At 68.5% G+C, this 115,343-nt stretch carries 104 protein-coding genes and 1 tRNA gene (2 of these 105 only partly in view); 83 read left to right on the top strand and 22 right to left on the bottom strand.

Annotated features, from left to right (window positions below; genetic code table 11):
• Positions 1–780, top strand: partial view of a DUF6777 domain-containing protein gene (locus tag FVP33_RS04190; protein ID WP_147782371.1) — the 3' portion only. The gene continues 1,236 nt to the left of window position 1, outside the view; the window shows 780 of its 2,016 coding nt (coding positions 1,237–2,016); its start codon lies off the left edge, out of view; it ends in the stop codon at positions 778–780.
• Between the two features lie 328 nt (positions 781–1,108).
• Here FVP33_RS04190 and FVP33_RS04185 read toward each other — a convergent pair whose 3' ends face one another.
• Positions 1,109–2,077 (bottom strand): hypothetical protein, encoded by a 969-nt coding sequence (locus tag FVP33_RS04185; RefSeq protein WP_147782370.1) that lies wholly within the window; start codon positions 2,075–2,077, stop codon positions 1,109–1,111.
• Between the two features lie 182 nt (positions 2,078–2,259).
• Between FVP33_RS04185 and FVP33_RS04180 the strand changes: the two genes are divergently transcribed.
• A complete protein-coding gene (locus FVP33_RS04180) occupies positions 2,260–2,556 on the top strand; it encodes a putative quinol monooxygenase (protein ID WP_147782369.1) in 297 nt (98 codons plus the stop codon).
• Between the two features lie 46 nt (positions 2,557–2,602).
• The gene (locus FVP33_RS04175) at positions 2,603–2,932 is read left to right on the top strand and encodes a hypothetical protein (RefSeq protein WP_147782368.1); all 330 of its coding nucleotides are present in this window, start codon (positions 2,603–2,605) and stop codon (positions 2,930–2,932) included.
• Here the strand turns inward: FVP33_RS04175 and FVP33_RS04170 are convergent.
• The 7 genes from FVP33_RS04170 to FVP33_RS04140 all read right to left on the bottom strand — a co-directional run bounded on the left by FVP33_RS04170 (position 2,929) and on the right by FVP33_RS04140 (position 11,972).
• Complete coding sequence (locus tag FVP33_RS04170; RefSeq protein ID WP_147782367.1) at positions 2,929–3,879, bottom strand: NADP-dependent oxidoreductase; 951 nt, start codon at positions 3,877–3,879, stop codon at positions 2,929–2,931. The genes FVP33_RS04175 and FVP33_RS04170 overlap by 4 nt on opposite strands.
• Before the next feature lie 10 nt (positions 3,880–3,889).
• Entirely contained in the window at positions 3,890–5,107 is a 1,218-nt protein-coding gene (locus tag FVP33_RS04165) for an ABC transporter permease (RefSeq protein WP_147782366.1), read from the bottom strand.
• Positions 5,108–5,109: 2 nt separating this feature from the next.
• On the bottom strand, positions 5,110–6,036 hold the full coding sequence (locus tag FVP33_RS04160) for an ABC transporter ATP-binding protein (RefSeq protein WP_246142162.1): 927 nt from the start codon (positions 6,034–6,036) through the stop codon (positions 5,110–5,112).
• 46 nt (positions 6,037–6,082) lie between these two features.
• Complete coding sequence (locus FVP33_RS04155) at positions 6,083–7,609, bottom strand: glycosyltransferase family 39 protein (protein WP_187270567.1); 1,527 nt, start codon at positions 7,607–7,609, stop codon at positions 6,083–6,085.
• Between the two features lie 77 nt (positions 7,610–7,686).
• A complete protein-coding gene (locus FVP33_RS04150) occupies positions 7,687–8,715 on the bottom strand; it encodes a sensor histidine kinase (protein ID WP_147782364.1) in 1,029 nt (342 codons plus the stop codon).
• Positions 8,712–9,425, bottom strand: coding sequence for a response regulator transcription factor (locus FVP33_RS04145; protein ID WP_342779841.1), 714 nt, complete (start codon positions 9,423–9,425; stop codon positions 8,712–8,714). Before FVP33_RS04145 ends, FVP33_RS04150 begins: the two co-directional genes overlap by 4 nt.
• Before the next feature lie 15 nt (positions 9,426–9,440).
• Complete coding sequence (locus FVP33_RS04140) at positions 9,441–11,972, bottom strand: glycosyltransferase (RefSeq protein WP_147782363.1); 2,532 nt, start codon at positions 11,970–11,972, stop codon at positions 9,441–9,443.
• 184 nt (positions 11,973–12,156) lie between these two features.
• Between FVP33_RS04140 and FVP33_RS20065 the strand changes: the two genes are divergently transcribed.
• The 7 genes from FVP33_RS20065 (at position 12,157) to pdxT (ending at position 19,306) form a co-directional block, all read left to right on the top strand.
• Positions 12,157–12,282, top strand: coding sequence for a hypothetical protein (locus FVP33_RS20065; RefSeq protein WP_281289360.1), 126 nt, complete (start codon positions 12,157–12,159; stop codon positions 12,280–12,282).
• 34 nt (positions 12,283–12,316) lie between these two features.
• The gene (locus tag FVP33_RS04135) at positions 12,317–13,090 is read left to right on the top strand and encodes a COG4705 family protein (protein WP_246142161.1); all 774 of its coding nucleotides are present in this window, start codon (positions 12,317–12,319) and stop codon (positions 13,088–13,090) included.
• Positions 13,091–13,181: 91 nt separating this feature from the next.
• Positions 13,182–15,041: a glycosyltransferase gene (locus FVP33_RS04130; protein ID WP_246142160.1), complete on the top strand. Its 1,860-nt coding sequence runs from the start codon at positions 13,182–13,184 to the stop codon at positions 15,039–15,041.
• A gap of 95 nt (positions 15,042–15,136) precedes the next feature.
• Positions 15,137–17,134 carry a threonine--tRNA ligase gene (thrS, locus tag FVP33_RS04125; protein ID WP_187270571.1) on the top strand — a complete coding sequence of 666 codons (1,998 nt, stop codon included), beginning with the start codon at positions 15,137–15,139 and terminating at the stop codon, positions 17,132–17,134.
• 77 nt (positions 17,135–17,211) lie between these two features.
• Complete coding sequence (locus FVP33_RS04120) at positions 17,212–17,769, top strand: HIT family protein (RefSeq protein ID WP_246142170.1); 558 nt, start codon at positions 17,212–17,214, stop codon at positions 17,767–17,769.
• Between the two features lie 45 nt (positions 17,770–17,814).
• On the top strand, positions 17,815–18,717 hold the full coding sequence (gene pdxS, locus FVP33_RS04115) for a pyridoxal 5'-phosphate synthase lyase subunit PdxS (RefSeq protein WP_147782362.1): 903 nt from the start codon (positions 17,815–17,817) through the stop codon (positions 18,715–18,717).
• Entirely contained in the window at positions 18,707–19,306 is a 600-nt protein-coding gene (gene pdxT / locus FVP33_RS04110; RefSeq protein ID WP_147782361.1) for a pyridoxal 5'-phosphate synthase glutaminase subunit PdxT, read from the top strand. The genes pdxS and pdxT overlap by 11 nt, the downstream gene beginning before the upstream one ends.
• Positions 19,307–19,616: 310 nt before the next feature.
• Here the strand turns inward: pdxT and FVP33_RS04105 are convergent, their stop codons facing one another.
• Positions 19,617–19,889 carry a DUF2277 domain-containing protein gene (locus tag FVP33_RS04105; RefSeq protein ID WP_147782360.1) on the bottom strand — a complete coding sequence of 91 codons (273 nt, stop codon included), beginning with the start codon at positions 19,887–19,889 and terminating at the stop codon, positions 19,617–19,619.
• Between the two features lie 92 nt (positions 19,890–19,981).
• Between FVP33_RS04105 and FVP33_RS04100 the strand changes: the two genes are divergently transcribed.
• The 9 genes from FVP33_RS04100 to FVP33_RS04060 all read left to right on the top strand — a co-directional run bounded on the left by FVP33_RS04100 (position 19,982) and on the right by FVP33_RS04060 (position 29,113).
• On the top strand, positions 19,982–20,743 hold the full coding sequence (locus FVP33_RS04100) for a YebC/PmpR family DNA-binding transcriptional regulator (protein WP_147782359.1): 762 nt from the start codon (positions 19,982–19,984) through the stop codon (positions 20,741–20,743).
• A 16-nt stretch (positions 20,744–20,759) separates the two neighbouring features.
• Complete coding sequence (gene ruvC / locus FVP33_RS04095; RefSeq protein ID WP_187270570.1) at positions 20,760–21,338, top strand: crossover junction endodeoxyribonuclease RuvC; 579 nt, start codon at positions 20,760–20,762, stop codon at positions 21,336–21,338.
• Positions 21,335–21,976, top strand: a complete 642-nt coding sequence (ruvA, locus tag FVP33_RS04090; protein ID WP_147782357.1) for a Holliday junction branch migration protein RuvA — start codon at positions 21,335–21,337, stop codon at positions 21,974–21,976. The genes ruvC and ruvA overlap by 4 nt, the downstream gene beginning before the upstream one ends.
• A complete protein-coding gene (gene ruvB, locus FVP33_RS04085; RefSeq protein WP_187270566.1) occupies positions 21,973–23,022 on the top strand; it encodes a Holliday junction branch migration DNA helicase RuvB in 1,050 nt (349 codons plus the stop codon). The genes ruvA and ruvB overlap by 4 nt, the downstream gene beginning before the upstream one ends.
• 74 nt (positions 23,023–23,096) lie before the next feature.
• Complete coding sequence (gene yajC / locus FVP33_RS04080) at positions 23,097–23,528, top strand: preprotein translocase subunit YajC (RefSeq protein WP_147782356.1); 432 nt, start codon at positions 23,097–23,099, stop codon at positions 23,526–23,528.
• A gap of 99 nt (positions 23,529–23,627) precedes the next feature.
• Positions 23,628–25,361, top strand: a complete 1,734-nt coding sequence (secD, locus tag FVP33_RS04075) for a protein translocase subunit SecD (protein WP_147782355.1) — start codon at positions 23,628–23,630, stop codon at positions 25,359–25,361.
• Positions 25,361–26,350: a protein translocase subunit SecF gene (gene secF, locus FVP33_RS04070; protein ID WP_147782354.1), complete on the top strand. Its 990-nt coding sequence runs from the start codon at positions 25,361–25,363 to the stop codon at positions 26,348–26,350. The genes secD and secF overlap by 1 nt, the downstream gene beginning before the upstream one ends.
• 33 nt (positions 26,351–26,383) lie before the next feature.
• Positions 26,384–26,722, top strand: coding sequence for a rhodanese-like domain-containing protein (locus FVP33_RS04065; RefSeq protein ID WP_147782353.1), 339 nt, complete (start codon positions 26,384–26,386; stop codon positions 26,720–26,722).
• Positions 26,723–26,815: 93 nt separating this feature from the next.
• Positions 26,816–29,113 carry a RelA/SpoT family protein gene (locus tag FVP33_RS04060; RefSeq protein WP_147782352.1) on the top strand — a complete coding sequence of 766 codons (2,298 nt, stop codon included), beginning with the start codon at positions 26,816–26,818 and terminating at the stop codon, positions 29,111–29,113.
• On the opposite strand, the gene FVP33_RS04055 is transcribed toward FVP33_RS04060, so the two are convergent.
• From FVP33_RS04055 to FVP33_RS04045, 3 genes are all read right to left on the bottom strand, one after another.
• Complete coding sequence (locus tag FVP33_RS04055) at positions 29,110–29,670, bottom strand: type IV toxin-antitoxin system AbiEi family antitoxin (protein WP_147782351.1); 561 nt, start codon at positions 29,668–29,670, stop codon at positions 29,110–29,112. The two genes, FVP33_RS04060 and FVP33_RS04055, sit on opposite strands and share 4 nt — an antisense overlap.
• Before the next feature lie 85 nt (positions 29,671–29,755).
• Positions 29,756–30,988 (bottom strand): DUF349 domain-containing protein, encoded by a 1,233-nt coding sequence (locus tag FVP33_RS04050; protein WP_147782350.1) that lies wholly within the window; start codon positions 30,986–30,988, stop codon positions 29,756–29,758.
• A 99-nt stretch (positions 30,989–31,087) separates the two neighbouring features.
• Complete coding sequence (locus FVP33_RS04045; protein WP_147782349.1) at positions 31,088–31,897, bottom strand: peptidylprolyl isomerase; 810 nt, start codon at positions 31,895–31,897, stop codon at positions 31,088–31,090.
• A 123-nt stretch (positions 31,898–32,020) separates the two neighbouring features.
• On the opposite strand from FVP33_RS04045, the gene FVP33_RS04040 reads away from it, so the two are divergent.
• From FVP33_RS04040 to FVP33_RS03890, 30 genes are all read left to right on the top strand, one after another.
• Complete coding sequence (locus FVP33_RS04040) at positions 32,021–33,352, top strand: replication-associated recombination protein A (RefSeq protein ID WP_147782348.1); 1,332 nt, start codon at positions 32,021–32,023, stop codon at positions 33,350–33,352.
• Between the two features lie 136 nt (positions 33,353–33,488).
• Positions 33,489–34,118: a 30S ribosomal protein S4 gene (rpsD, locus tag FVP33_RS04035; RefSeq protein ID WP_147782347.1), complete on the top strand. Its 630-nt coding sequence runs from the start codon at positions 33,489–33,491 to the stop codon at positions 34,116–34,118.
• A gap of 75 nt (positions 34,119–34,193) precedes the next feature.
• Positions 34,194–34,559, top strand: coding sequence for a DUF948 domain-containing protein (locus FVP33_RS04030; protein ID WP_147782346.1), 366 nt, complete (start codon positions 34,194–34,196; stop codon positions 34,557–34,559).
• Between the two features lie 60 nt (positions 34,560–34,619).
• Complete coding sequence (locus tag FVP33_RS04025) at positions 34,620–34,850, top strand: hypothetical protein (RefSeq protein ID WP_147782345.1); 231 nt, start codon at positions 34,620–34,622, stop codon at positions 34,848–34,850.
• A 48-nt stretch (positions 34,851–34,898) separates the two neighbouring features.
• The gene (alaS, locus tag FVP33_RS04020; RefSeq protein ID WP_147782344.1) at positions 34,899–37,553 is read left to right on the top strand and encodes an alanine--tRNA ligase; all 2,655 of its coding nucleotides are present in this window, start codon (positions 34,899–34,901) and stop codon (positions 37,551–37,553) included.
• A 3-nt stretch (positions 37,554–37,556) separates the two neighbouring features.
• Complete coding sequence (gene ruvX, locus FVP33_RS04015) at positions 37,557–38,018, top strand: Holliday junction resolvase RuvX (protein ID WP_147782343.1); 462 nt, start codon at positions 37,557–37,559, stop codon at positions 38,016–38,018.
• A gap of 3 nt (positions 38,019–38,021) precedes the next feature.
• Positions 38,022–39,350 (top strand): endolytic transglycosylase MltG, encoded by a 1,329-nt coding sequence (gene mltG / locus FVP33_RS04005; RefSeq protein ID WP_246142159.1) that lies wholly within the window; start codon positions 38,022–38,024, stop codon positions 39,348–39,350.
• On the top strand, positions 39,347–40,210 hold the full coding sequence (locus FVP33_RS04000; protein ID WP_147782342.1) for a shikimate dehydrogenase: 864 nt from the start codon (positions 39,347–39,349) through the stop codon (positions 40,208–40,210). The genes mltG and FVP33_RS04000 overlap by 4 nt, the downstream gene beginning before the upstream one ends.
• Positions 40,211–40,256: 46 nt before the next feature.
• Positions 40,257–41,471 carry a chorismate synthase gene (aroC, locus tag FVP33_RS03995; RefSeq protein WP_147782341.1) on the top strand — a complete coding sequence of 405 codons (1,215 nt, stop codon included), beginning with the start codon at positions 40,257–40,259 and terminating at the stop codon, positions 41,469–41,471.
• Positions 41,468–41,992 (top strand): shikimate kinase, encoded by a 525-nt coding sequence (locus FVP33_RS03990; RefSeq protein WP_147782340.1) that lies wholly within the window; start codon positions 41,468–41,470, stop codon positions 41,990–41,992. The genes aroC and FVP33_RS03990 overlap by 4 nt, the downstream gene beginning before the upstream one ends.
• Positions 41,989–43,071, top strand: a complete 1,083-nt coding sequence (gene aroB / locus FVP33_RS03985) for a 3-dehydroquinate synthase (protein ID WP_147782339.1) — start codon at positions 41,989–41,991, stop codon at positions 43,069–43,071. The genes FVP33_RS03990 and aroB overlap by 4 nt, the downstream gene beginning before the upstream one ends.
• A 240-nt stretch (positions 43,072–43,311) precedes the next feature.
• The gene (locus FVP33_RS03980) at positions 43,312–43,752 is read left to right on the top strand and encodes a type II 3-dehydroquinate dehydratase (RefSeq protein WP_147782338.1); all 441 of its coding nucleotides are present in this window, start codon (positions 43,312–43,314) and stop codon (positions 43,750–43,752) included.
• A 95-nt stretch (positions 43,753–43,847) separates the two neighbouring features.
• Positions 43,848–44,408, top strand: coding sequence for an elongation factor P (gene efp, locus FVP33_RS03975; protein ID WP_147782337.1), 561 nt, complete (start codon positions 43,848–43,850; stop codon positions 44,406–44,408).
• Entirely contained in the window at positions 44,408–44,821 is a 414-nt protein-coding gene (nusB, locus tag FVP33_RS03970) for a transcription antitermination factor NusB (protein WP_147782336.1), read from the top strand. The genes efp and nusB overlap by 1 nt, the downstream gene beginning before the upstream one ends.
• A gap of 344 nt (positions 44,822–45,165) precedes the next feature.
• Entirely contained in the window at positions 45,166–45,705 is a 540-nt protein-coding gene (gene pyrR / locus FVP33_RS03965; protein WP_147782335.1) for a bifunctional pyr operon transcriptional regulator/uracil phosphoribosyltransferase PyrR, read from the top strand.
• The gene (locus tag FVP33_RS03960) at positions 45,702–46,652 is read left to right on the top strand and encodes an aspartate carbamoyltransferase catalytic subunit (RefSeq protein WP_147782334.1); all 951 of its coding nucleotides are present in this window, start codon (positions 45,702–45,704) and stop codon (positions 46,650–46,652) included. The genes pyrR and FVP33_RS03960 overlap by 4 nt, the downstream gene beginning before the upstream one ends.
• On the top strand, positions 46,649–48,004 hold the full coding sequence (locus tag FVP33_RS03955) for a dihydroorotase (RefSeq protein WP_147782333.1): 1,356 nt from the start codon (positions 46,649–46,651) through the stop codon (positions 48,002–48,004). The genes FVP33_RS03960 and FVP33_RS03955 overlap by 4 nt, the downstream gene beginning before the upstream one ends.
• Positions 47,997–48,512 (top strand): PH-like domain-containing protein, encoded by a 516-nt coding sequence (locus FVP33_RS03950; protein WP_147782332.1) that lies wholly within the window; start codon positions 47,997–47,999, stop codon positions 48,510–48,512. The genes FVP33_RS03955 and FVP33_RS03950 overlap by 8 nt, the downstream gene beginning before the upstream one ends.
• On the top strand, positions 48,509–49,660 hold the full coding sequence (carA, locus tag FVP33_RS03945) for a glutamine-hydrolyzing carbamoyl-phosphate synthase small subunit (RefSeq protein WP_425460932.1): 1,152 nt from the start codon (positions 48,509–48,511) through the stop codon (positions 49,658–49,660). Before FVP33_RS03950 ends, carA begins: the two co-directional genes overlap by 4 nt.
• Positions 49,660–52,968 carry a carbamoyl-phosphate synthase large subunit gene (gene carB / locus FVP33_RS03940; RefSeq protein ID WP_147782330.1) on the top strand — a complete coding sequence of 1,103 codons (3,309 nt, stop codon included), beginning with the start codon at positions 49,660–49,662 and terminating at the stop codon, positions 52,966–52,968. Before carA ends, carB begins: the two co-directional genes overlap by 1 nt.
• Positions 52,961–53,848 (top strand): orotidine-5'-phosphate decarboxylase, encoded by an 888-nt coding sequence (gene pyrF, locus FVP33_RS03935; RefSeq protein WP_187270565.1) that lies wholly within the window; start codon positions 52,961–52,963, stop codon positions 53,846–53,848. The genes carB and pyrF overlap by 8 nt, the downstream gene beginning before the upstream one ends.
• Complete coding sequence (gmk, locus tag FVP33_RS03930; RefSeq protein WP_147782329.1) at positions 53,836–54,741, top strand: guanylate kinase; 906 nt, start codon at positions 53,836–53,838, stop codon at positions 54,739–54,741. The genes pyrF and gmk overlap by 13 nt, the downstream gene beginning before the upstream one ends.
• A gap of 14 nt (positions 54,742–54,755) precedes the next feature.
• Positions 54,756–55,022, top strand: a complete 267-nt coding sequence (rpoZ, locus tag FVP33_RS03925; RefSeq protein WP_147782328.1) for a DNA-directed RNA polymerase subunit omega — start codon at positions 54,756–54,758, stop codon at positions 55,020–55,022.
• Between the two features lie 20 nt (positions 55,023–55,042).
• Positions 55,043–56,245 (top strand): bifunctional phosphopantothenoylcysteine decarboxylase/phosphopantothenate--cysteine ligase CoaBC, encoded by a 1,203-nt coding sequence (gene coaBC, locus FVP33_RS03920; RefSeq protein WP_147782327.1) that lies wholly within the window; start codon positions 55,043–55,045, stop codon positions 56,243–56,245.
• Positions 56,246–56,302: 57 nt separating this feature from the next.
• The gene (metK, locus tag FVP33_RS03915) at positions 56,303–57,511 is read left to right on the top strand and encodes a methionine adenosyltransferase (protein ID WP_147782326.1); all 1,209 of its coding nucleotides are present in this window, start codon (positions 56,303–56,305) and stop codon (positions 57,509–57,511) included.
• 2 nt (positions 57,512–57,513) lie between these two features.
• Positions 57,514–59,505 (top strand): primosomal protein N' family DNA-binding protein, encoded by a 1,992-nt coding sequence (locus tag FVP33_RS03910; RefSeq protein ID WP_147782325.1) that lies wholly within the window; start codon positions 57,514–57,516, stop codon positions 59,503–59,505.
• 29 nt (positions 59,506–59,534) lie between these two features.
• Entirely contained in the window at positions 59,535–60,455 is a 921-nt protein-coding gene (gene fmt, locus FVP33_RS03905; protein WP_147782456.1) for a methionyl-tRNA formyltransferase, read from the top strand.
• Positions 60,452–61,867 (top strand): RsmB/NOP family class I SAM-dependent RNA methyltransferase, encoded by a 1,416-nt coding sequence (locus tag FVP33_RS03900; RefSeq protein WP_147782324.1) that lies wholly within the window; start codon positions 60,452–60,454, stop codon positions 61,865–61,867. Before fmt ends, FVP33_RS03900 begins: the two co-directional genes overlap by 4 nt.
• A 9-nt stretch (positions 61,868–61,876) precedes the next feature.
• Positions 61,877–62,539, top strand: coding sequence for a ribulose-phosphate 3-epimerase (gene rpe, locus FVP33_RS03895; RefSeq protein WP_147782323.1), 663 nt, complete (start codon positions 61,877–61,879; stop codon positions 62,537–62,539).
• 35 nt (positions 62,540–62,574) lie between these two features.
• Positions 62,575–62,949 (top strand): FKBP-type peptidyl-prolyl cis-trans isomerase, encoded by a 375-nt coding sequence (locus FVP33_RS03890; protein ID WP_147782322.1) that lies wholly within the window; start codon positions 62,575–62,577, stop codon positions 62,947–62,949.
• A 25-nt stretch (positions 62,950–62,974) separates the two neighbouring features.
• On the opposite strand, the gene FVP33_RS03885 is transcribed toward FVP33_RS03890, so the two are convergent.
• The gene (locus FVP33_RS03885; RefSeq protein ID WP_147782321.1) at positions 62,975–64,144 is read right to left on the bottom strand and encodes a molybdopterin molybdotransferase MoeA; all 1,170 of its coding nucleotides are present in this window, start codon (positions 64,142–64,144) and stop codon (positions 62,975–62,977) included.
• Positions 64,141–65,025 carry an NTP transferase domain-containing protein gene (locus tag FVP33_RS03880; protein WP_147782320.1) on the bottom strand — a complete coding sequence of 295 codons (885 nt, stop codon included), beginning with the start codon at positions 65,023–65,025 and terminating at the stop codon, positions 64,141–64,143. The genes FVP33_RS03885 and FVP33_RS03880 overlap by 4 nt, the downstream gene beginning before the upstream one ends.
• A 96-nt stretch (positions 65,026–65,121) precedes the next feature.
• On the opposite strand from FVP33_RS03880, the gene fdhD reads away from it, so the two are divergent.
• From fdhD to pyk, 16 genes are all read left to right on the top strand, one after another.
• A complete protein-coding gene (gene fdhD / locus FVP33_RS03875; protein ID WP_147782319.1) occupies positions 65,122–66,000 on the top strand; it encodes a formate dehydrogenase accessory sulfurtransferase FdhD in 879 nt (292 codons plus the stop codon).
• Positions 65,997–68,309 (top strand): FdhF/YdeP family oxidoreductase, encoded by a 2,313-nt coding sequence (locus FVP33_RS03870; protein ID WP_246142158.1) that lies wholly within the window; start codon positions 65,997–65,999, stop codon positions 68,307–68,309. The genes fdhD and FVP33_RS03870 overlap by 4 nt, the downstream gene beginning before the upstream one ends.
• A 94-nt stretch (positions 68,310–68,403) precedes the next feature.
• Positions 68,404–68,667, top strand: a complete 264-nt coding sequence (locus tag FVP33_RS03865) for a phosphoribosyl-ATP diphosphatase (protein WP_147782318.1) — start codon at positions 68,404–68,406, stop codon at positions 68,665–68,667.
• A 47-nt stretch (positions 68,668–68,714) separates the two neighbouring features.
• Positions 68,715–69,554 carry an ATP phosphoribosyltransferase gene (gene hisG / locus FVP33_RS03860; RefSeq protein ID WP_147782317.1) on the top strand — a complete coding sequence of 280 codons (840 nt, stop codon included), beginning with the start codon at positions 68,715–68,717 and terminating at the stop codon, positions 69,552–69,554.
• Between the two features lie 2 nt (positions 69,555–69,556).
• Positions 69,557–70,339 carry an imidazole glycerol phosphate synthase subunit HisF gene (gene hisF, locus FVP33_RS03855; RefSeq protein ID WP_147782316.1) on the top strand — a complete coding sequence of 261 codons (783 nt, stop codon included), beginning with the start codon at positions 69,557–69,559 and terminating at the stop codon, positions 70,337–70,339.
• Positions 70,323–70,724: a phosphoribosyl-AMP cyclohydrolase gene (hisI, locus tag FVP33_RS03850; RefSeq protein WP_147782315.1), complete on the top strand. Its 402-nt coding sequence runs from the start codon at positions 70,323–70,325 to the stop codon at positions 70,722–70,724. Before hisF ends, hisI begins: the two co-directional genes overlap by 17 nt.
• Entirely contained in the window at positions 70,717–72,255 is a 1,539-nt protein-coding gene (locus FVP33_RS03845) for an anthranilate synthase component I (RefSeq protein ID WP_147782314.1), read from the top strand. The genes hisI and FVP33_RS03845 overlap by 8 nt, the downstream gene beginning before the upstream one ends.
• Positions 72,252–72,845 (top strand): Trp biosynthesis-associated membrane protein, encoded by a 594-nt coding sequence (locus FVP33_RS03840; protein WP_147782313.1) that lies wholly within the window; start codon positions 72,252–72,254, stop codon positions 72,843–72,845. Before FVP33_RS03845 ends, FVP33_RS03840 begins: the two co-directional genes overlap by 4 nt.
• A 31-nt stretch (positions 72,846–72,876) precedes the next feature.
• Positions 72,877–73,107 carry a DUF6704 family protein gene (locus FVP33_RS03835; RefSeq protein WP_147782312.1) on the top strand — a complete coding sequence of 77 codons (231 nt, stop codon included), beginning with the start codon at positions 72,877–72,879 and terminating at the stop codon, positions 73,105–73,107.
• A 4-nt stretch (positions 73,108–73,111) separates the two neighbouring features.
• Positions 73,112–73,882 (top strand): indole-3-glycerol phosphate synthase TrpC, encoded by a 771-nt coding sequence (trpC, locus tag FVP33_RS03830; RefSeq protein WP_147782311.1) that lies wholly within the window; start codon positions 73,112–73,114, stop codon positions 73,880–73,882.
• On the top strand, positions 73,882–75,129 hold the full coding sequence (gene trpB, locus FVP33_RS03825; protein WP_147782310.1) for a tryptophan synthase subunit beta: 1,248 nt from the start codon (positions 73,882–73,884) through the stop codon (positions 75,127–75,129). Before trpC ends, trpB begins: the two co-directional genes overlap by 1 nt.
• Positions 75,126–75,911 carry a tryptophan synthase subunit alpha gene (trpA, locus tag FVP33_RS03820; RefSeq protein WP_147782309.1) on the top strand — a complete coding sequence of 262 codons (786 nt, stop codon included), beginning with the start codon at positions 75,126–75,128 and terminating at the stop codon, positions 75,909–75,911. The genes trpB and trpA overlap by 4 nt, the downstream gene beginning before the upstream one ends.
• A gap of 36 nt (positions 75,912–75,947) precedes the next feature.
• Positions 75,948–77,033 (top strand): prolipoprotein diacylglyceryl transferase, encoded by a 1,086-nt coding sequence (gene lgt, locus FVP33_RS03815; RefSeq protein WP_147782308.1) that lies wholly within the window; start codon positions 75,948–75,950, stop codon positions 77,031–77,033.
• Between the two features lie 109 nt (positions 77,034–77,142).
• A complete protein-coding gene (gene gltB, locus FVP33_RS03810) occupies positions 77,143–81,729 on the top strand; it encodes a glutamate synthase large subunit (RefSeq protein ID WP_147782307.1) in 4,587 nt (1,528 codons plus the stop codon).
• Positions 81,722–83,176, top strand: a complete 1,455-nt coding sequence (locus FVP33_RS03805; protein WP_147782306.1) for a glutamate synthase subunit beta — start codon at positions 81,722–81,724, stop codon at positions 83,174–83,176. The genes gltB and FVP33_RS03805 overlap by 8 nt, the downstream gene beginning before the upstream one ends.
• Positions 83,177–83,233: 57 nt before the next feature.
• Positions 83,234–84,679, top strand: coding sequence for a pyruvate kinase (gene pyk, locus FVP33_RS03800; RefSeq protein WP_147782305.1), 1,446 nt, complete (start codon positions 83,234–83,236; stop codon positions 84,677–84,679).
• Positions 84,680–84,894: 215 nt separating this feature from the next.
• On the opposite strand, the gene FVP33_RS03795 is transcribed toward pyk, so the two are convergent.
• On the bottom strand, positions 84,895–85,749 hold the full coding sequence (locus tag FVP33_RS03795; protein WP_147782304.1) for a universal stress protein: 855 nt from the start codon (positions 85,747–85,749) through the stop codon (positions 84,895–84,897).
• A 168-nt stretch (positions 85,750–85,917) separates the two neighbouring features.
• On the opposite strand from FVP33_RS03795, the gene FVP33_RS03790 reads away from it, so the two are divergent.
• Entirely contained in the window at positions 85,918–87,219 is a 1,302-nt protein-coding gene (locus tag FVP33_RS03790) for an Nramp family divalent metal transporter (RefSeq protein WP_147782303.1), read from the top strand.
• An 89-nt stretch (positions 87,220–87,308) separates the two neighbouring features.
• Here FVP33_RS03790 and FVP33_RS03785 read toward each other — a convergent pair whose 3' ends face one another.
• The gene (locus tag FVP33_RS03785) at positions 87,309–88,058 is read right to left on the bottom strand and encodes a hypothetical protein (protein ID WP_147782302.1); all 750 of its coding nucleotides are present in this window, start codon (positions 88,056–88,058) and stop codon (positions 87,309–87,311) included.
• A gap of 202 nt (positions 88,059–88,260) precedes the next feature.
• Entirely contained in the window at positions 88,261–89,379 is a 1,119-nt protein-coding gene (locus tag FVP33_RS03780; RefSeq protein WP_147782301.1) for a zinc-ribbon domain-containing protein, read from the bottom strand.
• Positions 89,380–89,537: 158 nt separating this feature from the next.
• Here FVP33_RS03780 and FVP33_RS03775 point away from each other — a divergent pair, with 158 nt between their 5' ends.
• Positions 89,538–90,131, top strand: a complete 594-nt coding sequence (locus tag FVP33_RS03775; protein WP_147782300.1) for a hypothetical protein — start codon at positions 89,538–89,540, stop codon at positions 90,129–90,131.
• A 496-nt stretch (positions 90,132–90,627) separates the two neighbouring features.
• Here FVP33_RS03775 and FVP33_RS03770 read toward each other — a convergent pair whose 3' ends face one another.
• Positions 90,628–91,476: a polysaccharide deacetylase family protein gene (locus FVP33_RS03770; RefSeq protein ID WP_147782299.1), complete on the bottom strand. Its 849-nt coding sequence runs from the start codon at positions 91,474–91,476 to the stop codon at positions 90,628–90,630.
• Between the two features lie 154 nt (positions 91,477–91,630).
• Here FVP33_RS03770 and FVP33_RS03765 point away from each other — a divergent pair, with 154 nt between their 5' ends.
• Positions 91,631–92,266, top strand: coding sequence for a GyrI-like domain-containing protein (locus tag FVP33_RS03765; protein ID WP_187270564.1), 636 nt, complete (start codon positions 91,631–91,633; stop codon positions 92,264–92,266).
• Here FVP33_RS03765 and FVP33_RS03760 read toward each other — a convergent pair.
• Complete coding sequence (locus FVP33_RS03760) at positions 92,263–94,683, bottom strand: transglycosylase domain-containing protein (RefSeq protein WP_147782297.1); 2,421 nt, start codon at positions 94,681–94,683, stop codon at positions 92,263–92,265. The two genes, FVP33_RS03765 and FVP33_RS03760, sit on opposite strands and share 4 nt — an antisense overlap.
• Before the next feature lie 45 nt (positions 94,684–94,728).
• A complete protein-coding gene (locus FVP33_RS03755) occupies positions 94,729–95,601 on the bottom strand; it encodes an SDR family oxidoreductase (RefSeq protein WP_147782296.1) in 873 nt (290 codons plus the stop codon).
• Between the two features lie 181 nt (positions 95,602–95,782).
• On the opposite strand from FVP33_RS03755, the gene FVP33_RS03750 reads away from it, so the two are divergent.
• Complete coding sequence (locus tag FVP33_RS03750) at positions 95,783–96,457, top strand: hypothetical protein (RefSeq protein ID WP_147782295.1); 675 nt, start codon at positions 95,783–95,785, stop codon at positions 96,455–96,457.
• Positions 96,458–96,499: 42 nt separating this feature from the next.
• Here the strand turns inward: FVP33_RS03750 and FVP33_RS03745 are convergent.
• Positions 96,500–96,582: transfer RNA gene (locus FVP33_RS03745), tRNA-Leu, on the bottom strand.
• A 39-nt stretch (positions 96,583–96,621) separates the two neighbouring features.
• On the opposite strand from FVP33_RS03745, the gene FVP33_RS03740 reads away from it, so the two are divergent.
• Positions 96,622–97,227: an ANTAR domain-containing response regulator gene (locus FVP33_RS03740; RefSeq protein ID WP_147782294.1), complete on the top strand. Its 606-nt coding sequence runs from the start codon at positions 96,622–96,624 to the stop codon at positions 97,225–97,227.
• Between the two features lie 148 nt (positions 97,228–97,375).
• On the opposite strand, the gene FVP33_RS03735 is transcribed toward FVP33_RS03740, so the two are convergent.
• Positions 97,376–97,801, bottom strand: coding sequence for a hotdog fold thioesterase (locus FVP33_RS03735; RefSeq protein ID WP_147782293.1), 426 nt, complete (start codon positions 97,799–97,801; stop codon positions 97,376–97,378).
• A 55-nt stretch (positions 97,802–97,856) separates the two neighbouring features.
• Between FVP33_RS03735 and polA the strand changes: the two genes are divergently transcribed.
• From polA to rapZ, 13 genes are all read left to right on the top strand, one after another.
• Positions 97,857–100,535 (top strand): DNA polymerase I, encoded by a 2,679-nt coding sequence (gene polA, locus FVP33_RS03730; protein WP_147782292.1) that lies wholly within the window; start codon positions 97,857–97,859, stop codon positions 100,533–100,535.
• Between the two features lie 43 nt (positions 100,536–100,578).
• The gene (locus FVP33_RS03725; protein WP_147782291.1) at positions 100,579–101,040 is read left to right on the top strand and encodes a PTS mannitol transporter subunit IIA; all 462 of its coding nucleotides are present in this window, start codon (positions 100,579–100,581) and stop codon (positions 101,038–101,040) included.
• Positions 101,041–101,074: 34 nt separating this feature from the next.
• Complete coding sequence (locus FVP33_RS03720; RefSeq protein WP_147782290.1) at positions 101,075–101,344, top strand: HPr family phosphocarrier protein; 270 nt, start codon at positions 101,075–101,077, stop codon at positions 101,342–101,344.
• A 61-nt stretch (positions 101,345–101,405) separates the two neighbouring features.
• The gene (locus tag FVP33_RS03715; protein WP_147782289.1) at positions 101,406–103,091 is read left to right on the top strand and encodes a DUF885 domain-containing protein; all 1,686 of its coding nucleotides are present in this window, start codon (positions 101,406–101,408) and stop codon (positions 103,089–103,091) included.
• 2 nt (positions 103,092–103,093) lie between these two features.
• Entirely contained in the window at positions 103,094–103,738 is a 645-nt protein-coding gene (locus tag FVP33_RS03710) for a DUF4166 domain-containing protein (protein ID WP_147782288.1), read from the top strand.
• Positions 103,735–104,688, top strand: a complete 954-nt coding sequence (locus FVP33_RS03705) for an epimerase (protein WP_147782287.1) — start codon at positions 103,735–103,737, stop codon at positions 104,686–104,688. The genes FVP33_RS03710 and FVP33_RS03705 overlap by 4 nt, the downstream gene beginning before the upstream one ends.
• 188 nt (positions 104,689–104,876) lie before the next feature.
• A complete protein-coding gene (gene rpsA, locus FVP33_RS03700) occupies positions 104,877–106,325 on the top strand; it encodes a 30S ribosomal protein S1 (RefSeq protein ID WP_147782286.1) in 1,449 nt (482 codons plus the stop codon).
• A 130-nt stretch (positions 106,326–106,455) separates the two neighbouring features.
• Complete coding sequence (gene coaE, locus FVP33_RS03695; RefSeq protein WP_147782285.1) at positions 106,456–107,070, top strand: dephospho-CoA kinase; 615 nt, start codon at positions 106,456–106,458, stop codon at positions 107,068–107,070.
• Positions 107,071–107,093: 23 nt separating this feature from the next.
• Positions 107,094–107,522 carry an ATP-binding cassette domain-containing protein gene (locus FVP33_RS19930; RefSeq protein WP_342779840.1) on the top strand — a complete coding sequence of 143 codons (429 nt, stop codon included), beginning with the start codon at positions 107,094–107,096 and terminating at the stop codon, positions 107,520–107,522.
• 9 nt (positions 107,523–107,531) lie between these two features.
• Positions 107,532–109,598: an excinuclease ABC subunit UvrB gene (uvrB, locus tag FVP33_RS03685; protein WP_147782283.1), complete on the top strand. Its 2,067-nt coding sequence runs from the start codon at positions 107,532–107,534 to the stop codon at positions 109,596–109,598.
• Between the two features lie 455 nt (positions 109,599–110,053).
• Entirely contained in the window at positions 110,054–112,966 is a 2,913-nt protein-coding gene (gene uvrA / locus FVP33_RS03680) for an excinuclease ABC subunit UvrA (RefSeq protein ID WP_147782282.1), read from the top strand.
• A gap of 5 nt (positions 112,967–112,971) precedes the next feature.
• The gene (uvrC, locus tag FVP33_RS03675) at positions 112,972–114,867 is read left to right on the top strand and encodes an excinuclease ABC subunit UvrC (RefSeq protein ID WP_147782281.1); all 1,896 of its coding nucleotides are present in this window, start codon (positions 112,972–112,974) and stop codon (positions 114,865–114,867) included.
• Between the two features lie 70 nt (positions 114,868–114,937).
• Positions 114,938–115,343, top strand: partial view of an RNase adapter RapZ gene (gene rapZ / locus FVP33_RS03670; protein WP_147782280.1) — the 5' end (the start) only. It continues 470 nt past the right edge of the window; only the first 406 of its 876 coding nucleotides appear in the window; its start codon is at positions 114,938–114,940; its stop codon lies beyond the right edge, outside the window.

Genomic DNA, 115,343 nt, shown 5'->3' with positions numbered 1-115,343 from the left:
AATTGGGCAAACGGGGGGACCATCAGCGGGGGGACCATCAGCGGGTGGACGTTAGGACAGATCGCGTACGGGGCGGGGCAATGGACACTCGCTGATGACACATGGGCTGACAGCCAGGCGAACTCGGTCGGTGACCGCGTCGTCGTGGCTGTGAGCAAGGACGGTCGGTCCTGGGCTGTCGGCGACCCGATCGTGCCGGCCGACACTGCTGTTGGCGGCGTGGCCTACGGCAACGGCAAATGGCTCGCGGCAGCCGTTGACATGACAACCGGCGGCAGCACGAACGGTGAGTCGACCTTTTTTAGCAGCGGGGACGCCAAGACGTGGTCGCCAACAGTCCATGTCACGCAGACGGTGGTAGCGCTGGCCTTCGGGAGCGTTTCCTCAGCTGCTGGCACACCGGCACCCACGCCGTCTTCGACGGCCGGGGCGAACATCGGCGCGGCTTTCGCTGGGACTTGGGAGACACACATGGGGTCACTCGTGATCGACGCATCCGGCACGGGTCATATGAATTATGTGGACCTGTCGCTCTGTTCGAGTTGTTCCATCGTGGACGCGCCCAGGAGCACCCTCGACTTCGTGTTGACATCGGTCGCCCAGGGCGTCGCGACAGGCCATGTCACCGCCTCCTCAGATCCCAATGGTTACGCCGTCAGCGCGCCGGTGCAAGTCAGTCTGAGTGCCGGGACGCCCGGTCAGATCCTCAATATATCCATCGCCGGACAGCTGTTTTTCCCCCTCTGCAACAACACCTCCGTCGGTCAATGCGGTGCCTAACGAAGCGAAGCCCGTGGCTATCAGCGCGACTCTCCAAGCTCGCTGGCGATCGCAAATAGCGGTTCGAATCGGCGGCGCTCCGACATCGCCAATGCGTTGTCGCAGATGTAGGTCGACGCTCCCGTTAGTCGACGCTCCCGCTGACGGCGGCATCCGTCAAGTAGTTGAGTGTATCTCGACGAATACAGGCGCATACTGGAGGCAGCAGGGAACCGATACCAGCTGTGGCACCGCCGACTCGCCGTCTGAAAGCCTTCGGGTAAGGGCTAGACGAGCATGCCTGTTGGCGGCGCCGCAGTCCTCGGCGCTGAGGAGAGCCCTGGCGTGCCTACGCCTCGGCGTGCACGGCGCGCTGACTGCGCCAGGCCCGGCGGAACCCGTCGACGACGTCGAGCACGGCGACGAGCACCACCACGAATTCGAAGACCGCCGAGACGATCCGCACAACGTCAGTGGGCATCGCCATCATGTCCAGGAATGCGCGGTTGAAGACCTGGTCGGTCGCGAGAAGCCAGACGGCCGGCACGGCGAACACCAGATTGAGCGCGACGTTGGCCCAGGCCAGCGACCAGGTCCAGTGCCCGACCGCATAGGAGACCGCGACGAAGACGATCTCGAGTACGGCGACACTGATGAACCAGGGCAGCCAGAAGGTCCACAGCGCCGGGTCGAGCACGGCGGTCCTCTCGCCGCCTGCCGTGCGCACCACCCAGATGTTGCCCTGCCAGACGATCAGGCCGATGAACAGCAGGTAGCCGAGAACGCCGGCGATCGTCGAGCCGATCCCGATCTTCTCCGCGGTCGGCACCTTCGGCAGCAGGGCGGGCTTCCAGAGCGTGGCCCGGTCGCGCCGCTCCGGTGCGGTGCGTTCGATCACCGCGAAGGCGAGCGTGGTCCAGAATGCCGCCTGCACCGCAACGGAGAACGCCGCGCTCAGGGCGGTGCCCAGGGCATCGAGAGGGTTGCTCCGGACGATCAGCTGGGCAAGCATCAGGGCGACGAACATGGCGGGTGCGGCGACCGAGACGACGACGATCAGCACCCTCCGATAGTCGAAGAAGTAGGCGGGGCCGATGAGATAAGACGGCCTCCCGACGTACTCGGCGGCGCGCCTGTCCGGGTCGCCCAACTCCGTGATCGCGTCGAGTTCGGCCGCCTCAACAGCGCTGCCCCCCGCGAGCTTGGCCGTGATCGCGTCGTGGACGGATGCCCGGACCCGGGCCTCGACGTCGGCGCGCCTGGCGCTCGGAACGGTGCGGACGACGGCCCAAACATAGCGGTCGGTGAGGGTGGCCATCGGTTGATCTCCCTGCCTGCGGTCGCGAGAGTCGTCGCGTGGCACACACAGTATTCGTGCCGCGGGGACCAGACAGGGCCTTTGTGCCCGACGCGTGCCGGCGGCGCGTTCCTAGACTCGACTCACGACCGGTGTCCGGCAGATTCTGGGGCCACCGCGCCGCTATCACTGAGGAGACCGAAATGGCATTGAAATTCGGAGTGCTGGCGCTCGTCGAGGCGAAGCCCGGCAAGGAGCAGGACGTGTGGGAGTTCGTGAGTGGCGCCCGCGAGATCGTGATGAATGAGCCGGAAACGAAGACGTGGTACGGCTTCCGCGTGAACGAGAACACCTTCGGGATCTTCGACACGTTCGAGACGGAGGAGGGGCGGCAGGCCCACCTGGGCGGGGCGATTCCCGCCGCGCTCGGCGAGCACGGAGCGGAGCTGCTCGCGAAGGATCCCGACATCAGGCTCGTCGAGGTCATCGCCGTCAAGTAACCTGAAATTCTGCAGGGCCCGGCTGCTCCGAACGACAAGGAGCAAGGTGGCCGAGTGGCACCCGGTGCGCATGGCCGTGCCGGTCGAGTGGATCGTGCGGTATCCGGCGCAGGTTGCGCCCATCGGTGTGGTGCGCCGTCTCGAATTCGGGCTGCGGCCCGACGTCTGGTTTCGCGCCGTGACCTGGGACAGGGCCTCCGAGCGGCGGCATCTGATCGGCTATTTCCTGCGGCAGGAGGATGCCGTGGCGGCCGTCTGGGCGACCTTCCTCGCGGCCTCCACGGAGCAGCACCACGTGGCGTCCAGACGGGGTCACGAAGGGGAGAGGTCCGCCCCGCCGACGCACTCGGTGCCGCAGCACGTTGAACGCGACTAGACCCCGGGCAGGAGCACGATCTTGCCACGCACGTGACCGGTCTCGCTCTCGCGCTGCGCCTCTGCCGCCGCGCTGAGCGGCAGCCGACGGGAGATCTCGATCTGGAATTCGCCTCGGCGAACGAGTTCGGCCACGGCGTCGATGGCCTCGCGGCGCAGCGCCTGTTCCTGAGCGGTCAGCGGCACCGGGCTTCCGCCGGACCAGGCCCGGATACCGAGTTCGGCGGCCTTCGCCCCGAGCACGATCGTGCCGATCCGGTTGTGGTCGGCGACGAGCGCGAGGGAAGTCTCGATCGCCTCGGGGGTGCCCGCTGCGTCCAGGGCGACGTCGATGCCCTGCGGCGCGACGGCCCGCACCCGATCGGTGAGCCCCGGCCCGTACGCGACCGGGATCGCGCCGAGCTCGGCGAGCCTGGCGTGGTTGGCTTCGCTGGCGGTGGCGACGACGGTGGCGCCCCAGGCGTGCGCGAACTGCACGGCGGCCTGCCCGACGGCGCCGGAGCCGCCGTGGACGAGGAGGGTGTCGCCGCGGGTGACGCCGAGCGAGGTGAGGACCTGGAACGCGGTACCGGCCGGAACGCCGATCGCGGCCGCCTGCTCCCAGGACAGGGACTTCGGCTTGGCGACGAGCTGGCGCGGGTACGCGACCAGGTGGCTGGCGTATGCGCCATCCGCACCGCGAACGATCACCTCGTCTCCCACCGACCAGCCGTCGACCAGCGCGCCGGTCTCGACGATGACCCCCGCGGCATCCGACCCGACCCGCCTCGGCCCGGTCAGGGGAGCGCTCGACCGAAGTCCGGAGCGCAGCTTCGAGTCGATCGGGTTCACCCCGGCCGCCCGGACCTCCACGACGACGCCGTCGACGGGCGCCGTCGGGGTCGGAACCTCGACCACCTCGAGCACCTCGGGCCCGCCGAATCGGGAATACTGCACGATGATTGCCATGGTGTCGAGCCTACGACCGGGCGAACGCGGTCTTGAGCGAGACCTTCTTGGAGTACTCGATTGATCCGTAGCGGAAGAGGCGCACGGCGAGGCGAAGCACGATGATGCCGAGGGCGAACTGCTCAACGATCACGATGGTCGCCTCGAGAGGGCTCAGCGAGCCGAATCCGTTCCGCAGCATCGCGGTCACGGGCGCACTGTAGGGAAAGTACGTGAACAACTGCACGATGAAGGCGTGCGGGTCGGAGACCACCAGCGAAACCGCGTAAAACGGCACGAAGATGAGGGCCATCATGATGCCGAAGACCTGCCCTGCCTCCTTCGCCGTGGGCATGATGGCGCCGACCGCGACAAGGGTGCCCGTGAAGAGGGTGAAGCCGCCGGCGAGCAGCAACGCGCCGACGACCATCTGCCACGGGTTGATGTCGAGGGAGGAGAGGTCGAACTCCGGCAGGTTCAGGGCGGTGCGAAAGAAGACGTAACCGATGATGATCGGCAGGGTGAACACGATCATCTGCACGATACCGACGATGAAGAGGGAGACCACCTTGCCCACCACGAGGGTGGTCGGGTTGAGGGTGGTGAGGATCATCTCGCTCACCCTGTCTTCCTTCTCCTCGAGGGTCGACGTGAGCATCTGGTTGCCCAGCAGCAGGATGACGATGTAGAAGATCGCCAGGAAGAGCAGGGGAGGGATGACGCCGCCGATGCCGCCCGCCTCCACGCCGTCCTTGTAGGTGGTCGACACGACGGGCGCGGCGCCCTGGGCGAGGGTCGACAGCTTCGCGTCGCCGATCTTCGCCTCGGCGCTCGCCACGAGGAGCGCGGTGGCCACGGAGGAGTACTTGCCGTTCTGGAAGATCCCCTCGTCGACGCCGTAGACCCTGGTCGTCTGCGTGGTGGGGTCCGCCGGATAGGCGAAATAGGCGTCGAGCGCGCCGGACTTGACGGCGGCGATGGCTGCCTTCGGATCCGCTGCGAGAGTTCCGCCGAACGAGGCGACGAGCGCCGGGTCGATGTAGCCGGAGGCGTCACTGTAGCTGAAGGTGAGCTTGGCGTTCTTCTGCGAGTTCACGCTCTTGTCGGTCGCCGTGTTCGACAGCACGACGAGGGCGATCACGATTCCGAAGATCACGGGGACGATGAGCGTCGAGATCCAGAATCGGCGCTTGGTGAGGTTGCGTGTCACCTCGAAAGAGACGACAGTGCCGAGATTGTGCCGTGCCATGACTAGGCCCCCACCAGTTCGTTCTCGTCGCCGTACACCTTGACGAAGATGTCGTCGAGGCTCAGCCGGGTGGTCGTGAAGCTGCGCACGAGCACACCGGCGTCGACCAACTCGCGCAGGATGATGGCCTCATCCACCTTGCCGATCACGGTGAGCTCGGCGTAGTTGCGGTCCCGCAGGCTCGCCTCGTAGTGCGGTGAATCCGGGATCTCGCCGGAGTAGGTGAGCCGGATCATGGTTCCCCCATACTGATCCTGCACATCGGGAATGGTGCCATACGCCTCGGCCCGCCCGTCCTTGAGCAGGATCACCCGGTCGCACAGTCGCTCCACCTCTTCCATCTGGTGGGTGACCATGAGCACGGTGGCGCCCGCCTTCTTCTGGTCGTCGATGATGTCCATGAGCAGCCGGCGGTTGACCGGATCGAAGCCCTTGGTCGGTTCGTCGAGGATGAGGAGCTCCGGGTCGTTCATGATCGTCACCCCGAGCTGCACCTTCTGCTGCTCTCCGCCGGAGAGTTTGTCGAGCCTGAGCTTCGCCTTGTCCGGCAGGGCGACCCGTTCGAGGTAGCGGTGCGACCAGGCCGCGGCGTCGTGCTTGCTCAGGCCCTTGAGACGGCCGAAGTAGGTCATCACGTCGATCACGGACTCCTTCTTGTAGAGTCCCCGTTCCTCGGGCAGGTAGCCGAGCCGATCGCCGTTCTCGGGGGAGAACGGCTGGCCATTGATGTGCAGGATGCCCCCTGTGGGCTGGTAGATGCCGAGCAGCGCGCGGATGGTCGTGGTCTTGCCGGATCCGTTCGAGCCGAGGAAACCGAACGTCTCTCCGCGATTGATATCGAACGACAGGTCCTTCACGACCGTCGTGCTGCCGAAGTCCATGCGGAAATCCCGAATGTGGACGAGGGGCTCGGCGGCGGCTTGTTCCATGTCTACGACACTAGCCTCGGCAGGGGGCGGGCCGAGGTGACAAAAGTCACCTGCCGGAGGTCGGCTGCCGGGTGAAGAGAATGATGACACTCCGGTGGGTGCGGTACTCGGCGGTGCGGGCGAATCCCAGTCCGGCCAGGGTGTCGATGCCGTACGAATCGATGTGGGTCGGCGTCGCGTACTCGACCAGCCACAGCCTGTCGACGGCGGCAAGGCGACCGAGACTCGCGGTCGTCGCGAGGCTGTGGACGCGATCCGGCCAGGACGTGTTGCGGTAATACGGGGTCTCGAGCATCACGTCCTCGAGACCGGCGAATCCGGCGGGGTAGGTGCGCAGTGCGAGCCGGGGCCGTCTGGAGGGCCGAACACTCTCATCGAAGGCCACCGCGTCTCCCGCCTGCGCCCGAGCGCCGAGGGTGGCGCTGATCGCCGACCAGTCGCTGTCGTTCTTGGAATACGGTCCGCGTTGAGCAAGGTAGGCGGGAACCGCGAGGCCCACCACGGCCGCGACGGCGGCGGTGATCGCCCAGCCACGGCGCGAAGCCAGCCGATCCACTCCGCACGCGATCAGCAGGGCGGCGGCCGGCGCACAGTACGAGAGGTAGCGGGCCGTGAAGTCGGCGACAAAGAATTGGCTGGTCACGAGGATTATCGACGGCACGAGCAGCCAGGTCGCAGCGACGAGCTCCACACTCGGCAGGTGCGGAGGAGGTCGACTCGCGCGATCGCGCCGGCGAATGTGCGCCACGAGCGGCACGGCGAGGGCCACGATGATGAGGAGCCAGGCAATCACGGCGAACTCAACGCTGCCGAACCAGAGGCTCACGCTGAGCGTGCCGAAGCTCACCTCGGTGCGCGAGGCGAGGTAGGCGATCTGTCGTCGCTCATCGATCGCCCAGAAGACGAGGGGGGAGGCGGCGAGCAACGCCGCGGCGCAGGCCACCGTCCAGCGGATAAGAGTCGCCCGTCCGACGCGAGACGCCGCCAGCACGATGCCGTGGGCCACGACCAGGAGGCCGAGAAAGAGGAACAGGTACACGCCGGCGGCGAGGAAGGCGCCGTAGGCGACCCAGAGCCACGCTGGCGGGTAACGCCGTCGCACGATCTCGACCAGAAGGTACGTGAGCCAGGCCGCGACCGCGGCGCTCACGGCGTACGACCTGGCCTCCTCGCCCATGTAGGTCACTCGCGGGACGATGCAGCAGATTATCCCCGCGGCGACCGCGAGGCGGGGGGAGCGAAGGCGCGCCGCGATCAGGGTGACCGCCGCGACCGCGAGACCGACGGCGATCGCGCTGGGTAGCCGCAGGGCGAAGGGTGTCGTGCCGGCGAGGCGGATCCACCCGTGGAGAAGTAGATAATATGCGCCGTGGACGGCGTCGACATGGCCGAGCATGACGAAGAGGCTCGGGAGCGGTCGTTGGGCGGAGAGCAGACTCGCCGCCTCATCGCCCCACAGCGACGGGACCCACGAGCCGGTGGCGGACAGCACGGCGGCGGCGGCCCCGAGCGCGGCCGTCAGCCAGCCGAAGCCTCGCGGCAAGCGTGCTGCGGCCGTCGAACGGTGGTTCATCCGTGCCTTCCGTTTCGAGGGAACCTCGCCAGACATTCTGAGGAAGGTCCGGCCAAGAATCGGCGAAGAATCCAGCGTCAGCCCCGTTCGCTCGCCCGCGGGACGGTGAGAACGACGACGGTGCCGTTCGCCGAGGTCTCCTTGACCGACACTGTGCCACCGTGGCTCACCGCGATGTCGCGCACGAGTGCCAGGCCAATGCCGAACCCGGTTCGAGTGGTGCCGCCGCCGCCCGTGGCGTCGCCCGACTTGGCGAACCGGTCGAAGACGCGGTCGGGTGAGATGCCCCGGATGCCGGGCCCCTGGTCCTTCACCTCGAGGCTGACCCTGTTCTTGGTGCCGCGCAATGTCACCGTCACCATCGACCCGTCCGGTGAGTAGCGCAGCGCGTTGTCGAGCAGGGCGACGAGGCAGCGGTGGGCGCTCACCGCGGGCAAGGGGGTGAACAGGGGCCCGGGGGCATCGAGTTCGATACCCACGTTGCGGTCCTGGCCGACCACCCGCATCGACTCCACGGCGAGCTCGGCGATTTCCGTGAGATCCTCGGGGCCGGTGTCGTCTCCGCGGCTGCTCGCCGCCTCGGCCGCCTCGAGCAGATCGTTGACCACATCCATGAGCGATCGCGCGTCCCGCCGCAACTCAGCGACGACGGGTGTCGAGGGGTCGTCGGCGGCGAGGGAACGCTGAAGCACCTGGAGGCGCGCGTCGAGTACCGTCAGCGGAGTGCGCAACTCGTGGCTGGCGTCGGCGATGAACGCCCGCTGAATGCGCAGGGCGTCCCCGAGCGGGCGCACGGCACGTCGGGCGATGATCCAACTGAGTACGCCGGCCAGCACGACGCCGACGGTGCCCAGTACGAGGGCGAGGAGGAGGAGGTCGTTGGCGCTGATGTCGATGTTGTTCCGGTCCGGCACGAGTTCGAACAGTTCTCCGGGCCTGATCCTCGAGAGCACGAAGAAGAAGACCGCGCCGATCGCCGCGAACACCACGACCGCCGTGGCCAGGGTGATCTGCCAGCCGACCCGTCGGGAGGCTCGCCGCACGGCGTCGGCGTCGCTGTCGGCGAGCGCGTCGGTGCGCCTGTCGTCTCCGTCGTCTCGGCTCACAGTTGGCCCAGTCGGTAGCCCTGGCCGCGCACCGTCGTGACAATGGCCACGTCGGTCTTGCGCCGAAGGTAGTGCACGTAGGTGTCCACCGTGCCCGGGTTGTCGTCGCTGCCGAAGACCGCGCGCAGGATCTGATGGCGGCTGAAGGTGCGCTGCGGATGCTCGGCAAGAAGTTGCAGGAGCGCTGTCTCGCGGGAGGTCAGCAGGACCCGGCCGTTGTACGGTGAGTAGATGGCCCGACTCTCCGGGTAGAACTCCCACTGGCCGATCGAGATCACGGCCCCCTCGCCCGTGAATACCCGACGAAGTGCCCGCAGTCGCGCGAAGAGCTCGTCGAATTCGAATGGCTTCACGAGGTAGTCGTTCGCCCCGGCGTCGAGGCCCCTCACCTTGTCGCCGACGGTGCCGAGAGCGGTGAGGATCAGCATCGGGGTGGTCACCCGCTTGCCGCGAAGAGTTTCGATCACGCGGAGGCCGTCGAGCGACGGAAGCCTCCGGTCGACGATCATCACGTCGAAGTCGGCGGCCAGGGCCGCCTCCGTGCCGAGCAGCCCGTCCGCGACCAGGGTCACGTCGTAGGCGTCCGCGAGCACCTGGGCGATCAACGGCCCAAGTTGCGGGTCGTCTTCGATCAGCAGCAAGCGGGGTTTCGCTTCTTGCGCGATCTTCGCCATCACGGTCTCCGCATCAGCCAATCCAGATCGAGGCACGAGCCTCTGCTCAGGCTAGCGCTGCGTGGCTCTTCTCGTGACGGGCGACCCGGTCGCGCGGTAGAACTCCTCGACCGCCGCCCGGTTGTAGCCGCCGATGTCGATAGTCGCGCCCGGGACCTCGCCGCGCAGAAAGTCGAACATGCCCACGGCGAGGGCCTGGTCATCCATGGCCACGACGTGCACCGAACCGTTGGGGAGGGCGTCGCGCACGGAGGCGAAGTCCACCGAGACGACCGGAAGGCCGAGGATCGCCGCCTCGAGGATCACCATCGGCTGCCCCTCGTAGTTGCTCGAGAGCACGAAACAGTCTGCCGCAGCCATGATCGGAAAGGGGTTGCTGTACGGACCGGTCACCCAGGCGGCACCGCGCAGGCCGAGATGGTCGATCTGCCGTTCGAGGTGATGGCGCAGCGGGCCGTAGCCCACCAGAAGCAGCCGGGCCAGCGGCTGGGCCGCATGCACTATCGCGAAGGCGCGAAGCAGCCGGTCCTGGTTCTTCTCGGTGGAGTAGCGCCCGACCGTGATGAACCACGTGGTGCCGTCGTCGGCCAGCAGGCCGTCCGCCCACTCCGGCACCAGGATTTCCTCGGTCTCCGGATCGCGTGGGAAGTCCGCGAGGGTCCGGAGTTCCTGCTCCGCCCCGCTGAGCACGTGTTCCGCGTCGAGGAGATTGCGCGCGGAGGTGAACTTCTTCTCGTCGATTCCGTACGATGCGAGGTGCTGCCGGTTGACGTCGCTCAGGCTCGCCGAGACGGACACCAGCGAGTCGAATTCGCGGTACAGGTCGAACACGGCCGGGAGCGTGTGCTGCATTCGCTTGCGCCCCCTGATCACCCGGTGAGTCTCCGCCGCCATGTCGTTGTGCAGCCAGATCGACCGCCGTGCCTTCGGTGCGTGCAGAAGCAGAGTCGCCCAGAAGCTGGTGTAGCCGCTGAAGTCGGCCACGACGTCGAACCTGCTGTCCCCGAAGCAGCGCATCCACTCGTCGTCCCACAACCTGGCCTGAGCCCTGGTCGACCGGTGCACTGCCGTTCGGAGACGTTCGGCCATTCGTCGCCTGAGGTGCAGGATCTTGCTGCCGTTCATGCCACCCAGCCGCGGGAACTGCCGAACGCGTGGGTCGATGCGCGCCTGGTTCTCGCGCTGCTGCTCTCCTCGTGGCCTGGCGAAGACCGCGGAGACGTCGAACCTCTCGTGATCGATCGCGCCGAGAAGGTTGAGGGCGGACGTCGTGATCCCGTTGGACCGCATTCCCCCGAGGTGGAGCAGCATCGAGGTGCGCGGATTCTGCTCGATGCTGGTGAGGTTGTAGCCGTCTCGGAGACCTCGGAAGACGACGTCCACGACGCGGCTCGAGGCGTTGCCATCGTCGTGCCCGGTGAAACGCTCCCGCCAGGTTCCATAGGGCTCCGGGGGGCCGGGGTGGACGGCGTCGTCGCTGGCGAGCCCGCCGATCGCCACTGCGACCTCCTCGGGCGTCGAACAGAGCGGGCCCGGCCACTCGGCGGGCGGGTAGTAGGTGCCTCGGGTGCTCGAGTAGTCGGGCATGTCGGGCGTGTAAAAGACGATCGGACGACCGGTGGCCAGGAAGTCGAAGAAGATGGACGAGTAGTCGGTGATGAGGCAGCCGCTGAGCCCGAGCACGACGTTGGTGGGGATCTCGTTCGACACGAGAATCCTGCGCAGCCGGGGGTCGTTACGCGCGAACTGGTGCACGACCTGATGGGTCTTGAGCAGGACAATGTAGCGCTCTTCGCCGAGCCGGCCCTGAAGGTCGGACACGAAGTCGACGAGTTGCTGCACGTCGTCCGCGGGGGAGGAGAACGAGTCGCCCTTCCAGGTCGGGGCGAACAGGACGATGCTTCGATTCCCGAGGTCGATGCCATCGGAGGCGAGGCGCGCCCGCGCGGCGAGGAACTGGTCCTGGTTGAGCACCTGCCGGTCGAGGCGGGGATAGCCCTCCTCGATGATGGTTCCCCGGTACAGCCCCTTGAGTCGGTAGGCCCCCGCGTACATCCGTTCGGCCATGAAGGAATTCTGGGCGAGCAGGAAGTCGGCCTGCACGAAGTTTCGAAGGGTGTTGGCTGAATCGAACGCCCCGTTGGGCATGTCGTAGCCCATCTTCTTGAGCGGTGTCCCGTGCCAGGTATTCAGGTAGACCTGACCCGCCCGCTTGCTGAACTCGGGCGGGAAGGTCGCATTGTTGATGAGGTATTGAGTCGTCGAGAGCGCCCGGAAGTAGGCGGCCGACCGGTACTCGACGAAACTCACCCGGTCGTTGCCGGCGAACTCGCGTCGAATTCGGCGGTGCCGGTGAGGGCCATCGAGCACCCAGATGTGTCTCAGGTGGCCCTGGTCGGCGGCCCGGAGGAGCTCGCGGAAGATCGCCTCCGGATTGCAGAGCGCCCCGTTGCCGGCGAACGACTCGTAGAGAACGGTTCCCGGGAGAATCGGGCGTGACCGCCAGAACGCGACGGTTTCGAAGCGCAGGGCCCGAACCGCCCGCCGCACCCATCGCGACGCCCGTCGCACGGAAAGTCTCATCGAGCGCTCCTCAAGTCGTGGACAACAGGGTTGTCGCCCCTAAATTTTTTCGTTCAGGCGCTAAGAAATCTCTAAGAAGTCTCCCACGAATGAATGATTCTTAGTCATTTCTTTGTTGACCCGGCCGAGCATCGAAGGTTGGGCCGTATCGACTGGTCGGAACAGTACTCACGGAGGTGTGTTCATGGCATTGATCACCGAGACCGCGGTCTCCCTGCTCGTGGTCGGCCTCGTGGCCATGGCCGTCTGGGGTGCCGTCGTGCTGCTTTCAGAGGCGGGCGATCGGCTCGACCTCGGCGTGAACGAGTGAGTCGCTTCTTCGCACCCGAGTGGAGCCTGAGTAGGTGAACGACGGTGCCTCGCGGCGGGTGATGCGCAAGGTGCCGGAGGTGACTGCGATCTTCTGGGCCATCAAGATCGCCTCAACCGGCATGGGGGAGACGACCTCTGACTACTTCGTGAGACTCATCGACCCGGTGGTCGCGGTCGCCTGCGGCGCGCTGGCACTGGTCATCGCTCTCGCGATCCAATTCTCGGTTCGGCGGTATCTCCCGTGGGCGTACTGGCTGGCCGTGGTGATGGTGAGTGTGTTCGGCACCATGGCCGCCGACGTGCTTCACATCGGGCTGGGAGTGCCGTACCTGATCTCGACCGGGATGTTCGCCGTTGCTCTCGCCGGCATCCTGCTGGCTTGGTTTCTCACGGAAGGGACCCTGTCCATCCACAGCATCGCCAGCCGACGGCGGGAGGCGTTCTACTGGGCGACGGTGCTCGCGACCTTCGCGCTCGGTACGGCGGTGGGAGATCTCACGGCCACGACGCTGAACCTCGGCTACCTCGCCTCTGGAGCACTCTTCCTCCTGGTGATCGCCGTGCCCGCCGTCGCCCACTGGTCGGGCCGGGCGAACCCGGTAGTGACGTTCTGGTTCGCCTACATCGTCACCAGACCCCTCGGTGCCTCCCTCGCCGACTGGGCGGGACTGCCGCACGAGCGGGGTGGCCTGGGCTGGGGGACGGGCCCCGTGAGCGCCGCCCTCGGCGTGCTGATCGTCGTGCTCGTGGGCTTGCTCAGCGTCGCACGGCGGGCGACGGACGCTCTCGAGCCTTCAACCGAATAGCGGAATCCACCGGCGGCGCGCGGGCTCCCCAAAGAGGTGACACCCTACTGGGGACTTGCCGCCGTTGATCCGAGGCGGCGACCATGGAGTCATGGCGTTGGTGGGTGGGGAACCTTCGGTCACGGGCGCCGGCTTTGCCGCGCTCCTGCTCGATTCCGGGCTGGTCACGAATGATCAGTTGGCGATTGCGCGCGCCGCGAAGTCCAAGACCGGGGATCGCCTCGACGAGGTTCTTGTGAACCTCGGCATGGTGGATTCCGCCGTGCTGCTCAAGGTGATGGCGAGGGCGTGGAAGGTTGCGCCCGTCGACCTGACCACCATCGGGATCGATCGTGATCTCGTGCGACAGTGGCCGGCCGAGCGCTACCTCCGCGAGAACTGGGTTCCCGTGCGCGACCAGTCCAACGGGAGCGTGCTGGTGGCGACCGCGCGGGAGCCGGATGCCGCGAGGACCGCGACGATAGCGAGCGTGCTCGAGAGTCCGGTGGAGTTCGTCGCCGCCACCTCGTGGGACATCCGCAGCGCCGTCAAGCGCAGCTTCAAGGCCGAGATTGCGGCGGACGGCACGACCGAGCGGTGGCGCACGAACCCGTCCCTGTCGGCTCGAGTCGTGGTGTCGAACGGCCAGGCCGTGGGCGGCATCCTCTTCGGGTTGGTGCTATTCACCCTGGCCGTGCTCTCCCCGTCGGCCATGGGCGCCGTCGTCGTCGCGACGGCGAGTGCGGGGTTCCTCGCGGCAGCGACGTTCGTGCTCGTGATGGCGGTTCGCGGCGAACGGGCTGACACGCCGAATGCGCCGGACTCGCGGATTCTCGACGACCTGCTTCCCCTCTACACCGTGTTGGTGCCCGTGTTCCGCCAGGCGTCCGCCGTGCCTCGGATGATCGCGACCCTGTCGCGCCTCGACTACCCGGCCGATCGACTCGAGGTCCTCATCCTCGTGGAGGAGGAGGACCGGGCCACGAGGGACGCCATCCTCGCCGCCACGCCCCCGCCGGGCTTTCGCATCGTCACCGTGCCCGCTGGAGCTCCCGAGACGAGGCCGCGGGCGTGCAACGTCGGGCTCTTCGTCGCCCGGGGAGAGTTGCTCGTCGTCTACGGCGCCGACCACGTGCCGGCTCCCGACCAGTTGAGGAGGGCCGTCGCCGCCTTCGCTCACGCCGGGGGCGACCTCGCCTGCGTTCAGGCGTCGATCAGCTACTCGAACGCGCACGATAACGTGCTCACCAGGCTGGTCGCCCTCGAACGGTCGTCCTGGGCGGATCGGGTGCTTCCGGCCCTCGGCCGGTCGCGATTCGCCGTGCCAGCCGGGGGAACCTCGGAGCATTTTCGCACCGCTGCGCTTATCGAACTCGGCGGCTGGGATCCGTACAACGTGTCGGAGGATGTGGATCTGGGCGTGCGGATGAGCGCGATGGGTTACCACCTGGCACCCGTGGCGTCGACCACCGAGGAGCCGGCCGCGGCGACGGTGCCTGCCTTCATCCGTCAGCGCAGCCGCTGGACCAAGGGGTATCTGCAGACCGCGCTGGTGCACTCCCGGAGGCCGCTCGCCCTCATCAGGCAGCTTGGGTTCGCCCGGTTCGCCGGCACGGCCCTGTTCGTCGCCCTCACCCCGATGGCTGTGCTCATGGTGATTCCCTTCTACCTGCTCGTGCTCACAGCCCTCGTGCTGCCCGCCGGTGTCATCGATACTGTGCTGCCCGCGTGGGCGCTCACCGGCGGAATCGCGGCGTTCGCGGTGGGGATGGCGGAGATGATCGTGGTCTCCGCGTTCGGGCCGGTTCGGCGAGGCGACGTTGCGGCCGTGGCGCTCGCCCTGCTGGCGCCGATTCACTGGATCCTGCACTCCGTCGCGGCGTACAAGGGCCTCGGCCAACTGTTCACGCGCCCGCACTATTGGGAGAAGACGGATTCCGGACCTCGCCGCTCCAGGTCGGCCGGGGCGTAGCGTCGGCTGCCCTCTGCGCCGGTCGCCCGCCTGTCCGACGCTACAGTTGTAGACACCAACCCTGCGTCGTTAGGAGCACCCCCGTCGTGTCAGAATTGCCCGCCGGCCACGAGTCCAACCTCGAGTCGATCACCGCGGCGGAGACGACGACCGGGTTCGAGCTGTTCCCGGACCGCGCCGTCGTCGCCGTCCGGATCAACGGAGACCTTCGAGACATGGCGGCGGAGATTCGCGCGGGGGAGACGGCGGCACCCGTGCTGATCTCGTCGACCGACGGCCTGAACATCCTCAGGCACTCGGCGGCGCACGTCGCCGCCCAGGCCATGCAGTCGATCAATCCGGCGGCCAGGCTCGGCATCGGCCCGCCGATCACCGACGGCTTCTACTACGACTTCGACGTCGAGAGCCCGCTCACCCCGGAGGATCTCAAGGCCGTCGACAAGGCGATGGAACGCATCATCAAGGCCGGCCAGCGCTTCGTGCGCCGCGTCGTGACCGAGGACGAGGCGCGCGCGGAACTGGCGGACGAACCGTACAAGCTCGAACTCATCGGCCTCAAGGGCGGCGCTGACGAGACGGCCGACAACGAGTCGGTGGAGGTTGGCGGCACCGAGCTCACGATCTACGACAACGTCGACCCGCGCACCGGGGAGACCGTCTGGAAGGACCTCTGCCGGGGTCCGCACCTGCCGAACACCCGCCTGATCGGCAACGGCTACGCCATCACCCGCAGCGCCGCCGCCTACTGGCGCGGGTCGGAGAAGAACAAGCAGCTCCAACGCGTCTACGGCACGGCCTGGCCGACCAAGGACGAGCTGCGGGCCTACCAGGCCCGCCAGGAGGAGGCCGCCAAGCGCGACCACCGCAAGCTCGGCGCGGAGCTCGACCTGTTCTCCTTCCCGGAGGAGATCGGCTCCGGTCTGCCGGTCTTCCATCCGAAGGGCGGCATCATCCGCCGGGAGATGGAGAACTACTCGCGGATCCGTCACGAGGAGGAGGGCTACTCCTTCGTCAACACCCCCCACATCACCAAGGGCGCGCTGTTCGAGGAGAGCGGCCACCTCGGCTGGTACAAGGACGCGATGTTCCCGCCGATGCACCTCGACGAGGCGCGCAACGAGGAGGGTGAGATCACCCGCCAGGGTGCCGACTACTACCTCAAGCCGATGAACTGCCCGATGCACATCCTGATCTACCGCTCGAGCGGGCGCTCCTACCGCGACCTGCCGCTGCGGTTCTTCGAGTTCGGCACCGTCTACCGGAACGAGAAGTCCGGGGTCATCCACGGGCTGACCCGCGTGCGCGGGCTCACCATGGACGACGCCCACATCTTCACCTCGAAGGAGAAGATGAAGGACGAGCTCACCACGACGCTCAATTTCGTGCTCTCCCTGCTCAAGGACTACGGCCTGACCGACTTCTATCTCGAGCTCTCCACCAAGGATCCCGACAAGTACGTCGGCGATGACGACGTCTGGGAGGAGGCGACGGCCACCCTCGCCGAGGTCGCCCGCGAGTCCGGTCTCGAGCTCGTGCCAGACCCGGGCGGGGCCGCGTTCTACGGGCCGAAGATCTCCGTGCAGGCCCGCGACGCCATCGGCCGCACCTGGCAGATGTCCACGGTGCAACTCGACTTCAACCTGCCGGAGCGATTCGAGCTCGAGTACACGGCGGCCGACGGCACCCGCCAGCGACCCGTCATGATCCACCGCGCCCTATTCGGCTCGATCGAACGCTTCTTCGGCGTGCTCACCGAGCACTACGCCGGGGCCTTCCCGGTCTGGCTGTCTCCCGTGCAGGCGGTCGGCATCCCCGTCGCCGAGGAATACGGACCGTACCTCGACGATGTGATCGCCCAGTTGAAGGCCGCCGGCGTGCGCGCCGAGGTCGACCACGGCAACGACCGGATGCCGAAGAAGATCCGCAACTGGACCAAGGCCAAGGTGCCGTACCAGCTCATCGCCGGGGAAGAGGACCGCGCGGCCGGAGCGGTGAGCTTCCGCTACCGCGACGGTAGCCAGGACAACGGAGTGCCGGTGGCCGAGGCGATCGCGAGGATCACGGCGGCCATCGCCGCGAAGGTGCAGGTCTGAGCGTGGCGGGGGAGTCCACGATCGAGCCCGGCCGGGCGGATGCCGCCTACGGCGCCGCCGACTTCGCCGGGGTCGAGATCGAATCCTCGAACGACTTCGCCGCCGTCCCGGACGCCTTCCAGCGGCTGTGGACGCCGCACCGACTCGTCTACATCGAGAACGGGCAGCAGCCTCAGAAGCACGAGTGCCCGTTCTGCATCGCGCCGTCGATGACCGACGAGAAGGCGCTCATCGTGGCCAGGGGCGAGCACTGCTACGTGTTGCTCAACCTCTTCCCCTACAACTCCGGGCACCTGCTCGTGTGCCCGTACCGGCACGTGGCCACCTACGACGAGGCCACGGCCGAGGAGGTCGCCGAGATGGCGAGCCTCACCCAGACGGCGATGCGCGTGCTCACCGCGGTGTCGAACTGCGATGGCTTCAACATCGGGATGAACCAGGGCCGCATCGCCGGTGCCGGCATTGCCGAGCATCTTCACCAGCACATAGTTCCGCGCTGGGCGCTCGACTCCAACTTCTTCCCGATCATCGCCGGCACCAAGGCGATCCCGAAGCTTCTCGGCGAGGTTCGGGCGGATGTCGCGGCCGGCTGGCCCGCGTCGACGCAGCGTGAGGCCCCCTCCGCTTCGTCCTAGAATGGTTAGGCCTCGCGACGCACCGAGGCATCAGAGAGGCGACAAGTGAACGACAGCGAAACCACCGAGACCCTGGGTTCGAGCCGCGTGAAGCGTGGGCTTGCGGAGATGCTCAAGGGCGGTGTCATCATGGACGTCGTGACCGCCGCGCAGGCGAGGATCGCGGAGGATGCTGGGGCCGTCGCGGTCATGGCGCTCGAGCGTGTTCCGGCCGACATCCGTTCCCAGGGTGGCGTGGCGCGGATGAGCGACCCGGACCTGATCGAGTCGATCATCGCCGAGGTGTCCATTCCGGTGATGGCGAAGGCGCGCATCGGCCACTTCGTCGAGGCGCAGGTGTTGCAGGCGCTCAAGGTGGACTACATCGACGAGTCCGAGGTGCTGTCACCGGCCGACTACGTGAACCACATCGACAAGTGGCCGTTCACCGTGCCGTTCGTCTGCGGAGCCACGAATCTGGGTGAGGCACTGCGCCGCATCAACGAGGGCGCGGCGATGATCCGTTCTAAGGGCGAGGCGGGCACCGGGGATGTCTCGGAGGCGACCAAGCACATCCGCACCATCCGCTCGGAGATCGCGGCGTTGACGGCGAAGAGCCACGACGAGCTGTATGTCGCGGCGAAGGAGCTGCAGGCCCCGTACGAGCTGGTGCTGGAGATCGCACGCACCGGCAAGCTTCCCGTGGTGCTGTTCACGGCCGGCGGGGTTGCGACCCCGGCCGACGCGGCGCTGATGATGCAGCTGGGCGCCGATGGGGTGTTCGTCGGCTCGGGGGTCTTCAAGTCGGGCAACCCGGAGGCCCGCGCGGCGGCGATCGTGAAGGCGACGACATTCTTCGACGACCCCACGGTGATCGCGGACGCGTCCCGTGGACTCGGCGAGGCGATGGTCGGCATCAACGTGTCCGACCTGCCGGCACCGCACCGCCTCTCCGAACGTGGCTGGTAAGCCCGCACCGATCGTCGGCGTGCTCGCCCTCCAGGGCGATTTTCGCGAACACATCGCCGTGCTCCGCTCCCTGGGGGCGGATGCCCGGCCGATTCGTCGACCGGAAGAGCTTGCCGAGGTCGCCGGTCTCGTGATTCCCGGCGGCGAGTCCAGCGTCATGGACAAGCTGTCGCGCACGTTCGGGCTCGCGCAGCCGCTCAAGGACGCCATCCGGTCCGGGCTGCCGGTGTACGGCACCTGTGCGGGGCTGATCATGCTGGCAGACCGACTGCTCGACGGCATCAACGGCCAGCAGACCCTCGGCGGGCTCGACATCGCCGTGCGACGAAACGCGTTCGGTTCCCAGCTCGACTCCTTCGAGACCGACCTCGAGATTCCGGTGCTGGGGGATCCGCCGCTGCACGCGGTCTTCATCCGCGCACCCGTCGTCGAAGAGGCGGGAGCGAGCGTCGTGCCGCTCGCGACTCTGGCCGATGGCCGCGTGGTGGCGGTCGAGCAGGGCAACCTGCTCGGCACCTCGTTTCACCCCGAAATGACCGGCGACACCCGGTTCCACGAGCACTTCCTGCGGATGATCGCGGCCGCCTGATCCGCAGCGCTCAGAGCCCCTCCCCGTCCCGCGTTCTGAAAACGCAGGAGATCCGAAGCGAGAGCGCGGTTCTTGGACCAATGCACCGCCGTGCCGCTCGAATCTCCTGCGTTTTCGGATGGCGGAGGCGGAGCGCGTCGCGCGTCGGGTCGCGCCGGGCATACGTTCGCGGCGGGGGATGCGGTGTGGTGGAGCGGGCTACGACTCCGTCCGCGAGCACATTTCCCCGCCGCCGGGCCGGATTTCTCCCGCCGCGCGGCTCGACCGGCGACACCCGGTTCCACGAGCACTTCGCGGTTTTGGGGGCGGCTCAGGAGGTCGCGAACCGCTTGGCGCTGCGCTCTCTGGCCTTCGCCGCCTCGATCTCGCGATCCTTCGGCGGCGTCGTGGCGACCAGGTCCGCCAGAAGATGCTGCGTGACGTGAGCGATCTCGTGAACGGCGCGATCGAAGGCTTCCTGATTGACCCGGGCCGGCTTCGTCGATCCGCTGATCTTGCGCACGTATTGGAGCGCAGCGGCCCGCACCTCGTCCTCGTTGGCGGCGGGTTCGAAATTATGCAGAGTGTGGATGTTTCGGCACATGCAGCGAGGCTAGAGCGGGTCGGGCATCCGATCAAGCCTGTCGGACCATCGGTGTCGGGGTCTGTATTGCGGCACTGGGTAGAATGTTGAGCATGTCAGGCCACTCCAAATGGGCAACCACCAAGCACCAGAAGGCGATTAAAGACTCTCGCCGTGCGAAGTCGTTCGCCAAGCTCATCAAGAACATCGAAGTCGCAGCCAAGCTCGGGGGTGCCGACCTCTCGGGCAACCCGACCCTGGTCGACGCGATCCAGAAGGCGAAGAAGACTTCTGTCCCCAACTCGAACATCGATTCGGCGGTCAAGCGCGGCTCCGGCCAGCTCGGCGAAGCCGTCGACTACCAGACGATCATCTACGAGGGCTACGCCGCGGGCGGCGTCGCGCTGCTCATCGAGTGCCTCACCGACAACCGCAACCGCGCCGCGGCGAACGTGCGCACCATCATGACCCGCAACGGTGGCACGATGGGTGATCCGGGCAGCGTGGCCTACAACTTCAGCCGCAAGGGTGTGATCTCGGTCACCAAGACCGACTCCGTGACCGAGGACGACATTCTCGCGGCCGTTCTGGACGCCGGAGCCGAAGAGGTCAACGACCGCGGCGCCGGCTTCGAGATCGTGACCGAGGCGCACGATCTCGTCGCGGCGCGCACCGCGCTGCAGGAGGCCGGCATCGACTACGACTCGGCCGACGTGGAGTTCGTGCCCGGTCTCACCATCGCCGTGGACGCCGAGACCGCGCGCAAGGTGTTCCGCCTCATCGATGCCCTCGATGACGACGATGACGTGCAGAACGTCTACGGCAACTTCGAGGTTCCGCCCGAGGTGCAGGCCACGCTCGACGAAGACGAGTAGCGAAGCGGTGGCCAGCATCAGGGTGCTCGGTATCGACCCTGGGCTGACCCGGTGCGGCGTCGGCATCGTGGACGTCACCGCCTCGCGGAAGGCGACCCTCGTGGAGGTCGCGGTCATCCGCACGCCGCACGAGATGCCGCTCGAGCAGAGACTGCTGCACCTCGGCAACGAGATCGAACGCCTGCTCGACACCCACAAGCCGGACGCCGTCGCGCTCGAGCGGGTGTTCGCCCAACACAATCTGCGCACGGTGATGGGCACCGCCCAGATCAGCGGCGTCGCACTTCACCTCGCAGCGAAGCGCGGGCTCGTCGTCGGGCTGCACACGCCGTCCGAGGTGAAGGCCGCGATCAGCGGCTACGGCTCGGCGGACAAGAAGCAGGTCGCGACCATGGTCGCGAGAGTGCTGGGCCTCGCCGAGTTGCCGACTCCCGCGGACGCCTCGGATGCGCTGGCCATCGCGATCTGCCACGCCTGGAAGCGCGGCGCGGCCGTCGCGGGACCAGCGGGCTCGCTCACCCCGGCGCAGCAGGCATGGCTCGCCGCGGAGAGAAACGCGTCGAAGTCGGCCCCCAAACGTAGGCTGGGAGCATGATCTCTTCTGTTCGCGGCGTCGTGCTCGCGGTGGCCGGAACGACGGCGGTGATCGAGGTCGGGGGAGTCGGGCTCTCGGTGAGCGTGACTCCGCAGCATGCCCTCTCACTGCGCGTCGGTTCGGAGGCGCTGGTTCGCACCGCCCTCATCGTGCGCGAAGACGACCTCTCGCTCTTCGGCTTCGTCGACACCGATGAACTCGCCGTATTCGACTTGTTGCGCGGGGTGACGGGGGTCGGCCCCAAGTCGGCGATGGGCGTGCTCGCGGCCATGACGCCGACCCAGGTCGCCTCGGCCGTGGCCACCGAGGACGACGCGGCCTTCCGCAAGGTCTCCGGCATCGGCCCGAAGACCGCGAAGCTCATCGTCGTCTCGCTCGCCGGAAAGATGCAGGCCATCACGACGTCGGCGGTGCGGGCGCCGATGGTTCGCGCGACCGTGAGCGACAACGTGCTCGTGGCCCTGGTCGGTCTCGGCTGGTCGGAGCGTGTCGCGGCCCAGGCCGTGGATGAGGCGCTCGCCAGCGCAGACGGAGATGAGACGGCGACGGTGCCGGCCCTGCTGCGCCTCGCCCTCACCCGGCTCGGACCCCAGCAGCCGCTGAGCGCGGCCTCCGCACGCGGATCGAGCGGCCGGTGAGCGACTCGGAAGACCTGTCCGTCGCCATCGTGCGCCCGACTCCGGAGTCGGATGCCGAACTCGCGTTCGAGGGCGCACTGCGCCCCAAGACCCTCGCGGAGTTCGTCGGGCAGGCGAAGGTGCGCGCTCAGCTCCAGCTGCTGCTGCAGGCGGCGACGCTGCAGAACCGCACTCCGGACCACATTCTCCTCGCGGGCCCTCCTGGCCTCGGCAAGACGACCCTGGCCATGATCGTGGCCCAGGAGAGCGGGCGTCCGTTGCGCATGTCGAGCGGCCCGGCAATCCAACACGCCGGTGACCTCGCCGCTGTGCTCTCCTCGCTGGTTCCGGGCGAGATCCTGTTCATCGACGAGATCCACCGCATGGCGCGCTCCGCAGAGGAGATGCTCTACCTGGCGATGGAGGACTTCCGCATCGACATCATGGTGGGCAAAGGGGCAGGGGCGACCTCCATCCCGCTCGATCTGGCTCCGTTCACCCTCGTCGGCGCGACCACCCGGTCCGGCCTGCTCCCGAACCCGCTACGCGACCGCTTCGGCTTCACCGCTCACCTCGAGTTCTACTCGGAGGCGGAGCTCGAACAGGTACTCGTTCGCGCCGCGGCCCTGCTCGACCTGCCCATCGACCGCGCGGCCCTCGCCGAGATCGCCGGGCGCTGCCGGGGCACACCGAGAATCGCGAACCGGCTGCTGCGCCGGGTGCGCGACTACTCCCTCGTGCACGAGAGACACGGGCTCGAGGCGGTGCACGCCGCGCTGTCGCTATACGATGTCGACGAGCTCGGCCTCGACAGGCTCGACCGCGCGGTGATGGACATCATCCTCACCAGGTTCGACGGCGGACCCGTCGGTCTCAACACTCTTGCCGTCTCTGTCGGCGAGGAGGCCGAGACCATCGAATCAGTCGTCGAACCGTTCCTCGTGCGGATCGGACTGCTCACTCGCACCCCTCGGGGCAGGGTTGCGACACGGGCGGCGTGGAAGCATTTCGGCCTGTCGAGCGCCAGCTCGAGTGCCAGCGTCGGGCTCTTCGGGGATGACCTATAATTCAAGTTGGTCCTCAGCACGCAGGGTTAGACTCCCCGTGTTTCCCCCCTCAGCGCTTGGAAGGTTCTACCCCCATGAAGTTCGACCCCACTCTCATCCTGATCGCCGTGGCGCTGGCGGTATTCGTCTTCTTCCAGTTCCGTTCGTCGCGCAAGCGTGCCAAGGAGACCGCCGCCCGCCAGGCCGCGATCGGCGTGGGCGTGGAGATCATGACGAACTATGGCCTGTACGGAACGATCCTCTCGATCGATGAGGACACCAACGTCGCCCTCATCGAGACGACCCCCGGAACGGTGCTCAAGATCCACCGCCAGACGATCCTCAAGGTTGCCGACTACGCGCAGCCGGAGGAGACGGACACCGAGGCCGTCGTCGAGGAGGAGCCTGCGGAGATCCAGCTCAACGAGGACAACGCGATCGTGGCCGGTGAGCCGGAATTCGGTGAGCGCGTCGAGCCCGAGGCGAAGAAGCCGGTGCGCAAGCCGAAAACCGAGCCAGGCGAGTAACCACTAACCTGATGACTGCTCGCGTGCGACCTGCGCGCCGGGCCTGAAGTGTGTCGGTGGCCGAGTTCCGCAGCGCACGCGTAGAAAGCTGAGTTACCTGTGGCAAGATCGACCCCGGTCAAGAAGGCTCTGCGGTCTCTGACCTGGCTTCTGGTGATCGTTGCGGGCCTGACCGCGATCAACGGTGGGGCGGTGCTCTGGAATCACGCGTCGTGGGCGCCGAAGCTCGCCCTCGACCTCGAGGGCGGCACGCAGATCATCCTCTCCCCGGTGGTGGCCAACGGTGCGTCGGCCCCGTCGAGCCAGCAGCTCGAGCAGGCGGTGGCGATCATCCGCCAGCGCATCGACGCGAGCGGCGTGTCCGAGGCGGAGATCAACACCCAGGGCAGCCAGAACGTGGTCGTCTCCATCCCGGGAATCCCGGACCAGGCCACCATCGACCGCATCGAGTCCTCGGCCAAGCTCGAGTTCCGTCCGGTGCTCGTCTCGGAGCAGGCGCCCACGAGCGCGGTTGGCACGCCGAGCGCGACGCCGACCCCCGGCGCGTCTGACACCCCGCTGCCGTCGACGCCGAGTACGAGTCCGACGAACGCGAGCGACCTGGCGTGGGTGACCCCGGCGCTGCAGAAGCAGTTCAACGACTTCAGCTGCGACAAGGTCGACGCGGCCGGCACCAACGTGGCCGACCCGAAGAAGCCGCTCATCACCTGTGACGACACCTCGACCTACAAGTACATCCTCGGCCCGGTCGAGGTGGCGGGCGAGACGATCAGCGACGCGACCAACGGCCAGGTCACCAACTCACAGGGTGCGAGCACGGGCAAGTGGGCGGTCAACATCGTCTTCAATGCCAAGGGCACCAAGCAGTTCGCGGAGGTCACGACCCGGCTCGACGCACTCACCGGCGTGCGCAACCAGTTCGCCATCGTGCTCGACGGCCGCATCATCTCGGCCCCCACCACCAACGCCGTGATCACCGACGGCAAGCCGCAGATCACCGGATCCTTCACGCAGGCGAGCTCCAAGACGCTCGCCGACCAGCTCAAGTTCGGTGCGCTGCCGATCGGCTTCAAGGTGGAGAGCAAGGACATCATCTCGGCCACCCTCGGGTCGAGCCAGCTGCAGAGCGGACTGCTCGCGGGCCTCATCGGCCTCATCCTCGTGGTGCTGTACTCGTTGCTGCAGTACCGCACCCTCGGCCTGCTCACCGTGGCGTCGCTCGTCGTCGCCGCCGTGATCACCTACCTGGTGGTGGTGCTGCTGTCCTGGCGGGAGGGCTACCGGCTCTCGCTCGCCGGTGTGGCGGGCCTCATCGTGGCCATCGGTATCACGGCCGACTCGTTCATCGTCTACTTCGAGAGAATCCGGGACGAGTTGCGGGATGGGCGGCCGCTCGAGTCCGCGGTCGAGGCGGGCTGGAAGCGCGCCATCCGCACCATCGTCGCCTCCGACACCGTCAACTTCCTGGCCGCGGCGATCCTCTTCATCGTGGCCGTCGGAAACGTCAAGGGCTTCGCCCTGACCCTCGGGCTCACGACGATCGTCGACCTGGTCGTCGTGGCCCTGTTCACCCACCCGATGCTGCAGATCATCGCGAGGCGTCCGTTCTTCGCCGAAGGGCACCGGTTCAGCGGCCTCGACCCGAAGGCGCTCGGAGCCATCTACCGCGGACGCGCGACCTTCCGTGACCCGGTGAACGTGTCGGCGAGCAAGAAGGCCTCGGTGAGCCGCGAGGTGCAGAAGCGCCAGACCATCGCCGAGCGCAAGGCGGCAGAACTCGAATCGCAGGGCGCCTCCACGTCCAGTAAGAGCCCCAAGGGGAAGGATTCCTGATGGCCAGCTTCGCCCAGTTCGGAAATGACCTCTACACCGGTAAGCGCTCGTACAACATCGTCGGCCGTCGAAAGATCTGGTACGGCATCGCCGCGGTGATGATCCTCGCCGCGATCGTGATTCCGATCCTCCGTGGCGGGTTCATCTTCGGGATCGAGTTCCGTGGCGGATCGCAGTTCCAGGTCTCCCACACCACCGACCTCAGCCAGCCGTTCGCCAGCGATACGGTGACCAAGGTCGCGCCCGCCTCCAACCCGCGCGTCTCGATCGTCGGTGGCGACTCCGTACGCATCCAGACCGATCAGCTGTCGGACACGGAGAGCGTGAAGATCCAGCAGGCCCTCGCCTCCGCGTACAACGTGCCGGTGAAGAACGTGACTGCCTCGTTCATCGGGGCCACCTGGGGCCAGGACATCACCCGTCAGGCACTCACCGGCCTCGTGATCTTCGTCGCCCTCGCGGCGATCGTGATGGCACTGTATTTCCGAACCTGGAAGATGTCGCTCGTCGCCATCGTGGCCCTGCTGCACGACCTGATCATCACGGCCGGCTTCTACGGAATCTTCGGCATCGAGGTGACGCCGGCGGCGGTGATCGGTTTCCTCACCATCCTCGGCTACTCGCTCTATGACACCGTCGTGGTGTTCGACAAGATTCGCGAGACCACGAGCGAAGACGGTGCGGAGTCCCGCCGCACCTTCGGCGAATCGGTGAACCTCGCCGTGAACCAGACCCTCGTGCGCTCGATCAACACGTCGATCGTGGCCATCCTGCCGGTCGGAGCCATCCTCTTCATCGGCGCCTTCGCGCTGGGGGCCGGGACTCTGCGCGACATCTCGCTGGCCCTCTTCGTCGGCATCATCGCCGGGACGTACTCGACAATCTTCATCGCCGCCCCGCTCTATGCGCACCTGCGCAGCGGGGAAGAGGCGATCAAGAAGCGCGACAAGCGCACAAACGCGGTGCGCCAGGCGAGCGTCACCAGCTAACAACACCGGCCAGACACAGCAGGAGAACAGAAGATGAAGCAGTTCAGCGAGGTCAGCGCCGCCGAGGCGATCGCGCTCACCGCCGACGGCACGATGCTGCTCGACGTGCGTGAGCAGAACGAGTGGGATCGCGGTCATTCCCCGGTCGCCACACTCGTGCCTATGTCCATGCTGCCTGAGGGACTCGAGGGCGTTCCCACCGACCAGCGGGTGCTCGTGGTCTGCCACGCCGGCTCCCGTTCGGTGCGCGTCACCAACGCCCTCCTCGATGCCGGCTACGAGGCCGTCAACGTCGTCGGCGGCATGGTGGCGTGGACGGACGCCGGCGGCGAAATCGTCGCGGATGGCGTCGACGCTCCTCGCGTCGACTGAGCCGCCCAGCCATGCGATCCGCGGTAGCGCCCACAGCGAACCGGGCGATGGGGCGCATCTCGCGGTGATAGTTTGGCTGCAGGAGGTGGAGCGATGACGGAAACGACGACGCCCAGTTCCCTCACGCCGGCGTCAGGCAGCTCGGCCGGAGCCACGATCTCCCCGTCGCTGCGCACACTTCTGCCTCGCATCTTTTCGCGGGCCCAGCCCGTCGGTGCTGTCGACCTGCTGATCAAGACGGCCAAGCTGCACCATCCGAAGGCCGACCTGGGAATCATCGACCGGGCCTATGCGGCGGCCGAACTCGCGCACCGCGGGCAGCTGCGCAAGAGCGGCGAGCCGTACATCACCCACCCGGTGGCCGTGGCGCAGATCCTGGCCGACCTCGGCATCGGTCCGAAGACCCTCGCCGCGGCGCTGCTGCACGACACCGTCGAGGACACCGAATACACCCTCGACATGCTTCGACACGACTTCGGCGATGAGATCGCCATGCTCGTGGATGGCGTGACCAAGCTCGACAAGCTCAAGTACGGCGACAGCGCGCAGGCGGAGACCGTGCGCAAGATGGTCGTCGCGATGTCCAAGGACATCCGGGTGCTCGTGATCAAGCTCGCCGACCGCCTGCACAATGCGCGTACCTGGGGCTTCGTGCCCACCGAATCCGCGACGAGGAAGGCGCAGGAGACCCTCGAGATCTACGCGCCGCTCGCGCACCGGCTCGGCATCCAGACCATCAAGTGGGAGCTCGAAGACCTCTCCTTCGCGGTGCTCTACCCGAAGATGTACGTCGAGATCGAGAACATGGTCAAGCAGCGAACCCCGCAGCGCGAGGAGTTCGTGCAGCAGGTGATCGATGCGGTCAACGACGACCTCAAGGCGTCGAAGATCAAGGGCAAGGTCGTGGGCCGCCCCAAGCAGTACTACTCGATCTACCAGAAGATGATCGTGCGAGGCCGCGAGTTCGACGAGATCTACGACCTGGTCGGCATCCGCGTGTTGGTCGGTTCGGTGCGTGACTGCTACGCCGTGCTCGGCTCGATTCACGCCAGGTGGAACCCGATTCCCGGGCGCTTCAAGGACTACATCGCCACCCCCAAGTTCAACCTCTACCAGTCGCTGCACACCACGGTGATCGGGCCGAAGGGCCGCGCGGTCGAGATCCAGATCCGCACGGACGAGATGCATCAGCGCGCCGAGTTCGGTGTCGCTGCGCACTGGAAGTACAAGGAGCGGGTGAACGGCGGCAAGGGTGCCGCGAGCGATCTCAGCGACGACGGCGACATGGCGTGGCTCGCGCACATCACCGACTGGCAGGCGGAGACGGCGGACCCCAACGAGTTCCTCGACTCGCTGCGGTTCGAGATCGGGGCCAAGGAGGTCTACGTCTTCACCCCCCAGGGCAAGGTGATCGGCCTTCCCGCGGGTGCCACCCCGGTGGACTTCGCCTACGCCGTGCACACCGAGGTCGGCCATCGCACCATGGGGTCCAAGGTGAACGGTCGTCTGGTGCCCCTCGAGAGCACGTTGTCGAGCGGCGATGTCGTGGAGATCTTCACCTCCAAGAACCCGGATGCCGGGCCGAGCCAGGGCTGGCTCAACTTCGTGAAGAGCCCCCGCGCGCGCAACAAGATCAAGCAGTGGTTCACCAAGGAGCGGCGCGAAGAGGCCATCGAGCAGGGCAAGGATGCGATCGCCCGCGCCATGCGCAAGCAGAACCTGCCATTGCAGAAGCTCATGAACCAGGACTCCTTCAGCGAGGTCGCCGCCCAGATGCGGTACGAGGACATCTCCGCGCTCTACGCCGCGGTGGGCGAGGGGCACGTCTCCACCCAGTCGGTGCTGGAGAAGGTACTCGCCACCCTCCACACCGAGGCCGAGACCGAGGATGCGGAGATCCCGTACCCCACGAAGGGTCGCAGCAAGGCGCTCCGCAACAGCGACTCCGGCGTGCTGGTGCGCGGCGCGCCCGACATCCTGGTCAAGCTCGCCAAGTGCTGCACACCGGTGCCCGGCGATCCGATCGTCGGCTTCGTCACCCGCGGCGCCGGGGTGTCCGTGCACCAGGCCGACTGCCACAACGTGACGTCCCTGCTCAACGAGCCGGAGCGCATGGTCGACGTGGAGTGGGCACCCTCATCGTCGAGCATCTTCCTGGTGCAGATCCAGGTCGAGGCGCTCGATCGCGCCGGGCTGCTCTCCGACGTGACGCGCGTGCTCTCCGAGAACCACGTCAACATCCTGTCGGCGACGGTGTCGACCTCGAGCGATCGTCTGGCCTTGAGCCGCTTCGTCTTCGAGATGGGCGACACCACGCACCTCGACGGAGTTCTCAACGCCGTTCGACGCATCGACGCCGTCTACGACGTGTACCGGGTCAGCGCCGGCTAGATTTGCCGAAGCGACGCCGCGGCGACCAGCCGCGCGAGGGCGAGGCGCTTGTCCGGCAGATTGCGCCGCCGGTTGAGCAGTTCGGCGCAGTCCTCGACGCCGAAGCCCCCGATGCGCATCAGCTCGGCCACGAGCGGCAGGTCCCGGTCGCGAAAGACCGGGGAGCAGCGGGCGAGATCCACCGCGGTGCGCAGCGGGGTCGTGACCGCCAGCCCGGCCATCTGCAGCAGGTCGCCGTCGTCGATCACCACCTCGCGCACCGACATGCGCAGCGCGATCGTCGGCCGGGTCCTCGCCTCGATGCTCACGCAGAACTGGTGCACCGGCGGGGGAGCGGGCTGCGCGCCCAGCACCCAGGCGGCGGTGTGCTGCTCGGCGATGAGCCGGCGCGGAAAGCTCGCGAGCAGCGCCAGCGCGCGATGTTGGGTCGCCTCGAACTCGTCGAGCGGGCTGAAGCACTCGTCGACGGCGTAGACCTCCCCGTCGAGGCGGGCGGCCGTCAGTTCCGCGAGGGGGAGGTCGACGCGCGAGAGCACGCGGGGAAGCCGTTGCGACATCCCTCCATGGTCGCGACCGCCGACGGATGCCGATGGCCGCCGCCCGGAACTGTGGAGAGAGCCCGGTACGGTGAGGCGGGGAAGGCTACGAGCCGATCACCTTGAGCCACGCCTTGCGCGCCTCGAGGGCCTCTTCGGCATCCTTGATCTTCTTGGCGTTTCCGCCGGCCTTGGCCTCGGCGAGCTCCCGCTCCAGCTTGGCGATCGCGTCGTGAAGCTGGCTCGCGAGCCCCTCCGAACGCGCGATGCGCTCCGGGTTGCTCTTCTGCCAGTGGTCCTCGTCGAGCTTGCGCACGGCGGTCTCCACCTTGCGCAGCCGGTCCTCGATGGGCTTCACCTTGTCTCGCGGAACCTTGCCGATGGCATCCCAGCGGCGCTGGATCGACAGCAGGGCCTCGCGGGCCTTCACCCGGTCGGTCTCGGCGATGAGCGGCTCGGCCTCGGTCAGGAGCGCCAGCTTGAGTTCGAGGTTCGCGCTGAACTCCTCGTTGTCCTTCGCGTCTACCTCGGTCTTCGCCGCGTAGAGCGCGTCGCCGGCCGCCTTGAATTTCAGCCAGAGAGCGTCATCGAACTTCTTGCCCGCGCGTCCGGCGGCCTTCCAGTCGTCGAGCAGGCCGCGGTAGGACGGGATGCCGTCGAGGCCCTTGGGGATGAGGGCCTCGGCCTTCTCGACCAGTTCCTGCTTTTTGCTGCGGGCGTCCTTGTGCACGGAGTCGAGCTCGGCGAAGAACGCCTTGCGGTGCGTCTCGATGGTGGTACGCGCGGCCCGGAACCGCTTCCAGAGCTCGTTGCTCTCGTTCTTGGGCAGGCGGGGACCGTCCTGCTGGTGCTTCTGCCAGCGCGCGAAGATGTCGTCGAGCGTGGCGCTCACGGCCTTCCACTGCGCCTTGGCCGGGTCCTGGGCGGCGAGCGTCTCCGCCTCCACGACGAGGGCCTCACGCTCGGCGAGGGCGGCATCCGTGGCGGCCTTCGTCTCGGCGGTCTGCTTCTCGGTGAGTTCGCCGACGGCGCCGTCGAGGGCGTCGAGGCGGGTGATGAGCGACGGAAGGTCGCCGACCGCGTTGGCTCCCGCCACGGTCACCTTGAGGGCCGCGATCGTCTTCGCGACATCCGCGGCCGCCGTGCCGCGCTTGATGCGCTGCTCGAGAAGAGTCACCTGTCCGGCGAGCTCCACGTACTTACGCTGGAAGTAGGCGAGGGCCTCCTCCTTGCTGCCGTCGGGAAATTGCCCGACGGCGCGCTCTGAATCGCCTTCGCGAACGAAGACGGTACCCGTCTCGTCAACGCGGCCCCACGGAGCCTGATCGTCTGTCGCCAAAAGCCTCACCTTGCTGCTCGGGCCACTGAATCGAAAATGACCGGGTTCCAGACTATTGCACGCGGGAGGGGCCGTCAGCGGCGCTGCGGCCCCGCGCCGCTATTTAAGCGTCAGTTTCGTGATCTTGGTCGCCGCGACGGGCGCGCCGTCGGTGGTGCTCGCGGCGGTCGCCGCCACGCCCTTGCTCGCGATGGCGCTCACGAAGGCGTCGAGGCCGCCCGTGACCTTGCCGAAGACCGTGTAGCCGCCCGTTGACGTGTCGAGGGTCGTCGCGGCGTAGGTGATGAAGAACTGGGTGCTCTGGCTGAACGCGCCGGCCCCGCGGGCCATCGCGATGGTGCCCGCCGGGTAGACCCCATCGGCCGGCGCATTCTCGATCGGGCCGAAGCTGAACCCGATGTCGCCAGAGCCGTCACCATTCACCGAGCCGCACTGGATGAGGCTCGCCGTCGGACTATTGGTCAGGCGATGGCAGGTGGCCCCGGTGGTGGTGTAGAAGTTCTTCTGGGCGAGCGAGATGAACACCGATGTCGCCTGCGGTGCCGCCTTGCCGTCGAGCTCGATGGCGAGCGGCACGGAGTTGAGGTCGAGTTCGCCCGTCCAGGTGCGTCCCTGGGCGATCGTCGACGCCGGCACGTTGCCGGTGTTCTTCGTGGCCGCCGGCGAAGCGCTGGGCGATGGGCTGGCGGAGGGACTCGCCGATGTGGCCACTCCGGGTCCGGCGGTGAAATAGAGCACCTGGGTGAGGGTGGCGAGGGCCACCACCACGACAACGCCCACGACGGCCGCGATGTTGTCGCGCTTGCGCCGCTTCACCTGGTGCGTGTGCACCGCCTGACGGGCGTTGTAGCGTCGCAACCGATCGCGTGCCTCGCGTGCGTCGCGCTCGGCGTTCTTGCTCGGTGCCACGTGTCCTCCATCGGTGCCGCAGGGTGCAGGGGGTTTGCCCCCATGCACTGTATCCGAGAGTGGTCGCTGTCGCCGAAGGCGAGACCGGAGTGAGTTGACGGGGGCCGCACGTACGATTGAGGCATGGTGGATGCCCAGCTCGGCTTGCGCGCTGGCGCGACGCCCCTCGCGGTGCGGATGCGGCCGCGCAGCCTCGACGAAGTCGCCGGGCAGCGTCACCTGCTCACGCCCGGTTCGCCCCTGGTGAGCCTCGCCTCGGACAAGACCGGCGAGCAGGGTTCGGTCTCCGTGATCCTCTGGGGTCCCCCCGGCACGGGGAAGACCACGCTCGCCCAGGCGATCGCCCGCAGTTCCGGTCGTAAGTTCGTCGAGCTCTCCGCCGTGAACGCCGGTGTGAAAGACGTGCGGGAGGTGATGGAGGCGGCGATGTCGGCCAGGGACCTCTACGGCGTGTCGACAGTGCTGTTCCTCGACGAGATCCACCGTTTCACCAAGGCGCAGCAGGATGCGCTGCTGCCCGGCGTGGAGAACGGCTGGGTGATCCTCATCGCCGCCACCACAGAGAACCCCTCGTTCTCGGTGATCTCGCCCCTGCTCTCACGCTCCCTGCTGCTCACTCTCGAGACCCTCAGCGACGAGGACCTTGCCGTGCTCGTCGACCGGGCCGTGACCGACCCGCGCGGACTCGACGACCGGATCGCCCTCGATGAGGATGCCCGGGCCGCGATCATCCGGCTCGCCTCGGGCGACGCCCGCCGCGCCCTCACCGCCCTCGAGGCGGCCGCGCTCAGCGCGACATCCACCGATGACGCCGACAAGCCGGTGGTGACGGCCGAGATCGTCTCGCTCGCCGTGGACCGGGCGCTGCTGCGCTACGACCGAAACGGCGACGAGCACTACGACGTGATCAGCGCCTTCATCAAGTCGGTGCGCGGTTCGGACGTCGACGCGTCGCTGCACTACCTCGCGCGCATGATCGAGGCGGGCGAGGACCCGCGGTTCATCGCCCGCCGGGTGATGATCAGCGCGGCGGAGGACATCGGCATCGCCGACCCGCAGGCCCTCGTGATCGCCGTCGCCGCGGCCGACGCCGTGCAGTACGTGGGGATGCCGGAGGGGCGCATCCCGCTCGCCGAGGCCGTGGTCTACCTCGCCACAGCCCCCAAGTCGAACGCCGCGTACATGGCGCTGGATGCGGCGATCGCCGACGTGCGGGCCGGCAAGATCGGCCGGGTGCCGAAACACCTGCGCGACGCCCACTACGCCGGGGCCAAACGGCTCGGTCACGGCAAGGCGTACAAGTACTCGCACGACTCCGACCTCGGCGTCGTGCAGCAGCAGTACCTGCCGGACGAACTGCTCGGCACCAGCTACTACACCCCCACCGAGCACGGCAACGAGCGCGAGGTCAGGGCCCGCCTCGAGAAGCTCCGGCGGATCATCCGCGGCGAGTAGGGATCTGTTAGGATGCTCTGTGGCCCTGGGGGAGTAAACCCCGGGCGAACCCCTCTTCCCAATCTGTCCGCGCTCACGCACGGGCCCCCGCTGCGCACATCCGCTCGGTGGGGGCGAAGAGAATCGAAAGGAATCCGTGTCTACCCAGTCACGTACCCGTAGCAAGACGCGCCTGTCGCGTGCGTTGGGCATTCCGCTCACGCCGAAGGCCGCCAAGTACCTCGAGAAGCGTCCGTACCCCCCGGGGGAGCACGGCCGCACCAAGCGCAAGACCGACAGCGACTACGCCGTGCGTCTTCGTGAGAAGCAGCGCCTGCGCGCCCAGTACGGCATCCGCGAGGCCCAGCTCAAGATCCAGTTCGAGGAGGCGCGTCGCGCCGATGGACTGACCGGTGAGAACCTGGTCGAGCAGCTCGAGATGCGTCTCGACGCCCTTCTCGTTCGCGCCGCGATCGCCCGCACCACCGCCCAGGCTCGCCAGATGGTGGTGCACCGTCACATCCTCGTCGACGGCCAGCGCGTCGACCGCCCGTCCTTCCGCGTGAAGCCGGGCCAGCTCATCCACGTTCACCCCAAGAGCGAGGGCATGGAGCCGTTCCAGGTTGCCGCGGCCGGCGGTCACGTCGACGTTCTGCCGAAGACGCCCGGCTACCTCGAGGTGGAGATCGACAAGCTGCAGGCGCGCCTCGTGCGTCGCCCGAAGCGCGCCGAGGTTCCCGTGACCTGTGAAGTTCAGCTCGTCGTGGAGTACTACGCCGCTCGCTAACGCGAATACAGTGGGAGCGGATCGCCTTCGGGCGGTCCGCTCCTTCTCGTTTAACTGACACGATTGGCGGATCTCATGAGCGGTGGCGACATTGCCGGACTGATTGCCGCGGCGGTCTTCGCCGTGCTGGTCGGGCTGCTGGCCGTCCCCCTGGTGAAGCTCGGCCGAGTGCTCGACGAGACCCGCGATGCGATCCACGAGCTCAGCGCCAACGTGACGCCGATCCTCGAGGAGGCGACCGTGACGATCGGCGAGACGAACAAGCAGCTCGCCAGGATCGATGCGATCACGAGCGGGATCGCGGATGCCACCGGCAACGTTTCGTCGCTCATCGCGCTGTTCGCGGCCACCCTCGGCGGCCCGCTCATCAAGCTCGCCGGTTTCACCGCGGCGGTACGCGTCGCGATCTCCGGGCTGAAGCCGAAGTCCCGTTCGAAGTAAGCTTGATTCAGGCTTCGCTGGCGGGACATCCGTTTCGCCGCTCACGAGGGAGTAATTTTCATGAAGAACGTACTGTGGCTCATCATCGGGGTCGGCCTCGGCTTCGTCGCCGCCCACCAGTTGAACAAGACCCCAGAGGGCAGGCGGTTCTTCGATGATGTCGACAGCCGTGCCCACGAGTTCTCGAACGCCGTCATCGACGGCTACAAGGCTCGCGAGGCCGAGCTGCGGGCGGCGGTGGCGGACGCGGAAGGCGTGATCGCCGACCTGTCGAAGCGCGCCTCGAGCTAGACCCCATACCTCCCGGCCGAGTCCACTCGGCCCCCAAACCAGGACACCATGCAGACCGCTGATATTCGTCGACGCTGGCTCGACTACTTTTCCGAACGTGGCCACACGGTCGTGCCATCCGCCTCCCTCGTGAGCGACGATCCGTCGCTGCTCTTCACGGTGGCAGGCATGGTGCCGTTCGTTCCGTACCTCTCCGGTCTGGTGCCGCCGCCGTACCCGCGCGCCACGAGCGTTCAGAAGTGCATCCGCACCCTCGACATCGAGGAGGTCGGCAAGACGACGCGGCACGGCACGTTCTTTCAGATGAACGGCAACTTCTCGTTCGGCGACTACTTCAAGGAGCAGGCGATCGCCTATGCCTGGGAGCTGCTCACCACCTCCGAGGCCGACGGCGGCTACGGCTTCGCCGAGAAGGACCTCTGGGTCACCGTCTACCAGGACGACGACGAGGCCGTGGGCCACTGGAAGCGGATCGCCGGCCTGCCGGACGAACGCATCCAGCGCCTCGGCATGGAGAGCAACTACTGGTCAACCGGACAGCCGGGACCGGCCGGGCCGAGCTCGGAGATCTTCTTCGACCGCGGACCGCAGTACGGCAAGGAAGGCGGACCGGCCGCCGACGACGACCGCTACATCGAGATCTGGAACCTCGTGTTCATGCAGTATCTGCGCGGACCGGGCCAGGGCAAGAACTTCGAGATCCTCGGTGAACTGCCCAAGAAGAACATCGACACCGGCATGGGACTCGAGCGCGTGGCGTTCATCAAGCAGGGTGTCGAGAACCTCTACGAGATCGACCAGGTGCGCCCCGTTCTCGACCGGGCGGCCGAGATCTCCGGCCGGCGCTACGGTGCCGATCACGATGACGACGTGCGGATGCGCGTGGTCGCCGACCACGTCCGCTCCGCCCTCATGCTCATGGCCGACGGGGTCACGCCGTCAAACGAGGGTCGCGGCTACGTGCTGCGCCGCCTGCTGCGCCGCAGCGTGCGCTCGATGCGCCTGCTCGGCGTCGACGCCCCCACCTTCACCGAACTGTTCACGACGTCGCGCGACGCGATGAAGGCCGCCTACCCCGAGGTGGAGCACGACTTCGACCGCATCGGGCGGCTCGCCTATGCGGAGGAGGAGACCTTCCTGCGCACCCTGGTGAGCGGCACGAGCATCCTCGACCTGGCAGTGGCGAAGACGCAGAAGTCCGGGGCCCGCGAGCTGCCTGGCGACACGGCCTTCCTGCTGCACGACACATTCGGATTCCCGATCGACCTCACCCTCGAGATGGCGGAGGAGGCCGGGTTGAGCGTCGACCGTGCGGCCTTCGACGCGCTCATGCTCGACCAGCGCACCATGGCGAAGGCCGATGCGAAGGCCAAGAAGACCCTCATGGCCGACCTCTCCGTGTACAGCGCCTTCCGCGCCAAGGGCGAGACGGTGTTCACCGGCTACGACTTCCTTACCACCGATTCGACGATTCTCGGCCTGATCGTGGGCGGCGTGTCCGTCGACCGCGCGGCGGCCGGCGACATCGCCGAGGTGATCCTCGCCGAGACCTCGCTCTACCCGGAATCCGGCGGCCAGGAGGCCGACGCCGGAAGCATCGTCGGCAACGGATTCGACCTCGAGGTGCTCGACGTGCAGCGCCCGGTCAAGGGTCTCGTGAGCCACCGGGTGCAGGTGCGCTCGGGAGAGGTGAGCGTGGGAGCCGCCGCCACGAGCGTGGTGGACCCGGAGTGGCGCCGCGGCGCGACCCAGGCCCATTCGGCCACCCACCTCATCCATGCCGCGCTGCGCGAGGTGCTCGGGCCGGAGGCGCACCAGGCCGGGTCGTACAACAAGGCCGGCTACATGCGCCTGGACTTCAACTGGAGCAATCCGTTGTCCGCAGCCACGCGCAGCGAGATCGAGGAGATCTCCAACAACGCGATCCGCCAGAACCTCGAGGTGGAGACGCGCGTGATGCCGCTCGACGAGGCGCGGGCGCTCGGGGCCATGGCGCTCTTCGGCGAGAAGTACGGCGAGACCGTGCGCGTCGTGGAGATCGGCGGTCCATGGTCGCTCGAGCTGTGCGCGGGCACCCACGTGACCCGCAGTTCCGAGATCGGGCTGATCAACCTGGTCAGCGAGTCGTCGATCGGGTCGACAAACCGCCGCATCGAGTCGCTCGTGGGCATCGAGGCGTTCCGCGACCTCGCCACCGAGCGGGCGATCGTCTCCGAGCTCACCTCGAGCCTGAAGACGCCCCGCGACCAGATTCCGGAGCGGATCTCCGAACTGCTCTCCAGCCTCAAGGCCGCGGAGAAGCGAATCGCCGAGTTCGAGTCCGCGGCCCTTCTCGAACGAGTGCCGGCACTCGTCGCCGAGGCGGCCTCCATCGCGGGACTCACCGTGCTCAGCAGGCACGTCGGCGCCCTGTCGTCGTCCGACGATCTCCGGAGCCTCGTGACCGCGGTTCGCGGCCGACTCGGCGCGGAGCCGGCCGTCGTGGCCCTCGCCGCGGATGTCGCCGGCAAGCCGGCGGTGATCGTCGCCACCAACGAGGCCTCTCGTCAGCGCGGAGTCAAGGCAGGGGCGCTCGCGAAGACCGCCGCAGCCGTTCTCGGCGGCGGCGGTGGCGGCAAGGACGACCTCGCCCAGGGTGGCGGGTCGAAGCTCGACGCGATCCCGGCCGCGCTCGAGGCCATTGTGGCCGCGCTGCCGAGGTAGCGCGTGCGGCCAGGCGTACGGCTGGGAATCGATGTCGGCAAGGTTCGGATCGGCGTGGCCTCGAGCGACCCTCACGGTATGCTCGCGACCCCCGTGGTGACTGTGCAACGGGGAGACGGCGACGTCGAGCGAATCCTGGCCGAGGCCGCCGAGCGTGCCGCCATCGAGATCGTGGTCGGGTTGCCGCTCGCACTCTCCGGGGCAGACTCCGCGTCCACCCAGGATGCTCGGGACTTCGCGTCGCGAGTCGCGAGTGCCGCCACGGTGCCTGTTCGGCTCGTGGATGAACGGCTCTCCACGGTGTCAGCGCACCGCGCAATGCGCGCCACCGGCCGCAGCACCAGGAAGTCGCGGCCGGTCATCGACCAAGTCGCGGCGGTTATAATCTTGCAGCACGCCCTCGACGCCGAGAGATCCGGTGGAACACCACCCGGAGCCGCCGTCGAGCCGGACGAAGGAACGTGACTCGTGGCAGATGAGCCCAGCTGGGATGACATCTTTTCATCGCAACCCAGCCCGACCGCCGCGGATGACCAGTCGGCACCCCGGAGTCGCCGGGAGGCGAAGGAGAGCTCCGGTCGCCGGGAGGCGAAGGAGAGCTCCGGTCGCCGGGAGGCGCGGGAGGGCTCTCGCCGCCGCGAGACCAGGACGACCGCCGAGGCGCCCATCCGCCACGAGCGCGCGAGGCGGGGCGGCGACCGCGTAGACGAGCACGGGCTGCCGCCGCGCCGCAGACGCAGGCTCACCTGGCTGTGGGTGCTCATCGGCATCGTCGCGGTGCTCGGCGGGGCCTCGGCGGCCGCCTATTTCACCTTCGAACCGCAGATCAAGCAGGTGCTCGGCTGGGCCGAGCCGATCGACTACACCGGCTCCGGCACCGGCAGGGTCGTCGTGACGATCACCAACGGCCAGATCGGTTCGGATGTCGCGAAGACTCTTGCGAGCGCCGGGGTCACCAAGACCTACACCGCGTTCTACAAGCTTCTGTTGAAGCAGGATCCGCAGGTGCAGTTCCATCCCGGCAGTTATGCGCTCAAGAAGCAGATGAGTGCGAAGGCGGCCCTGGCCGCCCTCACCGATCCGAAGAGCAAGGTGTCGACCCAGCTCGTGCTTCCCGAGGGGATCACCGTCAAGGGCGTGATCAAGCGTCTTGCCGACCTGAGCGAGAGCACCGGAATCTCGGCGGCGCAGCTGGAGGTGGCCGCCGCGGATTACAAGTCGTTCGGTCTTCCGGCGGAGGCGCCGAACCTCGAGGGCTACCTCTTTCCTGCCACCTATTCGATCGAACCGGGTCAGACCGCCCACGCCGTGCTCCAGACCCTCGTCACCACGATGTTCCAGCACCTGGACGCCGATGGTGTGGCCCCGGCCGACCGTCACAAGGTACTCACCCTCGCCGCGCTCACCCAGAAGGAGGGCGGCAGCTCGGCCGACTTCTTCAAGGTGGCGCGGGTCTGGGACAACCGTCTCGCGGCCGGCATGCCGCTGCAGTCCGACGCGACGGTGAGCTACGGCTCCGGGGGCACCACCATCTCCACCACCGACGCCCAGCGCGCGGACAAGAGCAACCCATACAACACCTACGCGCACACCGGTCTGCCGATCGGGCCGATCTCCAACCCGGGCGACGCCGCGATCAAGGCGACGCTGCATCCGGCGGACGGCACCTGGCTCTTCTTCGTGCTCGTGAACGGCCAGACGGGGGAGACCGTGTTCTCCACGACCCTCGCCGAGCACAACGCGGCGGTCAAACAGTGGCAGGCGTGGTTGCGCGCCCACCCGGGGTTCGACGGGTGACCGTCGTCGAGCGTCGGCTCGCGGTGCTCGGTTCGCCGATCGCGCACTCCCAGTCGCCCGCCCTGCATCGGGCCGCCTACGCCGCCCTCGGGCTGCCCTGGTCGTACGACGCGATCGAGGTGACGACGGATGCCCTGCCGGGCTTCCTGGCCTCCTGCGGGCCGGAATGGCGAGGACTCTCGCTCACGATGCCGCTCAAGCGCGACGTGTTGCCGTTTCTCGACGAGCTGGACGAGTACGTGGAGATCACCGGCGGCGCGAACACCGTCGTCTTCGACCCGCGGCCCGGCGGACGCACGACGCGCGGATTCAACACCGACGTGTACGGCTTCCGCGAGGCGTTCCGCTCGGTGGGGGTGCGCCGGCTCAGCTCGGTGCGCCTCCTGGGCGGAGGAGCAACCGCGGCCTCGGCGATGGCGGCCGTCGCCGAACTCGGGGCGACCCGAATCGCCATCTCGGCGCGCACGCCGAAAAAGGTGACGCGGCTCCTGGCGCTGGGCGATCGACTCGGCGTCGACGTGGAGATCGAGCAGTTGAGCGAGCTCGACGACAGTGTCGTGCCCGACGTGGTGATTAGCACCATCCCGGGTTCGGCGCAGCTCGACATCCCGTTCACCGAGGAGACCCGGGCGAAGAGCGTGCTGCTCGAGGTGGCATACGACCCGTGGCCGACACCCCTCGCGGCCTCGTGGTTCGAGGCGGGCGGCCGGGTGATTCCCGGAATCGAGATGCTCGTGAACCAGGCGCTCATGCAGGTGCGCATCTTCGTGAGCGGGCATCCGCATCGTGCGCTGCGCGGCGAGCACCGGGTGTTCAGCGCGATGAGGGTCGCCGTCGGTCTCGACGGGGCGCCGGAGTAGGCGAACGCGCACGGGAGGAGTTTCTGCCTGTGCAAGGATTATCACCATGCTTCGATGGTTGACCGCAGGGGAATCGCACGGTCCGGAACTGGTGGCGATCCTCGAGGGACTGCCGGCCGGAGTGCCCGTGTCGATGGCCGGGATTCGCGCCGACCTTCACCGCCGCACGCTCGGCTACGGCCGCGGCGCTCGCCAGAAGTTCGAGCAGGATGAGCTCACGATCAGCGGCGGTGTGCGCTTCGGCCTGACCATGGGCAGCCCGATCGCGCTGCGCATCGGCAACACCGAGTGGCCGCGCTGGGTCGAGGTGATGAGCGCGGAGCCGGTGGACCCGGAGTCGCTGCCCAAGGGCCGAGGTGCCCCGCTCACCCGTCCGCGGCCGGGGCACGCGGACCTCGTCGGAATGCAGAAGTACGGTTTCGACGAGTCGCGCAACGTGCTCGAGCGCGCGAGCGCCCGCGAGACGGCCGCCCGGGTCGCCCTCGGGGCCGTCGCCCGTTCGTTCCTCGGCGAGCTCGGCATCCGGCTGCTCGCCCACACGCTGTCCATCGGGTCCGTGCGCGTGCCGGAGGGCAGCGCGCTTCCCGGCCCGGCCGACGTCGAGGCCCTCGACGCCGACCCGCTGCGCTGCTTCGACGCGGCGACCTCGGCGCTCATGGTCGCCGAGGTGGACGCCGCCCACGAGGACGGCGACACCCTCGGCGGCGTCGTGGAGGTGCTCGCCTACGGGGTGCCGCCCGGGCTCGGCTCGTACACGCACTGGGATCGTCGGCTCGACTCCCAGCTCGCCGCGGCCCTCATGGGCATCCAGGCCATCAAGGGCGTCGAGGTAGGCGACGGATTCCTCACCGCGACCCGCCGTGGCTCAGAGGCCCACGATGAACTCTTCCAGACGGATGACGGCATCGCCCGGTCGAGCGACCGCGCCGGGGGCACAGAGGGCGGCATGAGCACCGGAACCGTGTTGAGGGTGCGCGCGGGGATGAAACCCATCTCCACCGTGCCCCACGCGCTGCGCACCGTGGACATCGCCGGCGGCGGACCTGCCGAGGCGCACCACCAGCGCTCGGACGTCTGTGCCGTGCCGGCGGCGGGAGTCGTCGCCGAGGCCATGGTCGCGCTCGTGCTCGCCAACGCGGTGCTCGAGAAGTTCGGCGGGGACTCGATCGTGGAGACCCGGCGCAACCTCGACGGCTATCTCGCCGCCATCCCGGGCAACCTGCGCACCTCGGCGGCCTCCGACCCGCTGCTCGGTTCGTGAGCGAGGCCGGCCCGCACGTCGTGCTGATCGGGCCGCCCGGCGCGGGAAAGACCAGGCTGGGCAAGCGGATCGCCCGGCTGCTCAAGGCGAGCTTCATCGACACCGACCGGCGCATCGTGGCCAAACACGGCCCGATCGCCGAGATCTTCGCCCAGCGCGGCGAGGAGTACTTCCGCCGGCTCGAACGCGCGGAGGTGGCCCAGGCGCTCACCGAGCGTGCGGTGGTCTCGCTCGGCGGGGGAGCGGTGCTCAACCCGGACACCCAGCGCGAACTGGCGGCCCACCGTGTCGTGCTCGTGACCGTGAGCCCGGAGGCGGTGGAGGCACGCATCGCCGGGTCGACCAGACCGCTCGTCGCGGGCGGGATCGAGGCCTGGTCGAGGCTCGTCGAGGGCCGCCGCGAGATCTACGAGCGGCTCGCCTCCGCCACCTGGGACACCTCGAGCAGACCGCTCGACTCGATCGCAAACGAAATCGCCGAGTGGGCCTCCGCCGGCGACCCGATGAAGGACACCGAGTGAGCACCGTCACCAAGATCACCGTCCCGGTCCCCGGGGCGGACGCCTACGACGTCATCGTCGGGCGCAACATCCTCGATCGCCTCCCCGGCATCATCGGGCCGAACGCCCGGAAGGTGCTCATCGTGCATCCGCCGACGCTCGGCGCGCGGGCGGCGGCGCTGCGGGAGAGCCTCACCGGCGACTACGAGGTGCTGCTCGCCGAGATCCCGGACGCCGAAACCGGAAAGCGCGTGGAGGTCGCGGCGTTCTGCTGGCAGGTGATGGGGCAGGCGGACTTCACCCGCTCGGATGCCGTGATCGGCTTCGGAGGCGGCTCGGTCACCGACCTCGCCGGCTTCGTCGCCGCCACCTGGCTGCGCGGGGTGCGGCTCGTCAACGTGCCGACGACCCTCCTCGGCATGGTGGACGCGGCGATCGGCGGCAAGACCGGGATCAACACCGCCGAGGGCAAGAACCTCGTGGGCGCGTTCTACCCGCCCGCCGGAGTGGTGGTGGACCTCGAGACCCTCGACGGCATCAGCCAGATGGAGATCCTGGCCGGATTCGGCGAGGTCGTGAAGTACGGCTTCATCGCGGAGCCCGAGATCCTGGACATCATCGAGCGCTCCGTCGAGATCGCGACCGACCCGCGGTCCGACGAGTTCCGTCGGCTGGTCGAGCTGTCGATAGGCATCAAGGCACGGGTGGTCGGGCACGACCTCAAGGAGTCCGGCCTGCGGGAGATTCTCAACTACGGCCACACCCTCGGCCACGCGATCGAATACGCCGAGAGGTTCCAGTGGCGGCACGGGGCCGCTGTCGCGATCGGTATGGTCTACGCGGCGGAGCTCGCTCGACTCACCGGTCGGCTGTCCGACGAGGTTGTCGACAGGCACCGCAGCATCCTCACCTCGCTGCAGCTGCCGGTCAGCTACCCGGCGGGGCGCTGGAGCACCCTGCTGTCTGTGATGAAGCGCGACAAGAAGGCCCGAGGGGCCCTGCTGAGGTTCATCGTGCTCGACGACATCGCCAAGCCGACCACCCTCACCGGGCCCGACGAGAGCCTGCTCTTCGCGGCCTACCAGGAGATCGGCTCCTAGCACCGCGCATCCCGCCCCGCGCCGTACCTACGTTTCTCCGGAGGTTTCGTTTCTCCGGAGGTTTCGTTTCTCCGGAGGTTTCGTTTCTCCGGAGGTTTCGCGGTCGACGAGGTCGACACGCGGGAAATCGGCCCGAAATGGATGCGCCGAGGGCCGAACCTCCGGAGAAACGCGCGGCGGTCGGGCGAGCGAGACCCGACGAGTCCGGCGGGCGGATGTCGCCCGGTAGGCTCGACATCCATGGGCAGCATCCTCGTACTCAACGGTCCCAACCTCGGTCGCCTCGGCAGCCGGGAACCGGACGTCTACGGCAGCGGCACCCTCGACGACCTGCGCGCCAGGCTCGACTCCGAGGCGCCTCCCGGCCACGCCATCGACCTGCGCCAGACGAACGACGAGGCGGAGCTCATCGGCTGGCTCTACGAGGCCGTCGACACGTCCAGCCCGGTGATCCTCAATCCGGCGGCGTTCACGCACTACTCCTACGCTCTTCGGGATGCCGCTGCCCTGGTCACCAAGGCGGGCCTGATCCTCATCGAGGTGCACATCTCGAACCCGCACGCGCGCGAGGAGTTCCGCCACAACAGCGTGATCTCCGGTGTCGCCACCGGGGTGATCGCCGGCTTCGGTTTCGACTCCTACCTGCTCGCCCTCGACGCCGTAAACAGGCTCCTCGGCTAGCGGATGCCCTGCTCGGTGCGCCGAGCCGGTAAACTTGTGGTTTCGGCGCCTGGGCGCCCACCAACCTTTTCCCTCCAGAACGGATTTCTACAGCCATGGCCTCAACAGCTGACATCAGGAACGGCGTCGTTCTCAACATGGACGGCCAGCTCTGGACCGTGATCGACTTCCAGCACGTGAAGCCCGGCAAGGGCGGCGCGTTCGTGCGCACCAAGGTCAAGAACGTCATGAGCGGCAAGGTCGTCGACCGCACATTCAACGCCGGCGCGAAGATCGAGACCGAGACGGTCGATCGCTCGGAGTTCCAGTACCTGTACGCCGACGGCGAGAACTACGTCTTCATGGACGTGGGCAACTACGACCAGATCACCCTGTCGGCCGCCCAGGTCGGCGACGCGGCCAACTTCATGCTGGAGAACCAGAACGTGACGATCGCCCTGCACAACGGCGACCCCCTCTACGTGGAGCTCCCGGCATCCGTCGTGCTCGAGATCACCTACACCGAGCCAGGCCTCCAGGGCGACCGCTCAACCGGCGGCACCAAGCCGGCCACAGTGGAGACCGGTTACCAGATCCAGGTGCCGCTGTTCCTCGAGCAGGGCACCAAGGTGAAGGTCGACACGCGCGACGGCAGCTACCTCGGCCGCGTCAACTAGTGGGCGCCCGCACCAAGGCACGCAAGCGCGCGATCGACCTGCTCTACGGGGCAGACGTTCGCGAGATCTCGCTCAACTCCGCGATCGCCGTCGAGGCCGAGCGCGCGAAGAGTGAGCCCGACCGGTGGGCGTCCTGGGCCTACGCGCGCGAGATCGTGGAGGGCATCGCCGAGCACGGCGACGAGATCGACGAACTCATCGAGACTCACGCCCAGGGCTGGACCATCAACCGCATGCCGGTCCTCGATCGTGCGATCCTGCGCATCGGGATCTGGGAGATCATGTTCAACGACGAGATTCCGGATGCCGTGGCCATCTCCGAAGCCGTCGAGGCCGCGCAGGAGTACAGCACTGAGGACTCGGCCGGATTCGTCAACGGGTTGCTCGGCCGGATCGCCCAGCTGCACGTCTGACCGCTGCGGTGCTCGCGGTGACGCCGCGCCCGCGTTTCGCGTTACACGTTTCGTGTTTCGCGTTACGCGGCGCGGCCAGCCCGGTGCCGCGCCCGCCCCGCGTTTCTCCGGAGGTTTTGCCGCTGGGGCATCCGATCCGGTCCGTTTTCGGCCGCTGCGGTCGATTTCGGCTGGAACCTCCGGAGAAACGCGGATTTGCGCGGGTTGCGCGGTGCCCGGCCCGGCGGGAGCAACGCGGGTCGCGCGGAGAAACGCGGCGTGCCCCGGCGCGCCCCGGCGCCCGGTATAGTGTGGGCTGTAGACATCCTTAAATTCCGTCCAGAGAGGCGGGGAAGGAGGTCAGATTGCCCGCACGAATCGTGCTCCAGCAAGCTGATATCACCCGCGCGTTGACTCGCATCTCCCACGAGATCCTTGAGTCCAATCGGGGACCGGACAATCTCGTCATCCTCGGCATCCCCACGCGCGGAGTCGTGCTCGCCGATCGCATCGGGGGCCTGCTGCGGGAGATCTCCGGCACGCTCGTGCCGGTCGGCGCCCTCGACGTGACGCTGTACCGGGACGACCTCGGCCGCAACCCCACCCGCGCGCCGTCTCCCACCCAGGTGCCGCCGGGCGGAATCGACGGCAAGACGGTGGTTCTCGTCGACGACGTGCTCTACTCCGGCCGCACGATCCGCGCTGCCCTCGACGCCCTCGGCAGCATCGGCCGGCCGAGCATCGTGCGCCTCGCGACCCTCATCGACCGCGGCCATCGCGAACTGCCGATCCGCCCGGACTTCGTGGGCAAGAACCTGCCGTCGTCGCAGAGCGAGCGCATCAACGTTCACCTGCAGGAGATCGACGGCGACGAGTACGTGTCGATCGAGGAGAGCGGATCATGAGGCACCTGCTGAGCACCCGCGACCTGTCCCGCGACCAGGCAATCGCCATCCTGGACGTGGCGGAGGACATGGCCGACGTCGCCGACCGTGAGGTGAAGAAGCTCCCCACCCTGCGCGGAAAGACCGTGGTTAACCTCTTCTTCGAGGATTCGACCCGCACCCGGATCTCCTTCGAGGCCGCCGCGAAGCGGTTGAGCGCGGATGTCATCAACTTCAGCGCGAAGGGGTCGAGCGTCTCGAAGGGCGAGAGCCTCAAGGACACCGCGCAGACCCTCGCCGCCATCGGAGCGGACGCCGTCGTAATCCGGCACGGCTCCTCCGGTGCGCCGCTCGTGCTCGCCAACGCGGGCTGGATCGAGGCGGCGATCGTCAATGCGGGCGACGGCACGCACGAACATCCCACCCAGGCCCTGCTCGACGCCTTCACCATCCGACGAAGGCTGCACGGTCCGGCGTCCCGCGGCCACGGCCTCGACGGCGTGACGGTGACGATCGTGGGCGACATCCTGCACTCCCGCGTCGCCCGCTCGAACGTGTGGCTGCTCACGACTCTCGGCGCCTCGGTGACGCTGGTCGCGCCGGCCACCCTCCTGCCGATCGGCGTCGACGAGTGGCCGGTCGCCGTGCTGTTCGACCTGGACGAGGCCCTGGCCCGGCAGGCGGACGTCGTGATGATGCTGCGAATCCAGTCCGAGCGGATGCACGCGGCATTCTTCCCGAACGCGCGCGAATATTCGCGGCAGTGGGGCCTCGACGACGGCCGTCTCGACCGTCTCGGCCCGGATAGCATTGTGATGCACCCCGGGCCGATGAATCGCGGTCTCGAAATCTCAGCGGGAGCCGCCGACTCGCCCCAATCGACCGTGCTGGAGCAGGTCGCCAACGGAGTGTCGGTGAGGATGGCAGTGCTCTACCTTCTGCTCTCCGGCGAAAGGACCCTGTCATGACCGAAACCATCCTGGTGCGGGGAGCGACCCTCGCGGACGGCACCCGCACCGACATCCTCGTTCGAGCCGGCGTGATCGCCGAGCTCGGCAAGGCCATCTTCGCCTCGGCGGATCGCCTGATCGACGCCGACGGCCTCATCGCCCTTCCCGGCCTCGTCGACCTGCATACCCACCTGCGCGAGCCGGGGTTCGAGCAGAGCGAGACGGTGCTCACCGGGTCGCGGGCCGCGGCGATCGGCGGCTTCACCGCCGTGCACGCCATGGCCAACACCTCGCCCGTCGCGGACACCGCGGGCGTGGTCGAGCAGGTCCAGGCCCTCGGCGTGGCCGCCGGCTACGTCACCGTACGGCCGATCGGTGCGGTCACGGTCGGACTCGAGGGCAGGCAGCTTGCCGAGATCGGCGCGATGGCCAACAGCCGGGCGCGGGTTCGCGTGTTCTCCGACGACGGCAAGTGCGTGTCGGATGCCCTGCTCATGCGTCGCGCACTCGAGTACGTCACGACGTTCGGGGGAGTGGTGGCCCAGCACGCGCAGGAGCCGCGGCTCACCGAGGGCGCGCAGATGAACGAGGGAACCCTCTCCGGCGAGCTCGGCCTGGCCGGCTGGCCGGCCGTGGCGGAGGAGTCGATCATCGCGAGGGACGTGCTGCTCGCCCAGCACGTGGGCGCCCGGCTCCATATCTGCCACCTGTCGACCGCCGGTTCGGTGGATGTGGTGCGCTGGGCGAAGGCGCGCGGAATCGCCGTGACCGCCGAGGTCACCCCGCACCACCTGCTGCTCACCGAACAGCTCGCGAGCGGCTACGACTCCCGGTACAAGGTCAATCCGCCGCTGCGCCGCGACGAGGACGTGCATGCCGTGCGCGCCGGACTTGCCGATGGCACGATCGACATCGTGGCGACCGACCACGCGCCCCATCCGGTCGAGGCTAAGGACTGCGAGTGGGAGGCTGCGGCCTTCGGCATGGTCGGCCTCGAGTCCGCGCTCTCGGTGGTGCAGGCCTCGGTGGTGGACACCGGGCTGCTCGACTGGTCGGACGTGGCCAGGGTGTTCTCCCGCGCGCCGGCGGCGATCGGCAGGCTCGATGGCTACGACCGCGGAATCGCGGTGGGGTCACCTGCCGAGTTCACCCTCTACGACGCATCGGCAAGCCGGGTCTTCGACACGAGTCGCCTGCGTGGCAAGGGTCTCAACTCCCCGTACCTCGAGACGACTCTGCCGGGGCGGGTGGTGGCGACGATCCACGACGGATACGCGACGGTACTCGACGGCGAACTCGTCGAGGCGGATGCCGTCGCCCGGTTCGCCGCGGCGGCCGGCGCTCGCGAGGCGGGGGTGCGCAATGGATAGGGCGGTCTCGACCTCGATCGTGGTGGCCGTGATCGTGCTCGCCCTCGCCGGGATGGCCATCGGCTGGCGTGCCCGCCGGCGGCGGCAGTCCCATGTACCGCGGCCGCCGGCCGTGCCCGCCGAGATCGGCGCCGTCCTCGCTTCCGCCGACGTCTTCTACGTGGCGACCACCGTCGCGGGGCGGCCCCTCGAACGCATCGCGGTGGGCGGGCTGGGATTCCGGGCGCGCGCCACGGTGACCGTCGCCGATCGCGGCATCGTGCTCGGCATCGCCGGCGAGCCGGAGGCCTTCCTCCCCGTCGAGTCGCTCCGCGCAGTGGAGCGGGCCACCTGGACCATCGACCGTGTGGTCGAGACCGGCGGACTGATTCTCATCGCCTGGACCCTGGGCGACACGGAGGTCGACAGCTACCTCCGCGTCGCCGAGCAGGCAGACCCCACCCCGATCATCGAGGCGGTCGAGCGACTGCTCGACCGCTCTCAAACCCATGGAAGTGAGGCATCGTGACGCGCTTCGAACCCGCCGTCCTCGTGCTCGAAGACGGAACTCGATACGACGGGAACGCGTACGGCGCCCGAGGGCGCGCCCTCGGGGAGGCCGTCTTCGCCACCGGGATGACCGGCTACCAGGAGACCATCACCGATCCCTCCTACGCGGGACAGATCGTGATGATGACGGCCCCGCACATCGGCAACACCGGGGTGAACGACGAAGACCCGGAGTCCGACCGCGTCTGGGTCGCCGGTTTCGTGGTGCGCGACCCGTCGCGAATCGTGTCCAACTACCGCGCGAACGGCAGCCTCGACGACCAGCTCGTGGAGCAGGGAGTCGTGGGCATCAGCGGCGTGGACACACGCGCCGTCACCCGTCGACTGAGGGATGCCGGGGCGATGCGCTCGGGAATCTTCTCCGGCGCCGAGGCGGCGCTCGGCGCGGCCGAGCAGCTCGCCATCGTGCGCGCCGGGGCGCAGATGCAGGGACTCAACCTGTCGGCGCGGGTGTCGGTGACCGAGCCCAAGACCCTCCTCGCGACATCCGAGCGAATCGGCTCGGTGGCCGTGCTCGACCTCGGCGTGAAGGACTCGACCCTGCGCTACCTCGCCTCGCGCGGCCTCGACGTGCACGTGCTGCCGCAGTCGGTGACGGCCGACGAGTTGTTCGCGCTGCACCCGGATGCGGTCTTCTATTCGAACGGGCCGGGCGACCCCGCCGCGTCCGGCACCCATGTCGAACTGCTGCAGGCGGTGCTGCGCAAGAGGCTGCCGTTCTTCGGGATCTGCTTCGGCAACCAACTTCTCGGCCGCGCGCTCGGCCTCTCCACCTACAAGCTGCCCTTCGGCCACCGCGGCATCAACCAGCCGGTTCTCGACAAGGCCACGGGACGAGTGGAGATCACCGCCCACAATCACGGCTTCGCCGTCGACGCCCCGCTCGACGGGGTCTTCGACTCGCCGGCCGGGTTCGGCCGCGTCGAGGTGAGCCACGTCAACCTCAACGACAACGTCGTCGAGGGACTCAACGCCCTCGACATCCCGGCCTTCTCGGTGCAGTACCACCCGGAGGCGGCCGCCGGCCCGCACGACGCCAACTACCTGTTCGACCGGTTCAGGGACCTCATTCTCGCCGTCAAGGCCGCAGAGACGGAAAGCAAGTAATGCCCAAGCGCGACGACATCACCTCGGTTCTCGTGATCGGCTCAGGCCCGATCGTGATCGGCCAGGCCTGCGAATTCGACTACTCGGGCACCCAGGCCTGCCGTGTGCTCCGCGAGGAGGGTGTGCGGGTGATCCTGATCAACTCGAACCCCGCCACGATCATGACCGACCCCGACTTCGCCGACGCGACCTACGTCGAGCCGATCACCTGGCAGGTGATCGAGACGATCATCGCCAAGGAGCGCCCGGACGCGATCCTGCCGACCCTCGGCGGCCAGACCGCGCTGAACGCCGCGATCGACCTGCACAACCACGGCATCCTCGAGAAGTACGACGTCGAGCTGATCGGCGCGAACTTCGAGGCGATCAACAAGGGCGAGGATCGGCAGATCTTCAAGCAGCTCGTTCTCGACGCCGGGGCGGATGTCGCGCGCAGCCACATCGCCCACACGGTCGGCGAGGCCATCGAGTTCGCCAAGGATCTCGGCTACCCGCTCGTGATCCGGCCGTCATTCACCATGGGCGGGCTCGGGTCGGGCTTCGCGTACACCGAGGCCGAACTGGTGCGCATGGTCGGCGACGGCCTGCACCAGAGCCCGACGAGCGAGGTCCTGCTCGAGGAGTCGATCCTCGGCTGGAAGGAGTACGAGCTCGAGCTCATGCGGGATACCGCCGACAACACCGTCGTCGTATGCTCCATCGAGAATGTAGACCCGGTCGGTGTGCACACCGGCGACTCGATCACCGTCGCTCCCGCGCTCACCCTCACCGACCGCGAGTACCAGAACCTCCGCGACATCGGCATCGACATCATCCGCGCCGTGGGAGTGGACACCGGCGGCTGCAACATCCAGTTCGCGATCGACCCGGCGAACGGCCGCGTCATCGTCATCGAGATGAACCCCCGGGTCTCCCGGTCGAGCGCCCTCGCCTCGAAGGCCACCGGCTTCCCGATCGCCAAGATCGCCGCCAAGCTCGCGATCGGCTACCGGCTCGACGAGATCCCCAACGACATCACGAAGGTCACCCCCGCGAGCTTCGAGCCGACCCTGGACTACGTGGTCGTGAAGGTTCCCCGGTTCGCGTTCGAGAAGTTCCCAGCCGCGGATGCCACCCTCACCACCACCATGAAGTCGGTCGGCGAGGCGATGGCCATCGGCCGCAACTACTCCACCGCGCTGCAGAAGGCGCTTCGGTCCCTGGAGAAGCGCGGATCGAGCTTCCACTGGGACGGTGTGCCCGGCGACAAGGACGAGCTGCTCGCGATCGCCGCCGTGCCCACCGACGGCCGCATCGTCACCGTGCAGCAGGCGCTGCGCGCCGGGGCCACGATCGACGAGGTATTCGAGTCGACGAAGATCGACCCCTGGTTCATCGACCAGATCGTGCTGATCAACGAGGTCGCCGAGGAGATCGGGTCGTTCCGGCCGCTCGACGCGTCCCTGCTGCGGCTTGCGAAGGACCACGGCTTCAGCGACGTGCAGATCGCGGCGCTCCGCGGCCTCACCGAGGCCGAGGTGCGCGTGATCCGCCACGCGTTCGGCGTGCGTCCGGTCTTCAAGACAGTCGACACCTGCGCCGGCGAGTTCCCCGCCCTCACCCCGTACCACTACTCGAGCTACGACCAGGAGACCGAGGTGCGGCCGAGCGACCGACGCAAGGTCGTGATCCTCGGTTCCGGCCCGAACCGCATCGGCCAGGGCGTGGAGTTCGACTACTCCTGCGTGCACGCGAGCTTCGCGCTCTCCGACGCGGGCTTCGAGACCATCATGATCAACTGCAACCCCGAGACGGTCTCCACCGACTACGACACGAGCGACCGCCTCTACTTCGAGCCGCTCACCCTGGAGGACGTGCTCGAGGTCGTGCACGCGGAGAGCCAGAGCGGCGAGCTGGTCGGAGTGATCGTGCAGCTCGGTGGCCAGACCGCTCTCGGGCTGGCGAAGGGCCTCAAGGCGGCCGGCGTCACCATCCTCGGCACGACCCCGGAGGCCATCGACCTCGCCGAGGAGCGTGGCCTGTTCCAGGGCATCCTCGACGCCGCCGGCCTCGTCGCCCCGCGCAACGGCACCGCCATCGACTATCGGGAGGCCGTCGTCGTCGCCGAGGAGATCGGCTACCCCGTGCTCGTTCGTCCCTCCTACGTCCTCGGCGGCCGGGGCATGGAGATCGTCTACGACAGCCCGTCGCTGCTCGACTACTTCGGTCGCATCGCCGACCAGGGGATCGTCGGTCCCGGGCATCCGCTGCTCGTCGACCGCTTCCTCGACGACGCGATCGAGATCGACATCGACGCCCTCTACGACGGCACCGAGCTCTACGTCGGTGGCGTCATGGAGCACATCGAGGAGGCCGGCATCCACTCCGGCGACTCGAGCTGCACCCTGCCCCCGGTCACCCTCGGTCGCGAGCAGATCGCGCGGGTTCGCGAGGCGACCCTGGCGATCGCGAAGGGCATCGGCGTGCGCGGTCTCATCAACGTGCAGTTCGCGATCGGCGCCGGAGTGCTCTACGTGCTCGAGGCCAACCCGCGGGCGTCGCGCACGGTGCCCTTCGTGGCGAAGGCCCTGGGGCTGCCGATCGCCAAGGCGGCGTCCCTGATCATGGTCGGTCGCAGCATCCGGTCCCTCGTCGAAGACGGCATGCTGCCGCCGGTCGACGGCTCCGTCGTGCCGATGGATTCGCCGGTCGCGGTGAAGGAGGCCGTGCTGCCGTTCAAGCGCTTCCGCACCAAGGAGGGCCAGGTCGTCGACTCGGTGCTCGGCCCGGAGATGCGCTCCACCGGCGAGGTCATGGGCATCGACTCCAACTTCCCCAAGGCGTTTGCCAAGAGCCAGGAGGCGGCCTACGGAGGGCTGCCGACGAGCGGGAGCGTCTTCGTCTCGGTGGCGGACCGCGACAAGCGCGCGATCATCCTGCCCGTGCTTCGACTGCAGCAGCTCGGCTTCGAGATCCTCGCAACGATCGGCACGGCGGAGATCCTCAGCCGCAACGGCATCACGGCCCGCGTCGTGCGCAAGTACGACCAGGGCGAGGTGTCGATCGAGGGCGAGCCATCGATCGTGGACCTGATCAACCGCTCGGAGGTGGATGTCGTGATCAACACCCCCAGCGGCCGCAGCGCCCGGGTCGACGGCTACGAGATTCGCGCTGCCGCGGTCGCGGCGGACCTGCCGCTCTTCACCACCATCGCCCAACTGGGTGCCGCCGTCGCCTCGGTCGAAGCCATCCGCGACGGCTTCGACGTGAAGTCGCTGCAGGACTACGCGATCGAGCGCGGCGAGCGACTGGCGGCGCTGGGTGGCTGAGCCGGCGCGCCCGGCGACCGTCGTGGGCTTCGGCGACCGCCTCGCGACAGTGTTCGACAGCGTCGGGCAGTTGTGCGTCGGCATCGACCCGCACGCCTGGCTGTTGAGGGAGTGGGACCTGCCGGACTCCGCCGCGGGGGCACGAGAGTTCGGCCTCCGCGTGGTGGAGGCCACGGCAGGTCGTGCGGGCATCGTCAAGCCGCAGGTCGCGTTCTTCGAGCGCTACGGCTCGGCGGGGTTCGCGGCGCTCGAGGATGTGCTCGCCGCCGCTCGTGCCGCCGGACTGCTCGTGATCGCCGACGCGAAGCGCGGGGACCTCGGCACGAGCGTCGAGGCCTACGGGCAGGCCTGGCTCGCGCCGGGCGGACCGCTCGAGTGCGATGCCATGACGATCAGCGCGTACATGGGCGTGGGGTCGATCGAGGCTCCGATGCGCCTCGCCGAGCAGGCCGGCAAGGGCCTCTTCGTGCTCGCGGCGACCTCCAACCCGGAGGCGTTCGAGGTGCAGACGGCGACGGTCGCACGCGGGGCGAGAGCCGGGCGATCCGTCGCTGCGAGTATCGTCGGTGATGTGGTGTCCTGGAACAAACTGCACACGTCGGGGGTCGGCGGATCCGTGGGGGTCGTCCTCGGGGCCACAGTCGACTTCTCCGCCTTCGGAATCGACCTCGGAGAACTCGCGGGCTCGCCCTCGACGCCGGTACTGGCGCCCGGGTTCGGCCACCAGGGTGCCCGATACTCCCAACTCGCTTCGCTCTACGGACCGGCGGCCCCGCACGCCGTCGTGAGCGCGTCCCGCAGCATCCTCCAGGCCGGTCCGGCGGGCGTCGCCGAAGCCATCGCGACCCAGGCGAGCGAGGTTCTCGCATGCCGCGGGTAGCCCCACCCGAGGTGGACCGGGCCGCCGCGGCGCGCGCCGCCGTCGCCGCGAGGCAGGCCAGGGCCGCCGTCAAGAAGTCCGTGCACGATCGCACCCGCAGCGCGCTCGACGTCGTCGACGCGGCCTGGTCAGCGAGTGCGGCGCCGGCCGAGGCGAGCCTGCGGGTTCGGGAACTGCTCACGAGCATCCCGAGTCTCGGGCCCACCCGGGTGGCCAGGGCCATGGAACAGCTCGGGATCGCGGAGTCCAAGCGGGTCGGCGGCCTCGGAGTGCGGCAGCGTCGACGCCTGCGCGAGTGGCTCGAGCGCCGGGACAATCACGGCGGGGAGCAGCAGCGAGCCCGTCTCGTGGTGCTCGCCGGACCCACGGCCGTCGGCAAGGGCACCGTGTCCACCTACATCCGGGAGAACTACCCGGACGTGCACCTGTCCGTCTCGGCCACGACGAGGTCGCCCCGTCCGGGCGAGGTCGACGGGGTCAACTACTTCTTCGTGAGCGACGAGCAGTTCGACCACCTGATCGAGACCGGCCAGATGCTCGAAACGGCGACCGTGCACAACGCGTTCCGCTACGGCACCCCCCGGGAGCCCATCGAGGAGGCGCTCGCCCGTGGCCAGAGCGTGCTGCTCGAGATCGACCTCCAGGGTGCACGGTCGGTGCGCAAGGAGATGCCGGAGGCCGTGCTGGTGTTCCTGCTGCCGCCGACCTGGGACGAACTCGTGCGCCGACTGATCGGCCGCGGCACCGAGGATTCGGTCGAACAGCAGCGCCGGCTCGAGACGGCGAAGGTCGAATTGGCCGCCCAGGACGAGTTCGATTACCGGGTTGTCAACCACGAAGTCAGCCAGGCCGCCCGCGAGGTCGTAGACTTGATGGCAATCCCCAAGAAATAACAGGAGTATCACGCATGGTTGAACGCGCCAAGGGCATCATCGATCCGCCCATCGACGAACTGCTGTCGAAGGTCGACTCGAAGTACGCGCTCGTGATCTTCGCGTCCAAGCGGGCCCGCCAGATCAACGACTACTATGCGGACCTCCACGAGGGAAGCCTCTTCGACAACGTCGGACCCCTCGTCGACTCGACGATCGACGACAAGCCGCTCTCGGTGGCGATGCACGAAATCAACGAGGACAAGCTCGTCGTGAAGGCCCTCGCCGAGCCGGCCGAGTAACTTCCCTCTAGGCTCCTCGTATGAGTGGCCCGTTGAACATCGTCGTCGGAATAACCGGCGGCATCGCCGCGTACAAGGCCGTGGGCGTGGTTCGAGCCCTCGTGCTCGCCGGACACGACGTGCACGTGGTGGCGACGGATGCCGCGCTGCGGTTCGTGGGCAGGCCCACTCTCGAGGCCATCAGCCGTAACCCCGTGCACACCGACCTCTACGAGGGGGTGGCGGAGGTGCGGCACGTGGCGATCGGGCAGGCCGCCGACCTGATCGTCGTCGCGCCGGCCACCGCGAACACCATCGCGAAGCTCGCGGCGGGCCTCGCCGACGACCTTCTCGGCAACACCATCCTCGCGAGCCGCGCGCCGATTGTGCTCGCCCCGGCGATGCACACCGAGATGTGGCAGAACCCCGCTACCGTCGCGAACGTCGCCACCCTGAGATCCCGCGGCGTGACGATCGTGGGACCGGGTGTCGGACAGCTGACCGGCACCGACTCCGGGCCGGGCCGAATGGTCGAGCCGGACGTGATCGCCGCCGCCGCCCTCGCGGTGCTCGTGCCCAAGGACCTCGTCGGTCGCCGGATCGTCGTCAGTGCGGGCGGCACGCGGGAGGCCCTCGACCCGGTGCGTTACCTCGGCAATCGCTCGAGCGGCAGGCAGGGCGTCGCCATCGCGATCGCGGCCGCCGCGCGGGGGGCCGACGTCACCCTCATCGGCGCGAACCTCGAGATCGACGTCCCATCCTCCATCCACGTGCTGCACGTCGTGTCCACTCTCGAACTGGCGGCTGCCGTGGAGCTCGCGGCGAGGGACGCCGACGTGGTCATCATGGCCGCCGCCGTCGCCGACTACCGCCCGGAGCGGGTGGCCGAGTCGAAGATCAAGAAGGACGAGCACGGCGATCGCCTCACGCTCGAGCTCGTGCGCAACCCGGACATCCTGGCCACCCTCGGCGAGAGCCGTCGCCCGGGGCAGGTGATCGTGGGATTCGCCGCGGAGACCGAGACCGACCGCGACCGACTGCTCGATCTCGGCCGAGCCAAGGTGGCGCGCAAGCGCAGCGACTTTCTCGTCGTCAACAGGGTGGGCTGGAACGAAGGCTTCGCCACGGAGGGCAACACGGTCATCGTGCTCGACGGGCGCGGCGATATAGTGATTGAGGCTTCAGGCAGCAAGGCGTCGGTGGCTGGTCGTATTCTCGACGTTCTGGCGCGTCCCGGGGCTTGATCGACTCAGCCGTCCGCCCTGCCGCATGACACGAGACACATTCCTAGCGAGGCAGACATGACCGCATCAGCGCACGCACCTCTACGCCTCTTCACGTCGGAGTCGGTGACCGAGGGCCACCCGGACAAGATCTGCGACCAGATCTCGGACAGCATCCTGGATGCCCTGCTCACAGTCGACCCGCACAGTCGCGTCGCCGTGGAGACCCTGGTCACCACCGGCCTCGTGCACGTCGCCGGCGAGGTCACCACCTCCGGCTACGTCGACATCCCCACCATCGTGCGCGACCGCATCTGGAACATCGGCTACAACTCCTCCGAGGTCTGGTTCGACGGCCGCTCCTGCGGCGTCTCCGTGTCCATCGGCGGCCAGTCCCCGGACATCGCGCAGGGCGTCGACGACGCCTTCGAGAGCCGCGAGGAGTCGAGCGGCGACGACCTCGACCGTCAGGGCGCCGGCGACCAGGGGATCATGTTCGGCTACGCCACGACCGAGACCCCGGAGTACATGCCGGTGCCGATCTGGCTCGCCCACCGGATGGCCGAGCGGCTCGCCGAGGTGCGCAAGACCGGGGTCGTGGACTACCTCCGGCCCGATGGCAAGACGCAGGTGACGATCGGCTACGACGGGATCGTGCCCCGCACCGTCGAGACCGTGGTGCTGTCGACCCAGCACTCGCCGCTCGTGAGCACCCAGACCCTTCGCGCCGAGATCGAGGAACTCGTCATCCGCCCGGTGCTGGATCGCATCGAGCTCGACAGCGTCGACCCGCGCGTGCTCATCAACCCCACCGGGCGGTTCGAGATCGGCGGGCCGCAGGGCGATGCCGGGCTCACCGGCCGCAAGATCATCGTCGACACCTACGGCGGGGCCAGCCGCCACGGCGGTGGGGCCTTCAGCGGCAAGGACCCGTCGAAGGTCGACCGCTCGGCCGCCTACGCCATGCGCTGGGTCGCCAAGAACGTGGTCGCGGCCGGACTCGCCGACCGCCTCGAGGTGCAGGTCGCCTACGCGATCGGCAAGGCGGCGCCGGTCGGACTCTACGTGGAGTCGTTCGGCACCGCGCACGTGGCGGAGGCCTCGATCATCGAGGCCATCCGCCAGGTCTTCGACCTGCGACCGGCGGCGATCATCCGCGATCTCGACCTGCTGCGTCCCATCTACGCCGTCACGGCCACCTACGGCCACTTCGGGCGCGAGCTGCCCGAGTTCACTTGGGAACGGCTCGACCGCGTGGACGACCTGCGCAGCGCTGCCGGGCTTTAGCCGTGTCCGCCTCGGCGCGAGTCGCCCGGGTGCTCATCGACTCGCCTCTGCCGCAGCTCGACCGGCTCTTCGATTACCGCATTCCGCCGGAGCTCATCGCCGAGGCGGTGCCGGGAGTGCGGGTGAAGGTGCCGCTGCGCTCGGCGGGGCGCGTGGCCGACGGCATGATCGTCGAGGTGGGGGATGCCGGCGGCTACACCGGTGTGCTGAGCGACCTCGACTCCGTGGTGTCACCGGTGCGCATCCTCACCCCGGAGGTCTGGTCCCTCGCGCGAAGGCTCGCGGATCGCGCGGCCGGCAACGCGAGCGACATCGTGCGTCTGGCCGTGCCCAAGCGCCAGGTGCGCGTGGAGAAGGCCTGGCTGGCGGGCGAATCGGTCGAACCGGCGGAGCCGGTGCACACGGTCGCCGTGCCGGGCTTCGACACCGCCCGGTTCGAATCCGCCCTCGCCGGGGGCGAACGGCTCACCGTGGACTCCGTGCCGGTCGTGGTGGAGGTTCCCGGCGGCCGCTGGGTCGGCCACTGGGCCACCGAGATGGCGGCGGCGGCGACGCTCGCACTCGCGCGGGGCGGCTCCGCCATCCTCTGCGTTCCCGACTACCGCGACCAGGAGCAACTCGTGGCCGCGCTCGAGGCCGTGCTGCCGGCCGAACGCGTGGTGCACCTCGACGCGCGGCAGTCGAACCCCGACCGCTACCGGGCGGTGCTCGCCTGCCTCGGCGAGACCCCGCTCGCCATCGTCGGCAACCGCTCGGTCGTCTACGCCCCGGCCGCGAGGCTCGGCCTGATCGCGATCTGGGACGACGGTGACCCACTGCACGTCGAACCGCTCAGCCCATACGTGCACGCCAGGGATGCCGCGCTCGTGCGCCAGGAGCAGCAGGGCAGCGCGCTGATCTTCTTCGGCCACGCCAGGAGCACCGAGGTGGAGCGGCTGGTGGAGCTCGGCTGGCTCGGCGAGGTCGGACCGGAGCGCTCGTACCAGCCGCGGGTGATCCCGACCTCCCAGCAGGCGGGGCAGGACAGGCTCGCGGCCCGGGCGCGCATCCCCTCGAGCGCGTGGCGGGAGGCGCGATCCGCCCTCGAGCACGGCCCGGTTCTCGTGCAGGTGGCGCGTCCCGGCTACGCCCCCCGGCTGTCCTGCGGCACCTGCGGCCAGACGGCCCGCTGCGCCAAGTGCGACGGCCCGCTCGGCCTCCGCAGCGCCCGCGCGGTGCCGTCCTGCGGCTGGTGCGGGGCGATTGCCGCGGCCTGGGCCTGCGGCAACTGTGAGGGGACCAAGCTCCGCCTCGTCGGCCAGGGCGCCGGCCGCACCGCCGAGGACCTGGGTCGGGCGTTCCCCGGCGTGCGGGTGATCATCGCCGACGGCGAGCGGCCCATTCTCACCGTGGGGTCAGAGCCGGCCCTCATCATCGCCACCCGCGGGGCGGAGCCGGTCGCGGCGGGCGGCTACCGGGCGGTGCTTCTGCTCGACGGGGAGCGGATGATCGCCAGGGAGAGCCTGCGGGTGGGCGAAGACTGCCTGCGCTGGTGGTGCAACGCCGTGGCCCTCGCCGCCCCCGGCGCCACGAGCGTGCTGGTCGGCGTCGGGGGAGCGCTCGCCTCCGCCCTCGCCACCTGGCGGCGGTCGGACTACGCACGGTCGGAGCTGGCCGACCGCCGCCGGCTGCGGTTCCCTCCGGCCGTGCGCGTGGCGACGGTCAGCGGCGGGGAGGATGACGTGCAGCGGGCGGTCGAGTCCATCGCGGGCATCGAGCGGGTCGACGTGCTCGGCCCGGTGGAACTCGCGGCGGGCGGCGTGCGGGCGATCGTGCGGTTCGACTACGGGGAGGGCGCGCCCGTGGCATCCGCCCTGCGCGCCGAGGTCATCCGCAACGCCACCAATCGCCGAAAACGCGCCGGTGGAGCGGCGGGGCGCGCGCCACTGCCTACACTTAAAGTCCGCTTCGACGACGCACTGTCGTTCGACAACACCGAGCAGGTTCTCGGCTGACTACCGGAACGAGCTGACGAATGAGTGATCTGGAGCTGGTCTTCGCCGGCAGCCCGGCGGCCGCCGTGCCGAGCCTGCAGGCGATCGCGGCGAGCCGACACGAGCTGCTCGCGGTGGTCACGCGGGAGGATTCGCCGCAAGGCAGACGTGGGGAGCTGACCCCGACGCCCGTCGCTGCGGCGGCGGACGAACTCGGCTATCCGCTGATCAAGGCCAATCGTCTCGCGGGAGCCGCCACCGAGGCGATCACCGCGCTGCGGCCAGACCTCGGTGTGATCGTGGCCTACGGGGGGCTCGTGCGCGAACCCCTGCTCTCCGTGCCCCGGCTCGGCTGGATCAACCTGCACTTCTCGCTGCTGCCCCGCTGGCGCGGTGCCGCCCCCGTGCAGCGAGCGATCATGGCAGGCGACGACCTGACCGGGGCATCCGTCTTCCAGCTCGTGCCGGAGCTCGACGCCGGAGACGTCTTCGGCCACCTCACCCAACCGATCGGCGCGCACGAGACCGCCGGCCACCTGCTCGACTCGCTCGCGCGCTCCGGCGCCGAGCTGCTGCTCCGCGTCATCGACGCGCTGGCCGACGGCACGGCGCGTGCGGTTCGCCAGCACGGCGACGTGACCCTCGCCCCCAAACTCGACCTGGAGGACGGCCGCATCGATTGGACAGAGCCCGCGACCACCGTCCAGAACAGGATCCGCGGAGTCACTCCGGAACCCGGAGCGTTCACGGCCCTCGACGGCCTGAGGCTCAAGGTGCTCGACAGCCAGATCGCCCGGGACGAGCCGTGTCTCGCGCCGGGGCACCTCGCGCTGTCCGGGCGTCGCCTGCTCGCGGGCACCGGCAGCGAGCCCCTCGAACTGATCTCGGTGCAACCGGCGGGCAAGAAGGCGATGCGCGCCGCCGACTGGTGGCGCGGGCGCGCCGCCGGATCCTCGCTGGTGGCCCAGTGAGCGGCGTGCGCGGCGAACGACGCCGAGACACCCGGCCCGCCCCGGCCGGCCGCGTACAACCCGCCCGCCGGGTGGCGATCGAGGTGATCATGGCCGTGCGGGAGTCGGACGCCTACGCCAACCTCCTGCTCCCGGTGAAGCTCGAGCGGGCGCGCCTCGGCCAGCAGGATGCGGCGCTCGCCACGGAACTGACCTACGGCACCCTGCGCCAGCAGGGCTATTACGACGCCGTGATCCGGCTCGCCGCCAATCGCCCGACCGAGGAGATCGACTCGCCCATCCTCGACGTGTTGCGCCTCGGCGCCCACCAGCTGCTGTCGATGCGGGTGGCCCAGCACGCCGCCGTCGACGAGTCGGTGTCCCTCGCCCACGAGGTCGGAACTCGCTCGGCCGCCGGTTTCGTCAACGGGGTGCTCCGCACCATTTCTCGAAGCACTCCCGACGAGTGGCGCGCACGTGTGATGGCGAGCCCCCGCAGCGATGACGAGCGACTGTCGCTCGAGCATTCGCATCCGGTCTGGGTGGTGCGGGCCTTCCGTCGCGCTCTGGCCGCCGAGGGCAGGGTCGACGAGCTCGAGGACCTCCTCATCGCCGACAACTTCGCCCCCCGGGTGAGCCTGGTGGCCCTTCCCGGCCTCGCCACGATCTCTGAGATCCGGGGCGCGCAGAAGGCCAAGTACTCACCGCTCGCCGCGGTGAGCGACGGCGGGGACCCTGGGCTGTGGCCGGCGGTCGACGAGGGGCGGGCGCGGGTTCAGGACGAGGGCTCCCAGCTCGCGGCCCTCGCGCTCAGCCGGGCGCGGCCGATCGTGCGGGGGGAGCGCTGGCTCGACCTCTGTGCCGGCCCCGGCGGCAAGGCGGCCCTGCTCGCGGCGGAGGCGCTCGAGGGCGGCGCGACTCTGGTCGCCAACGAGGTGACTCCGGCGAGAGCCGAACTGGTGCGCAAGGCCCTGTCGGTGTTCGCCGATCCGCCCCAGGTGCTCGAGTTCGACGGCAGGACGGTGGGCGCGCGGTTCCCAGGGCAGTTCGATCGCATCCTGATCGACGCGCCGTGCACGGGCCTCGGGGCGCTGCGGCGCCGGCCGGAGGCGCGCTGGCGCAAACAGCCGAAGGACGTCGCGGAGCTCGCCGTGCTGCAGGCCGAGCTTCTGGAGTCCGGCCTCAGGGCGCTCGCGCCCGGCGGCATCCTCGCCTACGTCACCTGCTCGCCCCATCTCGCCGAGACCAGGGTCGTCGTGGACACCGTGCTGGCGAAGACGGACGGGGTCGTCAGACTCGACACCCCGGCCGTGCTCGCGGCGGTGACGAAGCGCCCGCTGGACCTGGGAGACACCGGGCTGAACGTGCAGCTGTGGCCGCATCGCCACGGCACGGACGCCATGTTCATCAGCCTGATGCAGCGTTCCCTCTAGGCTCGACTCATGACCGTGCGTATCAACCCGAGCATCCTGACGGCCGATTTCGCGAACCTCGAGCGTGAGCTCGGTCGCATCTCGAGCGCTGATCTCGTGCACGTGGACGTGATGGACAACCACTTCGTGCCCAACCTCACGTTCGGGCAGCGAATGGTCGAGGCCCTGCAGCGGGTGACGCCCCTGCCGCTCGACGTGCACCTGATGATCGACGATCCGGACCGCTGGGCGCCCGGCTATGCGGAGGCCGGGGCGTACTCGGTGACCTTCCACGCCGAGGCGGCCGGGGATGCCGTCGACCTCGCCAGGCGGCTGAGGGACATCGGCGCCCGCGCGGGCCTCGCGGTGAAGCCGGGCACACGGATCGAGCCGTACCTGGAACTGCTGCCCGAGTTCGACCAGGTGCTCGTGATGACAGTCGAGCCGGGATTCGGCGGTCAGAGCTTCATCAGGTCGACGATGCCCAAGCTCGGCCTGCTGCGCGAGGCGGTCACCCGGCTGGGTCTGGACATCTGGCTCCAGGTCGATGGTGGCATCAACGAGGAGACCATCGTGACCGCCGCGGAGGCCGGGGCCGACACGTTCGTCGCCGGGTCCAGCGTCTTCAACGGCGGCGAGGCCGCGGTGCAGATCGCGGCGCTCCGAGCCGCCGTGGCCGCTCACGCGCATTGAACCCGCGGTCGCGCCGACTCTGCTTGAATTGACTCATGACTGAGTCCAACAAGACCAAGCCCGTAATCGAGTTCTACGAGGGGGAGGCCCCCGTCGAGCTCGTCATCAGCGACATCGAGATCGGCACCGGGGCCGAGGCCAAGCCCGGAGACACCGTCGACGTGCATTACCTGGGCGTCGACCTGGAGACGGGCGAGGAGTTCGACTCCTCCTGGAACCGCGGACAGTCCGTCGACTTCCCGCTCGCCTCGCTCATCGCCGGTTGGCAGGTGGGAATCCCCGGCATGAAGGTCGGCGGTCGCCGGCAGCTCGTCGTGCCGCCGCATCTGGCCTATGGCGAACCGGGTGGCGGGCACCGTCTCTCCGGCCGGACGCTCATCTTCATCATCGATCTGCTCGGCGTGCGCTAACCCGCCCCGTCGACCTCGGCGGCGCTCAGCCCCACGGCAGGGCGACCGTCTCCGCCGTCCCGCCGGCCCGAACGCCGGCGGGCGGCACGATGAGCACGCCGGCGGCCTCGGCGAGTCCGCGCATCATGCCCGAACCGAGCCACGGGTTGGCGACCGCGCGGCCGTCGAGAACGCGGTAGGGCACGAGGATGCTCGACCCGGCCCGGCCGGGCAGGGAGTCTGCGGACGTCACGGAGCCGAGCAGCCGCTTCGGCCTGCCGCCGAGCGCGGCGAGCACCGGTTCGACGAGGGTGAGCAGACCCATCATCGCGGCGAGTGGGTTGCCGGGCAGTCCGACCAGGAGGCGACCGTCCGGCAGCCGCGCGAGCAGGCTGGGGCCGCCCGGGCGCATGGCGACGCGGGGGACCAGCACCTCCGCGCCGATCGACCGAAGAGCGGCGTGGATGTGGTCGACGGCCGAGTCTCCGGTGCCTCCCGTCGTGATGACCAGGTCGGAGTCGCGCTGAGCATCGCCCAGCGCGGCGATCGTCGCCGCGAGGTCGTCGCGCACGCGAGAATCCGAGACGACGGCTCCACCGAGCATGCCGAGCACGGCCGGAAGTTGCGGCCCGAAGCTGTCGCGCACCTGGCCGGGGGCCGGGATTCCGGACTCCACAACCTCGTCTCCGGTGAGGAGCAGCGCGATCCGAGGCCGGCGGATCACCCCCAGCTCATCGTGCCCGCCCGCCGCCGCCACGGCGATGTGCGCCGGGTTGATGAGCGTGCCGGCGGCGATCAGAAGGTCGGAGAGCCGTGCCTCGTCACCCGCGGCGCGGATGTGCTGGGCCGGGCGAGGCTCGTCGGTTGTCGACGAGAGCACGAGCCGGCCCGATTGGTCGCGCACGCTGCCGCTCTCGCTGCGCAGCACGGCATCGGCTCCGTCCGGCAGGAGGCCGCCGGTCTGCACCACGGACGCCATGCCCGGGGAGAGGGCACCGGTGGTGATGGCCCACGGTCCTTCGCCACTCACCGCCCAGCCGTCCATGGCCGACGACGCATAGTGCGGGAGGTCGCACAGTGCGAGCACGTCGGCGGCCAGCACCCGACCGACAGCCTCGTCGAGCGGCACGGTCTCGGCGGGGAGAGCGGTCGCCGCCGACGCGAGCGTGCGGGCGGCGTGCCATGCGACTGCACGGCCGCCGGGGCCATCGGTCACCGATCGTCCGACCGGGCGAGGGCGTCCGCGGCCGCCGCCGCGCGCTCGAAGGCCGCGCGCGGCGTGATGGAGCCGCCGGCGGCGGCGAGACCGGCCGCGTAGCCGACTATGTAGGTGGTGAGGGGTGCCGCCGGGCGCATGACCTCGTGTGCGACGGTACCGGCGAGGGCGAGAACGGCGTCCAGATCCACATCGATTCCGTCCACGCCGAGTTCCACGCTCAGCCGGCTGCTCCACCGGGTGAGTGCCGCCATCTTCTCGTCGTCGTCCTGTGCGGGCATGGGGGTCTCCTTGGGTGGTGAGGCGGGGGTGTCGATGCCGAACCGAGCGGCGTCAGTCCAGGTGTCCACGTCGCTCGTCGAGCCGGGCGGCACGGTGGTGCGGGCGAGGTCGAGTCCGGCGAGCAGCGCGCGCACCGAGAGGTTCTCGAGGCGGGACGCGTGCGAGCGCACGGCGGCGGCGAGCGACGCCGTGCGGTAGACCGCCGCGAGATACTGCGGACTTCCCGTCTCGTCGACCGCGATGGCCCCGTCGACCGCGTGGCCGGCCCGCTCGAGCAGCGGCGGCACGGCCCCGGCGATGGCCGGCATGTCACAGGCGAGCACGAGCAGGTAGTCCGAGCAGTCGTCGCCCAGCGCCGCCAGCCCGGCCGCGATCGCCGCCGCCGGTCCGGCGAACGCGGGCGACTCCCGCACCACGAGCGCCCCCGCCGGCACCACCAGGACGGCGGGATCGCCCACCACGACCGTTCGTCGGGCGCCGGCCGCCGCATCCAGCGTGACCGTGAGCAGCGCCCGGTCGCCGATCCGCAGCGCTGCCTTCGGCTCTCCGCCGAGCCGGGAGGACCGGCCCCCGGCGAGCACGATGGCGTCGAAGTTCATGCCGACAACTCTAGGACGGCGGGCCAGCCGGGGAATCTGGCACGAATCTGGTACGGCAGGGGTGCGCCGGAGGCCCGCCGATGCTAGGCATGGAGCATGGGCAGAATCACGACACGACGCAGGGTCACGCGGGTCACGGTCGACGGAGGAGCGGTGCGGCGAGAGGACCTGCTCGCCGTCGAGGAGCCGCTCGAGATCCGGGTCGGTGGCAGGGCGCTCGCCATCACGATGCGTACGCCGGGGCACGACTTCGATCTGGCCGCGGGATTCCTCGTCTCGGAGGGCGTGGTCTCGCGGGCCGAGCACTTCGCCACAGCTCGCTACTGCGCCGGGGCGACGGTGGACGGGGAGAACACCTACAACGTTCTCGACGTGACGCTCGGCCCCGGGGTTCCGGCGCCCGATCCGAGCCTCGAGCGCAACTTCTTCACGACGAGCTCGTGCGGCCTGTGCGGCAAGGCGAGCATCGACGCGGTACGCACGCTGTCCGCCTTCGATGTCGCCGAGGATGACCTCCGCATCGACGCCGGGCTGCTGGCGGCCTTCCCCGACCGGCTGCGGGCCGGGCAGGACGTATTCGAGAAGACGGGAGGCCTGCACGCCGCGGCGCTCTTCGACGGGTCGACGGGCGAGATGCTCGTGCTGCGGGAGGACGTGGGCCGGCACAACGCGGTCGACAAGCTCGTCGGCTGGGCGCTCACCCAGGGCCTGCTCCCGCTGCGCGGGATGGTGCTCATGGTCTCCGGCCGGGCGAGCTTCGAACTGACCCAGAAGGCGTCGATGGCGGGAATCCCCTTTCTCGCCGCCGTCTCCGCGCCGTCGTCGCTCGCCGTCGACCTGGCCGTGGAGGTCGGCATGACGGTAGTCGGCTTTCTTCGCGGCCCGTCGATGGTCGTCTATTCGGGCGAGGAGAGGCTCGTCGGCGGACTGGTCGCGGCACATCCGGGCTCTCGAGAAGGGGCGGTCTCACTGTGACGAAGAAGCCGATCAACGAGGGGAACTCCTACCCCGACCTGACTGTGACGCCGAACGAGGACTGGGCGGTCGGCCTGCCTGCCATCTATCACTCGATGGAGCCCGCAATCGCGCAGCTCGGCCTCACCCGAACGGCGAAGCTGATGACGTCGATCAACCAGAAGGACGGCTTCGACTGCATGAGCTGCGCCTGGCCGGATCCGGATGACCGCAAGGCGCTGGAATTCTGCGAGAACGGGGCGCGCGCGGTCACCTGGGAGGCGACCCCGGTCACCGTCCCGTCGAGCTTCTGGTCGGAGCACTCCCTCACCGACCTCCTCGACAAGTCGGAGTATTGGCTGGGCATGCAGGGCCGGCTCGTGGAACCGGTCTACAAGGCGGCGGGCTCCGACCATTACGAGCCGGTGAGTTGGGAACGGGCGATCGGCATCGTCGCCGACCGCCTGAAGGGGCTCGCCTCTCCCGACGAGGCCGCGTTCTACACGAGCGGCCGCACCGCCAATGAGACGGCCTTCGTCTACCAGCTGTTCGCCCGCGCCTTCGGCACGAACAACCTGCCTGACTGCTCGAACATGTGCCACGAGTCGACCGGGACGGCGCTCGGTGAGACGATCGGCATCGGCAAGTCGACGATCGCCTACGACGACTTCGAACGCACGGACCTGATCATCATCATGGGTCAGAACCCCGGCACGAATCATCCCAGGATGCTCACCGCGCTCGAGGACGCGAAGCGCTCCGGGGCGAGCATCGTCGCGGTCAACCCGCTGCCCGAGGCCGGCCTCCTGCGCTACAAGAACCCGCAGCGGGTGCGCGGGCTGCTCGGCAAGGGCACCACTATCGCCGATCAGTTCGTGCAGATCCGGTCCGGCGGCGACATGGCCCTCCTCCAGGCGCTGTCGAAGCGCGTGCTCGACGCGGAGGACGCGAACCCCGGCACCGTGCTCGACCACGACTTCCTCGACCGTCACACCCAGGGCCTCGACGACTTCCGGGCCCACCTGGCGGACCTCGACGAGGACGCCGTTCTCGCCGCGACCGGGATCGCGGCGTCCGAGATCGACGAGCTGGCCGAACGCTACCTGGCAGCGGACCGGGTGATCATCACCTGGGCGATGGGGCTCACGCAGCAGAAGAAGGCCGTCGACACGCTCAAGGAGATCATCAACCTGCTGCTGCTGCGCGGCAACATCGGCAAGCCCGGGGCCGGGGCGTCGCCGATCCGCGGGCACAGCAACGTGCAGGGCGACCGCACGATGGGCATCTGGGAGCAGATGCCAGAGCCGTTCCTCGACGCGATCGAGGCGGAGTTCGGCTTCGCCCCGCCGCGGGAGCACGGCATGGATTCGCTCAAGACAGTGGCCGGCCTCCAGCGGGGAGACGTGAAGGTCTTCTTCGCGGTGGGCGGCAACTTCGTCGCGGCCATCTCGGACACCGAGGCGGCCGAGGCGGCGATGCGCGGCACGGAGCTCACGGTGCAGGTCTCCACCAAGCTCAACCGTTCGCACGTCGTGACGGGCACGGAGGCGCTCATCATGCCCACGCTCGGACGCACCGACTTCGACCTGCAGGCGAGCGGCCCACAGTTCCTCTCGGTGGAGGACACGGTGTGCGCCGTGCACGCCACCCACGGAAGCCTGCCGCCGGTCGACCCCCGGCTGCTCTCCGAGGTGTCGATCATCACCAGGCTCGCGACGGCGGTGCTCGGCGACAGCGTGCCCGTCGACTGGGCGGGCATGGAGCGCGACTACGACGTGATCCGCGACCACATCAGCCGCGTCGTGCCCGGTTTCGAGAATTTCAACGCGCAGGTGCGCCGCAAGGGCGGTTTCGTGCTGCCGAACGGCCCGCGAGACTCCCGCACCTTCGCCACCGCGACCGGCAGGGCGATGATCACCGTCAACCACCTCGAGCACCTGGAACGGCCGGCCGGGCGTCTCATCCTGCAGACCCTGCGGTCACACGACCAGTTCAACACCACGATCTACAGCCTCAACGACCGGTATCGCGGAATCCACAACGGCCGGGACGTGGTGTTCGTGAATCCGCAGGACATCGCCGAACTCGGGCTCGAAGACGGCCAGCGGGTCGATATCTTCAGCGAGTGGCCGGACGAGCCGGACCGGGTTCTCCGGGGCTACCGGGTGGTGTCGTATCCCACGGCGAAGGGCTGCGCGGCAGCCTACTTCCCGGAGGCGAACGTGCTGATCCCGCTCGCCAGCGCGGCCGACGGCAGCAACACCCCCGTCTCCAAGGCGGTGGTCGTGCGGCTCGAACCGGTGTCGGCCGGGTCCACTGTTCCCGTCTGACACCACTGTGCCGGCTCGACGCGGCCCGGACGTGTCAGACGGGAACCGCGGACCGGTGACGGGCGGCCGCCCAACCACCGGTAACGTTGTGCCTGTGAAAACGTTCGACGATCTCTTCCTGGAGCTCAGCGAGAAGGCCGTGTCCCGCCCAGCGGGCTCCGGTACCGTCGCGGAGCTCGACGCCGGTGTGCACGCGATCGGCAAGAAGATCGTGGAGGAGGCCGCCGAGGTGTGGATGGCCGCCGAGTACCAGTCGGACGTCGAGACGGCCGAGGAGATCTCCCAGCTGATCTACCACCTCCAGGTGCTCATGGTGGCGAAGGGCCTGACGACGGCGGATGTCTACCGACATCTGTGAGCCGTCCGCCGCATCCACCCCCAGCAGCTGAGAAGAGAATGACCGAAATGTTGCGAGTCGCAGTGCCCAACAAGGGCTCCCTGAGCGAGACCGCGGCCGAAATGCTCTCCGAGGCCGGCTACGCCGGCCGGCGGGACCCTCGTGCCCTCAACGTGGCCGATCCGCGCAACGATGTGGAGTTCTTCTATCTGCGTCCGCGCGACATCGCCACCTACGTCGGTTCCGGCGCCCTCGACGTGGGCATCACCGGCCGCGACCTGCTGCTCGACTCCGGGTCGAGCGCCGTCGAGATCGCGAGCCTCGACTTCGGCTCGTCCACCTTCCGCTTCGCCGGCCCGAGCGGTCGGTTCGGTTCCCTCGACGACCTCGCCGGGCACCGCGTCGCCACGAGCTATCCCGGACTGGTCGGCGGATTCCTCGCGAAGGCGGGGGTCAGCGTCGACCTCGTCTCGCTCGACGGCGCCGTCGAATCCGCCGTTCGCCTCGGGGTCGCGGATGCCGTGGCAGACGTCGTGTCGACCGGTTCGACGTTGCGGGCGCAGGGCCTCGAGATCTTCGGGCCGGTCATTCTCGAGTCGTCGGCGGTGCTGATCAGCGCGCGGGACGACCTGCCGGGAATCGCTATTCTGCACCGGCGGCTGCAGGGGGTTCTCGTCGCCCGGCAGTACGTGCTCATGGACTACGACCTCCCGCTCGCCCTGCTCGAGGCGGCCTCGGCGATCACTCCCGGTCTCGAGTCGCCGACGGTGTCGCCGCTGCGTGACCGCGACTGGGTCGCCGTGCGCGTGATGGTGCCACGACAGGACACCAACCAGGTGATGGACGCGCTCTACGATCTCGGGGCGCGCGCCATCCTGGTCAGCCCCATCCACGCGGCTCGGATCTGACCATGCCGGTTTCGGTGCGTGTGATCCCGTGCCTCGACGTGGCAGCCGGCCGGGTCGTGAAGGGTGTGAACTTCGAGAACCTGCGCGACGCCGGGGACCCCGTCGAACTCGCCAGACGCTACTACGAGCAGGGCGCCGACGAGATCACCTTCCTCGACGTGACCGCGACCGTCGACAACCGCGACACGACCTACGACGTCGTGCGGGCGACGGCGGAACAGGTCTTCATCCCGCTCACCGTCGGCGGTGGAGTGCGCGGCACGGAGGACGTGAGCCGACTGCTCGCCAGCGGGGCCGACAAGGTCGGACTGAACAGCGCGGCGATCATGAGGCCGCCGCTGGTCGGTGAGATCGCCGACCGGTTCGGAGCGCAGGTGCTCGTGCTGTCACTGGACGTGAAGCGCTCGACGAGCACGGCATCCGGCTTCGTCGTCACGACCCACGGTGGCCGGCGCGAGACCACCCTCGACGCCCTCGACTGGGCCAGGGAGGTGATCGAGCGCGGGGCGGGCGAACTGCTCGTCAACTCGATCGACGCGGACGGCACCAAGGCGGGCTTCGACCTCGAGCTCGTGCGGGTCATGCGCGAGCTGTCGAGCGTGCCGGTGATCGCCAGCGGTGGCGCCGGCCGCGTCGAGGACTTCGCCCCGGCGATCGAGGCCGGCGCAGACGCCGTGCTCGCCGCCTCGGTGTTCCACAATGGGGAACTGACGGTGGGCGATGTCAAGCGCGAGCTGGCCAGAGCAGGATTCCTGGTGAGGGAGAACCATGGCGTATTCGAGTGACGTGGCCGACAAGAGCGTGGATGCCGTGCTCCGGCGCGCGAGTTTCAACGCCGACGGACTGCTCCCGGCCATCATTCAGCAGTGGGACACCCGCGAGGTGCTCATGCTCGGCTACATGGACGCCGAGGCACTTCGCCGCACCCTCACGGAGGGCAGGGTCACCTTCTGGTCCCGGTCCCGGCAGGAGTACTGGCGCAAGGGCGACACGTCTGGCCACCGGCAGTACGTCAAGAGCGCGGCCTTCGACTGCGACTCGGACACCCTGCTCGTGACCGTCGAGCAGATCGGTGCCGCCTGCCACACCGGCGCGCACGCCTGTTTCGACGTCGACCCGCTCGAGCCGGTCGTCGGCTCATCGAGCGATGAGGGAACTGCCCATGAATGACACGACCTCCCGCGCCCAATTCGACTCGCTGCTGGGCGACCATCGGGTGGTCCCGGTGATCCGCGAGCTCTTCGCCGACGGCGAGACCCCGGTGGGCATCTACCGCAAGCTCGCGGCCGGCGCCCCGGGCACCTTCCTGCTCGAATCGGCCGAGCAGGGCGGCATCTGGTCGCGCTACTCCTTCATCGGGGTGTCCAGTTTCGGGGTGCTCACCCAGTCCACGGACGAGGGCGGAACGGCCGCCGCGGTGTGGCTCGACTACGGCCTCCCCGCCGAGCGCGCCCTCGGCTCCGATGCCCCGACCGCCCCGCTCGAGGCGCTGGGCCACCTCTACGAACGGTGGGGAACGCCGCACGTGCCCGGTCATCCTCCGCTCACGGGCGGGCTCGTCGGCTTCATCGGCTGGGAGGCCATCCGCCAGATCGAGCGGCTGCCGAACGTGCCGCCCGCCGATTATGCGGTGCCCGGCCAGGCCATGAGCTTCGTCGCGGAGCTGGTGGTCGTGGATCACCGCACCGGCAGCGTGCTGCTCATCGCGACGGCGCTCAACGACGGGGCGGAGTCCGGCGATGACCTGTGGGTGGGGGCGCAGCAGCGCCTCGACGGCATGCAGGCACGGCTCGCCGAGCCGACGGAGGCGTGGCTCGCCGAGGTCGACCTCACCGTGCCGGCCACGCCGCGGGCGCGGATGGAACCGGACGCGTACATGGCCCTCGTCGACCGGGCGAAGCAGTACATCCGAGACGGCGACGTGTTCCAGGTCGTGATCTCGCAGCGTTTCGACCAGGAGATCACCGCGCATCCGATCGATGTCTACCGCGTGCTGCGCAACCTGAACCCGAGCCCGTACATGTACCTGCTCTCGCTGCTCACGCCGGAGGGCGAGCCGTACTGGATCGTCGGCTCGTCGCCCGAGGCGCTCGTCAAGATCGAGGGCGATCGCGTCTACATGCATCCCATCGCCGGCTCGCGCCCGCGCGGAGCCAGCCCGGAGGAGGACCTCGCGTTGTCCGAGGAGCTGCTGGCCGACGCGAAGGAGCGCTCGGAGCACCTCATGCTGGTCGACCTCGCGAGGAACGACCTACTCAAGGTGTGCATCCCGGGCACCGTGGAGGTGACCGAATTCATGCGGGTCGAGCGGTTCAGCCACATCATGCACCTCGTGTCGTCGGTGGAGGGCGACCTGCGGCCGGAGGCGAACTCGCTCGACGTGTTCCGCGCCACCTTCCCGGCCGGCACCCTGTCCGGCGCGCCCAAGCCCCGCGCCCTCGAGATCATCGACGAGCTCGAGGTCGCCCAGCGCGGCGTCTACGGGGGAGTCGTCGGGTACTTCGGCTTCGCCGGAGACCTCGACCTCGCGATCGCGATCAGGACGACGACCATCATCGGCGGCACGGCCCACGTCCAGGCGGGCGGCGGCCTCGTCGCGGACTCCGTGCCGGCGGCCGAGCACCAGGAGAGCCAGAACAAGGCAGCGGCGCCCCTCCGGGCCGTCGCGGTGGCCAACGCCATGCGCCGGGTGACCGGATGACCTCCGGCCGTCGACTGAAGAGCATCGGCCTGCTCGGCGGTCTGGTCGTCAGCGGGCTCACCCTCCTCACCTGGACCGGCCAGTGGTTCTCCCTGAGACTCGGCGCCTCCGGGTCGGGCACCACCACCCTCAGCGTGACCGGCGGAGTCGCCGCGCCCGGACTGATCGCCCTGGCCCTCGCGGGCCTCGCGCTCGTGGCGGCCCTCGCGATCGCCGGGCCGGTGTTCCGGATCGTGCTCGGCGTGCTGCAGGCCCTCCTCGGCTTCACCGTGGCGTTCTCGAGCGTCGTCGCCCTGGCGGATCCGGTTGCCGCATCCTCCACGGCCGTCACGGCCGCCACCGGTGTGAGTGGCACCGCGTCGGTGTCCCGGCTCGTGCTCTCGGTGACGCAGACCGCCTGGCCCTGGATCGCGGTCATCGTCGGCGTTGCCACGATCGGCCTGGGGATTTTCGTGCTTGTGAGTTCGAGGCGCTGGCCCGGTTCCTCCCGGCGCTACCAGCCGGTGACGTTCGAACCGGCGGAACCCGGCGCCAACGCGGTCTCCGACTGGGACACGTTGAGCGGCGGCAGCGATCCGACCTCACGCTAGACTTTTGGCTGAACACCCACGAAGGAGACCTGTGAGCGACGAATTTCCAGAGCCAGGCGAAGGCAACTCGCTGGCGGCCTGGACCGCTGTGATCATCATGCTGATTGCCTTCACGATCGGTACGGTCGCATTCTTCTTCGACCTCCCGGTCGTCGTCTGGGCGTCCGCGGTCCTCCTCGTGATCGGCCTGATCGTCGGTGCGGTGCTCGCCCGTCTGGGCTACGGCGTCAACGGCGACAAGACCATGGCGAAGGACCACTGACCCGGTGTTAGCCGATCTAGTCGCCGGCGCCCTCCACGACGCCTCCGATCGTCGCGCCGGTCGCGGCCTCGCGGAGGTGGAGGCGGCCGCGCTGGCGCGTGAGCCTGCCATCGACGCCCTCGTCTCCCTGGCCCCGGCCGACCGCGTGAAGATCATCGCCGAGGTCAAGCGATCGAGCCCGTCTCGCGGTGCCCTCGCCGAGATCCCCGATCCGGCAGCACTCGCCTCGTCATACGAGCGCGGGGGAGCCAGCGCCATCAGCGTGCTCACCGAGCAACGCAAGTTCGGTGGATCGCTCGCCGATCTCGAGGCCGTCCGCAACGCCGTTCGGCTTCCGGTGCTGCGCAAGGACTTCATCGCCGACCCGTACCAGGTGTTCGAGGCGCGAGCCGCCGGAGCCGATCTGGTGCTGCTCATCGTCGCGGCGCTCGATCAGGACGATCTGCAGGGCCTCTTCACCCTCACCCGCGAGCTGGGGATGACGGCCCTCGTCGAGACGCACAGCGCGGACGAACTGTCCCGCGCGCTCGACATCGGCGCCGGACTCGTGGGCGTGAATGCCCGCGACCTGTCGACCTTCGAACTCGACCAGGAGCTCTTCGGGCGTCTGGCCGGGCACATCCCGTCCGGCGTCATCCGGGTCGCGGAGTCCGCCGTGAAGTCCGCGGCCGATGTTGCGCACTACCGTGAGGCCGGCGCAGACGTCGTGCTCGTGGGCGAGGCTCTCGTCACCGGCGACCCCGTACGCACCCTCGCAGAATTCCTGGCCGTCTGATGGCGCTGCGCGACGAACAGGGCCCCTATTTCGGCGAGTACGGCGGCCGTTTCGTGCCGGAGTCGCTCATCGCGGCCCTCGACGAGCTCGACGCGGCCTACCGGGCGGCGAAGGTCGACCCGACCTTCCAGGCGGAGCTCGCCGAGCTTCATGCGACGTACACCGGTCGCCCATCGATCATCACCGAGGTGCCCCGCTTCGCGGAACACGCGGGCGGCGCCCGGGTGATCCTCAAGCGCGAAGACCTCAACCACACCGGCTCGCACAAGATCAACAACGTGCTCGGCCAGGCCCTGCTCGCGAAGCGGCTCGGCAAGACGCGGCTCATCGCCGAGACCGGCGCCGGCCAGCACGGGGTCGCCACGGCCACCGCCGCCGCTCTGTTCGGCATGGAGTGCGTGGTCTACATGGGCGAGGTCGACACCGAGCGGCAGGCCCTCAACGTGGCGCGGATGAGGTTGCTCGGGTCCGAGGTCATCCCGGTGACCGCCGGCTCCCGCACCCTCAAGGACGCCATCAACGAGGCGCTGAGGGACTGGGTCGCCAACGTCGATTCCACCCACTACCTTCTCGGCACCGTTGCCGGCCCGCATCCGTTCCCCGTCATGGTGCGGGACTTCCACAAGATCATCGGCGAGGAGGCGCGCCAGCAGGTGCTCGACCTCACCGGGCGCCTGCCGGACGCCGTCACGGCCTGCGTCGGCGGCGGCTCGAACGCGATGGGAATCTTCCACGCCTTCCTCGACGACCCGGAGGTGGCACTGTTCGGGTACGAGGCGGCAGGCGAGGGTGCGGAGACGCCGCGGCACGCCGCGACCATCACCAAGGGCCGGCCCGGCGTGCTGCACGGCGCGCGTAGCTACATGCTGCAGAACGAGGACGGTCAGACCGTGGAGTCGCACTCGATCTCCGCGGGTCTCGACTACCCCGGCGTCGGCCCCGAACACGCGTGGCTCGCCGACATCGGTCGCGCGCGCTACCTTCCGGTGACGGATGACGAGGCCATGAGCGCCATGCGCCTGCTGGCCAGGACCGAGGGCATCATTCCGGCCATCGAGTCCGCGCACGCCCTCGCCGGAACCCTCGAACTCGGGCGCGTGCTCGGTCCGGACTCGGTGATCCTGGTGAACCTGAGCGGCCGCGGCGACAAGGACATGGAGACCGCCGGCAAGTACTTCGACATCCTCGACACCGCGGCGCTCACGGCCGACCACGTCGACGACGGCGCCCGTGGGGACACCGCGTGACCGGCGTCGCCTCGGTCATCGCCGCGCGCAAGGCCGCGGGCAGCGGTGCCCTCATCGGCTACCTGCCCGCCGGGTTCCCCGACCTGCGCACCAGCATCGAGGCAGCCGTCGCGATCGCCGAGAACGGCGTCGACGTGATCGAACTCGGCCTGCCGTACTCCGACCCGGTCATGGACGGCTCCGTCATCCAGGCGGCTACCCTCCAGGCGCTCAACGCCGGGTTCCGCATCCGGGACGGCCTCGATGCGGTGGCGGAGATCACGTCGCGGGTGAACGTGCCGGTGCTCGTGATGACCTACTGGAACCCCGTTGTGCAGTACGGGGTCGATCGGTTCGCCGATGAGCTTCTCGCCGCCGGCGGCGCCGGACTGATCACCCCCGACCTCATCCCGGACGAGGCGCGCGACTGGCTCGCGGCCTCGGAGCGCACCGGTCTCGACCGGGTCTTCCTCGCAGCACCGTCGTCCACCGACGCGCGGCTCGCCCAGGCGGTCGCGAGCAGTCGCGGCTTCGTCTACGCGGTCTCCACCATGGGCATCACCGGCGCGCGCAGCGACGTCGACAGCGCAGCGAAGACCCTCGTGGCGCGCCTCAGGGCCGTCGGCGCCACCTCGACCTGTGTCGGCCTGGGCATCTCGACGCCGGAACAGGTGCGAGAAGTCCTGCAGTACGCCGACGGGGCGATCGTGGGTTCCGCGCTCGTCAAGGCCCTCTCCGACGGGGGAGTGCCCGCCGTCGCCGCGACGGCGGCCCGCCTCGCGACGGGCTGTACGCTTAGCTAGTTCTCCGCAGCTCCGGTACGAAAGGCACCCTGGATCTTGGTTCTCCCCGCAAGCATTCCCAGTCCCGACCAGTCGTGGCAGGTCTTCAACCTCGGCCAGTGGCTTCGGGACATCGGTCTCTCGTGGTTCGGTTACGACATCAACATCCGCGCCTACGCCATCTGCATCCTGATCGGCATCGTGGTCGCGACCGTCATGACCTACTACCGCCTCAAGCGCCGCGGCGCGGACGGCGGCGTCGTTCTTGACATCGCGCTCTGGGCCGTGCCGTTCGGAATCGTCGGGGCGAGGTTCTTCCACGTGGTCACCCACCCGGACGACTACTTCGGCCCGACCCACGCGTTCTGGCACGTCTTCGCCATCTGGGAGGGCGGCATCGCGATCTTCGGCGCCCTCATCCTCGGCGCCCTCGGCGCCTACATCGGCTGCCGGATCGCCGGGGTTCGCTTCTGGAGCTTCGCCGATGCCCTCGCGCCCGGCCTGCTCCTCGCGCAGGCCTTCGGCCGCTTCGGCAACTGGTTCAACCACGAGCTGTTCGGACTGCCCACCAACCTCCCGTGGGGCCTCCAGATCGAGTCGAGCAACCCCGCCTTCCCGGCCGGGCTCCCGGCCGGCACCCTCTTCCACCCCACGTTCCTGTACGAGATCATCTGGAACGTCGTCGGCGTCATGGTCCTACTCGCCATCGAGCGCAAGCACAGCTGGCGCCGCAGCGAGCGATTCGGCCTGCCGGTGCCCGTGCCGGGCGCCTACCGGTTGCAGTGGGGCAGGGTGCTCGGCCTCTACCTCGTCTGGTATGGCATCGGCCGCAGCTTCTTCGAGTCGATCCGCATCGACCCGAGCCTGATCTTCCTCGGCGTGCGCACCAACGTGTGGGCGGCCTGGGGCGCCATCCTCGTCGGCCTCGTGATCATCATCGTGCAGTCGCGCCGTCACCCTGGACTCGAGCCGAGCGTCTACCTCCCCGGTCGCGAATGGTCGCCCGCCGCTGCGGTAGACTCTGACGACACGTACACGGACAGCGACGAAGATGGCAACGATGCCGAGGTCGACACCACAACATCGTCCGTCGCGTCGAAAGCCAGGAAGTCCGTCACAAGCGAGGCTGGCCCACGGTCGTAGTACACACGACGTCACAGGTAGCGGGCCGGATCCGAGGCTCGATCGCCATAATCCTCCCCGGGCCAGCGAAGTCCCACACGCCCTGATTCTCTCGTGAGGACGGTTCAGAATGGCTCTCACGCCAGCCTTTTCCCGGTTTAGCGCGGTGCCGGCCGCATCCGGCATGTACGACCCCGCTCGTGAACGCGACGCGTGTGGTCTCGCGATGGTCGCGACGCTCCGCGGTACCGCGGGTCACGACATCATCGATGCCGCCCTCGGCGCCCTGCGCAACCTCGAACACCGCGGCGCGATCGGTTCGGATGCCGGCACCGGTGACGGTGCCGGGATCGTCACCCAGATCCCGGATGCGTTCTTCCGCGCCGTTGTGGACTTCGACCTGCCGGCCGTCGGTCGCTACGTCGTCGGAACCGCGTTCCTCCCCACCGACGTCGACGAGCGCGCGGACATCACGCACGCCATCGCGGAACTCGCGGCCGAGGAGGGCCTGCGGGTGCTCGGCTGGCGCGAGGTTCCGGTGCGCCCGGACGGCCTCGGCACCCTGGCGCGCGAGGCGATGCCGTTCTTCGAGCAGGTGTTCCTGTCGAGCACCCGTCCGGCCACGGACGGCGACCCGGTGCACGGCATCGAGCTCGACCGGCAGGCGTTCCGGCTGCGCAAGCGTGCCGAACGCGAACTCAACGCCTACTTCCCCTCGCTGAGCTGCCGCACCATCGTCTACAAGGGCATGGTCACCACGCTCCAGCTCGAGCCGTTCTATCCCGACCTGTCCGACCAGCGTTTCGCCTCGAAGCTCGCGCTCGTGCACTCGCGGTACTCCACCAACACCTTCCCGTCCTGGCCGCTCGCTCAGCCGTTCCGCATGATCGCCCACAACGGGGAGATCAACACGGTGCAGGGAAACCGCAACTGGATGCGCGCCCGCCAGTCGCAGCTCGAGTCCGACCTGCTCGGCGACCTCGCCCCCATCCTGCCCATCGTCACTCCGGGCGCGAGCGACTCCGCCTCGTTCGACGAGGTCGTCGAGTTGCTCAACCTCGGCGGACGTTCGCTGCCGCACGCCATGATGATGATGGTTCCGGAGGCCTACGAGAACCAGACGGACATCGACCCGCTGCGCCGCGACTTCTACGAATACCACGCAATGCTCATGGAGCCCTGGGACGGCCCGGCCGCCCTCGTCTTCACCGACGGGAGCCTTGTCGGCGCGACCCTCGACCGCAACGGACTGCGCCCCGGCCGCTACCTCGTGACCGACGATGGTCTCGTCGTCCTGGCGAGCGAGATCGGTGTCCTCGACATCGACCCGGCCCGCATCGTGCGAAAGGGCCGCCTTCGCCCCGGCAAGATGTTCCTCGTCGACACCGAGGCCGGCCGCCTGATCGAGGACGACGAGATCAAGAAGGACCTCGCCGCGGAGCAGCCGTGGGGCGAATGGCTCGACCACGGTCGCATCAACCTCAGGGACCTGCCCGAGCGCGAGCACATCGTGCACACCCCGGCGTCGGTCACGCGCCGCCAGCGCACGTTCGGCTACACCGAGGAGGAGGTGCGCATCCTGATCGGCCCGATGGCCCTCAACGGCGCAGAGCCCCTCGGAGCGATGGGCTCCGACACGCCGATCGCGGTGCTGAGCGAGCGCCCACGGCTGTTGTTCGACTACTTCACCCAGCAGTTCGCCCAGGTGACCAACCCTCCGCTGGACAGCATCCGGGAGGAGGTCGTCACCTCGCTCAAGCTCGGCCTCGGGCCGGAGCGCAACCTGCTCGCGGCGACCCCGGAGCACGCCCGCCAGGTGATCCTCGACTTCCCGGTGATCGACAACGACGAACTGGCCAAGATCCAGCACATCGCTCCCAAGTCGTCACGGGCGTTCTTCAACCCGACCCGCACCATCCGCGGCCTCTACCGCGTGGACGAGGGCCAGAAGGCCATGGAACAGCGGATTGCCGCGATGTGCGACGAGGTCGACACGGCGATCGAGGACGGCGCACTGTTCATCGTGCTCTCCGACCGCGACTCCAACAAGGACATGGCGCCGGTTCCGTCGCTGCTCATGCTCGCCGCCGTGCACCACCACCTCATCCGGCGGCAGAACCGGATGAAGGTCGGCATCATCGTGGAGGCCGGAGACGTGCGCGAGGTCCACCACGTGGCCCTCCTCATCGGCTACGGCGCCTCCGCCGTCAACCCGTACCTCGCCATGGAGTCGGCCGAGGAGCTGGTGCGCAGCGGAATGGTCTCGGGCATCACCCCCGAGAAGGCCGTGAAGAACCTCATCAAGGCGCTCGGCAAGGGAGTGCTCAAGATCATGTCCAAGATGGGCATCTCGGTCGTGAGCTCGTACGCCGGAGCCCAGGCATTCGAGGCGGTCGGCCTCGACCAGGACTTCGTCGACCAGTACTTCACCGGCACCTCGAGCCTGCTCGGCGGCGTCGGCATCGACGTCGTCGCGGCGGAGAGCGCGGCGCGTCACGCCGCGGCCTACCCCGAGGATGGCGCGACGAGCGTTCACGAGCGCCTCGCCATCGGCGGCGAGTACCAGTGGCGTCGCGACGGGCCACCGCACCTCTTCAACCCGGACACGGTGTTCCGCCTGCAGCACGCCACGCGCGCCCGCCGGTACGACATCTTCCGCGACTACACGCGCCTCGTGGACGAGCAGGCCGAGCACCTGATGACCCTCCGCGGGCTGTTCAAGCTGCGCGACGGGGTGCGCCAGCCGGTGCCGCTCGACGAGGTGGAATCCGTGTCGTCGATCGTGAAGCGTTTCTCGACCGGCGCGATGAGCTACGGCTCGATCAGCGCCGAGGCGCACGAGACCCTCGCGATCGCGATGAACAGCCTCGGCGCCAAGAGCAACACGGGGGAGGGCGGCGAAGACACCGCCCGGCTCCTCGACCCGCAGCGCCGCAGTGCGATCAAGCAGGTGGCATCCGGCCGGTTCGGCGTCACGAGCATGTATCTCACGCACGCCACCGACATCCAGATCAAGATGGCGCAGGGGGCGAAGCCCGGCGAGGGCGGCCAGCTGCCGCCCACCAAGGTGTACCCGTGGATCGCGCGCACGAGGCACGCGACCGCCGGGGTCGGGCTCATCTCGCCGCCGCCGCACCACGACATCTACTCGATCGAAGACCTCAAACAGCTGATCTTCGACCTCAAGCGGGCGAACCCCGACGCCCGGGTGCACGTCAAGCTCGTGAGCCAGTCCGGCATCGGCGCGGTCGCGGCCGGGGTCACCAAGGCCCTCGCCGACGTCGTGCTCGTCTCCGGGCACGACGGCGGCACCGGAGCGAGCCCGCTCAACTCGCTCAAGCACGCCGGAACGCCGTGGGAACTCGGCCTCGCCGAGACCCAGCAGACGCTCATGCTCAACGGCATGCGCGGCCGCGTCGTGGTGCAGGTCGACGGCCAGATGAAGACCGGCCGCGACGTGATCGTCGCCGCCCTGCTCGGGGCGGAGGAGTACGGCTTCGCCACGGCTCCGCTCGTGGTGTCCGGCTGCGTGCTCATGCGGGTCTGCCACCTCGACACCTGCCCGGTCGGCGTCGCCACCCAGAATCCGGAGCTGCGCGCGAGGTTCACTGGCAAGCCGGAGTTCGTCGTGAACTTCTTCGAGTTCCTCGCCCAGGAGGTGCGGGAGTACCTGTCCCAGTTGGGCTTCCGATCCATCGAGGAGGCGATCGGCCACGCCGAGCTCCTCGACGTGAACGGGGCGATCGAGCATTGGAAGGCCGACGGCCTCGACCTGACCCCCATCCTGAGCGGGCCGGAATTCGGCGCGGACGAGCCGCGTTCCAACGTCACGGCGCAGGAGCACGAACTGGACAAGCACTTCGACGTGGAGCTCATCCGACAGAGTGCCGGCGCGCTGCTCAGCGGCGAACCCGTGCGGATCACGCTTCCGATCCGCAACACCGAACGTGCGGTGGGCACGATGCTCGGCCACGAGGTCACGGTTCGGCACGGCGAGAACGGACTTCCGGCCGGCACGATCGAGGTGCTGCTGAACGGAACAGCCGGGCAGTCGTTCGGAGCCTTCCTGCCGAGCGGCATCACCCTGCGTCTGACCGGCGACAGCAACGACTACGTCGGCAAGGGCCTGTGCGGCGGGCAGATCGTGATCCGCCCCGACCGCACGAGCGGGTTCCTCGCCGAGGAGAACGTGATCGCCGGCAACGTGATCGGGTACGGCGCGACCCAGGGCAGCATGTTCATCCGCGGCATCGTCGGCGAACGCTTCCTCGTGCGCAACTCGGGCGCCACGGCGGTCGTCGAGGGCGTGGGGGACCACGCGCTCGAATACATGACGGGTGGCCTCGCGCTCATTCTGGGCGGCACCGGGCGCAACCTCGGCGCCGGCATGTCCGGAGGGACCGCGTACATCTACGACCTGGCGCCCGAGTGCGTCAACCGCGACTCGCTCGCCTCGGGGGAGCTCGAACTGCTGCCCCTCGGCGCCGGGGACGTCGCCATCGTGAAGGACCTGCTCGAGAAGCACCTGGCCGAGACGGACTCGGCCGTGGCGAGGAGGATGCTCGGGGACCTCGACGCGACGATCGCGCGGTTCGTGAAGGTGCTTCCTCGCGACTACGCGGCAGTGATCGCGACCCGGGCGACCGCCGTCGCCGAGGGACTGGATCCGGACGGCGACGTCGTCTGGAGTCGAATCATGGAGGTGACCGGTGGCTGACCCCAAGGGATTCTTGAAGACACGGGAGCGCGAGCTTCCGGCCCGCCGACCGGTGAGCCTGCGGCTCATGGACTGGAAAGAGGTCTACGAGCAGGGCGACGCGGCCACCCTGCGCAAGCAGGCCGGCCGGTGCATGGACTGTGGCATTCCGTTCTGCCACCAGGGCTGCCCGCTCGGCAACCTGATTCCGGAGTGGAACGACCTGATGTGGCGGGGCGAGGGCCGCCAGGCCATCGAGCGGCTGCACGCCACCAACAACTTCCCGGAGTTCACCGGCCGGCTGTGCCCGGCGCCGTGCGAGAGTTCGTGCGTGCTCGGCATCAACCAGCCGGCCGTCACCATCAAGCAGGTCGAGGTCTCGATCATCGACCAGGCCTTCGCCAACGACTGGGTCGAACCACACCCGCCCGAGCGCCTTACCGGCAAGACCGCCGCCGTCGTGGGTTCGGGCCCGGCCGGGCTCGCCGCCGCCCAGCAGCTCACGCGGGCCGGCCACACGGTCGCCGTCTTCGAGCGCGACGACCGCATCGGCGGGCTGCTGCGCTACGGCATCCCGGACTTCAAGATGGAGAAGAAGCACCTGGAGTCCCGCCTGCGCCAGATGCAGGCCGAGGGCACCCGCTTCCGGGCCGGCGTCAACATCGGCGTCGACATCCCGTGGGACGACCTGCGCGCACGGTATGACGCCGTCGTCGTCGCGACCGGGGCGCTCAAGCCCCGCGACCTGCCGATCCCCGGACGTGACCTCCCGGGCGTGCACTACGCCATGGAGTACCTGGTTCAGCAGAATCGGGTCGGAGCCGGCGACACCGTCACCGACCAGATCACCGCCGAGGGAAAGCACGTCGTTGTTCTCGGCGGCGGAGACACCGGAGCGGACTGCATCGGCACCGCCCACCGCCAGGGTGCGCTGTCGGTGACGAACCTCGCGATCGGGCTGCAGCCGCCGAGCGAGCGTCCGAGCCACCAGCCGTGGCCGATGTCGCCCACCCTGTTCGAGGTCACGAGCGCCCACGAGGAGGGCGGAGAGCGGGTCTACCTCGCCTCCACCGTCGAATTCCTCGCCAACGAGGTGGGTGAGGTTCGCGCCATCCGCGTCGCCGAGACCGAATACCTCGACGGCCGCCGGGTGCCCAAGGCGGGCACCGAGCGCGAGATCCCAGCCGACCTCGTGCTGCTGGCCCTCGGGTTCACCGGCACGGAGAGCGACCGACTCGAAGACCAACTGCGCGTTCCGATGGACGGCGGCAACGTCGAGCGGGACGACGACTACCAGACGAGCGAGGCCGGTGTCTTCGTCGCCGGTGATGCCGGTCGCGGCCAGTCGCTCATCGTGTGGGCCATCGCCGAGGGCCGCGCCGCCGCGGCATCCGTTGACCGCTACCTCGAGGGCACGACAGAGCTCCCGTCGCCGATTCGTCCGACTGACCGAGCGATTTCCCTCTAGACCAGGGGCACCATTCGTGCCCCACGAATCGATTTGCACCCAAAAAGAAAGAAACAGATGAGACGCGCAAAGATCGTCGCCACCCTCGGGCCGGCAACATCGAGTTATGAGAACATCAGGGCGATCGTCGAGGCGGGGGTGGATGTCGCCCGCATGAACCTCAGTCACGGCAGCTACGACGTGCACGAGGAGGTCTACTCCAACGTCCGCCGCGCGAGCAAGGACTCCGGTCGTGCCGTTGCGGTGCTCGTCGACCTCCAGGGGCCCAAGATCCGTCTCGGCAAGTTCGAGAACGGCCCGTACGACCTCGCCGTCGGCGACATCTTCAAGATCACGATCGAAGACATCGTGGGCAACAAGGAGATCTCGGGCACGACGTTCAAGGGCCTGCCGCACGACGTGAAAGAGGGCGACCCGCTCCTCATCGACGACGGCAAGGTCAAGCTCAAGGTGCTCTCCACCGACGGAACGGTCGTCACGACCGAGGTCGTCGTCGGCGGAGCGGTGAGCAACAACAAGGGCATCAACCTGCCGGGTGTCGCCGTGAACGTGCCGGCCCTCTCCGACAAGGACGAGGCCGACCTGCGCTGGGGCCTCCGTCTCGGAGCCGACCTCATCGCGCTCTCCTTCGTGCGCAACGCCGAGGACATCATCCGCGTGCACGAGATCATGGAGGAGGAGGGCGTCAGGCTTCCGGTGATCGCCAAGATCGAGAAGCCGCAGGCCGTCGACAACCTCGAGGCCATCATCGACGCGTTCGACGGCATCATGGTCGCCCGGGGCGACCTCGGTGTCGAGCTTCCGCTCGAGGCTGTGCCGATCGTGCAGAAGCACGCCGTCGAACTGTCCCGCCGCATGGCGAAGCCGGTAATCGTGGCCACGCAGATGCTCGAATCGATGATCTCGAGCCCGATCCCCACCCGCGCCGAGACCTCGGACGTGGCCAACGCCGTGCTCGATGGAGCGGATGCCGTGATGCTGAGCGGTGAGACGAGCGTGGGCGAGTACCCGGTCATCACCGTTCAGACGATGGCCCGCATCATCAAGTCGACCGAGGAGCACGGACTCGAGCGCATCCCACCGCTCGGGACGAAGCCGCGCACGCAGGGCGGTGCGATCACCCTCGCGGCCGCGGAGGTCGCGGAGTTCGTCGAGGCCAAGTACCTCTGCGTGTTCACCGAGAGCGGCGACTCCGTTCGCCGGATGTCGCGCCTGCGCCACCACATCCCGATCATCGCCTTCACCCCGGAGGAAGGCATCCGCAACCGCCTCGCCTGGGTGTGGGGCACCGAGACGTACCTGGTGGACCGCAAGACCCACACGGACGCCCTGTTCGGCCAGGTGGACGACGTGATGCTCGGCGCCAGCCGGGCCGAGATCGGCGAAAAGGTCGTCGTGATCGCCGGGTCCCCTCCCGGAATCTCCGGCGGCACGAACGACATGCGGGTGCATCGCGTGGGTGACGCCCACAACGCGGTCGCGCCGGCGTACGCCGCGGAGTAGCCCAGCCGTCCCTCCCCGCCCGTCCCGCCCTTTCCGCCCTTTCCGAAATCCATGCTCCTCTGCTCGACACGCCGTCGGGCGGGGGCAACTCGCCGCAGTAGGGCGACAAATGCATGGATTTCGGAAGGGGCGGGGAGGGCGGTTCGAGTTCGCCGTGCGGAATACGCAGCCCGACCGCGCTGAGCGTCGGACGGAATCGCCCGGTCGGACCAGGGTCAGCCGAGCGAGGCGACGGCTCCCACGACCACGAGCGGCGTCGTGATGCCCAGCACGAGTGCATGGCTCACCGACCCCAGCAGGAGTCGGCGGATTCCGTGCAGGCCGTGGTTGCCGACGACGAGCAGGCTCGCCCCCCGTGCCGCCTCGCTGAGCACGTCCTGGGCCCTGCCGCGCGCGAGAAAGTGTTCGACGGTCACCCCGGGGTAGTCCCGGGCCACGGTCGCGAGCGCCTCGTCGAGCACATGCCGGTGCATCGTCTCCAGCGACTCGAGGAAGTCGTCGTCCGGCACATAGACGTCCTGCCAGACCGCGGGCTCGAGCCAGGCGTGCACGACACGCAGCGACTCGCCCCGGCGCTGCGCCTCCTCGGCGGCGAAGGCGAGGGCTCCGTGGGACGACGGCGAACCGTCGACCCCCACGACGATGCCGCTGCCCTCCGCCGCGCCGTCGGACGGCACGATCGCGATCGGTCCCCGAGCGGATGCCGCGAGCCGGGACCCGACGGACCAGTTGTAGCGGAAGGAGGGAGAGGCCTTAGCGGGCGCGCCGACCACGACGAGGGTGGTGGACGACGAGTATCTGCCGAGCTCCTCCGCCGGATCGCCCTGTACGAGCTCCGATTCGATCTCGATCGCCGGGTATGCCTCCCGGATGCGATCCGCGTCTTCCATCAGGGCGATCCGCGCGGCGGCGGCCGGGGAGTTGGCCGCGAAGAACTCGGATGCCGCGATGTGCTCGGTGGACGCCTGCACGAGATGCAGTTCCTTGCCGACACCCCTCTCGACAGCCCAGTCGACCGCCGCTCGTGCGGAGGCCGTGCCATCCCAGCCCACTACCGTCTTCTCGATCACGTGTTCCGCCCTTCGTGCGTTGCCATGCCTGTGCTGCGAAACTATCCAGACCGTCGACCGGCGACTAGGGGCTTTGGTCACAGCTGCCGCGGAGGGCGCAGCTAGGCTGACCTCAGCCCAGTCGGGCGGCGACCTGGCCGCCGTCGAGGGCTTCGATGGAGGCGGCCAGTGGCACACGACATCGCCCCCGACGCGGCACGCGCGCGAAGCGAACGTCACCACATCTCTCGCTCGCGAATCCGGGGGCGAGGCTACTTCCAGCGGCTCGGTCCGGGGATCGTCACGGGGGCAGCCGACGACGACCCCTCGGGCATCGGCACCTACTCCCAGGTGGGCGCGGCCACCGGCAACCGTCTGCTCTGGAGCGCTCCCGTCCTTCTCCCGCTGGCCTTCGCGGTGCAGGAGGCGTGCGCACGCCTGGCCCTCGTCACGGGCAAGGGACTCGCCGGCATCATCCGGGAGCGGCTGCCCCGACCCCTGCTGTTCCTCTGCGTGGCGCTCGTCACGATCGCGAACACCGTGAACATCGCCGCCGACATCGGGTCGATGTCGGCGGCGCTTCGGCTGCTCGTGCCGGTGCCGCAGTTCCTCGGGGTTGTCGGCTTCGGTGTGCTGATCGTGCTCGCCGAGGTCTATGTGCCCTACCATCGCTACGCCAAGGGACTCCGCTGGTTGTGTCTGTCGCTGCTCGCCTACGTCGCCGTGCTGTTCGTCGCGAACGTGGACTGGCCGCAGGTGGGACTCGATCTCGTCATTCCGCGCATCGAGTGGGGGAGAACAGACATCGCCCTGCTGATCGGCCTCGCCGGCACGACGATCTCGCCCTACCTCTTCTTCTGGCAGTCGGCGGAGGAGATGGAGGCCAGGGCCGCCGAGAAGGACTACGCCGTCAACGAGATGCACATTCGGGCCATGCGCGGCGACGTCTTCGCCGGAATGGCCACGGGCGTCTTCGTGATGGCGGCGATCATGATCACCGCCTCCGCCACGCTGCACCGCGCGGGCATCACCACCGTGCAGACGGCAGAACAGGCCGCACAGGCCCTCACTCCGCTCGCCGGGCCGTTCGCGGGCGTGCTCTTCCTGCTCGGCATCGTGGGGACCGGTCTGCTCAGCGTTCCGGTGCTGGCCGGCGCCACCTCGTACGCAATCGCCGAGACCTTCGGTTGGCGGGGGAGCCTGGAGCGGCGGCCCAGCCAGGCCCGAGCCTTCTACGCTGTCATCCTCGTGTCCATCGTGGTTGGTCTCGCCCTCAACCTGATCGGCCTCGACCCGATCCAGTTCCTGTTCATCGCCGCCGTCACGAACGGGCTGGCCGCGCCCATCCTCATGGCGGTGATCTGGTGGCTGGCCAGGGACGAGCGGCTGCTCGGTCGGTGGAGGAGTCCCCTCTGGTCGCGCATCCTGCTTGGCGTGGCGATCGTCACCATGGCGGCGCTGCCGGTGCTCTGGCTCATCGCTCCGGCCTGAGGCTTCGCCGGGCCGGGATCGCGCGCGGCGGCATGCCGATGGCCGGGAGCGAGTCGCCCCCGGCCATCGGCCGATCCGTACTGCTGGTGTTACTTGCCCGCCGCGGCGCCCTGGAGCCGCTCGGCGATCTTCTGAATCTGCGCGCCGTATCCGCCGCTCAGGGCTGTGGCCTGAGCCTTGGTGGCGTCTGCGCCCGCCTCGGAGGCCGGCGCGTTCTTGATTGCCGTGAGGTCGGACTGCAGGTTGGCCGGCAGCTGGGCGAACAGGTCGGGGTGCCCGATGAGGGTCGTGGCGACCTTCTCCGCCGACTGCCCGAGGTCCTGACCCTGGGCGAGGTCGCTGCGGAGCTCGTCACGAAGCGATCCGGCGAACGGATGCTTCGCGCCGCTCTTGAGGTTGGTCGCGACCGACTTGACCTCCTGGCCGTATCCACCCGCGAGGGCGGTGGTCGAGATCTTCTCGGCGTCCTTGGTCGCGTCGGCGGCCGGAGCCTTGGCGAGGGTGCCGAGGTCGGTCTGGAGCGCGGCCGGGAGCTTCGCGAGCAGTTCGGTCTTGCCGACGGCGAACACGGCGAGCTTCTGTGCCTTCGCTCCATCGACCGTGGACTGGAAGAACGCCTCGCGAATCTGCTTGGCGACGGTGGCGCCGAAGGCGTGTCCGTGGTGGCCGTCCGCGTGAACCAACGCTGAGGCGCTGGCCGTGGGGGTGAGGGGGGATGCCGATGCTCCGGCGACGCCGACGCCGAGGAGCGCTCCGGCCGTGAGCACGGATGCGGCGCCGACGGCGATGCGCTTCTTCAGGGGGGTGTTGAACACGCTGTTGCTCTGGTTCTGAGTCATTGTGAATCCTTCTCTCTAACCCGCGGCCGATTCCGGCAGGTGGCCGAAGCTGGCCGCAATTGGGCACCGGGCGAGCGTAGGCAGTCGGCCTGAGTCCGCGGTCCGTGGGGGCTGGCAATCCGCCGGGTTTTCGGCGATTCGGGAGCGGGGGCGCGGCGATGGCGCGGGTCGGCGAATCTGGATTTGCCCCTTCGCGGCGTGCCTAGGCCAGGTAGGAATTGACGATGAGATCTCCGCGCACCTCGCGCAGCTCGTCGAGCACCCTCTCGATGAGGGTCGCCGACACTCCGGACGCCTGGATGTCGTGTGGCCCGATGGGCTGCAGCTTGCCGCAGCGCACGCGGATCACCTCCCAGCCCGCCGCGCGGAGCAGCCGGTCCTTTCGGCGGTCGGTCTGCTCTCGCCGCCCCACGTGTTCGAGGCCGTCGCGGCCGGTGGTGTCGTATTCGATCGCGACCCGCAACTCGGCGATCACGATGTCCGGCCAGACCTCGATGTGGTTGAAGAACGGCCGGGGCACCCGAACCGCATTCGGAGCCAGGTCGACAGCCAGACGCGAGGCGAGACGATGCCGAAGGTCGGCCTCGGCGGCGGAGGCGGTGGGTGGTGCCCAGGGGCTCGAGAAGGCTTCGCCGACCTCGACCCGGTCGGCCGCGGCTCGCGCGTGCAGGCAGGTGAGGCAGCGACGACCGCCGAGCATCCGCTCGACCGTGGCCTGGTAGCTCCCGTGGCCCACCGGGCACAGCCAGGTGTAGCGGCGGCCGACCCGGGTCTCGTCGGTCAGTAGCCCGCGCATCCGAGGGGCCACTATCGACAACAGTTCGTCGCGCGTGACGGGCGCACCGTCGAGGCGCCGGCACAGGGAGCAGCGGTCGTCGCTCGGCTCAGTCTGGCCGGGGGCGGCCTCGATGCGGTCCGGGTCACGCGGATGCCCGCAGGCGTACCGGGTGAGCGCGGACGCCGCTGCTCCCGGCGCTGCGGACCCCGGCGCGAGGGCTGCTGTCGGGGCCCGACGGCGAACCGCGAGCGGCGCACAGTCCGGGCACCAGGTGGAGCGTCTGCGGGAGGTTCCCGGGCGTTGCCGCTGCTCTTCCGGGGTCGCCACGAACCGGTGCCCGGAGTCGCATTGCCAGACCAGGTACACGTCGGCGGCCGGCGGCACCTGGGTGAGCGTGATGCCGTGATTGAGGTCGGGATGGTACTGCCGCACGAGCACGGGGTAGCGTTCCCAGTCCGTGCGGAACCGCCCGATCTCGTATGGCACGGTGGTGCCCTTGGACCACTGGCGCCTGGACCACCACTGCTCGACCCGCTCCGGCATCGAAGACCCTCCTCGAGGCGCACTGTACGACCGGCCACCGTCATCCGCGTCGCCGAAGTGGGCCCTTGCGGTATTTCGTCGCTGTCTCCAGACTCCTGTGAGTAGAGGGGTCGATTCCCGAGACCCGGCGCACCACCCGATGAGTTCTGGAGGACAGCATGGACGAGAACACGGATTCCCCGTCGGTCACCGACGCGTTCGACGATCGCACGATCGACTTCGCCACCTTCGACACCGACGTCACCATGGAGGACTGGGCGACGAGGTACCGGGTGGGCGACATCCGCATCAGCCCGTACTTCTTCTTCACACCGATCGAGACGCTCACTCCCACCAAGACCGTGGGCCTCGGCCGCACCAATCTCACCCTCATCATGGCGACGATCGTGCAGACGGATGCCGCGGCCCCGTACGCGGGATTCGACCGTCAGGCGACCCCGTCGCGCAATCCGGCGGTGTCGACGCACTTCGCCCCGAGCGCCTACGGCATCACCACCGTCGGCACCTACGTGATGACCTTCACCGTGGAGACGAACGGCCCGAGCACGTTCACCGTGGCCGGCTACGCGGGGTCCGGAACGCTGTCCGGCACGGGCGCCAAGTCGGTGAACGGCCGGCAGACGATCACGCTGATCCTCAAGGATGTGCAGCCGTCGCAGCAGGTTTACGGGTCGATCGAGCAGACGGCCGGGTCGTCCTGGGTCTGGTATTCGACGAAGGTGAGCTACCCGCCGCTCGTGTTCCAGCTCTAGGTGTGCTGCCCAGGGACGCTGGTGGGGTGGGCTGACTCCGATCGCGGTGTGGGGCCCGTGTCCCCGCCAGCGTGCGGCACTCCCTTGCCCCTGGCACGCGTTGTGCAGGACGTCCTGGTGATTTACGGGTGTCCGCCCCGCAGACTCCAGTTGTGCAGGACGCGTTGTGCAGGACGGTAGGACGGGACCCTTCGGGTCGCCACACCCCTGCCGTGTCCTGCACAAGCTGTCCTGCACAACCAAAGTATGCGAGGTGGCACCCACGCCTCTGAGGCCCGTCCTGCAGAACACGGCCCGACCGACGCGGGCGGCACAACTAGGTGGCACAACTAGAGGGCCGAGACGGTCCAGCTTCCGGCGTGCGAGATCCGCAACGTCGCCGACGGCCACACGCGAACGTCCGTAACGGTGTTCGGAGTCACAGCAGCAACAGCGCGGGACACGAGGACCTCGCTCACACCAACCAACCAACCTGCCTGGGCAGTACATCCAGCAATCAGACCCGAAACACGTCGTTCAGGGTGACGGTACGCAGGTTCCGTTCCCGGATGATGTCCAGCAGCTGTGGGTACACGGTGGTCACCGGCGCGAAATTGGCATGCCCGATCACGATGTGCTGCGGAAGGAACCAGCTGGTCGCGAAGTCGACCACCTGCTGCGGGGTGATGAGGCCCGAATCGGACAGCGAGCCGTACCACATGACCGGGGCGCGATAGCCGATGCTCGCGGCGACCGCCTCGGTGCGGGCATCGGTGTAGCCGTAGGGAGGGCGGTAGAACGGTGCGGAACTGACCCCGTAGAGGTTGCGGATGAAGGCGTCGTTCTTCTTGAGTTCGTTCACGATACCGGCGTCCGACAGCCTGAGGAGGTTCGGGTGCGAGAAGGTGTGGTTGCCCAGCTGGATCTGGCCGCTCTCGACCATCGGTCGAAGGGCGGGGGCGTTGTCCGTCCATGATCGGTTCTGGCCGTTCACGAAGAAGGTGAGCCGGGTGCCGCTGTCGCGGGCGAAGCGGGCGTACGCCGCCACGACGGCACTGTCGATGCCGTCGTCGACGGTCCAGGCCAGGAGGTTGCCCTTTCCGGGCAGGCTGTAGATCTTGCCGCCCGGCAGGGGAACCTTCACGAGCACCGGCGGTTCGGCGGGCGCGGTCGAGGGGCTCGGCGTCGGCTCGGGAGGCACGGTCGGTGTGCGTGACGGCGACACGGTTGGCGAGGCGCTCGGAGAGCCGGTGGGACTCGGGCTGGGTTGGGCGTTCGGTTCGATCGCATACCGGTCGATGGCGCAGCCCGAGAGGGAGAGCACGGCGACCGCAGCCAGTGCCGTGAGCAACTCTCGACGTTCCACCAATTCAACCAATCCGAAAGGCCCCGGTGCCGCGTAGGACGGCACTCGATCCTCGCCGGGATCGTCCACCGCCGGCCGTGACCTAAGTCCCTTCATTGTCCATCCTGGGAGCCGTAGTCTCGGGATTCGCGCACGGAGCGTCTGGAGGATCACGGTGGCGAAGAGCACGGGGTTCGCGGAGCTCGATGCGCTCCTCACCGCGCGAAAGGGTCACGTCGATTTCGTCGACGTTCCCGAACTCGCCTTCCTGTCGATCGACGGGACGGGTGCCCCGGACGGTCAGCAGTTTCAGGCGGCGCTGAGGGCCCTCTATGCCGTGAGTTACGGCGCCCACTTCCTCGTGAAGAAGCAGACCGGTGCGGCCCCGCGGGTCATGCCGCTCGAGGCCCTCTGGTGGATGGAGGGCGTCACCGGTGAGCAACTCGCGCATCCGGAGTCCTTCCCCGAATCCGATCGGGATGCCTGGCGCTGGCGCGCGATGATCGCTCAACTGCCGCCGATCGATGAGGCCGTCGTGCGGCACGCGACCGAGCAGGCCAGGGCGAAGGGCGGCGGCGCGATCGACGCACTGCGGTTCGAACGGTGGGCGGAAGGCCCGTCAGCCCAGATCATGCACGTCGGGCCGTATTCCACAGAGTCGACGAGCATCGCGGCGCTGCACGCGGGCATCGCCGCCCACGGTTCGCGGCCCCGGGGCCGACACCACGAGATCTACCTGGGCGATCCGCGCAGCGCGGCACCCGAGCGGCTTCGCACCATCCTCCGCCAGCCCGTCGAGCCGGCCGCCTAGCCCTTTCCCGGATGGTCGCCGCCGCCTGGATGTTTGTCCGGTGGATCGGTCTTGCGTGCGGCGGCCCCGCTGCTCACGGTCACCGTGACGGTTCTGCCCCGGGCGATAGCGGAGCCGGCGACAGGATCGGACGACACTACCGTTCCGGCGGGCAGCGCGGAGGAGACGACGTCGCCCTGGGCGAAGGCGAGTCCGATGCGCTCGACGAGTCGCTGTGCGGCGGAGACGCTTTGGCCGACGACGTTCGGCATCCGGATGGTCGATCCCCTCAGCAGCGCGGGCGGAGGTTCCGGGAAGGCGTGACCGGCGCCGTAGACCGCGCTCGCGTTGAGCGAGGCGAGAATCGGCTTCATCACGGCGGTGCGGAGGTTCGAAGCGAGGGTACCGCCGATGGAGATGCGGCGCAGGTTCTGAAAGCCCGTGATGTTGCCGATCCACACCGCGGTCGATGTTTGCGAGCTGGCCGCGACCATGTAGCTATGCAGCGCTTCGGCGGTGCCGGTCTTTCCGAGGAGGGCCGTGCCATCGCGGGGGTTCGCGCTCGCGCCGGTGCCGCCGGGCTGGAGCGGGCCCTGGAGGTCGAAGGCGGCGGCGGCCGCCACCTCCGGCGAGATCACTCGGCTGCAGCTCTGCGCCTGGCCCGGCAGCTCCTTCCCGTCCGGGCCGACGATGCGGTCGACGGCGATCGGCTGGCAGAGCGTGCCGCCTCCGGCGACCGTGGCGTAGGCGTTCGCCATGGTGAGCGGTGAGGGGGTGTTCGTTCCCAGGATCGTGCCCGGGTCGTGGGCGAGTTCGCTGTCATCCGCGTTGTGCACGCCCATCGAGGTGGCCACGTCCCGGATGTCGCAGAGGTCCAGCTTTGACGCCATGTTCACGAAGGCCGCATTGACCGAGCCCTTCGTGGCGGCGAGCACGTTCATCTGGCCCTGGCTCACCCCGCTGTCGTTCTTCGGCGCGTAGCCGCGAGCAATCGTGTACAGGCCGCCCGGGTCGCACCTCGACGGGAACGACCGGTAGGAGCGGATGTTCGCGTCCACGTACTCCTGCAACCCGTGGCCGTTCTGCAGCCAGTTGACGAGGGTGAAGAGCTTGTAGGTGGAGCCGGTCGGGAATCCGGACGACCCGCCGTACCGCTTGTCGGTGTTGAAGTTGATGGCGGTGGACACGGCCGGATCGGCCTCGCCCGTGTCGTCGAACGCCTTGTTCTGCGCCATCGTGATGATGCGACCGGTGCCCACTTGCACGGTGGAGACGGCACTGCCGAGCGAGAACCGGTTCTCGGTGGCCGGGGTGCGCGCCGCGAGATCGTCTTCGGCGACCGCCTGCTGGTCGAGGTCGATCGTCGTGTAGACCGAGTATCCGCCGCGTTCCCAGGCTGCCTTGCGGTCGGCCGGCGTCGCGCCGAGGCTCGTCAGGTCCTTGACACTGTTAATCACGTAGTCGCAGAACGGCTTTGCCGCCGAGGCGTAGGAGCATCCGTTGGTGGCGGCGCTGAGCTTCACCGTGCTCGCGTTGACCGGCACGGCGATCGCCTCGTCGAACTGCTGCCGTGAAATCATCAACTCACTCAACATGGTTCGGAGGATGGCGTCGCGGCGGCTCTGGTTGCGTTCCCAGTTGTCCGGCGCGGCCGGGGCGCGGAGGTTCGGCTGTTGCACGATCGCGATGAGGCTCGCCGCCTGGGCGAGCGTGAGCGCCTTGGCCGTCGTGGAGTAGTACTGCTGGGCTGCGGCCTCGATTCCATAGGTGTTGCCGCCAAACCCCGCGATGTTGAGGTAGGCGAGCAGGATCTGGTGCTTGCCGTAGCGCTTCTCGAGGCCGACGGCGAGTTTAGCCTCTCTGAGTTTGCGGTCGAGGGTCGTCGCCTGGGCCGCGGCTTTGGCCGCGTTGAGTTTCACCTTGTCCGTGATGGTGGCGACGGCCTCCTGGATGGCTAACTGCTTCACGAGCTGCTGCTCGATGCTCGACGCGCCCTGAAGCTTCTTGCCGGAGAGGTTGTTGACGGTGGCCCTGGCGATGCCCGCGAGGTCGACGCCCCCGTGCTGGTAGAACCGCACGTCCTCCGCCGCCACGAGCGCGTCCTTGGCGAAGTCGGAGACGGCATCCCATTCCACTTCTTGCCGGTTCTGGTCGTAAATCTGGGCGAACGGCACCTGCTGGGCGGCACGCAGGCCGTAGAGCACGGTGCGCTGCGACTGGTGGCCGAGGGTCACATAGTCGGGCAGCCGGTCGAAGACGTTCAGCGCGTTCACGGTCGCCTTGCTGGTGACAGCGAGCATCGGGGCGAACAGTGCGGCGACAAGAATCCCGGCTATCACGCTGAATCCAAGCAGGCCGAGCAGGCCGAGCAGGCCACCGAAGGCCGACGATCGGGTCGGCTTCAGGGAGGTCTCCTTCATCCAGTCCTCGCCCGCCATAGACTGAGGGTACCTCAATAACGCGAAGCGGGCAGCAGGGCAAGGCTAAAGCGCGAATCCGCCGTCGCTCGTCAGCACCTGTCCGACCACCCAGCGGCCCTCGTCCGTGGCGAGCCAGCCGATGAGGCGGGCCGGATCGGTGGGCCGGCCGAATCGACCGAAGGGCGTCTCGCGCACGGCGCGTTCGATCTCCTCGAGAGGGCGATCCGTGGTCTCCGGGTCGAGATAGCCGGTGTCGACCGGTCCGGGATTGACGGTGTTGAGCACGATTCCCCACGGCAGGAGTTCGCTCGCCACGGTGGGGGTCACTCCGGCCAGGGCCGCCTTGCTGGTCGCGTAGGCGACCTCGCCGCGCATGGAGCCGTGGACCTGGCCGGAGGTCATCCAGATCACCCGGCCCGTGGCGAACTCGTCCACCGGTCCTGGGGGCGCCGAGCGCTCGCCCGGCCGCAGTGGGGCGGAGGCGCTGTGCGCGCTGAATTGCTCGGCGAACGCTCGGGTGAGCAGTAGCGTCGAGCGGGTGTTGACCTCCCAGTGGCCGTCCAGCAGCTCGGGGGTCATGTCGAAGACGGAGCCGTCCGAGCCGCTTCTGGCATGGTTGCAGATAAGGATGTCGAGTCGGCCGGTGAGCGCTCGAGCAGCGGTCACGACGGCGTCCACCGCATCCGGGTCCGCGAGATCCAGCGACAGGTCCCCGAAGGCGGAACCCTCGCGTTGCGCTGAGACGATCCCCGAGCGCACCTCGGCCAGGTCGTCGGCGCCCCAGGGCTGGCCGGCATCGTGGGGGGAGAAGTGCTGGATGAACACGTCAGCGCCGAGTTCGGCCAGGCGCCGGGCGACGGCGAACCCGATTCCCTTGCGCCGGGACACCCCGGTGATGAGCGCGGTCTTGCCGAACAGTGCGGCTGTCTGGTCCATGAGCAGGCTCCAATGCGGGGTCGGAATCGCGTCCCTCGAGCCTCGCACACGGCGACGTCCGATCGAGGCCCGGCGTTGGGACGTCAATCCATTGACAGATGGCTGCCATTCCCGCCCTTCCCCCCGCGCCCGCCGGGTGCAATCATGAGCGGATCGCAACACCGCGGTCGAGGAGGACCAAATGAGCGATTCCACCGGCAGTGACTCCGCCCCAGAACCCGCCACGACGCCGTGGGCAGGGGGCGGGGGAGAACCATTCGACGGGGCCGAACCGCCGGACACCTACGTGTTCGAGGTCGAAAAGGGGCTGTGGGACCAGCGCTTCGCCTGGATCACCGGAATCGTGACGGGGGTCGCGATCGTGCTGGAGATCATCCTCACGGCATCCATCACCTCCTCGATCGGTCTCGCCTCCGCCGCGCAGACTGTGGCGAAAGGGGACGTGATCAACGGCACCTTCGTCGAGCGGTTCGGCGCCTACCTGGCGGTGATCGCCCTCATGCTGGGCGTGGCGATCATCACCTTCGGCGGCTGGCTCGCCGCCCTCGAACTGCGCGGGCGGCTCTCGGTCGCCAAGCCCACCACCGTCACCGTCGCCGCACCGCCCGGCAGCAAGGAGTTGGCCGGGTTCGAGCCGTCCGTCGTCCTCGAGGCTGTCGGATCGATGGCGGAGAAGCTTGGCCGGGTGCGCGGAACCGTGGCCGTCTTCGTGGCGGGAATCGTGCTCGTCGTCTGCGCGCTTGCCGTGGGCGTCACGCTCATCGCGGCCTCCGCGGTCTCCGGCGACACGGCGCCGTCACCGAGCGCGTCTAGTACGACGACACCGACACCCAGCCCGACGCCGTCGAGCCGATGAGCACGGTGGCATCCGGGAACGTCGCGACCCGCCCGTTAACTGTGCCGGTGGGGGGACTCGAACCCCCACGCCCTTTCGAGCAAAGCATTTTGAGTGCTCCGCGTCTGCCATTCCGCCACACCGGCGCACGATAACGTCTCAAAGAATACCGTAGGCTTTAGCGCGTGACAGACCAGGAAAGCGCTCCTCAGACCCCCCGCCGCGTCGTTGTGGCCGAAGACGAGTCGCTCATTCGCCTCGACATCGTCGAAACGCTTCGGGACGCCGGATTCGAGGTCGTCGGTGAGGCCGGCGATGGCGAGACCGCCGTCGCCCTCGCGACCGAGCTGCGACCGGACCTCGTGATCATGGACGTGAAGATGCCCCTCCTCGACGGCATCTCCGCCGCCGAGAGGCTCTCCAAGAACCACATCGCCCCGGTTGTGCTTCTCACGGCGTTCAGCCAGAAGGAGCTCGTCGAGCGCGCCACCGAGGCCGGCGCCCTCGCCTACGTGGTGAAGCCGTTCACGCCGAACGACCTGCTGCCCGCGATCGAGATCGCTCTCGCGCGCTACGCCCAGATCATCACTCTCGAGGCCGAGGTGAGCGACCTCGTCGAGCGCTTCGAGACCCGCAAGCTCGTGGACCGCGCCAAGGGCCTGCTCAACGAGAAGATGGGGCTCACCGAGCCGGAGGCGTTCCGCTGGATCCAGAAGGCATCCATGGATCGGCGCCTCACCATGCACGATGTCGCCCAGGCGATCATCGAGCAGCTCTCCGCAAAGAAGTAACCGCCGGGGCGCCTCGCGTCCGGTGTGACGTCGACATCCGCGGATTTGCGCCCGTCGGGCAGGCATCTCCTGCGTTTTCGGGGCGGGGCACGTGGCGGGATGACCGGCTGGCGCGGCGAAAGACGGCGGCGGTCGACGCCGGACGCGCCTACTGGTCCTTGAGGAAGTTCGTCATCCGCACGGTGGAGAGGCGGCGGCCCTGCTCGTCGCGGATCACGATCTCGTGGGTCGCGAGCGTGCGCCCGAGGTTGAGCGCGATGCAGGTGGCCGTGACCATCCCGCTCGAGACGGACCGGCTGTGGGAAGCGTTGATCTCGATGCCGACGGCGATGCGGCCGGGTCCGGCATGGATGGCCGACGAGATCGAACCGAGCGATTCGCCGAGCACCACATGTGCGCCGCCGTGGAGGATGCCGACGACCTGGGTGTTGCCCTCCACCGGCATGGTGGCCACCGAGTGCTCCGCCGACAGCTCGAGAAACTCGATTCCCAGCTTGCGGGCGAGATCGCCGCCTCCGCTGGCGATCAGTCGGTCGAAGAGTTCGGGCGCGAGGTGCTCGGGGAGTTTGGTCATGGGCTTCCTTGGGCTGTGTCTTCGACGTGTCGGCAGCCACGGTTAGGCTGGCTGCGTGCCGGACAACGAAAAGCCTACCCTCCTCGTTATCGACGGGCATTCGCTCGCGTTTCGGGCGTTCTATGCCCTCCCCGTCGACAGCTTCCAGAACCGTGAGGGGCAACATACCAACGCCATTCACGGCTTCATCGCGATGCTGATCAACCTCCTCGCGAACGAGAAGCCCACCCACCTCGCCGTGGCATTCGACATCTCGCGGTACTCCTTCCGCACCCGCGAGTACCCCGAGTACAAGGGCACGCGAGGTGAGACGCCGTCCGAGTTCGTGGGGCAGATTCCGCTGCTCGAGGAGGCGCTGCGCGCCCTGGGCATCACCACGGTGACGAAGGAGGACTACGAGGCGGACGACATCCTCGCGACCCTCGCCACGCAGGGGGCCGCCCAGGGCTACCGGGTGCTCGTCGTCTCCGGCGACCGCGACGCCATCCAGATGGTGAACGACGACGTCACCCTGCTCTACCCGAACGCGCGCGGGGTCTCCGAACTCAAGCGCTACGACCGGGACGCGGTCTTCGACCGGTACGGCATCGAGCCGCACCAATACCCGGATGTCGCGGCCCTCGTCGGCGAGACGAGCGACAACCTCATCGGCATCGACAAGGTGGGGGAGAAGACCGCAGTCAAGTGGATCAACCTCTACGGCGGCCTCGACGGGGTGCTCGCCCACGCGGACGAGATCAAGGGCGTCGTGGGGGAGAAGCTGCGCGAGCAGAAGGAGAACGCGATCCGCAACCGGCGGCTCAACCACCTCATCACCGACGTGGAGCTCCCGGTGGGACCCGCCGACCTCGCGCGCCGGCCCATCGACGAGACCGCTGTCCGCTCGGTCTTCGACCGGCTCCAGTTCCGCACCCTCCTCGAACGCGTGCTCAAGATCGCCGCTGCCGCCGGAGACACGCTGTCGACGGATGCGACGCAGGCGATCGCCTCTGACTCGGACTTCGGCATCCCGGTCGTGCGCACCCTGGTGGATGAGGAGCTCGGGCACTGGCTCGACAAGGTTTCCGGCGCGGGGACCGTGCCGCTCGGCCTGCAGCTCGAATATGGCCCGGAGGGCCTCGCCGGCCTCGGAATCGCGTCGATCGACGACAGCGCGTACGTGCCGTGGGCGCCCGGGCGGCCGGACTACGTCGCCCTCGAGAACTGGCTCGCGGGCCCGGGCCCCAAGTACCTCTACGACTCGAAGCCGGCCATCAAGGCGCTGGAACGGGCCGGGCTGAAGCTCGGCGGCATCGCGTTCGACACCACGATCGGCGCCTGGCTCGTGAAGCCGGGTGGCCACGCCCAGAACCTCGCCGCCCAGGTCTACGACTTCCTCGGCGACCGCCTCGTCGAGTCCGACCCGAACCAGCTCGTTCCCGAGACTGACGCGCAGAGCGTGGCCACCGAGGCCTGGTACATCCTGCGGGTCACCGAATATCTCGCCGAGCGGCTGGATGCTGGCTCCCGCGCGGTGCTCGACGAGATGGAGATCCCGCTCATTCCGGTGATCTCCCAGATGGAGCGCACCGGCATCACGGTGAACCGGGAGATCCTCAGCCGGCTCAACCGCGAGCTGGGGGAGAAGGCCGCCGAACTGGCGCGCCAGGCCTACGCCGAGATCGGCGGGCGCGAGATCAACCTCGGTTCGCCCAAGCAGCTTCAGCAGGTGCTCTTCGAAGACCTCGGGATGCCCAAGACGCGATCCAACAAGACCGGCTACTCCACCGACGCGGCGTCGCTGGCCGACCTGCAGGAGCAGAACCCGCATCCGTTCCTCGGCCTGTTGCTGCAGCATCGGGACGCCACCAAGCTCCGCCAGATCGTGGAGACTCTCGAGAAGGCCATCGAACCCGACAACCGGGTGCACACCCGCTACGACCAGACCGGAACGAGCACCGGCCGCATCTCCTCCACCGACCCGAACCTGCAGAACATCCCGGTGAAGACCGAGGTGGGGCGCGAGATCCGGTCGGCTTTCGAGAGCGGACCCGAGTTCACCACGCTTCTCACCGCCGACTATTCGCAGATCGAGATGCGGATCATGGCCCACCTGTCCGGCGATCCCGGACTCATCGAGGCCTTCAACACCGGCGAGGACCTGCACCGATTCGTCGGCGCGCGCATCTTCGGTGTGGCGCCGGAAGACGTCACCCCGGCGATGCGCAGCAAGGTGAAGGCGATGTCGTACGGGCTGGCCTACGGGTTGAGCGCCTTCGGGCTCTCGAAGCAGCTGCGCATCGACAATGCCGAGGCCAAACAGCTGATGACCGACTACTTCTCGCGGTTCGGCGCGGTGCGCGAGTACCTGCGCAGCGTCGTGGAGCAGGCCAGGGAGGACGGCTACACCGAGACGATCTTCGGGCGTCGCCGTCCGTTCGGCGACCTGAAGTCGTCCAACCGGGTGCTGAGGGAGAACGCGGAGCGCCAGGCGCTCAACGCCCCGATCCAGGGCTCGGCGGCCGACATCATGAAGCGTGCGATGCTCGGCGTCGCGAACGATATCCGGGAGGGCGGGCTCGCCTCACAGATGCTGCTCCAGGTGCACGACGAGCTCGTGTTCGAGGTGGCCGACGGTGAGCTGGAGGCGCTCACGGCGATCGTCACCGACCGGATGAGCCACGCCGCCGACCTCAGGGTGCCGCTCGACGTGCAGGTGGGCACCGGCAAGAATTGGGACGCGGCGGCACACTGAGCGTCGGCCGCACCGTGAATCACAACCCGACGGAGCACTGACCATGGCCAGGAAGCCCGCACCGGCCCTCGCGGGGCTGCTCGCCGTGGAATCGCTCCGTCTTGGCCAGTCGGCGGTGGACCGGGATGACGCGATCCGGCAGGTCGGCGCCGCCCTGCGCGACTCCGGGGCGGTCGACGATTCGTACGTCGAGGCGATGCTCGAGAGGGAGCGGTCGGTGTCGACGTACGTCGGGGAGGGCATCGCGATCCCGCACGCCACCTTCGCCGGCAGCGATGCCGTGCGCCGCGATGCACTCGCGATCGTGCAGTTTCCGGCCGGCGTCGACTGGGACGGTCACGACGTGCGGGTCTGCGTGGGCATCGCCGCGCAGGGCAACGGACACATTGCCTTGCTCTCGCAGCTAGCCACGGTGCTCCTCGCGCGAGACAATGCAGCAACGCTTTGCGCGGCGACCTCGCCCCAACAGGTGCTCGGGTTGCTGCGTCCGAAGCACTCGAAGTAGACCGCGAACCGCGCACGCCCGTAAGGAGTCAGAAATGCCAGAACGCACCGTCTCGGTCGCATCGAGCATCGGCCTGCACGCGCGGCCGGCCGCCCTGTTCAGCCAGGCCGCGGCCAAGGCGGGGGTGCCGGTGACCATCACGAACGCGGCAGGCAAGACCGTGAACGCCGCGAGCATCCTCGGCGTCCTGTCCCTCGGCGTGGACCACGGAGACCAGGTCACCATCGCCGCGGACGGCGAGGGTGCGGATGCGGCACTCGACATTCTGGCGCAACTCCTGGGCCGCGACCTCGACAAGGAGTAGCCGCCGACTCGCCGTACAGGCGGCCTCCCGACCGATCGGCCCCCTGTCATAGGCTCGGGGCATGACTGATTCCCCCGAGACCCACGAGGTCCGAACCCCCACTCCGATCGATGCCATCGCAGAAGCCTGGGTCGACACCGAGCTCGACCTGTTCCCCGAGTACCGCGTGTACCTCGGCCGGGAGGGCCGCGAGGGCGAATACGCCGACTACTCGCCGGCCGGCGCCGAGCGGGTGGTCGCCGAGGTGAAGAAGACTCTGGGGCAGATCGCGGCGTCCACCCCTGTCGACGCTGTCGACGAGGTCACCAAGATGGACCTGAGTCGCGAACTCCAGTTGCAGATCGACAAGCACGAGGCCGGCTTCGACCAGCGCGACCTGAACGTGATCGCCTCGGCGCCGCAGAGTCTCCGGGACATCTTCGACCTGATGCCGACAGACTCCGAGGAGGACTGGTCGCACATGGCTACGCGCATGCGCAACCTCCCCGCGGCGATGAACGGCTACATCGAGACCCTGCGCACCGGCATCGCCGCCGGCAACGTGCCGGCCGCTCGCCAGATCCGCGAGGTGGTGGCCCAGGCCGCCAAGCAGGTTGCGGACACCGGCTTCTTCTTCCAGCTGGCGAGCGGGGCGAAGGCGGGGGAGTCCGAGCTGCCAGAGTCGTTGAAGAGCGACCTCGCGTCCGCGGCGAAGGAGTCAGCCGGCGCGTACGCGGTACTGTCCGACTTCCTCCAGAACGAGCTCGCGCCGCACGCGCCGGAACGGGATGCCGTCGGGCGCGAGATCTACGCGCTCGCCTCGCGCGACTTCCTCGGTGCCGTCGTCGACCTCGACGAGACCTACGAATGGGGCATCGAGGAACTCGCCAGGATGACCGCGGAGCAGGAGGCCATCGCCCGCGAGATCAAGCCCGGCGCGTCGGTGCTCGAGGCGATCGCGTTCCTCGACGAGGACAGCTCGCGCAAGCTCCACGGCACCGACGCGCTGCAGAAGTGGATGCAGGAGACCAGCGACCGTGCCGTCGAGGAGCTGTCCCGGGTGCACTTCGACATCCCCGCTGAGGTGCGCCGGCTCGAATGCATGATTGCCCCCACCCAGGAGGGAGGCATCTACTACACGCCTCCCACCGACGACTTCTCCCGGGCCGGGCGCATGTGGTGGAGCGTTCCGGAGGGCGTCACGGAGTTCGACACCTGGCGCGAGCTCACCACGGTCTATCACGAGGGCGTGCCCGGGCATCACCTCCAGATCGGTCAGGCCGTGTACAACAAGGCCCTGCTCAACACCTGGCGGCGCAACGCCGGCACGTCCGGCCATGCCGAGGGCTGGGCGCTGTACGCCGAACGGCTCATGGAGCAGCTCGGCTACCTCGACGACCCGGCCGACCGCCTGGGCATGCTCGACGGTCAGCGGATGCGCGCCGCGCGAGTGGTGCTCGACATCGGCGTGCACCTCGAGAAGACCCTGCCAGACGGATCCGGCCCCTGGACGGGCGACTACGCCTTCGAGTTCCTCGGCAACAACGTGAACATGAGCCCGCAGTTCGTGCGCTTCGAGGTGAACCGCTATCTCGGCTGGCCGGGGCAGGCCCCCTCCTACAAGATCGGGCAGCGCATCTGGGAGCAGCTTCGCGACGAGTCGGCACGCCGCGAGGGTGCGGACTTCGACATCCGCGCGTTCCACAAGAAGGCACTCGACATCGGGGGCGTCGGGCTCGACACCCTCAAGGCGGCGCTGCTCCCGTAATCGTGTCGACCGCGCCCGGCGACGGGTCGCCCTACCGTGCGGTCGTGGGGGGAGCCCTCGACGGGCTCCACCCACGCCTGCGCGCCTACTTCGGCGCCATCCCGGTCGGCAGCCTCGGCCGGGGCGAGGGCGTCTTCGACGTGGTGGGCACCCCACGCCGGTGGCTCTGGCCCGCGCTCTGGCTGCTCGGGCGGCAGGGGGTGCTGTTCGCGGTGTGGCAGCGCGACGTGCCCTTCACCGTGGTCAACCGCCCGATCGTCGACGCCGCCGGCCGCCCCGCGGTGGCCGCCGAGCGCACCTTCCACCTCGCAGGCGGCGACCGCACGATGGTCGACGCGATCACCGCGGACGCGGGCGAGCTCGTGGACTTCCTCGGCCGGTCCCGGCGTCTGGAGGCCAGGTTCGAGGCGACGGTGTCGGACGGCGCCCTGCGGCTGCGGTCCACGAGCCTGGCGCTGCGACTCGGACCGTGGCGGATGCGGCTGCCCCGCGCGCTGAGCCCCCGCGTCGGCCTCGTCGAGCGCTTCGACGACGGGTCGGGCCGACAGCAGGTGAGCGTGACGATCGACGCCCCGCTCGTCGGTAGGCTCTACGAATACTCCGGGTCGTTCCACTACGGGATCCGGGTGGGGGAGGCTGGCTCGTGACCGACCATGTCGTGATCGCCGGGGCATCCGGATTCATCGGGCGCTATCTCGCGGACGCCTTCCGGGCCGAGGGGGCAAGGGTGTCCACCGTCGGGCGTTCGGGCGCCGACGCCGAATGGGGTGACACCGCCGCTATCGCGCGGCTGCTCGACGGGGCGGACCTCCTCGTCAACCTCGCCGGCAAGAGCGTGAACTGCCGCTACACCCCGGCCAACCGGGTGGAGATCCTCCGCTCGCGAGTCGACACGACGCGGGAGTTGGCCTCCGCCATCCGTGCTTGCGCCACCCCGCCACCTCTCTGGATCAACTCGTCCACGGCCACCATCTACCGCCACGCCGACGACCGGCCGATGACCGAGTCGACGGGGGAGCTCGGCAAGGGCTTCTCGGTGAGCGTGGCGAAGGCGTGGGAGGAGGCGTTCTTCGCCGAAGACCTGCCCGGCACCCGTCGGGTCGCGCTCCGGATGGCGATCGTGCTCGGCGACGGCAGCGCGCTCGTGCCGCTTCGCCGGCTGGCCCGCCTCGGTCTCGGCGGCCCGCAACTCGACGGACCATGGTTCTCCACGCCGGCAAGGCTCGCGGCCGGCACCTACCACGCGTTCCGCACCCCGAACGGCCGACAGAGATTCAGCTGGATCCACATCGCCGACGTGCTCGGCATCATCCGCTTCGTGCGCGAGCACGAGGACATCGACGGGGTGGTCAACGCCAGCTCGCCGAATCCCACCGACAACGTGGGCTTCATGGCGCGCCTGCGTGATGTGCTCGGCGTGCCGTTCGGCCTGGCCGCGCCGCGCTGGATGCTGGAGGTCGGCTCGGCGCTGATCCGCACCGAGACCGAACTGGTGTTGAAGAGCCGATGGGTCGTGCCGGAGCGCCTCGAAGCCGCGGGCTACACGTTCGAACATCCCGTTCTCGACCGGGCCCTGCGCGACATCGTGGGCCGATGATGCAGCTGCGCGGGGCCGAGGTGGCGCGAGGCTTGGCGGGGCGGTAGACTAGAACGTCGCAATTCTGCGAAGTTTCACCCGCCCGCCTGTCGCGGCACTCTGCTCGTCAGAGACACCACAACCCAGCAAGACCAAGAGAACCACGCTGCGACCGGCCAAACACATGTCCATCCTGGAGCAACTACTACATGACAATCGTAACGACCGAAAAGGCACCGAAGCAGGTCGCCATCAACGACATCGGATCTGCTGAAGATTTTCTTGCCGCGGTCGAAAAGACTCTCAAGTTTTTCAACGACGGCGACCTCATTGAAGGAACCGTTGTAAAGATCGATCGTGACGAGGTCCTCCTCGACGTCGGTTACAAGACCGAGGGTGTCATCCCCTCCCGCGAACTCTCCATCAAGCACGACGTGGACCCCACCGAGGTCGTCCAGGTCGGCGATGTTGTCGAAGCCCTCGTCCTCCAGAAGGAAGACAAAGAAGGCCGCCTCATCCTCTCCAAGAAGCGCGCTCAGTACGAGCGTGCGTGGGGCGACGTGGAGAAGATCAAGGAGTCGGATGGCGTCGTCACCGGTTCCGTGATCGAGGTCGTCAAGGGTGGCCTCATCGTCGACATCGGACTCCGCGGCTTCCTGCCGGCATCGCTCATCGAGCTTCGCCGCGTGCGCGACCTCACGCCGTACCTCGGCCAGGAGATCGAGGCCAAGATCCTCGAGCTCGACAAGAACCGCAACAACGTTGTGCTCTCGCGTCGCGCGCTCCTCGAGCAGACCCAGTCCGAGAGCCGCACCACCTTCCTCAACAACCTCGCCAAGGGCCAGGTTCGCAAGGGTGTCGTGTCGTCGATCGTCAACTTCGGTGCGTTCGTCGACCTCGGTGGCGTCGACGGTCTCGTCCACGTCTCGGAGCTCAGCTGGAAGCACATCGAGCACGCCTCAGAGGTTGTCGAGGTTGGCCAGGAGGTCACCGTCGAGATCCTCGAGGTCGACCTCGACCGCGAGCGTGTCTCCCTGTCGCTCAAGGCGACGCAGGAAGACCCGTGGCAGGTCTTCGCCCGCACCCACGCCATCGGCCAGGTTGCACCGGGCAAGGTCACGAAGCTCGTCCCCTTCGGCGCGTTCGTTCGCGTCGCGGAGGGCATCGAGGGCCTCGTTCACATCTCCGAGCTCTCCGGCAAGCACGTCGAGCTCGCCGAGCAGGTCGTGTCGGTCGGTGACGAGGTGTTCGTCAAGGTCATCGACATCGACCTCGAGCGCCGCCGCATCTCGCTGTCGCTGAAGCAGGCGAACGAGGGCGTCGACCCCGAGGGTACCGAGTTCGACCCGGCACTCTACGGAATGCTCACCGAGTACGACGAGCAGGGCAACTACAAGTACCCTGACGGATTCGACCCGGAGACCAACGAGTGGAAAGAGGGCTTCGAGTCCCAGCGCGAGAAGTGGGAGCAGGACTACGCTGCGGCCCAGGCTCGCTGGGAGGCCCACAAGAAGCAGGTTTCGACCGCCGACGAGAACATCTCCGACGCGCCGGCCTCTGCTGGTTCCTCGTTCTCGAGCGACTCCGAGTCTGCGGGAACCCTCGCCGACGACGAGGCTCTCGCCGCACTTCGCGAGAAGCTCTCCTCGAACTCCTAGTTCGAGCAACTCCTCATTGGAGCTACGGAACGGTCGGGCCCTCACGGGTCCGGCCGTTCCGGCGTTAACGGGGCGGCGGCCCGGCGAGAGTGGCGCCGACAGTTGCCAGGCGAGAGCTAGCATTACTCGCGTGTATCTCATCGGCCTCACAGGCGGCATCGCATCCGGAAAGACGGTGGTCGCCCGTCGGCTGGCCGAGCACGGAGCTGTGCACATCGATGCGGACGTGCTCGCCCGTCAGGTGGTCGAACCCGGCACGCCGGGTCTCGCGGCGATAGCCGAGAGATTCGGCCCCTCGGTGATCGCGCCGGACGGGTCCCTCGACCGTGCCGCGCTCGGCGCCATCATCTTCGCCGACCCGGAGGCGAGGGTCGCGCTCAACGGCATCACGCATCCGGCCATCAAGGAACTCACCCAGCGTCTGTTCGCGGAGGCCGCCAGCCGCGATCCGAACGCGATCGTCGTGTACGACGTTCCCCTACTCGTCGAGGCGTCGCGCGACAGGGACTACCACTCCTTCGATCTCATCGTGGTGGTCAACGCGAGCACGGAGACCCGCATCCGCCGGCTCATCGAGTTGCGCGGCCTCAGCCGCGAGGAGGCCGTCCATCGGCTCAACTCGCAGTCCACGGACACCGAGCGCCTCGCGATCGCGGATGTCGTGATCGACAGCAATGGAACGCTCGAGGAGACGCTGCGGCAGGCCGACGCCCTCTGGGAGTCCCTGCCGCGTCCCGTGCGCTGACCCCGCGGGATCGACCGCGGGCGGTGCCGCTCCGTCGTCGCACCCGGTCGTCGCGCCCGGTCATCCGCCGTGGCCGCCCTCGTGACCTCTTCCGGCGGAGTGTGTGCCCGTTTGTCGTGATTGTGCTGCGTCGAGCCGGCACCCTTGCGACAAAAGGGCACATTAGTGGGGAGCGGCTTAGTGGGGGAGCGGTGCGGAAGGTGGCCGTGGCGCGCACTCTGCTCACCCGGGCCGACGTGGTGCTGCTCGACGAGCCGACCGCGCTCCTGGACGAGGAGTCCGCCGATGAGCTCATCGCCGACCTGGTCGTGGCCCTCCGCGACCGCGTGACGGTGCTGGTGACCCACCAGGCGACCGCGGGCATCCCGAGTGCCAACCGCCTCGACCTGGGCCGCGGTTCGACAGTTCTGCCCACGGCGCAATCCGGGCTCGTTGTCAGTGGCGCTGCCTAAGCTTGAGGCATGCAACCGACACGTTCTGTGCGCCCATTCGAGGTGATCAGCGACTACACGCCGAGCGGCGACCAGCCCGCGGCGATCGCCGAGCTCACGGGCCGAATCAACGCCGGCGAGACGGATGTCGTGCTGCTCGGTGCCACGGGAACCGGCAAGTCCGCCACCACCGCCTGGCTCATCGAGGCCGTGCAGCGCCCAACCCTCGTGCTCGCGCACAACAAGACCCTCGCGGCCCAGCTCGCCAACGAGTTCCGCGAACTGATGCCCAACAACGCCGTCGAGTACTTCGTCTCGTACTACGACTACTACCAGCCTGAGGCCTACGTTCCGCAGACCGACACCTTCATCGAGAAGGACTCGTCGGTCAACGCGGAGGTCGAGCGGCTTCGTCACTCCACCACCAACTCGCTGCTGAGCCGGCGCGACGTGATCGTCGTGTCCACGGTCTCCTGCATCTACGGCCTCGGCAGCTCCGAGGAGTACCTCGACGCCATGATGGCGCTGCAGGTGGGCATGAAGATCAACCGCGAGGCGCTCATCCGCAAGTTCGTGTCGATGCAGTACCAGCGCAACGACGTGGACTTCTCCCGCGGCAACTTCCGGGTGCGCGGCGACACCATCGAGATCATCCCGATGTACGAGGAACTCGCGATCCGCATCGAGATGTTCGGCGACGAGATCGAGGGGCTGTACAGCCTGCATCCGCTCACCGGCGACGTGGTGAAGAAGATGGATTCCGTGTCGGTGTTCCCCGGATCTCACTACGTGGCCGGCCAGGAGCGCATGCACGCGGCGATCAAGACGATCAAGGTGGAGCTCGCGGAGCGTCTCGAGCAGCTCGAGCGCGAGGGCAAGCTGCTGGAGGCCCAGCGGCTGCGGATGCGCACCACCTTCGACCTGGAAATGATGGAGCAGATCGGGTTCTGCAGCGGCATCGAGAACTATTCGCGGCACATCGACCAGCGCCAGCCGGGCGAGGCACCGCACTGTCTCATCGACTACTTTCCGGAGGACTTCCTCGTCGTGATCGACGAGTCGCACGTGACCGTGCCGCAGATCGGCGCGATGTACGAGGGCGACGCGTCCCGCAAGCGCACCCTCGTGGAGCACGGCTTCCGTCTGCCGAGCGCCCTCGACAACCGTCCGCTCAAGTGGAACGAGTTCCTCGAGCGGGTCGGCCAGAAGGTATACCTCTCCGCGACGCCCGGCAAGTACGAGATGGGCATTACCGACAGCGTGGTGGAGCAGATCATCCGCCCCACCGGACTCATCGACCCGGAGATCGTGGTGAAGCCCAGCAAGGGCCAGATCGACGACCTGCTCGAGGAGATCCGCAAGCGCGTCGCCGTGAACGAGCGCGTGCTCGTCACCACCCTCACCAAGAAGATGGCGGAGGAGCTCACCGAGTTCCTGGGCGAGGCCGGCGTGCGGGTGCGCTACCTGCACTCGGATGTGGACACCCTGCGCCGCGTGGAGCTGCTGACCGAGCTGCGTCAGGGCGTGTACGACGTGCTCGTGGGCATCAACCTGCTGCGGGAGGGTCTCGACCTGCCCGAGGTGTCGCTCGTGGCGATCCTGGATGCGGACAAGGAGGGCTTCCTGCGGTCCTCGACCTCGCTCATCCAGACCATCGGGCGCGCGGCGCGCAACGTGTCCGGCGCCGTGCACATGTACGCGGACGTGATGACCGACTCGATGAAGCTCGCCATCAGCGAGACCACCCGGCGCCGCGAGAAGCAGGTGGCGTACAACCTCGAGCGCGGAGTGGACCCGCAGCCGCTGCGCAAGAAGATCGCGGACATCACCGACTCCCTCAACCGGGAGGGCGCGGACACCGCCGCCCTGCTCGCCGGGCGCGACGGACGCAAGCGGTCGCCCACGCCCAACCTCAAGCGTGCCGGCCTCGCCGCCAGCGGCGCGAACGACCTCGAGACGATCATCCGCGACCTCAACGAGCAGATGCTGGCCGCCGCCGGCGAGCTCAAGTTCGAGCTGGCCGGGCGCCTGCGCGACGAGGTCGCCGACCTGAAGAAGGAACTGCGCCAGATGGAGGCGGCGGGGCACCTGACGTAGGGGCGTTGCTTAGGACCCTGGCGGGAAAGTGCAGAGCGGCATCCCGTCGGTGACGTCGTTACGTCCTTAGCCGAAGAAACGCCTCGCTCGGGCAAGAGTGCACCGGTCCAGGGCCCGTCTAGCGAACCCCCTCGAGTGCCGGCTGCGTGTATCACCACCGCTCCACCGCGCTCCTCATTGGGTAGCGCGGGAAATCCGAGTCCCGTCTGGAGCGGAGCAGCATGTGGCGTCGAGCACTGTTCTGGATCCGCCGCTCCCTGCCCGGCGAACTGGCCGCACGGTCACGGCCCTCCTCACCGCGTGGGCCGCGTTCGCCGCGACGGGGCCGTTCCGGAGCCCGGTCGCCCGGCGACGGAACGCGTGCTTGCGGCGGTCGCGGCCTGACCCGGCGGCGGGACTCTGCCGAGAGCGAACCCGGCGCAAGCAATGTCGGTGGTCTCCGTAGAATATGTAGAGTGTCTATTTCTCGTGTCGAATCCGCAGCCAGGCTCTCCGTACACGGCGCTCGAGTCCACAATCTCAAGGGTGTAGACCTCGAGATTCCGCGCGATTCGCTCGTCGTTTTCACCGGCCTCTCAGGCTCGGGTAAGTCGTCGCTCGCGTTCGACACGATCTTCGCGGAGGGCCAGCGACGCTACGTCGAATCGCTCTCCGCCTACGCCCGCCAGTTTCTCGGCCAGGTCGACCGGCCCGATGTGGACTTCATCGACGGGCTGAGCCCAGCCGTCTCGATCGACCAGAAGTCCACCAACCGCAACCCGCGGTCCACGGTGGGCACGATCACCGAGATCTACGACTACATGCGCCTGCTCTGGGCCCGCATCGGCATCCCGCACTGCGCTATCTGCGGCGAGAAGATCGAGCGCCAGACCGTGCAGCAGATCGCCGACCAGCTCATGACCCTCGAGACCGGCACGCGTTACCAGATCGTGAGCCCGGTCATCTCGCAGAAGAAGGGCGAGTTCGTCGACCTGTTCAAGGAGCTCGCGGCCAGCGGATACTCGCGCGCGATCGTGGACGGCGAGCAGATCCAGCTGAGCGAGCCGCCGATTCTCAAGAAGCAGATCAAGCACGACATCTCCGTGGTCGTGGACCGCCTCGTGGCGGCGGACGACATCCTCACCCGCCTCACCGACTCGCTGGAGACGGCGCTGCGCCTCACCGACGGACTGGTCAGCGTCAACTACGTGGACGAGACGGGCCCGGCGGCCTGGCGCAACTTCTCCGAGAAGCTCTCCTGCCCCAACGGCCACCCGGTGCAGCTCACCGAGATCGAGCCGCGCACCTTTTCGTTCAACGCCCCGTTCGGCGCCTGCCCGGAGTGCTCCGGCCTCGGCACCAAGATGTCGGTCGACTCCGAGCTGCTGCTCGGCGACCCGGCGCTGAGCCTCGCCGACGGCGTGATCCTGCCCTGGACCCAGTCGGGCAAGGGACTCTTCAACTACTTCCAGCGCCTGCTCGAGGGGCTCGCCGCCGACCTCGACTTCTCGCTCAAGACCCCGTGGCGCGACCTGGGTGCCGACGTGCAGCAGGCCATCCTCAAGGGCAACGACTTCCAGGTGACGGTCAAGTGGAAGAACCGCTTCGGCCGCGAGATGAAGTACTCCACCGGCTTCGAGGGCGTGATGCCCTACATCGAGCGCAAGTTCATCGAGGCGGAGACCGACTCGGCGCGCCAGCGCTACTCAGCGTACCTCCGTGAGATCAACTGCCCCGTCTGCGACGGCAAGCGGCTCAAGCCCGAGGTGCTCGCGGTGACCGTGCACGACCACAACATCGCGGATGTCGCGGAGCTCAGCCTCATCGACGCCTTCGAGTTCATGGACCTGCTCGAACTCTCCGAACGCGAGGCGAAGATCGCCGCGCAGGTGCTGCGGGAGATCCGGCTGAGGCTCGAGTTCCTGATCGAGGTCGGCCTCAACTACCTCAACCTGGCCCGCTCGGCAGGCTCGCTGTCCGGCGGGGAGGCGCAGCGCATCCGTCTCGCCACCCAGATCGGCTCCGGCCTCACCGGAGTGCTCTACGTGCTCGACGAACCGAGCATCGGCCTGCACCAGCGCGACAACCGACGGCTGATCGAGACGCTCGTCAAGCTCAAGAACCTCGGCAACACGCTCATCGTCGTGGAGCACGACGAGGACACCATCCGCACCGCGGACTGGATCGTGGACATCGGGCCGGGCGCCGGCGAGCACGGCGGCGAGGTGGTGCACTCCGGCTCGTACGAGAAGCTGCTCGAGAACCGCCGGTCGATCACGGGGGACTACCTCTCCGGTCGCCGTTCCATCGAGACGCCGAAGAAGCGGCGCAAGGTCGACAAGAAGCGCATGCTCCGGGTGGAGGGCGCCCGCGCCAACAACCTGCGCAATGTGACCGTCGACTTCCCGCTCGGCACCTTCACCGCCGTCACCGGGGTGAGCGGATCCGGCAAGTCGAGCCTCATCAACGACATCCTCTACAAGGTGCTCGCCAACGAGCTCAACGGGGCGAGGCAGATCCCCGGCAAGCACACCAGGGTCACCGGCCTCGACAACCTCGACAAGGTCGTGCACGTGGACCAGGCGCCGATCGGGCGCACCCCGCGTTCCAACCCGGCCACCTACACCGGCGTGTTCGACAAGATCCGCAACCTGTTCGCCGAGACCGTGGATGCGAAGGCCCGCGGCTACCTGCCCGGCCGCTTCAGCTTCAACGTGAAGGGCGGTCGCTGCGACAACTGTTCGGGCGACGGCACGATCAAGATCGAGATGAACTTCCTGCCAGACGTCTACGTGGTCTGCGAGGTCTGCAACGGCGCGCGCTACAACCGCGAGACGCTCGCCGTTCACTACAAGGGCAAGAGCATCTCCGAGGTGCTCGACATGCCGATCAGCGAGGCCGCCGACTTCTTCGAGGCGATCTCGTCCATCAGCCGCTTCCTCAACACCCTGGTGGATGTCGGCCTCGGCTACGTTCGCCTCGGCCAGAGCGCCACGACCCTCTCCGGCGGCGAGGCGCAGCGGGTGAAGCTCGCGACCGAACTGCAGAAGCGGTCGATGGGTCGCAGCATCTACGTGCTCGACGAGCCGACCACCGGTCTGCACTTCGAAGACGTGCGCAAGCTCCTGCTCGTGCTCAACGGGCTCGTCGACAAGGGCAACACCGTGATCGTGATCGAGCACAACCTCGACGTGATCAAGTCGGCCGACTGGCTCATCGACCTGGGACCCGAGGGCGGTGCGGGCGGCGGCGAGGTGCTCGCCGTCGGCACGCCGGAGTATCTCGCCACGGTGGAGGAGAGCCACACCGGCACCTTCCTCGCCGAGGTGCTCGGGGTCGAGCGACCGGGAGTGCGGGCGCTGGCCGACGCGGTGCCGGCAGCCGGTTAGCCGCGATGGCCGACACCGTCAGCTATCGCCCGAAGGCGGGCGAGATTCCGACCCAGCCGGGCGTCTACCGGTTCAAGGACGACAAGGGCCGGGTGCTCTACGTCGGCAAGGCCAAGAACCTGCGCGCCAGGCTGAGCAACTACTTCGCCCCGCTGCAGAACCTGCACGAGCGCACGAGGCGCATGGTGCTGAGTGCGTCGGGCGTGGAATGGACGGTGGTCGGCACCGAGTTCGAGGCCCTCCAGCTGGAGTTCACCTGGATCAAGGAGTTCAACCCGCCGTTCAACGTGCAGTTCCGCGACGACAAGTCGTACCCGTACCTGGCGATCAGCCTCGGCGACACGGTTCCCCGGGTGCTCGTCACCCGCAACCGCTCGATCAAGGGCGCCCGCTACTTCGGCCCGTACACCAAGGTGTGGGCCATCCGCGAGACCGTCGACCTCATGCTCAAGGCGTTCCCGATGCGCAGCTGCTCCGACTCCACCTACAAGCGGGCGGAGCAGGCCGGCCGGCCGTGCCTCCTGGGCGACATCGGCAAGTGTGCCGCCCCCTGCGTGGGGCGCATCACCAAGGAGGAGCACAAGTCGATAGCGCTCGACTTCGCCTCCTTCATGGCCGGCAACGACTCCAAGTACATCGGGGATGTCGGACGCAAGATGAAGGCGGCCGCGGCGGAGCAGGACTACGAGTCGGCCGCACGGTACCGGGACCAGCTCGCGGCGCTCGAGACCGCGCTCTCCAAGAGCACGATCGTGCTCGGCGACGACGTGGACGCGGACATCTTCGGCATCGCGCACGACGAACTCGCCGCGGCCGTACAGCAGTTCCGCGTGCGCGGCGGCCGCATCCGGGGCGTGCGCAGCTGGGTGGTGGACAAGGAACTCGACCTCGGCCTCGCCGAGCTCGTGGAGACCGTGGTGCAGAACGCCTACGACGACGAGGTGCCACCGCCGCGGCTCGTGGTCGTACCCGAGCTGCCCGAGGATGCGCCGGAGCTCGAGCAGTGGCTGGGCTCGGTGCGCGCCGACCGCGGCTCCAGCGGCAAGGTCGTGCTGCGCGTCGCCCAGCGAGGCGATCTCGCCGCCCTTGCCCAGACCGTGGGCACCAACGCGAAGAACGCCCTCATCCTCTACAAGACCCGGCGCAGCGGCGACTTCGTGGCCCGGTCGCAGGCCCTCGCGGACATCCAGGAGGCCCTCGGCATGCCGGATGCGCCGCTGCGCATGGAGTGCTACGACGTCTCGCACCTGAGCGGCACCAACATCGTCGCGTCGATGGTCGTGTTCGAGGACGGCCTTCCGCGCAAGGACCAGTACCGCCGGTTCAGCATCCCCAGCTCAACCGACGACACCGAGTCGATCTACCAGACGCTCAGCCGCCGCCTCGCCTACCTGGCCGACGATGCCGCGATCGAGCCGGCGCCCGATCCCACGACCGAACCGGTGACCGGCACCGACCTGAAGAAGTTCAGCTATCGCCCCAACCTGCTCATCGTGGACGGCGGACAGCCGCAGGTCGCCGCCGCGGCGCGCGCCCTCGCCGACGCCGGGGTGACCGGCATCACCCTGTGCGGCATCGCCAAGCGCCTCGAGGAGATCTGGCTCCCGGACTCCGACTACCCGGTGATCCTGCCGAGGAACAGCGACGCCCTATTCCTGATCCAGCGGATCCGGGACGAGGCACACCGCTTCGCCATCACCTACCAGCGGCAGCGGCGCAGCAAGGACGTCAACTCCCAGCTCGTGGAGATCCCGGGACTGGGTCCGGCCCGGGCCCGGGAACTGCTCAGGCACTTCGGTTCGGTCACGCAGCTGCGCGCGGCGGAGGTGACGGGCATCGCCGAGGTAAAGGGCATCGGGCCGACCCTCGCGCAGGCCATCTACGAGGCGTTGCGTGCCTGAAGCCGGTTAAGCTTGATACCAGGCAACCTCCTACCAACGGCTCCACACCAACTGAAGGCGTGATCCAGCAATGACCGAGGACACCTCGAGCCACGAAGTACTGATCATCACCGGCATGTCGGGCGCGGGCCGGTCCACGGTCGGAAACGCGCTCGAGGACCTCGGCTGGTACGTGGTCGACAACCTGCCACCGCAGATGCTGAGGCCGCTCGTGGAGCTCGCCGGCCGGGCGGGCAGCACCCTGCCCAGGATCGCCGCGGTCGTGGACGTGCGGGGTGGCAAACTCTTCTCCGACCTGGAGCAGGCGGTGGTGAGCCTGCGCGAGAGCGCGAGCGTGCGCGTGCTGTTCCTCGAGGCAACCGACGCGGCCCTCGTGCGGCGCTTCGAGCAGGTGCGCCGACCGCATCCGTTGCAAGGTGACGGCACGCTGCTGGACGGCATCGGCGCCGAGCGGCAGCGGATGCTCTCGATGCGCG

It is taken from the genome of Lacisediminihabitans profunda, assembly GCF_008040105.1.
Classification (GTDB): Bacteria; Actinomycetota; Actinomycetes; order Actinomycetales; family Microbacteriaceae; genus Lacisediminihabitans; species Lacisediminihabitans profunda.
Note: the sequence above shows the minus strand (reverse complement) of the source record. Positions and strands in the feature narration are given on the sequence as shown.

Coding starts and splice junctions, on each gene's coding strand:
- secF (WP_147782354.1), top strand. CDS start 25,361: ATGGCCAGCTTCGCCCAGTTCGGAAATGACCTCTACACCGGTAAGCGC.
- FVP33_RS03735 (WP_147782293.1), bottom strand. CDS start 97,801: ATGACCAAACTCCCCGAGCACCTCGCGCCCGAACTCTTCGACCGACTG.
- FVP33_RS04170 (WP_147782367.1), bottom strand. CDS start 3,879: ATGGCAATCATCGTGCAGTATTCCCGATTCGGCGGGCCCGAGGTGCTC.
- hisI (WP_147782315.1), top strand. CDS start 70,323: ATGGCGTATTCGAGTGACGTGGCCGACAAGAGCGTGGATGCCGTGCTC.
- FVP33_RS03720 (WP_147782290.1), top strand. CDS start 101,075: ATGCCAGAACGCACCGTCTCGGTCGCATCGAGCATCGGCCTGCACGCG.
- FVP33_RS03760 (WP_147782297.1), bottom strand. CDS start 94,683: ATGGCGGGCGAGGACTGGATGAAGGAGACCTCCCTGAAGCCGACCCGA.
- FVP33_RS04140 (WP_147782363.1), bottom strand. CDS start 11,972: ATGAGACTTTCCGTGCGACGGGCGTCGCGATGGGTGCGGCGGGCGGTT.
- FVP33_RS04040 (WP_147782348.1), top strand. CDS start 32,021: ATGGTGGATGCCCAGCTCGGCTTGCGCGCTGGCGCGACGCCCCTCGCG.
- FVP33_RS03725 (WP_147782291.1), top strand. CDS start 100,579: ATGGCCAGGAAGCCCGCACCGGCCCTCGCGGGGCTGCTCGCCGTGGAA.
- yajC (WP_147782356.1), top strand. CDS start 23,097: ATGAAGTTCGACCCCACTCTCATCCTGATCGCCGTGGCGCTGGCGGTA.
- gmk (WP_147782329.1), top strand. CDS start 53,836: ATGCCGCGGGTAGCCCCACCCGAGGTGGACCGGGCCGCCGCGGCGCGC.
- FVP33_RS04160 (WP_246142162.1), bottom strand. CDS start 6,036: ATGGAACAAGCCGCCGCCGAGCCCCTCGTCCACATTCGGGATTTCCGC.
- hisG (WP_147782317.1), top strand. CDS start 68,715: ATGTTGCGAGTCGCAGTGCCCAACAAGGGCTCCCTGAGCGAGACCGCG.
- FVP33_RS03755 (WP_147782296.1), bottom strand. CDS start 95,601: ATGGACCAGACAGCCGCACTGTTCGGCAAGACCGCGCTCATCACCGGG.
- FVP33_RS03955 (WP_147782333.1), top strand. CDS start 46,649: ATGACCGAAACCATCCTGGTGCGGGGAGCGACCCTCGCGGACGGCACC.
- FVP33_RS04180 (WP_147782369.1), top strand. CDS start 2,260: ATGGCATTGAAATTCGGAGTGCTGGCGCTCGTCGAGGCGAAGCCCGGC.
- fdhD (WP_147782319.1), top strand. CDS start 65,122: ATGGGCAGAATCACGACACGACGCAGGGTCACGCGGGTCACGGTCGAC.
- coaBC (WP_147782327.1), top strand. CDS start 55,043: ATGAGTGGCCCGTTGAACATCGTCGTCGGAATAACCGGCGGCATCGCC.
- FVP33_RS04185 (WP_147782370.1), bottom strand. CDS start 2,077: ATGGCCACCCTCACCGACCGCTATGTTTGGGCCGTCGTCCGCACCGTT.
- aroC (WP_147782341.1), top strand. CDS start 40,257: ATGCTTCGATGGTTGACCGCAGGGGAATCGCACGGTCCGGAACTGGTG.
- FVP33_RS03980 (WP_147782338.1), top strand. CDS start 43,312: ATGGGCAGCATCCTCGTACTCAACGGTCCCAACCTCGGTCGCCTCGGC.
- gltB (WP_147782307.1), top strand. CDS start 77,143: ATGGCTCTCACGCCAGCCTTTTCCCGGTTTAGCGCGGTGCCGGCCGCA.
- FVP33_RS04165 (WP_147782366.1), bottom strand. CDS start 5,107: ATGGCACGGCACAATCTCGGCACTGTCGTCTCTTTCGAGGTGACACGC.
- carB (WP_147782330.1), top strand. CDS start 49,660: ATGCCCAAGCGCGACGACATCACCTCGGTTCTCGTGATCGGCTCAGGC.
- trpB (WP_147782310.1), top strand. CDS start 73,882: ATGGCGCTGCGCGACGAACAGGGCCCCTATTTCGGCGAGTACGGCGGC.
- FVP33_RS03715 (WP_147782289.1), top strand. CDS start 101,406: ATGACTGATTCCCCCGAGACCCACGAGGTCCGAACCCCCACTCCGATC.
- FVP33_RS04130 (WP_246142160.1), top strand. CDS start 13,182: ATGGCGTTGGTGGGTGGGGAACCTTCGGTCACGGGCGCCGGCTTTGCC.
- FVP33_RS03785 (WP_147782302.1), bottom strand. CDS start 88,058: ATGACTCAGAACCAGAGCAACAGCGTGTTCAACACCCCCCTGAAGAAG.
- FVP33_RS03950 (WP_147782332.1), top strand. CDS start 47,997: ATGGATAGGGCGGTCTCGACCTCGATCGTGGTGGCCGTGATCGTGCTC.
- FVP33_RS04025 (WP_147782345.1), top strand. CDS start 34,620: ATGAAGAACGTACTGTGGCTCATCATCGGGGTCGGCCTCGGCTTCGTC.
- FVP33_RS03775 (WP_147782300.1), top strand. CDS start 89,538: ATGGACGAGAACACGGATTCCCCGTCGGTCACCGACGCGTTCGACGAT.
- hisF (WP_147782316.1), top strand. CDS start 69,557: ATGCCGGTTTCGGTGCGTGTGATCCCGTGCCTCGACGTGGCAGCCGGC.
- rpe (WP_147782323.1), top strand. CDS start 61,877: ATGACCGTGCGTATCAACCCGAGCATCCTGACGGCCGATTTCGCGAAC.
- FVP33_RS03880 (WP_147782320.1), bottom strand. CDS start 65,025: ATGAACTTCGACGCCATCGTGCTCGCCGGGGGCCGGTCCTCCCGGCTC.
- FVP33_RS03780 (WP_147782301.1), bottom strand. CDS start 89,379: ATGCCGGAGCGGGTCGAGCAGTGGTGGTCCAGGCGCCAGTGGTCCAAG.
- FVP33_RS04065 (WP_147782353.1), top strand. CDS start 26,384: ATGAAGCAGTTCAGCGAGGTCAGCGCCGCCGAGGCGATCGCGCTCACC.
- pyk (WP_147782305.1), top strand. CDS start 83,234: ATGAGACGCGCAAAGATCGTCGCCACCCTCGGGCCGGCAACATCGAGT.
- FVP33_RS04055 (WP_147782351.1), bottom strand. CDS start 29,670: ATGTCGCAACGGCTTCCCCGCGTGCTCTCGCGCGTCGACCTCCCCCTC.
- FVP33_RS04155 (WP_187270567.1), bottom strand. CDS start 7,609: ATGAACCACCGTTCGACGGCCGCAGCACGCTTGCCGCGAGGCTTCGGC.
- metK (WP_147782326.1), top strand. CDS start 56,303: ATGACCGCATCAGCGCACGCACCTCTACGCCTCTTCACGTCGGAGTCG.
- FVP33_RS04100 (WP_147782359.1), top strand. CDS start 19,982: ATGTCAGGCCACTCCAAATGGGCAACCACCAAGCACCAGAAGGCGATT.
- FVP33_RS04060 (WP_147782352.1), top strand. CDS start 26,816: ATGACGGAAACGACGACGCCCAGTTCCCTCACGCCGGCGTCAGGCAGC.
- alaS (WP_147782344.1), top strand. CDS start 34,899: ATGCAGACCGCTGATATTCGTCGACGCTGGCTCGACTACTTTTCCGAA.
- FVP33_RS03750 (WP_147782295.1), top strand. CDS start 95,783: ATGAGCGATTCCACCGGCAGTGACTCCGCCCCAGAACCCGCCACGACG.
- FVP33_RS03960 (WP_147782334.1), top strand. CDS start 45,702: ATGAGGCACCTGCTGAGCACCCGCGACCTGTCCCGCGACCAGGCAATC.
- efp (WP_147782337.1), top strand. CDS start 43,848: ATGGCCTCAACAGCTGACATCAGGAACGGCGTCGTTCTCAACATGGAC.
- FVP33_RS03845 (WP_147782314.1), top strand. CDS start 70,717: ATGAATGACACGACCTCCCGCGCCCAATTCGACTCGCTGCTGGGCGAC.
- ruvA (WP_147782357.1), top strand. CDS start 21,335: ATGATCTCTTCTGTTCGCGGCGTCGTGCTCGCGGTGGCCGGAACGACG.
- FVP33_RS03840 (WP_147782313.1), top strand. CDS start 72,252: ATGACCTCCGGCCGTCGACTGAAGAGCATCGGCCTGCTCGGCGGTCTG.
- uvrB (WP_147782283.1), top strand. CDS start 107,532: ATGCAACCGACACGTTCTGTGCGCCCATTCGAGGTGATCAGCGACTAC.
- FVP33_RS20065 (WP_281289360.1), top strand. CDS start 12,157: ATGGCATTGATCACCGAGACCGCGGTCTCCCTGCTCGTGGTCGGCCTC.
- rpoZ (WP_147782328.1), top strand. CDS start 54,756: ATGGTTGAACGCGCCAAGGGCATCATCGATCCGCCCATCGACGAACTG.
- FVP33_RS03890 (WP_147782322.1), top strand. CDS start 62,575: ATGACTGAGTCCAACAAGACCAAGCCCGTAATCGAGTTCTACGAGGGG.
- FVP33_RS04030 (WP_147782346.1), top strand. CDS start 34,194: ATGAGCGGTGGCGACATTGCCGGACTGATTGCCGCGGCGGTCTTCGCC.
- FVP33_RS04105 (WP_147782360.1), bottom strand. CDS start 19,889: ATGTGCCGAAACATCCACACTCTGCATAATTTCGAACCCGCCGCCAAC.
- uvrC (WP_147782281.1), top strand. CDS start 112,972: ATGGCCGACACCGTCAGCTATCGCCCGAAGGCGGGCGAGATTCCGACC.
- rpsA (WP_147782286.1), top strand. CDS start 104,877: ATGACAATCGTAACGACCGAAAAGGCACCGAAGCAGGTCGCCATCAAC.